We start from the raw sequence: 112,105 nt of genomic DNA, 5'->3' as shown, positions 1-112,105 counted from the left end.
TACCTGTCGATGGCCTATTCCGACAACATGCTCTATTACCTGGTGCCGACCTGGTACATGTGGTTCGTCCTCGGCGGCGCCTGCGCGGTGCTGGGACGGCAGAGGGTCGTCCGCCGGCAGCCGTTGGCCGTGCCGGCCTGAAGACCGCCTTCAGCGCAGGTGGAAGGCGATCCACAGAACCGCGATCGCGACGAGACCGGCGACGATCCGGCGGGCCAGGCGCGAGGCGGCGGGCGTCACCGGCCCCTCACTCGGACGAGCGCCGGACCGCCGCGCCCGCGATGATGGTGGCGAGCGCCGCGGCACCGAGGCCGTCCTGGAGGGCGCGCACCGGCTCGTCCGGCATCGCCAGCCACCACAGGGCGGCCGTGGCCGCGAGGCACACGGCGACGGCGCCGAGGATGCCCTTCTCGATCGCGCTCAAGACCCGCCTCCGCTCGTCGGGCGCGACGCGCCCGGTTCCAAGGGGTTCCGCTTAAGCCAGAGGTCCCGGCTTGCGAAGGTTTTCTTCCATCCGACCGGTCGGAAGCCGCGGGGCGTGACGCATCGTTGCAACGGTCGCCTCCCGGATCGCGATGTTCGATCTTCCCGGCCGCCCCTCCGCGCTCGGCACGGATTGTCTTCCCCGGTCGCTTGGGGGATTTCAACCGGAGATGATCCGGCCCGGCCGGAGCGTCGTGCCCGGAAGCCGGCCCGGAGGGGGTTACGGCGGGCCGCGGAGACGGTGATGGCGAAGCCCCTGGTCGTCGAGATCCCCCACCAGCTCGGCCGGGCCGAGGCGCGCCGGCGCATCGACACCCGCATCGGCCAGGGTCGGGAGCTCGTGCAGAAGGCCGGCCTCACGATGCAGGACCCGGTCTGGGACGGCGACACCCTCGCCTTCGTCGTCGGCGCCATGGGCCAGACGGTGAGCGGCACCATCGCGGTCGAGGACGCGGTCGCCCGCGTCGAGGTCCGGCTGCCGCTGCTGCTCGGGATGTTCTCGGCCAAGGTGCGCCAGGCCATCGCCGAGAAGGGCGGCGAGCTCTTGGCGGCCTGAATGCCCCGGCCTTGATGGAATCCTGATAAGGCGGCCCGCCCGGCCGCATGGTTTTCCGCCTCCCCCCGGTCGCAAGAACCCCTGGTGAGTACACCGGGAGTGTTACGATGGGGGATGAGGTTCACGGTGCGCTCGCACCCGCTGCGATTGCCGGAGGGGACCGCCGCGTCCGCGGGCCGGCCCTGGCGCAGGTGCGCGCCGCCTGCCGGTTCTGCGGCTTCTCCGTCCGGGGCTTCCTCAACGGTACCACCTGCGTGCTCCAGGTCGACGGCCGGGCGCTGCACGCCGTCTGTCGCGAGGGCCCCGGCGGCGAGGAGCATGCCTGTGCCGGCTTGCAGGAAGCGGTCCGCACCGCGCGGCAACCCCGATGGCGTCCGTCTTGATGCCGCCTTGATATCGCGGCCCCCGCCGCCCTCTCGAATCCTGACGCGATCGGGAGGATCTCCGGGATCGGGACCGTGGCTCACGGTCCGGTTCATGCGGCGGCGCCGGTCATCCCCGCGCCGCCCGACGGGGACACCCCATGTTCGATCTTCTGATGCTGGCGGCCGGCCTGGGCTTCTTCGCCCTGTCGCTCGGCTACGTCTCCTTGTGCGAACGCCTGTGAGGAGGCCCGCGATGACCCTCGATTACGGGCTCGGCGGCCTCATGACCCTCGGGCTGCTCGCCTATCTCGCCTACGCCCTCGTGCGGCCCGAGCGGTTCTGAGGAGCAACGCCATGACGCTCTCAGGCTGGCTCCAGATCGCGCTGTTCTGCGCGGTCGTCCTCGCCCTGGTGAAGCCGCTCGGTCTCTACATGACCCGGGTCTTCACCGGCGCTTCCACCCCCCTCTCCCCCGTGCTGCGCCCGATCGAGCGCGGCCTCTACCGCCTCGCCGGCATCGACGAGCGCCACGAGCAGCACTGGCTGACTTACGCCGGCGCCATGCTGGTCTTCCACGCCGCCGGCTTCGTGCTGCTCTACGGCATCCTGCGGCTGCAGAACCTCCTGCCCTTCAACCCCGCCGACCAGTCCGCGGTGGCGCCGGACCTCGCCTTCAACACCGCCGCGAGCTTCGTCACCAACACCAACTGGCAGAATTACGGCGGCGAGAGCACCCTCTCCTACCTCTCCCAGATGCTGGGGCTGACGCACCAGAACTTCCTCTCGGCGGCGACCGGCATCGCGCTCGCCGTGGCGCTGATCCGGGGTTTCGCCCGGGCCTCGGCCCGCACGGTCGGCTCGTTCTGGGTCGATCTGACCCGCTGCACCCTCTACGTGCTGCTGCCGCTCTGCATCGTCTACACCCTGTTCCTGGTCTGGCAGGGCGTGCCGCAGACGCTGGCGCCCTACGCCGAGGCGACGACCCTGGAAGGGGCCAAGCAGACCATCGCCCTCGGCCCGGTGGCGAGCCAGGTGGCGATCAAGATGCTCGGCACCAATGGCGGCGGCTTCTTCAACGCCAATGCCGCCCACCCGTTCGAGAACCCGACCGCGTGGTCGAACCTCATCCAGATGGTGTCGATCTTCGCACTCGGCGCCGCGCTCACCAACGTGTTCGGCCGCATGGTCGGGGACGAGCGCCAGGGCTGGGCGATCCTCGCCGCGATGGGCGTGCTGTTCCTCGCCGGCACCGCCGTCACCTACTGGGCGGAGGGCGCCGGCAACCCGCTCCTGAACGCGCTCGGGCTCCAGGGCGGCAACCTCGAGGGCAAGGAGCTGCGCTTCGGCATCCCCGGCTCGGCGCTCTTCGCCGTGGTGACCACCGCCGCCTCCTGCGGCGCGGTGAACGCCATGCACGACGCCTTCACGGCGCTCGGCGGCCTGATCCCGCTCGTCAACATGCAGCTCGGCGAGATCATCGTCGGCGGCGTCGGCGCCGGCCTCTACGGCATGCTGGTCTTCGTGGTGGTGGCGATCTTCGTCGCCGGGCTGATGGTCGGGCGAACCCCGGAATATCTCGGCAAGAAGATCGAGGCCCGGGAGGTCAAGATGGCGATGCTCGCCATCCTCTGCCTGCCCTTGATGATGCTCGGCTTCACCGCGCTCGCCACGGTGCTGTCGGCCGGGCTGGCGGGTCCCGCGAATGCGGGTCCGCACGGCTTCACCGAGATCCTCTATGCCTTCACCTCGGCGGCGGCCAATAACGGCTCGGCCTTCGCGGGCCTGTCCGGCAACACCCCGTTCTACAACCTGACGCTGGGCGCCGGGATGCTGGTCGGGCGGTTCTTCGTCATCATCCCGGCGCTCGCCATCGCCGGCTCGCTCGCGGCGAAGAAGACGGTGCCGGCCTCCGCCGGGACCTTCCCGACCGATAGCGGCCTGTTCGTCGGCCTGCTCGTCGGGGTGATCCTGATCGTCGGCGGCCTGACCTTCCTGCCCTCGCTGGCGCTCGGACCGATCGTCGAGCACCTGGCCGGCACGGCGGGCCAGACCTTCGCGGCGGCGGGGAACTGAGCCATGGCCACCCATGCCGACCGCCTGCGCCGGGGCCTGTCCCGGCACCGGCCCCGCTCCGCCCCGCTTTCCGACCGCTCGACCTTGCGGCCCTGCGACATCGTCCTGGCGCTCACCGGCCTCGCCCTGCTCGGCTCCGGCGCGATCTGGGCGGCGATCATGCTCGGCGGTGCGGCTTTGGCGCCGTGAATTCGGCAAAGAAGATCCGCCCGCCGACCTGACACCCTCCGCGTCATCCCGGGGCTCGCCGAAAGGCGAGAGCCCGGGATCCAGACACTCAGGTGGTGCAGGATGAAGCTGAGCGCGCTTCGCTCTCTTCGGAAACACCTGCGGTTCTGGATTCCAGGCTCCGCTTCGCGGCCCCGGAATGACGAAGAGGGTGTCGGGATCGTGCGAGCCAACCTTGAAACAATCCTCGATTTTTCTGCCTTCATCCGGATCCCAGGATCATGGCCCAGACCCAAAAACCCTCTCTCCTCGATGCCGGCCTGATCGGCCCGGCCTGCCTCGGCGCGGTCACGAAGCTCGATCCGCGCCAGATGGTGAAGAACCCCGTGATGTTCGTGGTCGAGGTCGTGGCGGCCTTCACCACCCTGCTGTTCGTCCGCGACCTCGTCACCGGCGGGCAGGATCTCGCCTTCACCGGCCAGATCATCCTCTGGCTGTGGTTCACCGTGCTGTTCGCCAACTTCGCCGAGGCGGTGGCGGAAGGGCGCGGCAAGGCGCAGGCCGATTCCCTGCGCCGCACCCGCACCGAGACGACCGCGAAGCTCCTGGCCGGCCCCGCCGCCGCCGCCGGCGGCCCGCGGGCTCCCTATGAGACCGTGCCCGGCGCCGGCCTGAAGGTCGGCGACGTGGTGCTGGTCGAGGCCGGCGACGTGATCCCGTCGGACGGCGAGGTGATCGAGGGCATCGCCTCGGTCAACGAGGCGGCGATCACCGGCGAATCCGCCCCCGTCATCCGCGAATCCGGCGGCGACCGCTCGGCAGTGACCGGCGGCACGCAGGTGCTCTCCGACTGGATCCGGGTGCGGATCACGGCGGCCGCCGGCTCGACCTTCATCGACCGGATGATCGCGCTCGTCGAGGGCGCCTCGCGGCAGAAGACCCCCAACGAGATCGCGCTCAACATCCTGCTCGCCGGCCTCACCATCGTGTTCGTGTTCGCAGTCGGCTCGATCCCGAGCTTTGCCGCGTATGCCGGCGGCGCGATTCCCCTCGCCGTGCTGGTGGCCCTCTTCGTCACCCTGATCCCGACCACGATCGGGGCTTTGCTCTCGGCGATCGGCATCGCCGGCATGGACCGGCTGGTGCGGTTCAACGTGCTCGCCATGTCGGGCCGGGCCGTCGAGGCGGCGGGCGACGTCGACACGCTGCTCCTCGACAAGACCGGCACGATCACGCTGGGCAACCGCCAGGCGACCGAGTTCCGGCCGGTGCGCGGCGTCACCCCCGGCACGCTGGCCGATGCGGCCCAGCTCGCCTCGCTCGCCGACGAGACCCCGGAGGGCCGCTCGATCGTGGTGCTCGCCAAGGAGGCGCACGGCCTGCGCGCCCGCGACATGGCAAGCCTCAATGCCACCTTCGTGCCGTTCACCGCGCAGTCGCGGATGTCGGGCATCGACCTCGACGGGTCGTCGATCCGCAAAGGGGCGGTCGAGGCGGTGATCGCGAGCCTCGAATCCGCCCCGGCGCTGGTCGGTGCGGGCGCCGCCGCCCGGGTGCTGCAACCCCGCCTCGACCCGATGGCGGCCCAGGAGATCCGCGCCATCGCCGAGGAGATCGCCAAGGCCGGCGGCACGCCGCTGGCGGTGGCCCGCGACGGCAAGCTCCTCGGCGTCATCCACCTCAAGGACATCGTCAAGGGCGGCATCCGGGAGCGCTTCGCCGAGCTTCGCCGGATGGGCATCCGCACGGTGATGATCACCGGCGACAACCCGATGACCGCGGCGGCGATCGCCGCCGAGGCCGGCGTCGACGATTTCCTGGCCCAGGCCACGCCGGAGGACAAGCTGGCGCTCATCCGCAAGGAGCAGGCGCAGGGCAAGCTGGTGGCGATGTGCGGCGACGGCACCAACGACGCGCCCGCGCTCGCCCAGGCCGATGTCGGCGTGGCGATGAATACCGGCACGGTGGCGGCCCGCGAGGCCGGCAACATGGTCGACCTCGATTCCGACCCGACCAAGCTCATCGAGATCGTCGAGATCGGCAAGCAGCTGCTGATGACGCGGGGCGCGCTCACCACCTTCTCGATCGCCAACGACGTGGCGAAGTACTTCGCCATCATCCCGGCGATGTTCGTCGGGCTCTACCCGCAGCTCCAGGCCCTCAACGTGATGGGGCTGGCCTCGCCCCAGAGCGCGATCCTGTCGGCGATCATCTTCAACGCTCTGATCATCGTGGCGCTGATCCCGCTGGCTCTGCGCGGGGTGAGCTACCGCGCCGTCGGCGCCGCCGCGTTGCTGCGGCGCAACCTCCTGATCTATGGTCTCGGCGGGATCCTGGTGCCGTTCGCCGGCATCAAGGTGATCGATCTCGCCGTGAGCGCCCTCCATCTGGCTTAGAAGAGACAACAGCCATGCTCCGGCACATTCGCCCCGCCCTCGTGCTCCTCACCGGCCTGACCCTCGTCACCGGCCTCGCCTATCCGCTGGCCATGACGGGCCTCGCCGAGCGGCTCTTCCCGGTCCAGGCGCAAGGCAGCCTCGTCCGCAACGCGGACGGCACGCTCGTCGGCTCCGCCCTCGTCGGGCAGAGCTTCACCAGCGCGCGCTACTTCCACGGCCGCCCCTCGGCGACCGTGGCGCCCGATCCCGCCGACGCCTCGAAGACCGTGGCGGCGCCCTACAACGCCGCCAATTCCGGCGGCGCCAATCTCGGGCCCACCAACCCGGCGCTGATCGACCGGGTGAAGACCGACCTCGCGGCGCTGAAGGCCGAGAACCCGACCGACCCGGTGCCGCAGGACCTCGTCACCACCTCGGGCTCGGGGCTCGACCCGGACGTCTCGCCCGAGGCCGCCCTGTTCCAGGTGCCCCGCGTCGCGAAGGCCCGCGGCGTTCCCGAGGATGCTCTGCGCGCCCTCGTCGCGGAGAGAGTCCAGGAGCCGAGCCTCGGCTTCCTCGGCGAGCGGCGGGTCAACGTGCTCGCCCTCAACCGCGCGCTCGACGCGCAACAGGCCCGATGAGGGAGGGCATGAGGGACGACTTGCGCCCCTCGCCCGACGCTCTCCTGGCGCAGGCGCGCCGGGAGGCGCCCGGGCGCGGGCGTTTGAAGATCTTCCTCGGGGCGGCGCCGGGGGTCGGCAAGACCTACGAGATGCTGACCACGGCGCATGCCCGCCGCCGCGAGGGCATCGACGTGGTGGTGGGCGTGGTCGAGACCCACGGACGACCCGAGACCGAGGCCCTGGTCGCCGGGCTCGAGGTGCTGCCCCGCCGCGTCGTCGCCTATGGCGGCGGCACCCTCGACGAGATGGACCTCGACGGGCTCCTCGCGCGAAAACCCCGCCTGGCGCTGGTCGACGAGCTCGCCCACACCAACGCCCCGGGCTCGCGCCACCCGAAGCGCTACCTCGACGTCGAGGAACTGCTCCAGGCCGGCATCGACGTCCACACGACGCTCAACATCCAGCACGTCGAGAGCCTGAACGACGTGGTGGCGCAGATCACCCGGATCCGGGTGCGCGAGACCGTGCCGGATTCGATCCTCGACCGGGCCGACGACATCGAGGTCATCGACCTCTCCCCCGGCGACCTGATCCAGCGCCTGCACGAGGGCAAGGTCTACCTGCCGCGCCAGGCCGAGCGGGCGCTCAAGCACTACTTCTCCCCCGGCAACCTGACGGCGCTCCGCGAACTGGCCCTGCGCCGCACCGCCCAGCAGGTCGACGACCAGCTCGTCACCCACATGCGGGCCCACGCGATCCCCGGCCCCTGGGCGGCGGGCGAGCGGGTGCTGGTCTGCGTCAGCGAGGATCCGCGCTCGGCAGGCCTCGTGCGCACCGCCAAGCGCCTCGCCGACCGGCTGCGGGCGCCGTTCACGGCGCTGACCATCGAGAGCCGGCGCAGCGCTCATCTCGGCGAGGCCGAGCGCGACCGCATCGCCGACACGCTCCGGCTCGCCGAGCGGCTGGGGGGCGAGACCGCCACCCTGCCGAGCCAGGGCCGCATCGCCGACGACGTGGTGGCCTTCGCCCGCGAGCACAACGTCACCCACGTGGTGATCGGCAAGTCGACCCGCTCGCGCTGGTTCGAGCTCGTCAACGGCTCGGTGGTGCACGACCTCCTGCGCCGCTCCGGCCCGATCAGCGTCCTCGTCGTGGCCGGCGAGGAGGCGGCCGGCGCGCCGGCCGCCCACAAGGGCGTGCGCACCGCTCCCCCGCCGCGGCCCGGCCCCCTGCCCTATCTCGCGGCGCTCGCCACGGTGGCGGGCGCCCTGGGGCTCGGCCTCGTGCTGCAATCGTCGCTCGGCCACGAGAGCACCGACCTCGTCTTCCTCACCGCCGTGGTGGCGGTGGCGGTGCGGTTCGGGCTGTATCCGTCGCTCGCCGCGGTCCTGGCCTCGTCGCTCGCCTACAACTTCTTCTTCCTGCCGCCGCTCTACACCTTCACCATCGCCGACCCGACCAACGTCGTCGCGCTGTTCTTCTTCACCCTGGTGGCGGTGGTGGTCTCGAACCTCGCCGGCCGCGTGCGGGCCGAGGCGACGATCTCGGGGGCGCGCTCGCGGGCGACGGAGGCGCTCTACGGCTTCTCGCGCAAGCTCGCGAGCTGCGGCACCCTCGACGACGTGCTCTGGGCCACCGCCTACCAGATCGCCCTGATGCTGCGGCTGCGGGTGGTGCTGCTGCTGCCGGAGACGGGTGGCGTGAATGCGGGCACCGTCACCGTGATGGCCGGCTATCCGCCGGAGGATTTCCTCGACGAGGCCGACCTCGCGGCGGCGAAATGGACCTTCGACCACGGCCGCCCGGCAGGCCGCGGCGCCGACACCCTGCCGGGCGCCAAGCGCCTGTTCCTGCCCCTGCGCACCGGCCGCGGCATGGTCGGGGTGGTCGGGCTCGACGGCGACAAGCCGGGGCCGCTCCTCACCCCCGACCAGCGCCGGCTCCTCGATGCGCTGGCCGACCAGGGCGCGCTCGCCATCGAGCGGGTCCACCTCGTCGAGGACCTCGACCGCGCCCGGCGCTCGGCCGAGACCGACCGCCTGCGCCAGGCGCTGCTGTCGTCGCTCTCGCACGACCTCAAGACCCCGCTCGCCGCGGTGCTCGGCTCGGCCACGACCCTGCGCGACCTCGGGGACGCCCTCGACCGGGAGGCGCAAGGGGAATTGCTCGCCACCATCATCGACGAGGCCGAGCGCCTGAACCGCTTCATCGCCAACCTCCTCGACATGACGAAGCTCGAATCCGGCGCGCTGGCGCCGAACCTCGCTCCCCACGACCTCGCCGAGATCGTCGGGACGGCGCTCGCGCGCGTGGCCAAGATCCTCTCCCCCCACCGCGTCGACCTGGCGCTGCGGCCCGGCCTGCCGCCCTTGAGCCTCGACGCGGTGCTGATGGAGCAGGTGCTGTTCAACCTCCTCGACAACGCCGCCAAATACGCGCCCGAGGGCAGCCGGGTGCGGATCGAGGGATGGCACGAGACGCGGCACGAGGGTGAGGCGGTGGTCCTGGCGATCCTCGACGAGGGCGAGGGCATCCCGGAGGGCGACGAGGAGCGGATCTTCGACACCTTCTACCGGGTGAGGAAGCGCGACCGGGTCCGGGCCGGGACGGGTCTGGGCCTTGCCATCTCCCGCGGCTTCGTCGAGGCGATGGGCGGGCGGATCACCGCCCGCAACCGCCCGGACCGGACCGGTGCAGTCTTCACCCTGACCCTGCCGGTGCCCCGCGCCGCCCTGGAGGACGCCGCGTGACGAACGACCCCCGCATCCTGGTGATCGACGACGAGCCGCCGATCCGCAAGCTGCTGCGGGTCGGCCTCGGCAGCCAGGGCTACGCGGTGGCGGAGGCGCATAACGGCCGCACCGCCCTCGACCTCCTGGAGCAGGAGCCGTTTGCCCTCGTCATCCTCGATCTCGGCCTGCCCGACATCGCCGGCCACGCGCTCTTGGCGCAGATCCGCGCCCGCAAGCCCGACCTGCCGGTGATCGTGCTGTCGAGCCGCGACGACGAGGCCGGCAAGGTCGAGGCGCTCGATCTCGGGGCGGACGACTACGTCACCAAGCCCTTCGGCATGAACGAGTTGCTGGCCCGGATGCGCAACGCGCTCCGCCACCAGCTCGCGGTCGGCGGCGAGCGCCCTCTCTTCCGGGCCGGCGAGCTCACGGTCGATCTCGTGCGCCGCATCGTCCGGGTGGGCGAGCGCGAGGTGAAGCTGTCGCCGAAGGAATACGACGTGCTGCGCCTGCTGGTGCATCATGCCGGCAAGGTGCTCACCCATGCCCACCTGCTGCGCGAGGTCTGGGGCAGCGCCGCCGACCCGCACTATCTCCGGGTCTACGTGCGCCAGCTGCGCCAGAAGCTCGAGCCCGAGCCCGAGCGCCCGCGCTACATCCTGACCGAGACCGGCGTCGGCTACCGGATGCGGGCGCCGGATTGAGCCGGGGCTCCGGCGGGACTCCCCGGCTCGGCCTGCTTGGCCTCGGCCGGCTTGGGCTCGGCTTGCTTGGCGTCCTCGGGCGCGCGGCGCACCCAGGCGTCGAGGGCCCAGCCGATGCCGCGGCCGGCGGCGGCCACGAAGACCAGCGAGCCGGCGACGTGGAGGAAGAGCGGCGCATCCGACAGGGCGGGCAACGGGGTGGGCCAAGGGGTGGGCAAAGGGCTGACTCCCTGATCTCGCTGGCCGAGAAGACCGCCGGGCCCGGGCTTCCCGCCAGTGCTCCGGCGCCACAGCGCCCGGTGAGGTGGCGCCCGCCCGAGGGGAGCGGGACCGCTCGGGGCGGCCGATGGCGGACGGCTGTGGCGGTCTTGCCTCACCGGTCGGGGTGAAACGCGGGGCGCATCCGGCGAATCAGCGCGGGGCGATCGCCGCGTGCGACCAGGTCGCCTCCGGCGAGAGCCGGACCGTCGCCGCCAGGGTCGCGCAGCAGCGGATCGGCAATGGGCAATCCTCCCCGACGCCGCGGTGGCACCGGCGCCGGGCCGGCACCGGGCCACGGTCGTGCTCGGCCTGGCGGGACAAGGTCGCCAGGAGCAGATCCTGCTGGCGATACTCGAAGCCCAAGGAGACGCGCATGCCGCGCAGGATGTTCCGCTCGTGATCGGTCGACAAGCCGCTCCGCTCCCGCGCCTCGATCAAGGATACCTGCCGTGTCGCGCGGTCGCATGTCGCCCCGATATCGGACTGAACTTGGCTGAGTCGCGACCTGACATCCATCCCGCTCCCCGTCTTGTTCCCCGCAATGTCCCTTGCACTGCAGCATTCGCGGATTCGAAGGCCGTCCGCAGCGGATGAAACTGTAACCGACTCGAAACGTCTGGCGAGAGACATGACGGTTAGATGAGAGGACGCCCCGGCCCGATGCGGCCGGAGTGCATCCGGCCGCGGTGCCGTAATGCCCGAGGGGTTTCCGTCGTCGGCCTCTTCCTGGATTCCTTCGTGGATTCCTCAGGGTCAGGGCTCGCCGTGATCGCGCGGACGCGCCGTGCGAAGGGCGGTCGCCTGCCCCGTGGCGCCCTACAAAAAGCCATGCTCGCCTGTCTGTATGGCTCCACGTCAGATCCGATGCCCGAGAGCAGAGCCCCGATGATGCAGATCGCCGCCTTCCTGGTATTCCTGGCCATGGGCGTGACCAACCTCCTGGCGGTGCAGGCCGGGCTGACCGCCGTCCTGGGCGTGCCGGTCCTGATCGCCCTCGTGGTCGCGGTGCCGGTGTTCTATTTCCGCTTCGTCGGCTCGGCGGCGGGCATCGTCGGGGCGATCGTCGGCTGGCAGATGTCGGTGCCGATGGCGGTCCTGCTGTTCTGCTGGCCGGTGCTGGTCTACGGCTTCCTGCGCGGCGGCACCGAGGCCCGCAGCTTCCTCGCCCGGCGCGCGGCGTGATACGAGTTCCGGACGATCACTTCCGGAAATCGTATCACCAGCCCGCGCGGTGAAGCCGTAGGCTTCACACGCTTGAGCGAAGCCGATTTCCGCATCGCGAAGCGATGAACCGGAAATCGTATGACCGTGCACGCACGCTCTCAGCGCTGCCGCACCACGGCGACGAGGTAGCGGCAGGGACGGTCGCTGCGGTTGGCGAAGGTGCAATCGACCGGGGCGCCGAGCGCCAGGCAATCGCCGGGTGCGAGCAGGTGGGTGGCCGCGCCCTCCCGGAAGGTCAGGGTGCCGTCGAGCATCCAGATCATCTGGCGCAGGAAGGCGTAGGAGGCGGCCGGATACGAGACCTCGGCGCCGGGCGGCAAATCCACCTCCGTCAGGTCCAGGGGATGCTCCGCGATCAGCGGCGAGATCTGCCGGCGGCGGTAGCCGGTCGCCGGATCGACCCAGACCGGCTGCGCCGCTTCGCGTCGGATCTGGCCGGTTTCCCCCTCCGCCCGGGCCAGCAGGGTCGAGAGGGTGAGCCCGAAGGCCCCGAGAGCCGGCCGAGCAGAACGGCGGTCGGGCTCGCCTCCGCCCGCTCGACCTTGCTGATCATCGCCTTCGAGACGCCGGAACGGGCCGCCAGGTCGCCGAGCGACCAGCCCCGCGCCTCGCGCTCCAGCCGCAGCCGTCGGGCGAGGCCGTCCGTAGGGTCGGGCGCGGGCATCGTCATGGGGGGCAGCATAGGGCATCCGGGCCGGCCGGGCACCCGTCCCGGCGGTTCGGACGGGCTCTAGAGATCACGTTGGGGCAAGGGACAAGCGGAGAACTGCGCCATCCCCAGAATTCTTTGTCTAAGTCTTTGTCGCGGACGCACTTTCCTCGAAATCGGATACATACTGGCGTGATCGCGCCACGGGTTGCGCGCAAGCGGGGCGGTGGAGCGTGCGGAAGGCAAGCGGGCATTGGCGGCTCGGTGCGGCGGCGCTCGGGGCCGTCGCCATCCCGTTCGCGGTGATCGCGGCCCTCGATCCGCGCATCGGCCTGCTGCGCCCGCGCCCGGCCGTCGAGGCGGTGCCGTCATCCGGCTCCCGGGATGCGGCGCAGACACCCGCCCGCCTGCCGGACCGCCCGCTTTCCCCGGATTCCGCCGAGACCCGGCCTGCCCCCGCCTGCCCGGTCTGCACCGCGGCCGGCCCCGAGGCAGGAGTGCCGTTCCGGGGCACGCTCCCGGACACGGACATCCAGGTCCCCGACGTGGCAGCCGAGCGGTCTGCCCAGCGCGAGCGGCTGATCGGCTGGACCGCCCATCCCGACCGGGTCTCGGGTTCCGCCGCCGCCCTCGACCTGATCGGCGTCGTGTTCACCGCGCCGCGCGTGCCGGGGGCCGGCTACCGGCCGCTGGCGCTCGACCTCGCCGGCGCGCCCGACCGCGCCGTGGTGCTGGTGGCCGAGCAGCCGCTCGCCGTCGCGACGACCGTCCCGCCCGACCGCGCCGGGGTGCTCGGCGTCGAATCGACCGCCGCCTTCACCCTCGCGCAGGGCCGCCCGGACCTGCTGGCGGGCTTTCGCGCCCTGCCCTACGGCGCCGCCGGGGTCGCGCCGGTCCTCGATCCCCTGCGGTTCGGGCCCGGCACCCTGCGGGGCTTCTGCACCGCGTTGCGGCTCTGGGCGGTACAGTTCGGCCTGCCGGCCTGGCGGACCCGCTACACCCTGTTCGAGAACCCGACCCGGATCGCGCTGGCGGGCGATGCGGTGCAGAGCGACGGCACGCCCCGCGGCCAGGTCTCCGGCCGGCGCCTCGCCCGGCTGTGCCGGGTGTGAGGGTCGTCTACGCCCGCCCCTCGGTCTCCCGCGCCAGCGCGTCCACCACCGCGGCGATGCCGGCCGCGTCGTCGCCGTCCTCGCCCCGGGCGGACGCGTAGGCCGCGCGCTGGCGGTCGGCGCTGGTGCCGTCGCGGGCGATGCGGCGGGCGGCCTCCAGGGCCGGCTCGCAGCCCAATTCCGCGGCATCCTCGGCGACCAGCGCCAGCACCGTCTCCAGGGCCTCGCCGTAGGGCACCGCCCGCCCGGCCTCGGGATCGATCAGGGCGGCGCGCACGCCGTCGCGCTGGGCCCGCCACAGGTTCTCGCGGATCACCGCCCGGGCGACGGGATCGAGGCCGGCATTCAGGTCGGAGCGGCGCTCGGCGGCGCGCACGAGGCAGCGATAGAGCCCGGCGATCGCCACGGCGTCCTCGACCCGGGTGCAGCTGTCGGCGATGCGTAGTTCCAGGGTCGGGTAGCGGATCGAGGGCCGCAGGTGCCACCACAGGAAGCTCGCATCCTGGATCGCCCCGGCCTGCACCATCACGGCGACGTAGCGCTCGAACTCGGCGGCCGAGGCGAACAGCTCCGGCAGGCCGGTGCGCGGCATCTCGCCGAACACGCTGAGGCGGTAGCCGGCAAGCCCCGTGTCCCGCCCCTGCCAGAACGGCGAGGACACCGAGAGGGCAAGCAGCACCGGCAGGAACGGCAGCAGCCGGTTCATCAGGTCGACCCGGTCGTCGGGCCGGGCCACCTCGACATGGACGTGCATGCCGCTCACCAGCGTGCGCTGGCCGATCATCCGCACCTCGTTGAGGATGCCGTGGTAGCGCGCCCCGTCGGTCGGGCGTTGCGCATCCCAGGCCGCGCCCGGATGGGTGCCGGCGGCCAAGACCAGGATGCCGTGCGCCCGCCCGATCTCGGCAAGCCCCCTGCGCAAGGACGCGAGGCCGGACCTCGCCTCCTCCATCTCCGTCGCCGGCGGCGTCGCGATCTCGATCTGGCTCTGGAGCAATTCGCGCTCGGCCGCCGGCAGCAGCGCCTTGGCGGCGGCGTGGAAACCGCGCACGCCGGAGCGGGGCGTCCCGCGGGACGCGGCATCCGCCAGGAAGAACTCCTCCTCGATGCCGAAGCGGTAGGCGGGGCCGGTCATGGATGGGGGTTCTCCGAGAGCGGACGGATATAGGGGCCGGCCGGTCGGCGGCCACGGTTCGGGCATGGCGTGCACGGTGCCGGACGACAGGAGCATGGGACGCCGAGGGGGGCGGGCCTCCCGTCCGCGACCTCATCCTGAGGTGCCCACGCAGTGGGCCTCGAAGGAGGGCTCCAGATGGCACCGAGATATCTGGAGCCCTCCTTCGAGGTCAGTCCATCTCCGATGGACTAACACCTCAGGATGAGGTCGCGGGTGGGACGGTTGAGGGGACGGCCGCTCACCCCCGCCCCGCCCACAGCGCCAGCACGACGAGCACGAGGACGAGCGCCGCCACGCCCGCCCACACCACCGCCCGGTGCGCGCCGCCCTGGGGCTCCGGGGGCGGCGCGGCGCGGATCTCCGGCGGGCTTGCAACCGGCGAGGCCGTCGTCGGTGCGGCGGCGGGCGGAGCCGCCTCGGGCGCCCCCGGCTCCGGCAGCCGGACCGCGCCGGCAGGTGGGAGCGGCCGGCCGGATGTCATCACGATCTCGTCCGGATCGACCGAAATCCCGGCCTCCTCCAGCTCGATCAGCACCAGGGCGATGTCCTCGGCGCTCATCCGGTCCACCGGCAGGGCGCGGCGCAGGTCGTCGGGGGTGAGGCCGCCCCGGCTCTTCCCTAAGGCGATCAGGCGGTCGAGGGTCGTGCGGTCGAAGGCGGCCTGCATCGGAGGCTCCGGACTTGTCGGTGCCAACGCGCACCGGGCCACGCGTGTTTCCCCGTCACGGTCGCGCCCAGATGGGGTAGGAGAAGGAGCGGGCTCCCGGTGTCCGTCGGGACCCCCGAACCCAGGCGAGCCATGACCGCGCATCCGTCCCATGTCCGTCCGGCGCCCGAGGGGCCGCGGCCGGTCCTCGCCCGGATCACGCCGCCGGCCCGGCCGCTCGGGCCGTGGCGCTTCCTGCGCACGGTGGTGCGCAACCCGCTCGAGGCCTGGCCCGAGACGATCTACCGCGAGCCGCACTACACCTCGAGCTTCCTCGGCAATTCCAGCCTGTTCGTGATGGCCCCGAACCTGATCCGCCGGGTGATGGTGGACGAGGCCGACGCGTTCGAGAAATCGGAGGTCCTGCGCCGCGCCCTCTCGCCGGCGTTGGGCGACGCGATCCTGACCGCCGACGGGGCGCGCTGGCGCTGGCAGCGCCGGGCGGCGGCGCCGATCTTCCGGGCCGAGCGCATCCGCAGCTTCGTGCCGGCGATGATCGCCGCCGCCGAGCGCACCCGCGACGCGCTGGCGGCCGATGCCGCCAACGGCGCCGAGATCGACATCGCCCACACGATGATGCGCACGACCTTCGAGATCATCGCCGAGACGATGCTCTCGGGGCCCGGCGGCATCGACGCCGCCCGGGTCGAGCGCGGCATCACCGACTACCTCGAATCGACGAGCTGGATCTTCGCGCTCACGCTTCTGCGGGCGCCGGCCTGGATGCCGTTCCCGGGCCGGTCCAAGGCCGAGCGGGCCAAGATGTACCTGCGCGACGAGCTCGTGCGGCTTGCCGCCGAAGGGCGCCGCACCGGCACCGAGGGGCGCAACGACCTGATGAGCCTGCTGCTCGCCGCCCGCGACCCGGAGACCGGCCAGGCGATGGACGACCGCGACGTCGCCGACAACCTGCTCACCTTCGTGACCGCCGGGCACGAGACCACCGCGCTCGCCCTCACCTGGGCGTTCTACCTGCTCTCCCACCACCCGGAGAGCGAGGCGCTGATCGCCGCCGAGGTCGAGGCGGCGACCGGGGGCGGGAAGCTGCGCCCCGAGCATCTCGATGCCCTGCCCTACACCCGCCAGGTGATCCTCGAGGCGATGCGGCTCTATCCGCCGGTGCCGGTGGTGGTGCGGGCGGCGATCCGCGACGTCGACCTCGACGGGATCGCGGTGAGGTCCGGAACGCCGATCACCATCCCGATCTACGCCGTCCACCGCCACGCCACCCTGTGGGACGAGCCGGAGCGCTTCGACCCCGCCCGCTTTTCCCCGGACGCCATGAAGGTCCGCGACCGCTACGCCTACCTGCCCTTCGCGGCCGGTCCCCGGATCTGCATCGGCATGGGCTTTGCCCTCTCGGAGGCGGTGGCGATCCTGGCGGTGCTGGTCCGCTCGCTCCGGTTCTCGCTGCGGCCCGGCTATCTGCCGGAGCTCAAGCAGCGCATCACCCTGCGCCCGGCGGACGGGATGCCGATGCGGGTGACGTTGCGCTGAGGGATCGTTCGATCGGTCCCTCCAGACTTCGAACCCTCCTCGTCATTCCGGGGCCGCGCAAGCGGAGCCCGGAATCCAGAACCGCGGAGAGTTTTCCAGAAATCTCCGAGCGTTCCGCCCGGTTCTTACCTGCCTGAGGTTCTGGATTCCGGGCGCCGCTGCGCGGCCCCGGAATGACGCGGTGAGTGGCAGTTCTGTCGAGAGGGACGGACAAGGCTCCGAGGGAGCGTCCGGACGCGCCGCTGCGCCCTCACGGCGCCAGCCACGTCGCCGACGGTTCCTCCCCGTCCCAGGTGAACAGCGCCCGCCGGTGGCCCCGGCGGGCGAGGTACAGGAAGTCGAGCCGGGCGGCGGTGAGGACGACGACGCGGAACTCCGGGAATCCCGCCTCCACGGCCGCCTCGTCCTCCGGCAGGGCGTAGGCGTCGCCGGCCGGCAGCGGCGTGCCGGGGCCCGGGGCGGTGCCGTAGCAGACCCGGCTCATCGGCCGCGACGCCGCCCAGGCGGCGCGGGCCACGGCGTCCTGCCCGTGCAGGCGGGCCCGGCCCTCGATCCGCACCTGGATCTTGGCCGCGGCGTCGTAGGCGTGGAGCGCCACCCGGGGATCGGCGGCGATCTCGGCGGCCTTGTCGGAACGGGCGTCGCAATGCATGCGCAGGGAGCGGCCGTCCCGGTCGATCCCGCGCAACACCACCGTGCGCAGGCGCGGGGCGCCGTCGCTGCCGATCGTGGCGAGCGCCGGCGCGTGGAAGCCGCTCCGATGCGCCGCCCCCTCCTCCAGCCGGCGCCAGGCCTCGGCGAGGCAGGCCGCGAGGTCGTCGTAGAACGCAGGCTCGGTCATCGGTGCCATCCGCTCCGGTTCGTTCACCAATCTAGGGCACGATCCGGGGAACCGGGATGCCCCGGTGAAGCTTGTTACGGCGAAGCTTGTTCCGGTGAAGCTTGCCCCCACGATCGTCCTTCCCGAGGTTCCCCACCATGACGCTCCGCACGACGCTGGCCTGGCTGCCCCTGGCGGCCGCTCTCACGGCCCTGCCGGCGATGGCGGCCGACATGCCCGCCGGCTACGGCGCCCGCGGCGGGGCGGAGTTCTCCGCCGGCTGGCAGGCCCCGCCGCCGCCGCTTCCTCCTCCGCCGCCCGCCGTCGCGATCGAGGCCGACGTGGTCGTGGTCGCGCCGCCGCCGCGCCGGCTCCTCGGCTTCGGCTACGCGCCGGTCCTGCCCTATTACGGCGTCTCGACCGGCCCCTACGGCTTCCCGCCGCGGCCTCAGCCCGGCATCGGCGTCGGGCTGTTCTGAGCCTGAGGGTCGCAGGCGGCGAGCCGTTCCGCGACCAGCGCCTGCATCGCGAACAGGTGGCGGTCGCGGATGCCCATCGCCTCGCAGGCCGCCACGGTGTTGAGCAGGTATTCGGCGCTCGGTCCGATCGGGCCGCAGGCGGCGGCAATGCTGTCGGCGATCTCCGCGTCGGTCAGCCGCCCGGCATAGCGAGGCCCCGTCCGGTCGGCGACGAAGGCCAGCGCCGGCACCGGCCCTTCCGCGGTCTCGGCCGCGAGCCAGCGGGCCGCGTAGCCCCGGCCGCGCATCTCCCGCCGCCAGACCGGCCGCACGGCCGCCCGCAGGTCGTCGCCGATCAGCCGGTAGGCGAGGCCGCGGCACTCTCCGCCCCGGTCGAGGGCGAGCATCACGCCGGGGCGCTCCGGCGTCCCGCGAAACCCCCGCTGCCAGAGGCAGAACCGGCGGTGCCAGCCCCGCACCCGCGCCGCGCGGTGCTCCGCGAACGGGAATTCCGGCCGCCACATCAGGGCGCCGTAGGCGAAGAGCCACAGGGTGCCGGGATCGCCCGGCTTCCCGGCCAATGCCGCCTCCAGGCGCGCATCGGCCTCGGTCTCGTCCATCAGCGCCATGCCGTAGCCGGGCCCGCGCGCGTCGGCGGTCACCTTGTGCGGATGGGCCCGGGCGATCGATGCGGCGTCGAGCGTGAGGGAGCGTTTGGGCATCGCAACCGTTAAGTGAGGGTGGTGCGGCAGCGCGGCAGGGGATTCCTCGGGGTGTTCCGCGAAGCGTGGCCGCCCCATGTTAGTGCCGTGCTAAGCTGCACGGGTCCAGATGATCTGGAACGGTTGTCCGGGAATGGAGGACGCGTCATGGCCATCACGGGTCGCTTCAATTTCCGAAAAACCTTCACCGGCAAGCTCGTCCTGCAGGTCGAGACCGAACGCCGCTCCTGGTGGCCCTTCGCCCGTGCCGCCTCGCCCGGCCATGTCTGGCGCGACGCCACGCCGAAGGACCTGACCGCGGTGGAGCTGCAGCCCTTGCTCAACCTGCGCCGCAATCCCGGCTACATGCCGCGCAACCCGGTGATCTTCATGATGGGGCAAGGTCCGAGGGAGGCTCCCTCCGCCGAGGTCGTGACGCTGGCCGCCCACCGCGCCGGCCAGCAGCAGGCGGGGTGAATCGCGGCACCGGTCACGCCCTGTCGCGTTGTCCCGGTCCGAAGGGGCGCATCCAACGGGGCGGATGGCCCGACGACCAGGAGAGCGCAGCATGGGCATGACCTCCGTGAACCAGGCCGTGATCGAGGCGCTGTCGGAGCAGATCGTCACGACCTATTGCGATGCCGCCGAGCCTGCGCCGGAGCCGGCCCGCGCCCGGCTGATGGGCGAGGTCATGCACGCCATCGAGGAGCCGGTGGGCACCCGGACCCTCGCCGAGGACGGCCCCGAGCGGGTCAACGCCGTGCTCGCCGACTGGGAGGCGCAGGAGGGCCGCAGCTTCGGCCTGCGGCTGATCGAGATCGATCCCGGGCGGACGGTCGTCACGATGGGATAGGCGCGGTCCCGAAACGCGCGATCGGCTCCCTCGATATAATTCACACCCTCCGTGTCATTCCGGGCTCCGCTTCGCGGCCCCGGAATGACGCGGTGGGTGGATATTTTGTTGTGAGAAGCGAGTCGCCTGTCTGGGCTCGCCGGCTCAACCGCCGCCGAGCCCCACCAGCAGCCGAGCGAGCGGCCCGGGCGCGCTCACCATCGCGTCGTGGCCGGTGGCCATCTCGCGCCAGCCCCAGCCGGGCTGGCGCCGCACCCAGTCCTTGACCCCGTCCAGGGTGGCGTAGGACGGCGTGGTGCAGTCGACGTAGGTGCGCGGCAGGCCGTTGCCGACCGGGCCGCGGATCGGCAGCTTGCTCTCGTAGGTGCCGAGCGGGTGCGGGGTGAGACGGCGCTCCACCCAGGCCGCATCGGCCGGATCGAGCACCCCGAAGGCCGCGGCCGGGGGCGGCGGCAGGCTCAAGGACCCGCTCGATTCCGCGGCGGCGCGGCGGCGGGCCTCGACCACCTCGGGCGGCAAGCCGTCGAAGGGCGCGCGGCCCGGCTGCACGATCAGCGCATCGAGGTAGACGAGGTGGCGCAGCCGCTCCGGCATGGCCTCCGCCACGCCGCTGATCGCCAGGCCGCCGAAGGAATGCCCGACCAGCACCACCTCCGTCAGTTCCTCGGCCGCGATCGTCCCGGCGACGTCGCGCACGAAGGTGTCGAGGGTGATGTCCTTCGAGAGCAGGTGCGCCCGCTCGCCCAGCCCGGTGCAGGTCGGGGTGAAGACCCGGTGGCCCTGGCTCCGCAGGATGTCGGCGACGCGCACCCAGCACCAGCCGCCGTGCCAGGCACCGTGCACCAGCACGAAGGTCAGACCATCCGCCATTCCGCCCCTCCCGTCATCGCGAGAGCAGCGCCCGACCGTGGTGCGATCGGGCGCTGCTCTGCGCGTTTGATCTTGCCGCATTGTCTCCGACGAACCGGTATCCGCTTCGTCGGAACATGCTCTGGGGCAGCCAAGCGCGAACGGGCCCGGCGCGCAAGGCCGTCAGAGGCCCGCCTCGTCCCGGTCCTCGCGGTTCGCCTCGAACCCGGCGATCATCCGCTCCAGGGCCTGGAAGCTCTTGACCGCCTCCTGGGTCCGGCCCGAGGCGCATTTGCCCTCGGCCGAGCGGTACCACAGCAGCATGCTGTTGAAGGCGTGCTGGTGGGGCGCCTCGGCGACGCGGGCGCGCCGGGCGGTCTCGGCGTCGAACCAGATCCGCACGGCGTGACCGGCATTGGTGCAGACATCCGCCGAGGGCGGCAGGGCGGCGCGGGACACGGTGGGGTCGCACAGCATGGCGAACCAGATCGCCCCGGCGGCGAGGCTAGACGCGCCGATCATGCCGGCGGCCCCGCGCAGGCGACGGCGCCAGTCGGGCCGGGCCTGCCCGGTGGCCGGCAGGGCCTCCACCGTCTCGGGCCGGCAATGGGTGTAATGCACCGAACCGTCGGTGTGGTGATGGGGCCATGGATGGGTCATCGGGCACCCCCTTCGGGCAGGGTGGGACTCCGGAGCCTCGCAGGAGCCGCCGAGGGCGCCACGTCGCGAAAAGGTCGGGTCGGTACTGGAGGGTCGCGGCAGGACGAAACGCCGCGGCCGATCGCCGAACGATCGTGCGGCGGCATCAGGACCTCGCGAGGTGGGCGGAGGTTAGGCCCGGGACTTCGCGTCCGGCGTGTTCCAGCGCACATTCCGGCGGCAGGGATGGATGATTTTTCGACCATCCTGCTTGGCGGGCCGGCAGGGGCGCAACGCGCCTACCCCGCCTGCAACAGCTTCACCGCCGCATCGCGCTCGAACAGGTAGAGCAACGCCCGCAGCGCCTCCCCGCGCTCCGATTGCAGCCCCGGATCGCGTTCGACGATCAGCCGCGCGTCGTCCCGCGCCGCCACGATCAGGTCGCCGTCGGCTTCCGGCCGGGCGAGGCGGAAATTGGCCAGCCCCGACTGGCGGGTGCCCAGCACCTCGCCCTCGCCGCGCAGGCGAAGATCCTCCTCGGCGATGCGAAAGCCGTCCTCGGTCTCGCGCATCATTTCGAGCCGGGCCCGGGAGACCTGGCCGAGCGGCCCCTTGAACAGGAGGAGGCAGGTCGAGGCGCCCGAGCCCCGCCCGACCCGGCCGCGCAGCTGGTGCAATTGCGCCAGGCCGAAGCGCTCGGCATGCTCGATCACCATCACGGTGGCCTGCGGCACGTCCACGCCGACCTCCACCACGGTGGTCGAGACCAGGATCCTGGTGTCGCCGGCGGCGAAGCGCTCCATCGCCTCGTCCTTGTCCTTGCCCGGCATCTTGCCGTGGACGAGGCCGACATCCGCGCCGAAGCGCTCGCGCAACGCGGAAAACCGCTCCTCGGCGGCGGCGAGGTCGACATATTCGGATTCGGCGACGAGCGGGCAGATCCAGTAGACCCGGTCGCCCTTGGCGAGCGCCCGCTCGAGGCCGAGCGTCACCTCCTCGATCCGATCGGTCGAGACCAGCACCGTCTTGATCGGCTGGCGGCCGGCCGGCTTCTCGTCGAGGACCGAGACCTCCATGTCGCCGAAATAGGTCAGCGCCAGGGTGCGGGGGATCGGCGTCGCTGTCATCACCAGGATGTCGACCGCCTCGCCCTTGCCCCCCAGCGCCAGGCGCTGATGCACGCCGAAGCGGTGCTGCTCGTCCACCACCGCGAGACCGAGATCGTGGAACGCCACGTCGTCCTGGAACAGGGCGTGGGTACCGACGACGATGTGGATCGAGCCGTCGGCAAGTCCCGCGAGCGTCGTCCGGCGCTCCGCCACCCGGTCGCGGCCGGTGAGCAGCGCGAGCCTCAACCCCACCGCCTCCACCATCGGCCGCAGGCGCTCGGCATGCTGACGGGCCAGGATCTCGGTCGGCGCCATCATCGCCGCCTGCCGGCCGGCCTCGATCGCGGAGGCCATGGCGAGGAGCGCCACCGCGGTCTTGCCCGAGCCGACATCGCCCTGGAGCAGCCGCAGCATCCGCCGGTCGGAGCCCATGTCGCCGCGGATCTCGGCGAGCGCCCGGGTCTGCGCGCCGGTCAGCCCGAACGGCAGGCCCGCCTCGATCCGCCCCGACAATGCCCCGTCGCCGACATTGGTGCGGCCGGGGGGCCGGTGCATCCGGCTGCGCACGAGCGCGAGCGCCAATTGCGAGGCAAGCAACTCGTCGTAAGCGAGGCGGCGCCGCGCCGGGGTCTTCAGATCCTCCTCGGTCTCGGCGGCCTCCGCCGGGCGGTGCTCGGTGCGCAAGGCGTCGGCGAAGGCCGGCCAGCCCTGGCGGTCGAGGAAGGATCGATCCTGCCATTCGGGCAGGACGGGGAGCCGGTCGAGGGCCGAGACCGCGAGCTTGCCGATCGCCCGCGAGGTCAGCCCTTCCGTGGCGCCGTAGATCGGCTCCACCGCCGGCAGGTCGGCCAGGCCCTTCTCGTCGAGGATGCGCGAGGGATGCACCATCTGGCGGAAGCCGTCCCACAGCTCGATCCGGCCCGACACGTAGCGGTGGCTGCCGAGCGGCAGCATCTTCTCGATGCGGGCACGCGGCAGGTTGAAGAACACCAGGGTGATGTCGCCGGTCTGGTCCTCGACCAGCACCCGGAAGGGCTTGCGGCCGGCCGTCTGCGGCGGGCGATGGGCCACCACGGTCACCCCGAGGGTCACCGGCTCGCCGGGCGGCGCCTCGGCGATCGAGCCGCGCAGCTGCCGGGCGATGCCGCGCTGCGGCAGGTGGAACAGGAGGTCGACCACCCGGGCCGGGCGCTCCGGCGTGCCGACGAGCTTGTCGATCAGCACGGCGACCTTGGGACCGGCCCCCGGCAGCACGGTCGCGGGGGCGAACAGGGGATCGAGCAGGGAGGGACGCAGGGACATCGGGGCGGAGGCGGAGGAAAGTCGGGGGCTCTATACACCACACGGTCGCGGTTGCGGCCTTGCGGGTGTCGCAGGCTGCGACGAATCCCATATCAGGTGGCGGGGTTTCGCACCCGCGCCCCGGGCGGTAAAGCCGCTCCGGACCAGCCCGAGGATTTGATCTCGCGATGACCGGCACCACCCGCACCAGCGCCGACCTCGATCCGCGCCGCCGCCGCACGCTCTACCGCTCCTGGCACCGGGGCACCCGGGAGATGGACCTGATCATGGGCCGCTTCGCGGATGCCGAGATCGGGACCCTCACGGAGGAGGAGCTCGACGATTTCGAGCTGCTGATCGAGGTGCCGGACCGGGATCTGTTCCGCTGGATCACCGACGAGGCCGAGGTTCCGTCGAACTACGACACCGCAGTCTATCGCCGAATGAAGGCGTTCCATCAGCACGGGGCGCCGGTGGATCTGTGAGATCGGCTTCCCAATGAGGCGCGGGTCTGAACCCTCCCCCCCTCTGCGGGGGAGGGTGGCGAGCGGATGCGAGCGCAGCGGGACGAAGTCCCGCCGAGAGGGGCAGCGCGACGTTGATCCAGTGGGCCCCCTTCAGAACGGTTCCGCTATATCCGGAAGCGGGTTCCCCTCTCCCGCCCGGCTCCGCCGGGCACCCTCCCCCGCAGAGGGGGGAGGGTTCAAGTCCCGCGCCCCGTCCTGATGCGTTGATCGATCCGACGACCCGCTGTTGACGCCCCCTGCCCGCTCCGCTCGCGTAAAGACCCGCTGAAGACCCGATGGCCAAGCCCGCCCCCAAGCCCCCCGCCCCGCCCGCAGCCCCGAAGAAGCCCGCAGCCGCCCGCTTCGCCCTGCCGAAATCCGCCGCCTTGACCAAGGCCGTGGAGGCGCTGAAGGCCGGCGACAGCGCGACGCTGGCGCGCGTGCCGGACGGGTTCGACGCCCTGGTGGTGGCCGATCTCGCCCGCGCCCTGTCGCAGGTCTCGGAGGGGCCGGCGGTCCTGGTCCACGTCGCCCGGGACGGCACCCGCTCGGCGGCCTTCGCCAGCGCATTGTCCTTCGTGGCGCCCGAGATCGAGGTGATGAGCGTTCCGGCCTGGGACTGCCAGCCCTACGACCGGATCTCGCCGAATCCCGCCATCGCGGCCCAGCGCATGACGGCGCTCTCGCGGCTCGCCCGCACCCGCTCCTCGGCCGAGAAGCCGCGCATCCTCACCACCACGGTCAACGCCCTGGTGCAAAGGGTGCCGCCGAAATCCCGCATCGCCGTCGAGACCTTCTCGGCCGCGCCCGGCAACGCGCTCGATACCGACCAGATCGTCGCCTGGCTCGAGGCCAACGGCTTCCTGCGCACCGGCACCGTGCGCGATACCGGCGAATACGCGGTGCGCGGCGGCATCATCGACCTGTCGCCGCCGGGGCTCCCGAACCCGGTCCGCCTCGATTTCTTCGGCGACACCCTCGAATCGATCCGCGCCTTCGATCCCGAGACCCAGCGCACCATCGGGCAATTGCGCTCCCTCGACCTCGTGCCGATGAGCGAGGTGCAGCTCACCACCGAGACGATCCGGCGCTTCCGCCAGGGCTACGTCACGACCTTCGGCGCCGCGACCCGCGACGACCGGCTCTACGAGACGATCAGTGAGGGCCGGCGCTATGCCGGCCTCGAGCACTGGATGCCGCTGTTCTATGACAAGCTCGACACGCTGTTCGACTACGTCGCCGGCGTGCCCCTCATCCTCGACCACCAGGTCGACGACGCGGTGGCCGAGCGCCTGGCCCAGGTGCAAGAGTATTACGACGCCCGCTGCGAGGCCTTGAAGGAGCGCCAGAGCGGCACCGCCCCCTACAAGCCGCTCAAGCCCGACGCGCTCTACCTGTCGCCGAACGAGTGGGCGAAGCGGATCGACGGCGCCACGGTCGCGCGGCTTGCCCCCTTCGACGTACCGGAGGTTTCGGGCCGCAAGCTGATCGATTGCGAGGGCGTGCCCGGCCGCAGCTTCGCGCCGGAGCGGGCGCAGGAGGGCGTCAACGTCTTCGACGCCGCGGTGGGCCACGTGCGCGATCTCCAGGCGTCGGGCCATCACGTCGTCCTGGCGGCGTGGTCGGAGGGCTCGCGCGACCGGCTCTGCGGCGTCTTGACCGAGCACGGCCTGCCGAAGCCGAAGACCATCACCCGGCTCTCCGACATCCTGGCGATGAAGCGCGGCCAGGATCTCGGCGTCGCGGTCTGGGGCCTGGAGGGCGGCTTCTCCGCCGGCCAGCTCGCCGTGGTGGCCGAGGGCGACATCCTCGGCGACCGGCTGGTCCGGCCCAAGCGCAAGGCCAAGCGCCCGCAGGACGTGATCCTGGAGGTGCAGGCGCTCGCGCCGGGCGACCTCGTGGTCCATGCCGATCACGGCATCGGGCGGTTCATCGGGCTGAAGACCGTGACGGCGGCGGGCGCCCCCCACGACTGCCTGGAGATCCAGTATAGCGGCGGCCTGCTGCTGCTCCCGGTCGAGAATATCGAGCTTCTGACCCGCTACGGCTCGGAGGATGCGGACGTCGCCCTCGACAAGCTCGGCGGCGGGGCCTGGCAGGCGCGCAAGGCCAAGCTCAAGCGCCGGATCATGGAGATGGCCGGCGCCCTCATCAAGGTCGCGGCCGAGCGCTTCCTGAAATCCGCCCCGAAGATGGCCCCGCCGGAAGGCACCTACGGCGAGTTCGCCGCCCGATTCCCCTACGAAGAGACCGAGGACCAGGAGGCGGCGATCGCCGCGACGCTCGGCGACCTCACCTCCGGCCGGCCGATGGACCGGCTGGTCTGCGGCGATGTCGGCTTCGGCAAGACGGAGGTGGCGCTCCGCGCCGCCTTCGTCACCGCGCTCTCGGGCAAGCAGGTGGCGGTGGTGGTACCCACCACCCTGCTGGCGCGCCAGCACGCCCGCACCTTCGAGGCCCGGTTCAAGGGCCTGCCGGTCAACGTGGCGCAGGCCTCCCGCTTCGTCGGCAATGCCGATCTGAAGAAGGTCCGGGAGGGGCTGGCCGACGGCTCGGTCGACATCGTGGTCGGCACCCACGCGCTCTTGGCCAAGAACATCGTGTTCAAGGATCTCGGCCTCATCATCATCGACGAGGAGCAGCATTTCGGCGTCGCCCACAAGGAGCGGCTGAAGGCGCTGAAGTCGGAGGTCCACGTCCTGACGCTCTCCGCCACGCCGATCCCGCGCACGCTCCAGCTCGCCATGACCGGGGTGCGCGAACTCTCGATCATCGCGACGCCGCCGGTCGATCGGCTCGCGGTGCGCACCTTCGTGATGCCGTTCGATCCGCTCTCGATCCGCGAGGCGCTGCTGCGCGAGCGCTACCGCGGCGGCCAGGCCTTCTACGTCGTGCCGCGCATCGAGCACCTGGAGGAGGTCAAGCGCTTCCTCGACCGGGAGGTGCCCGAGGCCAAGGTGGCGGTGGCCCACGGCCAGATGGCGGCGGGCCAGCTCGAGGACGTGATGACGGCCTTCTACGAGGGCCAGTACGACATCCTGCTCGCCACCACGATCGTCGAATCCGGCCTCGACATCCCGACCGCCAACACGCTGATCGTCCACCGCGCCGACATGTTCGGCCTTGCCCAGCTCTACCAGCTGCGCGGCCGCGTCGGCCGCTCCAAGGCCCGGGCCTACGCGCTGTTCACCACGCCCGAGGGCAAGCCCCTGACGGTGCAGGCGGAACGGCGCTTGAGCGTGCTGCAATCCCTCGACACGCTGGGCGCCGGCTTCCAGCTCGCCAGCCACGACCTCGACATCCGCGGGGCCGGCAACCTGCTCGGCGACGAGCAGTCCGGCCACGTCAAGGAAGTGGGCTACGAGCTCTACCAGCAGATGCTGGAGAGCGCGGTCGCGGCGCTCAAGTCCGGCAACGCGCTGCCGACCGACGAGCAATGGTCGCCGACCATCGCGCTCGGCGCCCCCGTCACCATGCCGGAGGAATACGTCTCGGATCTCTCGGTGCGGCTCGGCCTCTATCGCCGCCTCGCGACGCTGGAGAACGACCGGGAGCTCGAGAGCTTCGGCGCCGAGATGATCGACCGCTTCGGCCCGATGCCGCCGGAGGTGGAAGAGCTTCTCAAGATCGTGACGATCAAGATCCTGTGCCGCGAGACCAATGTCGAGAAGGTCGAGGCCGGCCCGAAGGGCATCGTCATGCACTTCCGCGACCGCGCCTTCGCCAACCCGGCCAAGCTCGCCGGCTACATCGCCGACCAGCGCTCCTTCGCCAAGGTGCGGCCGGACATGAGCGTGGTGTTCATCCGCGACCTCGCCACGGTGGCGGAGCGGTTGAAGGAGACGACGGCGATTTTGCGGGATCTGGTGAAGCTGATCACGCGGAAGAAGGCGGCGTGAGGCAAAAAGAGAGAGGCGGCGGAGAGCCGCCTCTCCTACCTTAGATAGAAGCGGCGAGTAAGCTCAACCTATAGAGCTGCGCGCAGTGTGTTATAAAATTAACACCCTGCGACAACTGCCGCCGATTTTATTTCTGGGCGACAGTTGCTATCTTAATTGTTTTCTTTCTATTTCGTTCAGGCTGAGTAGATCGAATTTTGCGAGAAATCCCAGGAGTCCTATATTCCATGTGTAAATGACAGTTCTTTCTAGTTGTTTTGTTTGTAAATAATCACTGTTTTGCGTATAATTAAGCATGTTTCCTTCAAATTTACCATCTTTATACATATCATACGAGACACCGATATAGTCAAGTCCGACTTCGTCTTCTGGGCGGCTAAATGCAATGTTTCCTGTATCTAGAGCATGCCGTAGAGACATTTGAATTTGATACGCATGCCTTGTTGTTTCGAGGGCGTCTCGCCCAACGAGCGTGTGATTGTCGACGTTCGATAAAACAAATTTAGTATTTACATCCTCAAATGCGTCCTTATAGTATAGGTAATTTTCTACAACGCCGTTATTTGGCAGCATCAAATCCAGGCTCTTCCGCGCTGCCGCTTCAAAAGCCTCTGGCGATAGTTTCGGGGCGTAGTGTGCCACCCAGCCATTCGCACCCAATCCGCGCATGAACGCCTCGTCCTTAGCCGAGATGGATTCCTTCAGCATGCTGCTCGGGAGCTCAAGGTATGGGGCGGATGCCACAAACTGCATGGCAAATCGATCGGTTGGCGTCATCGCTGCTAAGTCTTCGGATGTAATATTCCTGTCGAGGCGTTTGAGGTTTGTAATTGCATCCAACGTTCTAGTCGATGCGATCTTAGCCACCTTCGATGTCGTATCGAGAGCTGCGGCAGCCTGTTTGAAGGAAGTTTGTTTAGACGTGACTATCGTTTCGTTGAGCATTTTCAGCGCAATGGCGCTCGATGTCATTCTCACGTCGGAAGCCGCACTCGCCGGAATCATCTGCCGCCTCTCAAATCTGCATTGAGATCATGCTATAGCCTGATAATTGTATCGAATTATCTCTAATTTTTTCTTAAGTCGAAATATTATCGAAGTTATTACGGCAATATCGATTTGTTTATTGAGATAATATTGTAAGACGATTTCTGATTTCTGCATAGGAGCGCATCATGCTCGAAAAATCCCCTGACTATGCTGAAATGCCAGAAAATTTTGAGATTTTATTTTCTTCGCTCACAGAGCGTAGGCCAATATTTATGTTCGGTCATAGCGCCACGTATAATCGGTCGATTAAGACGGCACCAACAGCAGAGTTGAGCGGCTCGCTTATAAAGCGCCCAGCGCGATCTGTAAATATATACTAAGTCTTGATTGGAATGATTTTGTATAATATTAAATATTTTGTTTCATCGTAGCAAATTCCATGTAAATAAAATGCCGTACAAGAAAAATTAAAAACGGGCTTTCAACTGCCGAATCAAGGAGGCCAATAAGGACCTTTAGCGTTGTCAGTCTGAGAAATTACCCAATACTATCTGTTGCCCGCGGCGGACTCGCCGCGGAGTGAGATATGTCCGCCGTCTCGCTCTAATCAATCCCGATCGACCTCTAACGCGGCCCCGCTGACGGCATCTTCACGATCTTCCCATCCGGCAAAATGATGTCGCCCGGGCTCTGCCCCGCCTCGCACGGACCGAGATAGGTGGCGTCGATCACCATCTTGCGCCGGACCGGCTCCTTCATGTTGGGGATGCCGGTCAGCGTCGTGTCCACGTCCATGTGGACCTTGCTGGCGAAGTCGCCGGTGATCACGCTGGTGCCGCTGGCCGAGATCGGGCCGATCTTGCACTCGGTCTCGCCCTTGTAGCCGGTGCTCGTCTTGACGAAATCGCGCTTCGAGCACTGCCCGGCGCCGAGCGCCCCTTGCGCCATCTGGTCCGTCTTGTCGTCGATGCACTGGCGGGCGGTGGTGTTGCCCTCCGCCGAGACGGTCTTGCTCTCCCACAGGCCGGCCTTGCGCGCCGGCAAGGTGTCGGCGGCGGCGAGCGTGCTCGCCGCGACGAGGGTGATCCCGACGAATCCGCCACCGATCAGACGCACGGGCATGGAGCCTCCCTGGTAAGCGCGGCTCCCCGGCCGCCTCGGTGTGAAGGACTAGCCCAAGAGGATTAAGCACTCAAGATCCGGGCAGAGTGCGCCCCGCCCGGATCTGTCCCGGTCACGCCGTCTGGGCCGCGACCCGGAGCCCCGAGAACCCGATCAGCTTGCGGGCCTCCTCGTCCCACAAGGCGAGCCCGAGGCAGCGCAGGCTGTCGCGCAGGGTCAGGCGGCCGACCTCGCCGAGCGTCGCGTGGCCGTCGAGGCATTCCTGGAGGCGGTAGTTCGGGATGCGGCTGTTGAGGTGATGGACGTGGTGCAGGCCGACATTGCCGGTGAACCATTGCAGCACCCGCGGCAGGACGTAGTACGAGCTGCCGCCGAGCGCCGCGCGGTGGAAATCCCAGGCCTCGGGGCCTTCCCAGACGGTCTCCTCGTACTGGTGCTGGACGTAGAACAGCCAGCCGCCGATCCAGGCGGCGACGCTGACCACCGGCAGGAGCACCCAGAGCACCGGCCCGATCCCGCCGGTCGCGAGCGCGAGGAGCGCGACCATCGCGGCGAGCGCCAGGTCGAGGGCGAGCACGTCCCGCCACGCGGTGCGCCAGGGCAGGCCGACGCCGGTGGGAAACCGCTGCAGCACCAGGAAGTTGAGCGGCGAGCCGAGCACGATGAGGATGAACGGGTTGCGGTAGAGGCGATAGCGCAGCCGGTGCCAGCGCGACAGGGCGAGGTATTCGCGCACGGTCAGCGTGTGGATGTCCCCCGTGCCGCGGCGGCTGAGGTCGCCGGTGGAGGCGTGGTGCAGGGCGTGCGCCCGCTTCCAGCTGTCGTAGGGCGTCACCGTCAGGAGGCTCAGGAGGCGGCCGAGCCCGTCATTGGCGGCGCGGGAGGGCAGGAACGAGCCGTGCCCGCAATCGTGCTGGATGATGAACAGCCGCACCAGCAGGCCGCCGGCCGGCACGGCGAGCGGCAGCACCCAGGGTTCGTAACCGTTCGCCGCCGCCCAGAGCATGATCGCGCACAGCGCGAGGTAGGGCAGCAGGGTATTGGCGACCTGCCGGAGCGCGAGCTTCGGGACGGGATCGCGGTAGGCCGCGCAATGGCGCGCCACCTCGCGGGCGAGGGCGGCGATGTCGGGCCGTACGGTCTCATCCCCGGCCCGGCTGAGCGCGGCGGGGTGCGTTGTATCGTCGGTCACGGGGGAAGGGCGATCCTGTCTGTCGGGCGGCCGCGGAGGGCCTCGGGTGGTGCGGCCGCGGGCGGAGATCCTCCGGCACCGGCCGGCGCGATTCCCGGGTCGCACGCGTCCCCAGTAGCATTCCTGGCGCCGGCAGGAAGGAGGCGCCTCCGCGGCACGGTCGCAGGGCGGGAGCCCGGGGCCATCACATCCGGGTGATCGGGAGGGTGCCGACGGCATCCGCCGGCCCGGCGGCCCTCACGCGTCGAGGCGGGTCCGCGCCGGCACGTCGATCGGCCCGACCTGCGCCGCGCGCAGGCCCGCCGCCATCGCCTGGAGGCGGCCCTGCGGGTCCTCGGGCTGGATCACGCCGGCCGACATCACCAGCTTGGCGGCGTCGTCGACGCTGATCGACAACTCGATCACCTCGGCGCGGGGCAGGTAGAAGAAGAAGCCGGTGGTCGGGTTCGGCGCGCAGGGCAGGAACACGCCGACATGGTCGTGCTCGGGTCCGAGCGCCGTCTGCACGTCGGGCCCGGCCGGGGCCGACACGAACACGATCGACCAGGTGCCCTTCACCGGGAACTCGACGAGCCCGACGGTGCGGAACGAGGTGCCGCTGGTCGAGAACAGCGTCTCGAAGACCTGGCGCAGGCCGCGATAGAGGCCCGAGATCACCGGCGTGCGGGCGAGGAGCACCTCGCCGAACTCCACCACCGAACGGCCGACGAGGTTGGCGGTGAGGGCGCCCAGGGTGGTGAGGGCCACGAAGGCGATGACGAGCCCTAGGCCCGGCACGCTGAACGGCAGGTAATGGTCCGGCAGGTAGGCCGAGGGCACCAGCGGCTTGACCCAGCCGTCGATCAAGCTGATGCACCACCAGGTGATGTAGATCGTGATCGCCAGCGGGCCGGCGACGATCACGCCGGTGAAGAAGTAGTTCCGCAGCCGGCCGCGGACGCTGACGCGCTTGCGGGTGGCCGGCGCGTCCGGATCGGGGATCAGCGGCGAGGGTTCCGACACGATTGACGATTCTCGATCCCGGCAGGCACCCCCTGCCCCCGAAGAGGTAGCGGTTTGCTGCGCTGCGCTCAAGGCGGGCAAGAGCCTTTGAGAGAGCCCAAGCTCCTTTGAACGACCCATTGTCAGTCCGACCGAGGCCGGATCCTGCTGCCCTGGGAGCGGTCCTGCATCGCGCCCTCGCCGATCAGGCGATGACCTGGAGCCTCGGCGGCTACGGGGCGGGCGCGACCTTCCGGCGCGATCCCGGGGAGCCGGTGGCGAGGCCGGATAGCGGACGCCCCGGCCTCGTCACGCCCCGCGGCGCCCTGGTGCTGGGAGAGGCCGGCACCCTGGTGCCGTTCGCCTACGAGACAGCGCTCGGTCACGAGGCCTGGAGCCAGGCCCTCGCCCTGTGCCGGCCCCTCGACGCCCTGCCGCTCGGCTCGGCCACGCTCGTGAGCGAACGCGGTCCCGACGACGAGGCTGCCCGGTCCGAGGACCGGGACGGGGTGCTGTTCTGCCTCGGCCTACCCCTGCCCCAGGCCCGGCTCCTCGCCCGGGTGCGGGGCGACGCCGTCCGGGCCTTGCGCGCCGCCTGCGGGCGCCCGGCCGACGCCGCCCTCTGGGCCGGCCTGCCGGGCCTCGGGGCGGTGCTGGTGGCGGCGCAGGGCCGCAATCGCATCGAGGTCGTCCTGCCCGACGCCCATCCGGGACCGCGCGTCCACTGGTTCGACAAGCTCCTGCGCCAGGGCCGCCTGCACGCCGCCACGGCCCCGATCCCGCCGGGCCTCGCCCCCGTCATCCACCTGCATCCGCCGCACCCGCTGACGGAGGGCGGCTACGATCTCAGGCGCCATGCCGTCTTCCAGGACTGGCTGGCACGCTGGGGCGATCCGGCGCTCGTGGCGCTCAAGGACCGCATCCTCGCCGGGGAGGAGGTGGTGCCGGACTCCCGGGCGGCGCGGGGCGCGGCGCGGGTGGCACGGATGCAGCGGCGATACGGGGCGCCGGCGTGATGCGCCGCACACGCGGATGACCCCGTGAGCAAGAAAAAAGGCCGCCCTTGCGAGCGGCCCGAAGTCTAGGGAGGAAACGCCCAAAGAGGGCAGCAGGGCCGCGACGCCATCGCGACCGTGCATTGCAGAAGATAGACCCCTGCGCCGTGTTCGCAAGTGCGAAAGCGCACCTCAAGAAGATTTTCTCCCAGACGATCGCGCCCGCCTCGAAAACGGCGACGCCCCCGCCGGGGGCCGGCGGGGGCGTCGTCCCGGTCGTTGCGGGAGCGTGGCGTCAGCGACGCAGGATCTTGGTGACGAGGCGGCCGACGAGGTTGCCGGAATCGTTGTAGGCGACCCGGTCGTCGTAGGGACGGCTGTCGGGACGAAGGCGGGGGTCGTCGTTCCCCAGGATCTTGGTGACGATCCGGCCGATGAGGCTCATCGTATCCTCCAGGTGTGCGGGCATGAGGTCGTTCGGGGATAGAACGGCCGAACAGCCTGGGCCGTTCCGAATTCCTCCGTCACGCCCGCTCCGCCATCGCCTCGAAGACCAGGGCGTGGCGGGCCGCCAGCGCCGCGATGTCGGTCGCGTAGCCGCCGCCGATCACCGCGACGAGCGGGATGCCGCGCCTTTGCGCCTCGCCGATCACGTAGGCCTCGCGCCGGCGCAGGCCCTCGTCGGAGAGCGCCAGGCGGCCGAGGCGGTCGTCGCGGTGGGGATCGACGCCGGCATTGTAGAAGACGAGATCCGGGCGCTGCCCGTCGAGGAGGCGCGGCACGTGCTGGCTCAGCGCCGCCAGGTAATCGTCGTCGGTCAGCCCGTCGGGCAGGCCGACATCGAGGTCCCCCGGCACCTTGTCGGCGGGATAGTTCTTCTCGGCATGCATCGAGAAGGTGAACAGGTCGGGCTCGTGCGAGAGGCAATCGGCGGTGCCGTCGCCCTGATGCACGTCGAGGTCGATGACCAGCGCCCGGCGGATCGTGCCCTCGCGCTTCAGGGCCAGCGCCGCCACCGCGACGTCGTTGAAGACGCAGAACCCCCTGCCCCCGTCGCGCCGGCCGTGGTGGCTGCCGCCCGCGGTGCTGCCGGCAAGGCCTCCGGCCAGCGCCAGCCGCGCGGCGAGCAGCGTGCCGCCGGCCGAGGCGAGCGAGCGCCGCGCCACCCCGGCATCGACCGGCAGGCCGATCGCCCGCTCGACCGCCCGCGGCACCGTCCCGGTGACGACCTGCTCGACGTAGAGACCGTCATGGGCGAGGCGGATCAGGTCCGGGCTCGCCGGCTCGGGGGTCACGAAGCCGTCCGGCACCAGGCCGCGCGCCGCGATGGCCGCGGCGAGCTGCCCGTATTTGCCCATCGGGAAGCGGTGGCCGTCGGGCAGCGCGGCCTCGTAGGCCGGGTGGAACACGACCGGGACCATGGGCGAGACCCTGTGGACAGCGGGGACGACACGGATACGCTCAACGCGCCGGTCCGGTTCTCGGCAGGCGCGACCGCGCGCCGCGGGCATCGGACGATCTTCCCGCAGGATCAACAGGGTCGGCGCAAGCGCCCGGACCCGTCCGGCCTGTCGTTCGGCCGTCTCCGGCTCCCCTTTCGCCGGCTTATGCTCTAGCTTGGTCGGGGATCGGGCGGGACAACGGTCACGGTTTGAACACGAATTCCCCCGACCCTTGGGTAAGAGATTTTTGGGGCAGACATCTCTCGATCGCCATCGTATCGCGCGCGATACGGTGGTGGACGGGAAGGCTCGCCATCGATCACGGTCCGCGAGTTAGGCGGGCATCGGGCACGCCGTCGGCGTGAGGTAAGTTTCTTTCAAGGCTCGCCTCGGGGGGCGGAGCCGGCAAGCACGGCCGGGGGGCATGCGGGAGCGGGTCGACCATCGCGGCGCGAACACGACGCGTCCGTCAGGCGCGGGAATGGCAACGGCGCTCGGGCTCGGGCTCGCCTTAGGGCTCGGGGCGGCGGAGCCGGCGCGCGCCTTCGACCTGTTCGGCCTGTTCGCCTCCGAGGAGGCGCCGCCGGCCCCGAGCCCGGCCGCCCTGCCCTACGCGATCCGCTTCCAGGGCGTCGAGGACGAGGACCTGCTGCGTGCCCTCCAGGACACGTCGAGCCTCTACCGCCTGCGCAACGACGCGCCGCCGGACGGCGAGGGCCTGCTGCGCCGGGCCGAGGCGGACGCGCCGCGCCTCGTCGATGCGCTGTCGGGCTTCGGCTATTATGCCGGCACGGTGAGCTTCCGCATCGAGGACGTGGTGCTCGGCGGCAACGCCGCGGCTCTGGCCGCCGTGCGCGCCGCCGAGGCCGCCCGCAACCGCAGCCTCGTGGCGGTGCGGATCTCCGTCGACCAGGGCCCGCTCTACCATCTGCGCACCATCACGGTGCTCGATCCTGAAGGCCGACCGTTCCCGCCCGAGGTCGTGCCCCCCCGCCTCACCCGCCTCGACGGCGAGGTGCCGGCCCGGTCCTCCACCGTGCTCGCCCGCGAGGCGGCGCTGATCGACGGGTTCCGCCGCGACGGCTACCCCTTCGCCAAGGTGCTGCGGCGCCAGCCGGTGGTGGACGACACCGCCCACGTCATGGACGTGACCTTCGTGGTCGATCCGGGGCCGAAGGCGCGGCTCGGCACCGTCACGGTGCGGGGCACGAAAGACCTCGACCCGGCGGTGGTGCGCTCGTTCATCTATGCCGAGCCGGGCGATCCCTACTCGCCGCAGGCGCTCTCCGACATCCGCCGCTCGGTCTCGCGGATCGAGGCGCTCGGCGGCGTGCGGGTGCGCGAGGGCACGGCGCTCGATCCCGACGGCACCCTGCCGGTCTTCGTCGACGTAACCGAGCGCTCGCCGCACATCGTCGGCGTGTCGGCCCGCTACTCCACCGTCGACGGGCCGGGGGTGCGGGCCTACTGGGCCGACCGCAACCTGTTCGGCGGCGGCGAGACCCTGCGGATCGACGCCGACCTGTCCTATCTCGGGCTGGGCACCGACTATTACGCCCGGCGCCGCAAGCTCGCCGGCATCGAGACCAACGGGCTCGGCGGCCGGCTCGCCGCGACCTTCGTGAAGCCCGCCCTGTTCGGCACCCGCAACGACCTCCTGGCCAGCGCCTTCATCGGCCGCGAGGTGCAGCAATCCTATCTCAGCGACGCCACCGGCTTCACGGTGGCGGTCCGCCGCCGCTTCGCCGATGCCTTCTCGGCGCAGGTCGGCCTCGACGGCCGGTTCGGCTCCGACCGCGACGCGCTCGGCCGCGTCGATTACGGGCTGCTGGGGCTGAATGCCGGCGTCACCTACGATTCGACCGACAGCCTGCTCGACCCGACCCGCGGCTTTCGCGTCACCGCCTCGCTCACCCCCTATGCGGGTCTGGGCAAGAGCCCCGACCTCCTGATCGCCAAGGCGCAGGGCTCGACCTACTACTCGTTCGACGACGAGGGCCGCTACATCCTCGCCGCCCGCCTCGGCTTCGGCTCGGTGAGCGGCGCCAATCTCGCCGACGTGCCGGCATCCCTGCGCTTCTTTGCCGGTGGCGGCGGCTCGATCCGCGGCTATTCCTACCGCACCGTCGGGCCGATCGGCCCCTACCAGCTGCCGATCGGCGGGCGCTCGCTGCTCGAGGGCTCGATCGAGGGCCGGATCAAGATCACCGACACGATCGGCATCGTGCCCTTCGTCGATGCCGGCACGGCGTTTGCCGGCACCCTGCCCGATTTCGACGAGCGCATCCGCATCGCCGCGGGTCTGGGGCTTCGCTACTATACCGGCATCGGCCCGATCCGGGTCGATCTCGCGGTGCCGCTGAACCCCGACAAGCAGCTCAAGCAGCCGCCGGTCGCCCTCTACATCAGCCTCGGTCAGGCCTTCTGATGATGCAGATGCGGGCCTCGCGCCTTCTCACCGCCGCCATCGCCGTCTCCCTGGTGGCCCTCGCCTGGCTCGGCCACGCCGCCACCGGCGAGGCGGCGGAGGGCGAGACCACGATCCTCGGCGACCTCCTGTCCCGCGCCCTCTCGACCCCGGCCTCCCGGGTCTCGATCGGCGCCGTCGACGGGGCGCTGTCCTCCGACGCCACGATCCGCGACGTCGCCATTGCCGACCGCAACGGCGTGTGGCTGCGCCTCGACAAGGCCCGGCTGATCTGGCGCCGCACCGCGCTGCTGTCGCGCCGCCTGGAGATCGACCGGCTGGAGATCGGGCGGCTCGAGGTCTTGCGCCGCCCCCTGCCCTCGGCGAGCCCGCCGTCCCAGGACAAGGAGGCGCTGCTGCCCGACCTGCCGGTGAAGGTGGTGGTCAAGGCCTTCGCCCTCTCCGACCTCGTGCTGGGCGAGCCGGTGCTCGGCGAGGCCGCCCGCATCGGCGGGGCGGGACAGGCCACCCTCGGCGACCCGCGCGAGGGCCTCGATCTCGGCTTCGGCCTACGCCGGCTCGACAAGCCCGGCACCGTCACCCTCAAGCTCGTCTACGTGCCGGACACGAACCGTCTGGAGGTGAAGCTCGCCCAGGACGAGCCGGAAGGCGGCCTCGCGGCGCGGCTGATGAACCTGCCCGGCTTACCCCCGGTGAGCCTCGACCTCGACGGCAACGGCACGTTGGACGCCTGGAACGCGGCTCTCGCGTTCAAGGCCGGCGAGGGCATCGGCGCCGACGGCAAGGCCCGCATCGACCGGGTCGGGGCGGAGCGCCGGATGGTGCTCGACCTCGCCTCGCGGGTCGAAGGCCTGATGCCCGGGCCGCTTGCCGCCGTGTTCTCCGGCACCACCCGCCTCGACGGGGCGTTGCGCTTCGCGGATGCCGGCGCGGTGCAGGTCGACCGGTTCGAGCTGACCTCCCGCACCGCGCGGCTGGCGCTGAACGGCGGGGTCGACGCGGCCCGCAACGCCGACCTGACCCTCCAGGCTCGCGCCCTTCCGACCGAGGGCGGCGTGACCAAGGCCGGCGACTCGACCCTCGAGGCCCTGGTTCTGGACGCGAGCCTCAAAGGCCCCCTCGACGCCCCGGCTGTCCGCGGGACCCTGCGCGCCGCCGGCCTCTCGGCCGCGGGCAGCCGGCTCGGCCGGGCGAGCGCCGACCTCGTCGCCGAGCCGCTGCCGCGCAAGCCTGAGGGCCAGTCCTTCCGCCTCGCCGCCAACGCCGAGGTGGACGGCCTCCACCTCGCCGATCCGGCCTTGCGCCGGGCTGTCGGACCGAAGGCGTCGTTTCACCTCACCGGCCGCATCGACCCGAACGGCGTCGCCGATCTCGACGCCGTGACCATCGAGGCGCCGACCGCGAATGCCCGCTATGCCGGCCGGATCGGCCGCGACGTGGTGGCGGGCACGCTCCAGGCCGAGCTCCCCGACCTCGCCGCCTTCTCCCTCGCCGCCGGCCGGCCGCTCGGCGGCCGCGTCGCCGTGACGGCGCTTCTCTCCGGCGATCCCGGCCGGGCCGGCGTGACCGCCGACGTCGAGGCGAACACCGAGAAGCTGTTTCTCGGCACCCCCGCCCTCGACCGGACTCTCGGCCGCGAGCCGCGATTCGCCGGCCGCCTCACCCGCCTGCCCGACGGCTACGCGGTCCAGGCCGCGCGCCTGACCGGGGCGGCCGTGGCCGCCACGGTCGACGGCCGCGCCACCGAGGCCAAGGCCGACATGACCGGCCGGGTCGAGCTGACCGACCTCGCCACCCTCGATCCCGAACTCGCCGGCAAGGCCGGGTTGGAGGCGCGTCTCACCGGTTCGCTCGAGCGCCCGGACCTGGCCCTGACCGTCTCGGCCCCCGAGGCCCGGGCGATGGGCCGGCCGGTGCGCGAGCTGACCGCCAAGGCGACCGTGACCGACGCCACCGGCGCCCTCGACGGCACCGTGGCCCTGTCCGGCCGGGTCGACGGCAAGCCGCTGTCCGGCGACCTCCACCTCGCTAAGGACGGCGCCGATTGGGTGCTCGACCGGCTCGGCCTGACCCTCGGCTCGGTGTCGCTCACCGGCCGCGCCACCGTCGATCCGGCCTCCCGCCTCGCCGAGGGCGCGGTGTCGCTGAAGGCCGGCAACCTCGACGACCTCTCGGCCCTGGCGCTCACCCGTCTCCAGGGGCGCCTCGACGCCGCGATCACCCTGAGCCGCGCCGGCGGCAAGCAGGACGCGACGGTGCGGGCCTCCGGCGAAGGCGTGCGGGCGGCCGGCGTGGCGCTGTCGCGCCTCGACGCCGATCTCGCCGGCACCGATCTCTGGACCAGCCCCCGGGTCTCCGGCCGGCTCGTCGCCGACCGGCTCGTCGCCGGCTCCGAGACGATCGAGGCGATCCGCCTCGACGCCAAGCCCGCGCCCGACGGCAGCGACCTCGTGCTCCAGGCCCGGGCCCGGGGCTTTGCCCTCGACGGCGCCGCCCGGCTGGTGCCGGCCGCCCATCCCCGCCTCGACCTGTCTCGCCTCAGCGCCGTGCGCGGGGCCGACCGGCTGGCGCTCGCAGGCCCCGCGACCGTGACCGTCAAGGACGAGGGCGTGACGGTGGCGGGCCTCGCCATCGCCGCCGGCTCCGGCCGGGCGAGCCTCGACGGCACGATCGGCCAGAGGCTCGACCTGCGGCTCGGCCTGAAGAACCTGCCGCTGGCGATGGCCCGCATCGCCTCGCCCAGCTTGAATCTCTCGGGCACCCTCGACGGCGAGGCGGCGCTGACCGGCCCGGCCGCGAGCCCGGAGGGAAGCTATCGTGTGAGCCTGTCGCGCCTCGTGACGCCCGAGACCCGCTCCGCCGGCCTGCCGCCGATCGACGCCAAGGCCTCCGGCCGGATCGACGACGGCCGCGCCGGCCTCGACGGCACGGTGACGGCCGGACGCGGGGTGCAGATCGCCCTGTCCGGCTCGATCCCGGTCGAGGCCGGCGGCACCCTGGCGCTGCGCACCCGCGGCACCGTCGACGCGGCGCTCGCCAACACCCTGCTGGCGGCGGGCGGCCAGCGCCTGACCGGCCGGGTCGCCCTTGATGCCGGGATCGGCGGCACGCTCCAGGCCCCGAAGATCGACGGTTCGGCGGTTCTCACCGGCGGCAGCTTCACCGATCCGCTCAACGGCGTGAGCCTCACCGACATCCAGGGCCGGGTTACCGGGCGCGGCGACACGCTCGTGATCGAGCGGCTGACCGCCGCCACCCGCAACGGCGGCACGCTCCAGGTCCAGGGCCGCGTCGCCGTCGAGCCGGCTTCGGGGTTCCCCGGCAACCTGACCATCCGGGCTGACCGGGCCGAACTGGTCTCGAGCCAGCTGATGACGCTGATCACCGGCCTCAACCTGTCGCTCACGGGTCCCCTCGCCCGCACCCCGCGGGTCACCGGCCAGGTCGACGTCGTCTCCCTCGACGTCTCGGTGCCCGACCGCCTGCCCGCCACGGTGCAGCCGCTGCCCGGCATCCGCCACGTCAACACCCCGCCGCAGATGCGCGCCCGCCTCGCGGCGCGGGCCAGGCGCGACGCGGCGGCCCGGCGCGGCCGCAAGGCCCCGCCCTTCCTCGCCACCCTCGACCTGACGGTGAACGCGCCCGGCCGCATCACCGTGCGCGGGCGGGGCATCGACGCCGAGCTCGGCGGGTCGCTTCGCCTCACCGGCACCTCGGCGGCACCGGTGGCGAACGGCGCCTTCGCGATGCGCCGCGGCCGGATCCAGATCGTCGGCCAGCGCCTCGACTTCACCCGCGGCCGCCTGACCTTCGCGGGCGACCTGACGGCGCCGGATCTCGACTTCCAGGCCCAGTCCCAGGCCGGCGACGTTACCGCCAAGATCGCCGTCACCGGCCCGGCCAACCAGCCCGACTTCGCGCTGACCTCCGAGCCGCCGCTGCCGCAGGACGAGGTCCTGTCGCGCCTGCTGTTCAAGAAGGCCTCGGGCGGCCTGTCGCCGTTCCAGGCGCTGCAACTGGCGCAAGCGGTCGCCCAGCTCTCCGGCGGCGCCGGCGGGCCGGACGTGTTCGAGAGCGCCCGCAAGGGGCTGGGCCTCGACAGCCTCGACATCCAGGCCGGCGCGAAGGGCGGCGCGGCGGTCGGCCTGTCGCGGGCGATCGGCGAGCGGGTCAATGTCGGCGTGCGGGCCGGGGCGCGGCCGGAGGACAGCGCGGCCACCATCACCTACGACGTGACCGGGCGGATCAAGGTGCAGGGCGAGGCCGGCGCCGATGGACGGACGGCTGTCGGCGTGGGCGCGGAGTGGGAGTATTGAACCATTCGGCTAACCCACCCGGTTCACAGGTGCTTATCGAGGCGAGGATCGCATGACCCTTCGAACCGGCGTGTTCGTGTTGCAGGGGACTGACACTCTGGTGCCCATGCAACCGGAGCAATTCGCGGCCGAGGTCGATTTCCAGGCGTTGCTCTCGAAATTTCCTGCCCTGCTGGTCGGCGATCAGATCGACACCGACAATCCGCGGCGTTTCCTGCTCGTGAAGCAGGAATTGCCGATCGGGCACGAGGATGCGGCGAGCCGATGGTCGCTCGACCATCTGTTCCTCGACCAGGATGGCGTGCCGACCCTGGTCGAGGTGAAGCGACAATCCGACGGTCGGCTGCGTCGCGAGGTGGTCGGGCAGATGCTCGATTACGCCTCCAACTTCCAGTCGTCCTGGAATGCCGACAGGATTCTGTCCGCGTTCGAGGCGACCTGCGCGGCGGCCAAGGCCGAGAGCGGTGCCGTGCTGGCCGAGTTCCTCGGGCCGGACATCGCTGCCGACCGATTTTGGGCCGACGTCGACAAGAATATCGCTGCGGGCAAGCTGCGGTTGCTGTTCGTCGCCGATGACATTCCCTCGGAACTGCGCCGCATCGTCGAGTTTATGAACAAGCAGATGCAGCCCGCCGAAGTCCTGGCGATCGAGCTGCGCCAGTTCACCGGACAGGGTTTACGGACCATCGTGCCCATGGTCTTCGGCCAGACCCAGGAGGCGGCGGGCCGGAAGGAGCCGACCAGGGGGGAGCGCTGGACCGAGGAGCGCCTTCTCGCGGAGTGCAACAGTAGGTTCTCCGCGGTGGAGGCCGCGGCCGCGCGAGCGATCCTGGATGGGATGAAGGGGCTCGGCCTGCCGCTCGTCTTCGGGACCGGCCGTACCAGCGGATCGGTCTACCCGCTGCTGCGGGCGAAGGGAGCGACGATCAACCCGGCCTATCTCTCGACCGAGGGCAAGGGGAGCGTCTGGCTGCAGCTCAAGCACCTCGAAACCAGGCCATTTCTCAACACGGTGGAAGAGCGGCGTGAGATCGTGAGGCTCTTCGCGCAGGTCGAGAATTCTGGCCTGACCGATGCCGTCGCAGAGGGCTGGGGCACCATCGCCCTTGCACGGATCGCCGCCGATCCGCGGGGGACCGAGAAAGTCATCGATGCCCTGCAATGGATCGCGGATCGGGTGAAAGCTGCTGGGTGACGGCAGATATTCCGCGAGCCTGTTTGATCCGCGGAATCGAACCCGAACCCTCCACCGTCATCCTGGGGCCCGGCGCAGCCGGGAACCCGGGATCCATAACCGCTGACGGTGGGAAATAAGGCGAGCAGCGCTCCGCCTCGTCCTGTCACGTCAGCGATTATGGATCCCCGGTTCCGCTGTGCGGCCCCAGGATGACACAGTAAAGCGGCGATGTCGGCGCCAGACCGACAGGATAGGTCGATCAAAGAGACTCTTGCCGTCGTCCTCGACTTAGCGACGCGGTCCCGGGATGTCGCTGGAGCCGGTCGGTGCTGGCGAGGATGGTGAACTCTCCACGGCGACAACGCCCGAACGATCGGGTCACCCCACCTCCGGCGGCGCCCCCCGATGATGGTCCGTCTCCCGCTGGAACGCCGCCCCCACGCCTAAGCACACGGCGTCGTCATACGGCTTCCCCACCACCTGCGCGGCGACCGGCAGCCCCGTCCGCCCGAGACCGGTCGGCAGCATCAGGGCCGGAAGCCCCGTATAGTCGAACAGCATCGTGTTGCGCGGCAGCACCGCCTGGAGCGGGTGGGCCTCGCCGTTCACCTCCACTGTGAGGCTGTCGAGCGCCGCCGCCTCGCCCCCGAGGCCCGGGGTCACCAGCACGTCGACGTCCGCGAGCGCATCGAGGACCTGCGCCAGCACCAGGGGCCGGCGGCGCAGGGCGCGCAGGTAGTCGGTGGCGGAGAACAGCCGGCCCTGGTCCATCCGGGCGCGGGTGCCGGGATCGAGCGAAGCGGCGCGGTCGAGGTCGGGCTCCTGGAGCGCGGCGAGTTCCGCCATCACGATCGTGTAGCCGTCCTGATGCGCGGTCGCGACCGGGCCGAGATCGACCGGCACGAGGCGCGCGCCCTGCCGCTCCAGCACGCGCAGCATCGCCTGCCAGGCGGCCAGCACAGCGTCGTCCTGCATCTGCGTGAACCAGCCGTCCGGTACGCCGATCCTCAGGCCCGGCACCCCTCGCGCCCGGGAGGCGTCGTAATGGCCTGCGGCGTGCGGGTCGGCGCCGTCGGGGCCGGCGATCCAGGGCATCACCCGGGCCAGATACTCGGCCGAGCGCGCCATCGGGCCGACATGGTCGAGGGTCCAGGACAGGGGCGCGACGCCGGTGCGCGGCACCAGCCCGCGGGTGGGTTTGAGGCCGGTGACGCCGCACCAGGCCGCGGGCACCCGGATCGAGCCGCCGGTATCGGTGCCGAGCGCCAGCGGCATCAGCCGGGCGGCGAGCGCAGCCCCCGACCCGGTCGAGGAGCCGCCGGTCCAGCGCGCCCGGTTCCACGGATTGGACACAGTACCGTAGCGCGGGTTGTGGGCCGAGCCGCAGGCGAATTCGGTGGTGGCGAGCATGGCGAGAGGGATTGCGCCGGCGGCCTTGAGCCGCGCTACCACCGTCGCGTCGGTATCCGCCACCCGCTCGCCGGTGAAGCGCGAGCCGCAGGTCACGGGCGCGCCGGCGCAATCGATGATGTCCTTGATGCCGAAGGATGGAAATCGAGGCTAAGTGCCTGAGTTATTGAGATCGTTGACGAAATCGGCCGGAACCGTGATACAAAACCGTGAGACACGGCAGATGGCCCGATACATGTCGAAACCCGTCATCCGCGGCGACGCGCCGCACCGGTACGAGAAACGAGTTCCGACCGATCTTGTGGCGAAGCTGAGGGGCCGCGAGGTCTTCATCGAACTCCCTGCGGCTGCAAGCGGCGATTCGCGGCTGGTCAGTTTCACGCTCGGCCAGTTCGCTCGCGTCTCCCTCCACACGCGCGACCACGCGCTTAGTCACGCCCGCTGCGCTGCTGTGCAAGCCCACCTTGAGCGTGTGTACGAGGCTGCCCGTAGCGGGTCGGCCCGGTTGACGCCGATGCGCATCGAAGCTCTGGCCCGCCAAGTTTACGAACACATCAGCCGTCGGTTCCTAGAATCTCCTGGCACCCCCGACGCATGGGCGGCAGTCAAAGCCTTTACTCGCGCAGCGCTGGAAGGCCGCATAGCTAGCGCGCCAAGACTGCCATGCGATTTTGATCCGGTTGATGAGGTGCAGCTTGCTCGCGAGTTGTTCGGCGAGACGATGACTGATGTCATCGATTCTCTCCCGCCCGGCGTTCATACCTCAGCTCTCGAGCAGAGGTTTGGTGCTTACGTTGATTGGGTTCTGGGCATTAACGGACTTGAGATAGATGAGGGTTCTCGTTCGACAATTCTGGAGCGTGTCGGCGTAGCTATCCTCAATGCATCATGGCGCATGAAGCGCGCGGCAAATTTTGACTGGTCAGACGATCCGGCCGAAGGCCGGTTTCCAAAGATCGATCCTGGCGAAAAATTGCGTGAGCCATCGTCTGCTGTGGCTGGAATATCTTTTAAGGAATTGTTAGAAAGGTGGGCGCGCGAGGTGAATCCTGCTGCATCTACTCGCGATACTTGGCAGAATGTAGCAAAGCAGCTTACTAAATATGTTGGACATGATGATATTACGAAAATCAGCAAACAAGATATAATAAATTGGAAAGATAATCGTATTTTAAACGGTGTCAAAGCTAAGACGCTCAACCAATCGTATCTTTCTTGTCTTAGAGCGCTTTATAATTTTGCAATCACAAACTCACTCCATGACGACAACCCTGCTAAAGGTGTAAGGGCTGGCGGTGGAAATCGAGCCAGCGACGCGAAGTTGGCATATGAGGACCAAGAGATTGCGAAACTTCTTGATCTATCTAGCAAGGAGACATTGCCAATTCGCAGATGGGTGCCTTGGCTGCTCATATTGACGGGTGCTCGTGCGGGAGAGATTTGCCAGCTTTGGGAAACTCATGTCCGCATGATCGATGGCATTCATGTAATTTCCATCCAAGAAACAGATGACGGTGGGACGATCAAGCACTCTGCTGAGCGCTACGTTCCCATCCATCCGGCATTGATCGAAGCCGGATTATTAGATTTTGTGGCGAGTAGAAAGGGGCGACCTCTGTTTTACGACCGACTGTCGCGAGGCGGTGATGATAAGCGCCACAAGTCCAAGCACATTACCGCGCGGCTAGGGAGATGGATTCGCGACAACGGCTTTACAGATGTACGTAAGTCTCCTTTGCATGCAACTCGCCATTGGTTCAAATCAGTAGCGTCGCGCATTGGAATTCAAGATTCGATAGTTGACGCTATCCAAGGCCATAGAGATGGAAGAGCGGCGTCTGTCTATCGACACATTGATATCAAGACGATGGCGGAGGCAGTAGCAAAAATTCCCGTTCCGCCCCTTGATGATCGCCGAGAGATGACTCCACCCTTAGAGAATGCGTAAGGGGCAAGCGCCCCTCGACAGCAAGAGCGGCAGGACCTAATTTCCCTGCGCCAGGACGATAGCGCTACCTCTCGGCCTCGGTTCGAAAGTGCTGTTACCAGATCAGCTAAGCGGGAAGGCGAGCTGAGCATCAAGCTCTCTTGCCTCCCCGACCCTGACCACAGCGGTTTCAGCTACTGCTCACCAGCCCTCGCAAGCTACCATTGGCGTTAAGCGAATCGAGACCGATCGGTGGTAAATGGGTCGTTGAACCGGACCTTCGGGCGCCCGTTCCAAACAGGGACCGAATCCGACTCGTGGCCGCGAGCCGCGGGCGTGCCCACGAGCGCGAGAACAACAATCTGTTGTGATTGCAAGAGGCCGTTCTGTGGACAACCGAAGGCCCTTGCGCGATTTTTCCTAACGTCCTGTGGATTTCTGGTTATCGCTAGAGACAGTCAGCCGCCCAAGCGCTAAATATGCCCCTTAGGCGACACCTTCCCGGTCGCGAAGGTCCCGTGGCGAGCGGGGCTTACGGTGGAGTAGCCGACCACCGTCTCTGAGTAGGCAGCACTGGGAAGGAGAAGGTCATGAACGGAATCCCGTTCGTGAGCGTCACCGTTACAAGAAACCCGACCGGATGGTCTGTGACCATCACGATCGGGCTCATGTAGCGGCACGGGTAGTTGCCTACGAGGGTCGCGGCTGCCACCGCGGCCCTCACTCATGAGTGTAGGGCCATTGGCCCTATTTATCAATCGCCGCTTGACTTGGTGGGCGGCATGTGCGTAGCGCGCCATCGTGTTGTACGTATCGTACGTACGATATGCCCCTAGCGGCCACTCAGAGGCCCGCCTGTGTCAATTTTCGATACGGTGGGCGCTTACGTGCTCCAAGGCGAAATGGCCGCCTGAGGCCATCCTGATCGCTTTTCGAGGGTGCGAGCGGCTTCAAAAAAAATCACTGCTGCGTGGATTTTGAGGCATCTGGAAGCCGACGTGGCCCAGTTCCCGCCGCGTCGCGCTTGGCTTCCCCGGGAGGCCGGCCAGACGGGCGCTGGGGTCAAGGTCACGGGCCACCTACGTGCGGCACGGTCCTGCATCAGGAGAGCGAGGTGTCATCCTTCCTACATGAAACAGGACCCGTCACCCCGTGGCGTCCATCATGAAGGAGAATACATGACACCTCTCATAGAGAGCCTGACCATTGCCATTGCCTGTGGAATTGCCTCCGGCTTGGGCCAGTGGATTGGCTCGAGCATTTTTCCTTTGCTCGCAGCCTTGATCCAGTCGCATCTAACTTTCTGGTAGCGGTTCGCATGAGAGCAGCCCGGCCATGGAGACAATCGGACCTCCTAGAGCGAGGGCAGACCCAGCGGCACGAAGGGCACCAGCCAGGGAGGAGGGTTTCGCAGAGATTTGGAGAAAACCCCTGGGACCGCCCCATCCTCCCATCCTCGTGCGCGGCGTCGTTGAGGTGGCCTACCAAGAGGTGATTGGGGCCGGGATCGCGCCACCTTCCCCTGAGGGGCTGGCGTGACCGGGGAGGTGTGATCCCTGACCGCGCTCCCTGGCTTCCCGTGGCCGGGCTCTTGGCCTTCCTGCTGCACCTCCTGACCCGGTTCTGTCGCGTCCGCGGTGTGGTCCGCGCAGGCCTGCCAGGATGGAGCCGGGACCGGGATCGTGCCCCCTGCCCCTCAATGGCGTTGCGCGACCGGGGGAGTGTCGCCGATCCTACCCCTGTCTCCCCCTGGCCGGGATCTCGACGGTCCCGCCACACCGCCGGATGCAGGATCAAGCCGCCATCAGGTATTCAACCTCCTCGGCCGTCCGGATGGCGAGCAAGGCCTCGTCGAGGTCGGCAAACTCGGCCGCCGCCTCCGCCGCGTTGGTGCGCAACCTGATCCAGGTCCCGTCCCTGTCGTCGGATCGCAGGCCGGCCAGGCGGAGCACGGTCTTGAGGTCGTGGCCGGTTCCCTTCTTGAGCGCCGGCACTATCGAGGGGAGGATGTAGGCGATCTCGGTCCCATCACCTTCCTGGGCGGGAAAACGTGGGTGCGCACAAGACCTTCCTTATGCGGTCCCCACCGTCACCATGTCCTTCAGCGCCGTATCCAAGCTTGTGCGCTTCACCTCGATTGGCGAGGGCTCCATAACCGGGGGACGCGCCACCTTCGGAGCCCGGCGATTTTCTCCAAAATCTTCATCATCGTTATAAAGAGATATAAGGTGATGAACTTTTTGGAAGTCGCCCTTCCAGCCGCGTTTCTCCAGCCAGTTCAGGAGCTTACCACTCTTGAGCTTGTCCCGGACAGTCCGGCCGCTGCACCCGACATCAAGGGCGAAATCGTCCGTTTCCCGCGTCTTGGTCCTCTCGCTCTGGGGCACGGCTCCAGTCTTTGCGCGGCGCTTCTCGTAATCCTTCTGGTTCCGTTCCTGCCGCGACTCCGGGTCGATAGAGGTGAGGTGCCTCTTGGTCGCGCCGGCCTCACGGAGTTCCGCCAGCGTGATCTGGTGCGCATGCGCGATGTCGTAAGAGCGGATCAGCTTCGGAAGCTCCGGATCGCCGTCACGATGAAGCTTGCTGGCGAGGCGATCGTAGTGGGCGCGGTGCTCACCGATCCGCTCGCGAATAGTACCCTGCCCGACCTGCCGGCAGAGCGCCGGGAGTGCCTTGCTCAGGCGCCACCAGGACTTCTCCGGGGTCTCTTTCGAGGTGAGGGACTCAAGCTGTGCTTGGATGATGATCAGTGTTTCGAGCCACCCCTGAGCGCGGCTGTCGGTGTCATAGCAGTCGCCGCCGTACCGCAGGCCTATGATGTCGTGGAGCCCCTTCCGCATTGAGCGGAAATCGAGAACCATCGCATCGACCGTCCTGGCATGCTGGCAGGCAACAGCCTCATGCATGGGCTTAAGAAGCTCACGCCGCTGCTTCTCGGAGGTCTTCCCGGTGCTCATGCCGCCTTCGACAAGCATGGTCCACGACTGAGCGTGGGTGCCAGCGCTAGCCTTGTCCTGCTGTTTCTGAGCCTTTGTCTGACGCTTCGAGGTTTTTTTCGGTTGCGCATTTTGCGCAGGTGTGCTAATCATTTCCCTGTGCTTTTGTTGAGACCGGGATCAGCCCTGCAAGGCCCCCGATCTGTTAGATCGACTAGACCGCCCCCAGAACCTCTGAGGGGCGGTTTTTCTTTGTCTGAAGACATAGCACAGAACGCCCAAATCCCAAAATCGAGCTAATGACTCGACTTCGGTCAAACAAAATTTTGCTTGGGCGTTGAGCTGATACGATTGATCAATACAAAAAACCTATCGATCAATCGTCGTCAATACGCAGATCTTATCCCCAGTGGTGTTCGACCTCGTGGGTCCGGCGGCCTATCCGATCGGACAAGCGCCGGTGAACGGCGTTTGCAACGCTCTCAGGGTCCTGGCCGGCGCCGTTGACGTTGATGGTGATCGGGGCTCCGCCACCATCTGTGCCACCGCCACCGCCGGGGCTCGCGTCGGCGCGTCGGCCGATGTCACCCGTGTTGATCGCGTTGAGTGGCACGTTACGGGTCGCGTCCTCCGGGTTCATCCGGGCGGGAGGCAGCGGCGCCTTGCTGGCACCCTCGATGGCCTTGGCGTTGCCACCGGCACCGGGCTTCCAGCCGCCCGAGAGCGAGTCTCCGGGAGCCGCAATGGCCTTGAACCGGTCAGGATCGACGGCGGCCTTGGCGGTCGTCGCCGATCGCTTCAACCCCTCCACGTATCGCTGGTACTTCGCCGCTGCCTCGGCCGAGTTGAACTGCGTGTGGATGTGCCCGCCCGTCGCCCTCGCCGAAGGGTTCAGGTACTCGTCGATCACCTTGAAGTCTTTGGCCTGGAGGCCGGCCGCCATCAGCTTTTCGCGGATGGAGCCCGCCGCCGCCGCGCTCTGGCGGGGATCGATCAACGAGGTATCGAAGGCGAGCCCGGAGGCGTGCTTCGACCTGGTGCCGGCGTGGTAGCGATCGTTGAAGGCCGCGAAGTGCTTCACGCCGCCAGGCAAGTCGCCTTGGATGGCGCGGGCGAGGTCGGTCGTGCCGACATGCGCCCCACCACCGCCAGTCGCCTGAGCTCCCTTGACTCGCAGGCCCGCATACTGGCCGACGCCGCCACCGCTTCCACCGCCGTCGCCACCGCCGCCGAGGTTCGGCACCATCCCGGTCGGTGCGACCTCGCCACGGGCGATAGCCGCCTTGAGGCGCGGGTTGAAGTTGGCCCAGTTGCCGACACCGCCGTTGCGCAGGAGGTGGAGGGCGACATTGGTCTGATCCTCCAGGCTCGAAGCCATGGCGTTCGGCGTGTTGATCCCGAGCTTGGGGGCGATGCGCCGCCAGTTCGAGTTCAGCATCTGGTAGTAGCCCTGGGCGGTGTAACCCTTCGGCGTCGCCGGATCGAGCCCTTGGCTCTTTCCGACGTAGTTCATCTGGTTCTTGTAGCCGCCCTCGTACTTGAGGATCAGCCCGAGCGTGTTGCGCTCCGCTGGCGTCATCGGGACGCTGTCTGGAACCGAGAACGGGGCGCCGTTGCCGCCACCACCGCCACCAATGATTCCGCGCCGGCCGATGCCGACGTTGCCGAGGGCCGTGCCGGGCGTCTGGTTCCCGAGAAGCGGACCAGAGCCGCCGCCGCCAAATGAGCCGCCGCCGCCACCGGTTCCGCTGCCACCGGCGTTGTTCGAGAACGAGCCGAGCGCCGAGCCCAGGTTGCCCCCCAAGGAGGCGTACTGGACGAGGCTGCCGAGCCGATCGCTCATGTTCGAGAGCGAGGCTTGCTGGATCATCGAGCGCAGGGACGGTTCCTCGCGAACTGATCGCTCGTTCCTACCGTAGGATGCGTTCTGGATCAGGGACCGGGGAGCATCACCAAGGAAGGACTGGCGCTGAACCGTCGCCCCTGAGGGGCTGCGGCCGAGCATCCAATTCCACGTCCTACCCATCCACCCACGAGACTGGTCCTCGCGGATGCCTTCGGCCGGGGGCTTCTTGAAGTCGGGGAAGCTGTCGGTGAGGTGTTTCGTGATCAGGTAGGCGAGGGTGCCGACGCCACCGGCTGCCACAGCGCCCGCCGCACCGCCTGCCGCGACCGCGCCACCGGCTCCCGTACCAATGCCGAGAAGGGCCAAGAGGCCCCGGGCTGCCGTGAGGGCGGTCACGATCAAGTTGATCCCACCAGCCAGGAGACTGAGGACCGAGACCACAGGCGCAAGAACGATCAGCGAGGCCGATAGCAGGGTGATTTGAGCAACGAGCTTACCCATGTCTTCGGCCGACTGCTTACCGTCGAAGCCGATGCTGCTACCAATGGCCTTGATCGCGTCAACGAACGAGGTGACGCCTCGGGCGATGCCACGGCCGAAGTCTTTGAGCTTCCGGACCATGTCGCCGGTCCCCAGGGAGCCGGTGATGTTGGCGATCAGCTCGCGCCAGGTCTTGACGCCGAAGCCTTCCTTGAGGCCGTCCATGAATGCCTGCACGTGCAGGGTGACCCGGTTCCAGTCGAACTTCTGGCCGAGGTCGGCGAAGTAGGTCGTGACATCCCTCAGGATACCATCGAACCCAAGCCCAAACTTCTCCCAAAATAGCTGGAACGTGGCCTTGGTGGTATTCCACATGCCGGCCCATGATCCAAGGCGCTCGCCTTTGAGGGTCGCGAGGAAGTCCTTGTTATTCGGATCGTTGGCGGCTTGGCGTGTCGAACGGATTTTTCCCGATGATTGGGCCATCATCAGCATCTTGCCGCCCCACTCGTCCTTGCCGATGAGCGAGGCGATCAGGTTGGCCTTGACCGGGTCCTTCTCGGCGATCTCGCCGAGCTTGGTGTAGAGTTTCTCGAGCGTGCCGGCCGGGTCCTTGGCGGTCGCCGCCGAGACCGCGCCGCGCGAGCCCATGCCGAGCATGCCGAAGGCCTTGTTCAGGTCCTTGGCTTCCTGGCCGCGGGCGTACTTCGCGTTCAGCAGGTCACGCTGCTGATGCTCGATGAAGGTACCGGCCATGCCCTCCTGGATACCGGCCGAGATGCCGACACCCGTGAAGGCGGTGAGGTCCGAGACCTTGAAGTTCTTGTTCGAGAGCGCACCGGCGCCGCGGCGAAGCGAGGACACGAGCTCGTTGGAATCGGCCGCGGTCTCTGCCGCGACGATACCCATCGAGTTCAGCATCTCGCCGATGCCCTCGGGCCCCTGCTTGGTCAGCTGGGCGAGGCGGCCGACGAGCTTCGTCGTCTCCGGCACGTTGAGATCCATGCCGGCGGTCGCCTCGAGGATCTTCTTCGTGACGTCGCCGGCCTGTTCCTTCTGGATACCGGCCTTGAGCACCTCGGTGTAGGCGTTCATCGCCGAGGGCACGCTCATGCCGTTCTTGAGCGCTTCCTTGTCGAGCCAGCCTTCCCGGATCTCCTTGACCTTGGCCTGGCTCATCATGGTGGTGCCTTCGCCACCGAACATGCGCAGGTTTGTCTCGGCGGTGTCGGTCGTCATTCGAGCGCCGATGCCGGTGCGGACTGCGCCAGCGGCCACGAGACCCCCGGCGGCAGCCGCCCTAGCGGGTGCTGATGCCGCCTGCCTGAGCTGTGATGCGCTCGAACGCATCCCCCCGAAGCCATCGAAGACGTTCCGGACCGCCCTCTGTCGTTCGGCTGCCACCTCTCGCTCATGGCGCATCCGGAGGCTGAACAAAAATCGATGATGCTTGATCTGATCGCGGACTCGTCGGGTTTCAGCTCGTGCCGTAGCGTCTTCTTCTGCTTCGCGCTGGCGGGTCATTCTGGCGGCGAAGCTCATCTTCTGCCGCAAGTTGCGCATGGCGATTGCGCCGACTTGGCGCGTCACCTGGGCTTCGACCCGGGCTGCGCGCATGGTCTCGGCCGCTGCTGCCTGCTTGACCCGGGCCGCTACCCGATCTTCTCTGAGGCGCTGTGCGGTCATCCTGCCCTGGAATGCCATCCGCTGGCGCAAGCCCTTTACGGCAGCTCTGTCCACGGCGAGCTGATCGGTGATGCGGGCGCTCGCGTCGTCCTGTCCGCGAGGCTTGGCGCCCCGCCCGGTTGCGGCAGCGCCTGTGCCCTTCATCCGTCGCAGGTCGTTCTCAAAGCCCCTCAGGGATTTTCGGAGTGCATCGAGTACGTCTTGAGCGTTCCCCTCGATGTCGACGCCAATTTTGATTTTTTCTTCGTTATTCATCTTGATGTACGCATGCGTTTTCGTCCGGACAGGCGTCCCCGCCGGATGTTATTTCGGGAATTTTGTGGGTTGAATCACCCAAGGCGTTCTGCAAAATCGAAAAAGATAATTTCGACCGCGACCGCCCTGGGTGAGGATTGGTTATTCGGGAGTGCCGGAGCTTTCGTAACTCGCGACGTCTGTCGCCAACCCGCCCGACTTTACCACAAAAAAGCCATCCCCGCCTATTTATCGGTATTTATCAGCACCGAAATTAGGCTCTGGAACGATTTTCGGCAGGATTAATCTCTGGCTCTGAAACTCTCGTCCCGCAGAGGGAGAGGGGTGCTTTGGGGTACTTTCATGGTACCTCGGAGGCCGGAAACTAATTCAATTTCTTTTGTTGATCGTGTCGGTCGGATCGGCGGGCCGGAGTATATCCCTGTCAGTCTTCTAGCAGGGCACCATCCGGTGTGATCTCGTATCGCTGATCGGCGATGAACTTCGGCGGACGACCGCGACCACGCTTCACCGGCTCGGGATCAGGCGTCTCGATGACAGGCGTGGGTTTAGGATCGTCCTGGTGCTCTATGAGCTGTTCCCCACCATGGGGATCGGCCGCCATCTCACCAAGTCTCTTGCGTGCCTCATCACGAGCCCTCAGCTCGTCCTGGCCCATGTCGGCGCACCGCATCGACAGCAAGCTTTCCAGCCTTGCCCTACTGGTTGCCGTCTCCAGCGCCTGCGCTCGGTATCGAGACTCCGCTTCCCGCCGGTCGGCTGCCTCCTGCTGAAGGTCAATCAGCGGTGCTGGCGCTTGATCGGGATGATCTGCTTCGTAATCCCGAAGAGCCCGTTCGAGATACGGCAGGAAGCTTGCCTTTGTATTAAAGTTGCGATCCACATGAACATGAAAGCCATAAGGGCAAGAAACGCGCGCGTGCTTGGCGTCTTCAGCTTCTTGGGCAGCTTTTTCTGCGTTTTGCGCGGCAATAAATTCTGCCCGCCTGCGCAGCATTTCTTGATGTTCAGGATCGGATTTAAGCTCACGCTCACGCTGATCACGCCGAGCTTTTATCCCTACCTGACGATGAGCGATATATGCAGCGTAATTTGCATGTGCCTTTTGAGGCGTTTTCATCGGTTAGCCTCAATCCGAAGCTGCTGCGCCTTGGCCGGATCATTCTTCATAAGCATCATCTGTTTTGTAATACTGAAGAACGGGCCTTCTTTGAACGGGTTGCCGGCCATCGGGATATCAATGGCTGGCGCGGTCGCGTTAATAGCAGAAGCCAAGCTAGTTCCTGGGCTACGGAATAGCATCGGGCGCGAAGCCTTGATCTCATCAATGTACTCTTCGATAGTCATCGAGGGATAACCGGGCCGCGTCGAAATGCGATGCCCACCGTTCTCATCGAGAATTTTGATGTTGCCTTCGTCATCAGCCTTGACATTACGGCTGACGAGAAGTTCAACCATGTCGCGCGCCTCGTCATGAGGATTGGCGTTCGCCACCGCTCCTGCGACGATACGTGACGTGAGCGCCGCAATTGCCTTATTTTCTTGGTTCATTGTAGATGTCCTATATCTAAGCCACTGATGCGTGCTTACGCTCATTGTTTATTTGTTCTGACGCTATAAATTTGAGATAGCTTGCGAGTGTCATCCCGCGCGCTGCCGCAGCTTTCACTAGTGCGGTATGCATAGACGTTGGAACAGCATAGTTTAGTTGACGGGTATCAGTCAGGCGCTTGCCGGCTGTCATGGTCTTTTTTCTCCGTGGTGAACGCGAAAAGCGGCCATGCGCCGGATTGGCGGGCCGCTTTTTGGGATACAGATTTTTGACTGTAGCAATCTACTACCATAATCCAATCGGAATGTCAAGCTTTATGCTTGTATCAAATTTTCCGTTTAGATTAGGTCGGCGTAAGATACTAGGGAGAGGTAGCTTTCGCGCGCAACTGTTTGCGTATGAACGCGAACGGTTGCGCGCTGACTGCCACGAATTCACCCACGAAATTTCGGACCAGCGCAGTCATCGATGTCGCGCAAGGCCTTTTTCGCGAGAAGACCGGCGATCACCATCCCTGCGATTAAGCTAATCTGCGCCGCAGACTGATTGTACGGAAACCAATCACCGGCGACATGAGCACCCGCCCATGCGCCGATGTAGAGCGAAAAGCTGTACGTAAGGACGGTGCGCATGATCCCTGCCGATCTGTTAACACATTCTTCATCATACCATGAATTGAACTAAAACAAGAAAAAAGTGGCGCTCCATGCCCCTGAGGCCGGATCAGGTGGCGGTGATCGAACCACGCCCCCACTTTGTGCAGTGCAATATGTTCGTATAGGTATACCTATGCGGACTCGTTGGAGCGTGGCGAAAGGCCTGTCCGCTAGGGTTGCTTCCAGCATACGGACATGCATTTATGCGGACAGCATCCCAACGGACGGAGTCGCCGCATGTCTCAGGTCGTCATGTACTGCCGCGTTTCGACGGCCGATCAGACCGCCGCCCACCAAGTGACGCAGGCCGAGGCCGCGGGCTTCACGATTGATGCGGTTGTGGCGGATGAAGGCGTGTCTGGCGTCAGCACCCGCCTCGTGGATCGGCCGCAGGGCAGGCGCTTGTTCGATCTGTTGCGCCGGGGTGACGTGTTGATTGTGAGGTGGGTGGATCGGCTCGGCCGCGACTACGGCGACGTTTGCGAGGTGATCCGCGAGCTGATGCGCCGCGGCGTGGTCGTCAAGACGATCATCCACGGCATGACCTTCGACGGCGCCACTCAGGACCCGATGAGCCAAGCCGTGCGGGATGCTCTGATCGGCTTCATGGCTGCGACGGCGCAAGCGCAGGCAGAGGCAACCCGCGAGGCGCAGCGGGCGGGGATCGCCCATGCCAAGACCCGGGAAGCCGCCTACCGTGGCCGGAAGCCGTCCTACAGCCGCGGGCAGCTCGACATGGTGACTGCGATGCTCGCCCAGGGTGCCAGCATCTCGGCCATCTCCCGCGATACCGGCCTATCGAGGCAGAGCGTTTACCGTATCCAAGAGGACCCGGCCGAAGCCGAAGCGATCTTGGCGCGGTGGGCGGCGTAACGGTCTAGCTGGTCAAAGGCGGATCGTGGTCAGCCGTCCAGGTTCAACGGATGCTCACCCGGACGGCGTGACAGACTACAGGATCGCTGAGCTATCTAACTGTGTCTTTGTATTGTCGGATTTTTCGACAGTCGTTGTCGGCGGTATTACCGGGATGCTGAATTTTATTCGACTAACAGTACTGTGCTCGGCTGATTTGGATCCGTCACCTCCAAAGTCTATCCCGAAAACCTTTAATCCCGCCTTGGCTGATCCTGAGGTCTTGTCCTGAACAGTAACAGCGACATCAAATTCAACATCTTTGGCGTCTGATTGCTTGGACGCTTCGAACGCAGGATTGATGACGCCGGACGCTTCTGGGGTTTCGAGCCGCCGTTTGATTGCTTGCTCTACCCCTTCCTGTATTTGAACCAGTGTCTCAGCAATGAAATCTTTCAAGTCCATAAATTTCCCCTATCTAGATTCTACACCATGTGATTCTTTTATATTGAAGGAACAAGCATCATCACTGTATCGGCGCGATGTCCGTGAACTTCATTATAAACTCCGGTTCCTGCAAGGATCCGGAAAGTGTCATGCTTGACTCGCGAAAACAATCAGTTTTATCTCGAAAAAGACTGCCAGAAAATACCACTGGTTGCCCTTTTGAGAGAGAGCTTGCAGAGGCGAATAATTGCGAACTTGGTTCGATAAGCGTGTTTGATCCCGTGTCAGACAAGGAGTTATTCCAAGTTTTTACGTAAATATCGTCTCCAAGGTGAATCGTGAGAACGCCTTTGCCATCGTTGTTCGATGAAAGGCCGTAGACTGTTCCCACCCACCGATCGGCCCGGCCACTCTGAAACGCCGAGCAAATGTCACGCGCACGTGCCGGTCGTGCGGCACCCTTGGCCATCTCATTGGCGCCAGCTTGGTAGGCAGCTTGGCCTTGCCGCACTGCTTGGACAAAAGAAGTTTGCGATGGCGGCATCAGAGAAGTGAACGAAACAGCTGTCGCTTGTGCTCTGACTGCGCTCACGCTTCCGCCCGGTCCGCTCTTAGTCTTGCTATTGTCGCCCAACATCCAGCCTAAGGCAGCAACGCCACACACAATCCAAAATAACTTCTTCATCTCCCCCTCCTCGCCTGTCAGCTGATCAAAATTATCTGAAGTCCGGTTCGACTTTTGCGACCAAAGGTAAAGTTAGCAGCCCATTGATCCCCGGCGATCTTCTTAAGCGAGAATCGGCCCGCCCGACAGGACATAGGTGCCAAAGATGCCAAATTTTTTATCTTACGATTCCCGTGCTGGCCAGGAGGGCGGCACTGACGTTTCCGCATCTGCCTCACAGATTGCCGCAGTCATCCACACCAAAAATAAGATACCATCATTGCATCATATGCCTGATGCGTGATTGTCTTCGCATAGCCGTGGCCGCTCGTACCGGTGCGGGTCAGACGAGCTGCGCGAATGTCATCAGCTGTACAATTCAGTATTTCGTATACGGGTCACAACGCTGATCATAACGAGATTGAGTTTTACGATGTTGCAGATGCTCTGACTGGATTTCAGAGGTATCTTGCTCTTACAACACATTTTATCTTGAACGACGAAATTATCGTCAAGGCGCCTGCATTGAAAGGTGCTAGGATTTATGCACTTCCCGCGCAGCCAGGGAGCTGGAAGTTTACGGCAAATATAGCTGTTTTTGGTACCGCGCTGACTGCTCTTGCGGGCGCCGTTTATCAAGTCGGAACCGCTGATAAAGATACTCCGGTCGGCAATTTTGGCCGATCGATATATGATTACATTATATCTGAGACTGTCGGGGTTCATGTTGACTACGACAAGACAATTGGAGAAGTCTATCGTGAGCGAAAAAAGAGAGATCCGTATTTTCCTGATTTGAGTCAATCTAGACTAGACTCATTACTAGAGAAATGTGAAAGTTCTGTTGCAAAGATGCACAGGCCAATCATCGCATCAAAGACTGCAAGCAAGGCGACAATATCGGTTGGCAAGCCTGGAGGCGATGTAAATCTTACAGGGAGCCTAGATCGAGATACCTATGACTACATGTCTTACACTACAACTGACCAGAAAGAGGTAATTGTTGCCGGCAGAATAACCAGTTATAATATCAATACTTTTACTGGGCGTATATATCTTCCGGCCGAAAAACGCCCTATCGCATTTACTTTGGCGGAATTTGCTCGAAATCCAGAAAACATCGGCGCAATCGTTGCTAGCCTTTCTGCAACAGCAAAAGACAAGATTGACGGCGATAATGATATTAAATGTTTTGTTTTCCGACGCAAGAGTCGAACTGAGAGAATAAAAAGTATAGTTATATCCAAAATTATATCGCCACGATAGCAATTATTTATAAAGATATTACTAATTGAAGTCCATGTTGCGTGATATTCAGTCCTCGCAAGTGTATGATGAGCCCTGAAATATTATTGTGATGGAAATCAAGCAGCCTAACAGTTTTGAGCTCCTGTCGATCTCGGCTCCCGCATCCTCACCCCGGCGCCACCGCCGTTCTCGGGGATGAAGTCGACTCCCGCCTTCTCGAACGCCAGCTGGAGCAGCGTGCGATTGCTCTCTCGCATCTCGCCGCCCTTCTCGAACGCCCGAACCGTGACGACGCTCAGCCCGGTAGCGGCGCTTAGATCGGCCTGCGTCCAATCGAGAAGCCCACGGGCGGCGCGGCACTGAGCGGGCTCGATGGCAGCCATCTAAGTTTCCTTTTTAGAAAGTTTCTCTTGCTGGGTGCTGCATCGTCCGGTACTTTCCTTTTTAGAAGGTTAAGACTGGAAAGGGAAAGCCGATGGCAGCCCGCCGCTCACTCTCCTGGACTCAGGCAATGCACGAGATGGCCGCCGATCGCCAACCGGCGGTGGCCCGTCGCGCCCATCTGGCGAGCCTCCAAGCTGCCAGGGAAGAGAAGCTGAGGGCAGCGAGCGGCACCAAGGCTGGGCTCTGGACCGTAGCGGGCGGCTTCGATCGTCGCCGCATCATGGTTCACGCGATCCAGTCTGCCCGCGCCGTCCTGAACGGCTGCCTCGCCCGTGGATGCTGGCGCACCGCCATGTCGCACGGCCTGAAGACCGCTTGGGCCGCCGCACATGCCGCCCGGCGAGCCGCCACCCACTGACCCCTCACCCACCAGGAAGGAGACCGTCATGTCCAAGTCCGCCCATCGTGCCGCCCGTAAGGCCGTTCTGCACTTTCAAGACCAAATCGAGGTGCTGGCGAAGTCCGATCCGGCCCGGGTCATCGTATTTGCGAACGCTGCGATTTCCGCTGCGAGAATCGTCATCGAGAGATACGATGTTGAGAGCGACGCTCTGGAGGCGTTCGAAGAGTTCTTCGCTCCCGTGATCGTTGATGAGGCCGCCGCCTGACGGGCGAGGCCGCCGGGGAGCGCAAGAGGCGACGCGCTCAACCCGGCGGGGACGTAGCCAAGGGGGCATCGGCGTCGCGCCTTGGTGAATTGCGTTATAAATCAATCGCTTAAGTAGCGCAACATTGTAGCGCGTACATCACGGCGTGCTCGCTCCATCACATCAGTACGCATCCACTCATCCACGCCGTGACGTAGCTACGTAACTACGTCACGGCGTAAATGCGTGTTCCCTGCCCTGCTGCGGTATGGAAGCGGGTAAGCGAGCCAAGGGCTCACTCACCGAGCACCCACGACAATGATCAATGTCGCGCCTCATGCATCCGTGATGCTTTAAGATATTGCATTATTTTGATCACTGTTTATTTCTATATGATCCTAAAATTGATTCTACATGATATAGATTATCTGATATTTTTATTTCAAAAATTTCTTTTGCGTCGCGTAAGACATTGATTGCGTGGTTTGTCATAACTTCTGCAATAACAATCAAATCTTTTCGCTGGCTTTCTGTCCATGAACGGCAAGCTCGTGCAATCATATTGTCAAGCTGTTCGTTCGTGCAATTGTTCTCCATTATGTAATCTGACAGACCGGCAGCAAGATTTGCGATTTGCCTTATATCTTTAGGAGACTCAATTTCTATTTCTGATTCATTTTCCTCCTGCGAGGTGTCTGATTTATTTAGGAAGGCTGAAAAATCAATTATATTGGCTGACATCTGTTATTCTCCTACATCTAGCCCGTCCCTGTCATTGCATCAGCGACGAGTGGCAGCCTCACCCAAGGGCTTCTTCGATGACAGACACATCGCCCGGGGGCCCAATCATGCAAGCTCGCGCCGCGATACGAAACCATGATACAAATGCGCCTGCGGTGGCCGATCGGCGCCAATGAAATCAATGACTTACGTGATTAGCTGTCCTTGATGCCGAAGGGCACGCCTTCGAGGGGGCGCGCCCGCCCGTCCCGGATCCGCCGGGCACTCTCCTTCGCCGCGGCTCGCGCGTCCGGCACCGGGGCGAGCACCGCGTCGCGGCCGGAGGGGTGGCGGGCGATGCGCTCGGTCAAGGCGGCGAGGAGCGCCACCGGGTCGGTGGTGCCTGCGGCATAGGCGGCCTGGAGGGCACCGATCCCGAGCCCGTGCGGCGGCCCGTCCTCGACCGGGGGCAGGGGTGGGGCGGCGGGTGCCGCCTCCCCGGTCGTGTCGGCCGCCTGCCGCAGGCGCCGCTCGGCCCAGGCCGGCTCGGGCGCAGTCCGGTCCCAGGAAGGGGGCAGGTCCCGGGCCGGGGCGCCTTGCGCGACCGTGCCGGCCAGGATGGTGCGGGCGACGAGCGCGTCGGACACGCTCACGCGGCGATCTCCACACGATCCTGCCGGCAGGCCATCAGCGGCTGGATCCGGGTGCCGAAGGTGTCGAGGCCTCCGAGGAAGTCGTCGAAGGTCAGCATGATGCCCTTCACCCCCGGCACGGTGGCCGCCTCGTCGAGCATCCGCGCCACCTTGGCGTAAGAGCCCACCAGCGTGCCCATGTTGAAGTTCACCGCCCCCTCCGGCAGGTTCATCCAGGTCGCGGTCGAATCGGCGGAGGCGGCCTTGTCCTGATTGCTCTGGTCGAGCATCCAGGCGAGCGCCGCCACGTCGGCGCCCTGGCGGTAGGCCATCCAGCGCGCCTCCGCCGCCGCGTCGGTCTCGTCGGCGATCACCATCATCAGCACGGTGGAGCCGACGTCGCGCCCGGTCTTGGCGGTCGCCTCGATCAGCCGGGCGCAGGTCGGCGCGCAGGCGGTCGGGGTGTTGAGGCCGGTGCCGAGCACGAAGTTGTAATCGGCATATTGGGCCGCGAATTCCATGCCCCGCCCGCTCTGGCCAGCGGCGACGATCGGGATCGGGCTCGACGGCACAGGCTTCATCATGCAGCCCTCCATCCGGAAGTGCTCGCCCTTGAAGTCGGAATGTCCGGTCTCCCACAGCTCCTTCATCACCCGGACGTATTCGGTGGAGTAGTCGTAGCGGTAGCCGAAATAATCGTCGCCGGGCCACAGGCCCATCTGCGCATATTCCGCCTTCTGCCAGCCCGACACGATGTTCACCCCGAACCGGCCGGGGGCGATCGACTCGATCGTGGTCGCCATGCGGGCGACCAGGGCTGGCGGCAGGGTCAGCACCGCGGTCGAGGCGAAGAGCCTGATCCGCTCGGTCACCGCCGCGAGGCCCGCCATCAGGGTGAAGGATTCGAGGTTGTAGTCCCAGAACTCGGTCTTGCCGCCGAACCCGTGCAGCTTGATCATCGAGAGGGCGAAATCGAGCCCGTAGCCTTCCGCCTTCTGCACGATCGCCTTGTTGAGGGCAAAGCTCGGCTTGTATTGCGGGGCCGCCTCCGAGATCAGCCAGCCGTTGTTGCCGATCGGGATGAACACGCCGATATCCATGGCGAAGCTCCGGGTTCCGGTGGGCGGCGGAAGGGCCGTCCGGAGGGGCTTTGCAGGATCGGGGCCGTTTTCAGGTCACGTGCAGCGCGCTCGCGATGTCGGTGCGGGAAAAATCGTCGCCGACGAAGAGCAAGGGGCATCCGTGTGCCCTGGCCAGCGCGTAGGCGAAGCAATCGCCCAAGTTCAGGCCGGCCGGATGCACACCCTTTCCCCATTGGGCGTAGGCCGTCGCGCAATCGTGGGCCACGGCTGCCGTGACGGGGATCACGTCGAAGGCGAGATCATCGACCAAGGCTCTCACGGTGTCGCCGACATTTCGCCGCTCCGAGACGATCAGGGCTTCGGCCAAGGTTCCCGCCGAGATCAGAACGTCGAACTCGTCGGCAAGAACGGTCATGCAGGCTGCAGCCTGCAACTCGCCCTGAACGATCGCCATGAGAGCCGACGTGTCGACGACGATCATCCGGGCAGGCCGTCATCGTCGTACAGGAAATCCTGGCTTCGAGCAGCGCAAGGACCGGGCGTCACCTTGGCACGACCGGCCTCTCGGGCGGCCATGAGGATCCGCTCCCGCTCCGCCACGGATTGCGGCGCCCTCACCGGCACCAGCCGCACGGCGGCCCGGCCCTGGCGGGTGAGAATCACCTCGTCGCCGGTCTCTGCCCGCCGCACGAGGTCGGCCAACTGCCCTTCTGCTTCCGAGAGGGAAACCTTCATGACGTTATTCCGACTCGTTGCCGACAAGAAAGTGGACCGGTGGAAGAGTGGACTGTGCGGTGGCCTCGTTCAATAGGCCTGCTGCTCGGACCCGGTGCGGATCGGGGGCCGCCGGTGGGCCGTTGCGGACCGTGTCGCCATCCATGACGATGGTCCCCGACAGTCCAGGATCGCTCCATGTCCGCGCCGACCATCCGGATCGCCCGCGACCCCGCAGCGGACGTCTGGTCCGTCGAAGAAAGCGACGGGCCGGGCCTCGGGGCCGAGGCGGCGACCGCGGACGCCCTGATCGCCCGCCTGCCTGTCATCGTGGCGGATCTGCGCGACGAGGGCGGTCCCGTCCCGGTCGGGATCGTGATCGGCTAACGCCCCCGCCGCGCCGTCAGCACCGAGGCCCCCAGCACCGCCAGGCTCACCGCCCCGATCAGCAGCGTCGAGATCGCGTTGATCTCCGGGGTCACGCCGAGGCGGACCTGGCTGTAGAGGCGCATCGGCAGGGTGGTGGCGCCGGGCCCCGAGACGAAGCTCGCGATCACGAGGTCGTCCATCGACAGGGTGAAGGCCAGGAGGAAACCCGCGACGACCGCGGGCGCGATCAGCGGCAGGGTCACGGTGCGGAACACCGTGACGGGCGCGGCGCCGAGATCGGAGGCGGCCTCGAGCAGCGAGCGGTCGAGGTGGCGCAGCCGGGCCTGGACCACGACGGCGACGAAGCAGAGCGTGAAGGTCGCGTGCGCGATCACGATGGTCCAGACGCCGCGCGGAACGCCCAAGCCCACGAAGAGCAGCAGCAGCGACAGGCCGGTGATCACCTCCGGCATCACCATCGGGGCGTAGACGAGCCCGGTGAGGAGCGGCCGGCCGGGGAAGCGCCGGCGCCCGTCCAGGGCCAGGGCCGCGAGCGTGCCGAGCACGGTCGCGAGGCTCGCCGAGGCGAGAGCCACCTTGAGGGTGACGAGGGCGGACTCGACCAACGGGCCGTTGTCGAGGAGGCCGGCATACCATTGCGTCGAGAACCCGGCCCAGACCGTGACCAAGCGCGACGCGTTGAACGAGTAGACGACGAGGACCAGGATCGGCCCGTACAGGAAGGCCAGCCCCAGACCCAAGGCGGCCCAGGCGAGCGGATGGGGGCGGTGCATGTTACGGCCGCTCCAGCCGGCGGGCCTCGGCCTCGCGAAACAGCACCACCGGGCCGGCGACGATGACGAGGAGTACTACCGCCACCGCGGAGGCGAGCGGCCAGTCGCGGTTGGAGAAGAACTCGCTCCACAGGACCCGCCCGAGCATCAAGGTGTCCGGCCCGCCGAGGAGATCCGGGATGATGAACTCGCCGGTGATCGGGATGAAGCACAGCAGCGCCCCGGCGACGAGGCCGGGCCACGACAGCGGCAGGGTCACGGTGCGGAAGGCGGCAAGCCGGCTCGCCCCGAGGTCGCGGGCGGCCTCGATCAGCCCGCGGTCGAGCCGTTCGAGCACCGCGTAGAGCGGCAGCACCATGAACGGCAGGTAGGCATAGACCACCCCGATCATCACCGCCGCCGGGGTGTTGAGGATCTCGATCGGTCTCGCAATCAGCCCGAGCGCCATCAGCGCCTGGTTGAGCAGCCCGTCGGCCTTCAGGATCGCGATCCAGGCATAGACCCGGATCAGGAAGCTGGTCCAGAACGGGATCACCATCAGGGCGACGAGGAGCGGCTGCCAGGCCTTCGGCGCCCGCGCCATCGCGTAGGCGATCGGGTAGCCGACGAGGATCAGGAGCAGGGTGGCGCCGAAAGCCACGGTCAGCGAGGTCAGGCCCGCATCGAGATAAAGCGGGTCGGCGATCAGCGTGCGGTAATTCTCGAAGTCGAGGGCGGCGAGCACGTCGGCCCACCCGGCGAGGCCGGCATCCCAGTCGAGCACCGGGGTATAGGGCGGCAGGGCGGTAGCCGGGTCCGACAGGCTGATCTTGACGACGACCAGGAACGGCAGGCCGAAGAATGCGACGAGCCAGAGCAGCGGCAAGGCCGGCAGGCGCGAGGACCGCAGGGCGTCGCGAAACCGTGCCCTCATGCGGAATCCGCCGGCAGCAGCGAGGCATCGTCCGGCGCGAAGGCGAGATGCACCGGGGCGCCGACGGCCGGACCCGCCCCGGGCGGCCCCGAGGCGCGCAACACCCGCCCGTCGGCGAGGCCGACCCGGTAGAGGATTTTTTCTCCGAGATAGGTCGCGTCGAGAAGGGTGCCGGCCAAACCCTCTTCGGCGAGCCGAAGCCGTTCGGGCCTGAGCGTCAGGAGGCCGGGCGCCCCGGCCGGACCGGCGCCGTGATGGTCGACGGCCCGCAGGCGGCCGTAGGGCGTGTCGAGGTCGCGCACCGCGCCGGCCCCGCCCTCCCCGAGCCGGCCCTCGATCAGGTTCACGTCGCCGAGCAATCCGGCGACGTAGCGCGTCGCCGGGCGCTCGTAGAGCTCGGCCGCCGGTCCGACCTGAACCAGCCGGCCCGCCGCCATCACGCCGATGCGGTCGGCGAGCACCATCGCCTCGGCGGGGTCGTGGGTGACGACCACGAAGGTGGTGCCGAGCCGGCGCTGCAACGCCCGCAGCTCGGCTTGCGTCTCCTCCCGCAGGGCGCGGTCGAGGGCGCCGAGCGGCTCGTCGAGGAGCAGCACCCGGGGTCGCTTGGCGAGAGCCCGGGCGAGCGCCACCCGCTGGCGCTGGCCGCCGGAGAGCTGGTCGGGCCGGCGGTGGCCGAGGGCGTCGAGCTGGACCAGGCGCAGCATCTCGGCGACCCGGGCGGCGACCTCCGCCTTGCCCAAAGCTTCCCGCTCCAGCCCGTAGGCGACGTTCCCCGCCACGTCCTTGTGCGGAAACAGGGCGTAGGACTGGAACATCATGTTGACCGGCCGCCGGTGCGGCGGCACCCCGGCAAGATCCTGCCCGTCGAGGAGGATTGTTCCGGCGCTCGGTTCCTCGAAGCCGGCCACCAGGCGCAGCAGCGTGGACTTGCCGCAGCCGGACGGCCCGAGCAGGCAGAACACCTGGCCGGGCGCGAGGTCGAGATCGACGCTGTCGACGGCGGGATGGGAGCCGAAGCGCTTCGACACCGCCGCGAAGCGGAGGTGGCCGGGCGCGGGCGAGGGCGTGGAGGAAGCAGGCGTCGTCACGTCGTCCGGGCGGCGCGGGCGGGCGGGAGCCCGACATCTAGCCCGGGAAACCCCTGCCCGGGAAGAGCCCCGCCGGGTCGGGGCCCGGCAGGGGCCGGGCCGGCGGTCAGGACCCTTGTCTCGACCGGGGCGGCCTGTTCATCCGCGAGATGTCATTGGACCAATGGCGATGACGCTGGGTCTTGTCCGATGTCGAACACCGCGTGTATTGTCATCGACGACACGCGTGAGACCGTCCGTTGCGTCCCTCGACCCGGCGGTCCTCCGCATCTCCTCCCGAGACGTGTCGCAGACTTGGCGCCTCTCTCCGGTCCCGGCGGGAGGCGTTTTTCTGCGTGGACGGGACGGCTCTCAATGCGCGTCCGCCCCCGCCCCGCCGGGCCGCGGCCGGCGGATCATCGGCGTGGCGCAGGCCATCAGCACGAACATCACGGTCAGGATCAGGAACACGTCGGAGAAGCTCATCAGGAGCCCCTGCATCCGCACCGTGTTCATCATCGCCTTGAGCGCCATGGCGTCCGGGTTGCCGGCGAGCCCCGCAAAGCCCTTGGCCATGCTGTCGAGTCGCTCCAGCACCATCGGATTGGTCCAGGTGAAGCGCTCGTGCAGGCGGGCGAGGTGCAGGTCCCAGCGGTCGTTGAGCGTCGTGTTGATGAGCGCCAGCCCCACCGCGCCGCCGAGGTTGCGGGTGAGGTTGTAGAGGCCCGACGCGTTCTTCATCCGGGCCGGCGGCAGGGTGCCGAGCGCGATGTTGTTGATCGGGATCATGCACAGCATCAAGGAGCAGCCGCGCAAAACCTGCGGCCACAGCAACTCGTAGAAGTCCCAGTCCTTGGTGATGCCGGTGACGATCCAGGTGCCGGCCGCGAAGCCCGTGAATCCGATCGCCATCATGATCCGCGGATCGACCTTGGCCGAGAGGCGCCCGGCGATGGGAGCGGTGGCGAACATGCACAGGCCGGAGACGAACATCGTCTCGCCGATCTGGAGCGCCGAGTAGCCGCGGACCCGGCCGAGATAGACCGGATACAGGTAGGTCAGGCCGTAGAGGCCGATGCCCATGACGAAGCTGAACAGGCAGCCGGCGGCGAAGTTGCGGTCGGAGAAGGCCTTGAGGTCGACGATCGGCTGCTCGGCGGTGAGCGCCCGCCAGAAGAAGCCGATGCAGGCGACGGCGCAGACAATCGCCGCGGCGAAGATCGCCTCCTCCTGGAACCAGTCGTGGGTCGGGCCCTCCTCCAGCACGTATTCGAGGCAGCCGAGGAACGCCGCCATCAGGCCGAGGCCGGCCCAGTCGAAGCGCTTGAGCAGGTCGAGGTTCGGCTTGTCGAAATCGACCAGCAGGTAGGTCGAGACCGTGACGAAGATGCCCGGCACGATGTTGATGAGGAAGAGCCAGTGCCAGTTGAACAGGTCGGTGAGGTAGCCGCCGACGGTCGGGCCGATGGTGGGGGCGAGGGTCGCGACGAGCCCGATCATCGGCGAGACGATGCTGCGCTTCGAGGCCGGGAAGATCGTGAAGGCCGAGGCGAACACCGTCGGGATCATGCCGCCGCCGATGAAGCCCTGCAGGGCGCGCCAGACGATCATCTCGCCGATCGTCGACGAGGTGGCGCACATCAGGCTCATCAGGGTGAAGCCGCCGGCCGAGATCACGAACATCCAGCGGGTCGAGAGCACCCGCGACAGGGTGCCCGAGAGCGGGATCGAAATCACCTCGGCGATGAGGTAGCTCGTCTGCACCCACGGGATCTCGTCGGCCGAGGCCGAGAGGCCGGCCTGGATCTCGGCGAGGGACGCCGAGACGATCTGGATGTCCAGGATCGCCATGAACATCCCGAACACCATGCAGATGAACGCCACCATGCGGCGGCGGTCGATCGGCGCGTCGGCGGGCGCGGGGGTCGCGGCCATGTCGGATAAGCCTGCTGGATTTTAGATTGAGGGAGAGTCTGTTTGACTCGACCTGACGATGCTAAGGCGCGTCTCCCCTCTCCCGAGTGGGAGAGGGGTCGGGGTGAGGGTGGCTCGGTTTCCGCAATGATCCTGAACCGTCGAGCTGCGCAGCTCGACGCTCGGCGACCTATTCTGAAGCCGAGCCACCCTCACCCCTACCCCTCTCCCACACGGGAGAGGGGATCCCGCGCTCTACGATTGTCTTCTTTGGCTCACCGCCCCGCCGTACGAACGGCCGGCGAAGTCTTCCCCTCCGACACCGCCTGATGCGGCTCGATCGGGGCCGGGGGCTTCGTCTCGTCGAGGCCGCGCGTATCGACCCGCACCACCACCGAGAGGCCCGGCCGCAGCAGGCCCTCGCGGGCGATTGCCTCGGGCACCCGCACCCGGACGGGCAGGCGCTGGACGATCTTGGTGAAGTTGCCGGTCGCGTTGTCCGGCGGCAGCAGGCTGAACACCGAGCCGGAGGCCGGCGACAGGCTCTCGACGGTGCCGACGATGTCGCGGTCGGGCCAGGCATCGACCCGGATGTGGACCGGCTGGCCGACCCGGACCCGGCCGAGCTGGGTCTCCTTGAAGTTGGCGTCGACCCGGGCGCTCTGGAGCGGCACCAGCGCGGCGATGCGCGAGCCCGGCCCGACATAGGCGCCGGCCTCCGTCGCCTTGTTGCCGATCACCCCGTCGAAGGGCGCGCGGAGCACCGTGAAGGTCAGGTCGCGCTTGGCGCGGTCGACGGCGGTGCGCAACTCGGCGGCGAGGTTCTCGGCTTCCTTCGTCTGCGCCTCCAGCACCGCGACGTTGGCCTGGAGCGCGATCAGGTTGGCCTCGGCGCCCTTCACGGTGGCGTCCGACCGGTCGCGATCGGCCCGGGACTGCTCCAGGCGCGACTTGGCGGCGAATTCGGATTGCGCGAGCTGCTGCTGGCGCTGGTAATCGGCGGCGGCCCTCACCTGGTCGGCCTTGGCGGCGTCGATCTGGGCCTGGCCCTGGAGCACCTGGGCCCGGGCGGCCTCGGCCTGGCGGGCGATGCGGGCGATGACGCTGCCTTGCGTCGCCAGCTTGTCCTCGGCGGCCTTCAGCGCCAGGCGGTAATCGCCGTCCTCGATCCGCGCGATGACGTCGCCGGCCTTGACCGCCTGGCCGTTCACCACCGGCACCGCCTCGAGGTAGCCCGAGACCTTGGCGGCCAGCGTCGAGATGTCGGCCTGGACGTAGGCGTCGTCGGTGGTGACGAAGAAGCGGCCGGTCGTCCACCATTCGTGGCCGGCATAGGCGCCGTAGGCGCCGCCGCCGGCGACGAGCGCGAGCAGGATCAGGCGGCGCAAGGGGCGCTTGCGCTTCACGGGCGGAGCCGCGGCGGCCGGTGCCGCCGCCTGGGGGGCGGCCCTCTCCATCGCCGGCGCGGCCTTGCCGGCCGCCTCGCCGGCGGGCCGGCCCTGCGCGTAATCGTCTCGGAACGCCATCGTCTGTCACCCGTCCTCGGGGATCGCCCCGCCACCATCCCCCGAAGCGGTTGACGGCTCTCGAACGACCGCGATACTACGTTGACCGAACCGTTCGGTCAATCGATCCTGTGTGCGCCGCACACGCTCGATCGCAGGCCCGATTGATCGCCGCGGCGGCACCCCCCACATTGGGCTTCAGGCCCCCATGGCACCCCGATGAGCGACGCCCCGTTAAGCCCTCCCCCGCCGATACCGAGAAGCGCCGCCAGATCCTGGACGGGGCCCGCGAGGTCTTTCTCGCCAGCGGCTTCGACGGCGCCAGCATGGGGGCGATCGCCAAGGCGGCGGGCGTCTCGAAGGGCACGCTCTACGTCTATTTCGAGAGCAAGGAGGCCTTGTTCGAGGCGCTGACGGTCGAGGAGAAGCGGAGCCTCGCCGAGAACATCTGCCGCCTCGACCACGACGACCCCGACATCGCCGCCGTCCTGCGCCGCCTCGGCACCAGCCTGATGGAGGCGATGGTGCGGCCCGACCACATCGCCTCGGTGCGGATGGTGATCGGCGCGGCGGAGAAATTCCCGCGCTTCGGCCGGGCCTTCTACGAGGCGGGACCGCTGCTCGGCCGCACGCGCCTGCGCGCCTATCTCGACGCCCAGGTGGCCGCCGGCCGCCTGCGCGCGATGGACACCGACCTCGCCGCCCGCCACTTCTTCGATCTCTGCGCCGCCACCACGATGCGCCGCCTGCTCTTTTCCGTCGGCGACCCGCCGACCGAGGCGGAAACGACCTACTGGGTGGCGGAGGCGGTGCGGGTTTTTCTGGCGGGGTATGGGCCGGAGGGGCAGTAGGGGCGAGCGCCTGTCCTTCGATCAAGGGACTGCTTAGGGTGGGAAGCGGATGAGGAGCATGGTGGGCCTTCAACTGCGTGAGGTCACGAAGGACACAGTGCGCGCGGTATGTGCGTTGGAGGTCCGCGACGAACAGAAGGACTATGTTGCGTCGAACGCGCTCTCCATCGCTCAAGCGCATTTCGAGCCGAGCGCGGTGTTCCGCGCAGTCTACCTCAGCGAGCAGCCCATCGGGTTTGTTCAGTGGCGAGAGGCTGAGACGCCGGGGACGGTCATCCTCTGGCGCTTGATGATCGACCGACGACACCAAGCCGGAGGCCACGGCCGGGATGCACTGGCGCTTGCCTTGGCGCAAATGAAGTCGAGCGGGTTCGCGACGGTCGAAACGAGCGTGATTTTGGGACCAGAAAGCCCTCTCAATTTCTACTTGAGCCAGAATTTTGAGGAAGTCGGTCGAACGACGCCAAATGGGGAGTGGTTGTTAAGGCGGACTCTATAGCCGTCCACCATACGTGTTGGTTCGAAAGCCGACATGCGACGGTCGAACAGGCTGGCTTCCGACCCCAAGCAGATTTCGTAAAAGTGGCTGCCTGTTTTGCGACAAAAATCTGCGACAAAACAACAAAATAGAGCATTTTACGACGAAGTGGATACCGGTTCTTCGTAGAAAATGCGGCAAAAATCAATGATTTAGAGAGCTTCGCGATTGCAACGCGATCGTGAAGTGCTCTAAGCGGACGAAGCGTTGGCCTGCCAACGCAAGTCTGCTTAACCCCGCTCGGCCCGCCATGCGGCGAGGAGCGCCGCTTCTTCTGCCTCCGTCAGGCCCGTGATCGGACCGCTCCCTGCCTTCAGCCAGTGCAGGGTGTCGCGGGCGGTCTCCTCCAGGGGCCGAACCGTCAGGCCCGCCGCGATGGTCGCCGAGACGTCGCGGGAGGCGTCGCCTATCGTGTCCGGCAGCGGGAGCGGTAGGGAGAACGGGCCCGACTCGCGCCCGACACCGTGGCGGTCGAGGAAAGCCTGATCCACCCACGCATAGGTGCAGGCCGAGCCGAGGGCGTCGGCGCAGCGTTCGAGGAAGGTGCGGCGGGTGCAGGCCGGCGCGACGGCATCGAACCGCCCGGCGAGGCCGCGCTCTGCCGCGCCGACGATCCAGGCCGCGAGGTCGCGCCCATCGATCAGCTGCACCGGGTCCTCGGGGGCTGCCGGCGCCAGCACCTCGCCGCCGCGGGCGAGCCGGGCTATCCAGTAGCCGAACCGCCCGGTCGGGTCGCCTGGGCCGACGATCAGGCCCGCCCGGCAGATCAGGGCCGTCCCGAAGACCCGCTCGCAGGCCACCTTGGCGGCGCCGTAAGGCCCGTCCTCCGCCGGTGCGAGGAGCGGCGCCGTCTCCGCCCGCTGCCCCGGCGTCTCCGTATCGGCATAGACGCTCGTCGACGACACGAAGGTCCAGTGCCCGACCCGGCCCTCGAGCGCCGCCAGCGCCCGCCGGACCTGGTGAGGCGCGCGCGCCACGTCCACCGCCGCGTCGAACGTCTCCCGCCCGAGGGCCGCCAGCCCGTCCGGCCGGTCGCGGTCCACCGCGACGAAGCGAGTCCCCGGTGGTCTCTCGCCCGACAGCCCCCGCGCGGCGCAGGTCACCGCGTGGCCGCGGGCGACGGCCTGCGCAGCGATCGCCCGCCCCACGAATTGCGTGCCGCCGAGCACCAGCACCCGCATGGGACGCTCCCGTCGAGACCGTCAGATTCCGATCACCTGCCGCATCGCCACCAGCGTGCGGAACGCACGCACGTTCGGATCGTCGTGGAACACCGCGCGGGTGAAGGCCTCGTACTCCGCCATGCCGGGCAGGCGCAGCTCGAGCACGAAATCGGCCTCGCCGGTCACGTACCACGCCGCCCGCACCTCGGGCCGCGCGCGCAAGGCCCGCACGAAGGCGTCGAGCCGGTCGGAGGTCTCGCGCTCCAGCGAGACCAGGACGTGCAGGCAGAGCGGCGTGCCGAGGACCGCCGGATCGACTATCGCCACGTCGGCGACGATGACGCCCTCCCGGCGCAAGCGCCGCAGCCGGCGCAAAACCGCGCTTTCGGACAGGCCGACCCGTTCGGCCAGGACCCGCGCCGGTGTCAGGTTGTCGGCCTGGACCGCGGCGAGGAGGGCGCGGTCGAAGTGGTCGAGGGTGACGGTTTCCGGCATGGCGGGGCCCGGTGACGGCGAAAACCGCCACAGATTAGCACCGTTTCGGCGCCAACCGGCGCTGGTCTCCGGCATGATCGAGGCATGACCGACGCCGCCTCCCCCTGCCCTTCCCCCGCGGCCTCGCCCGAGGCGATCGCCGCCTTCCTGCGCGGGCTCGATCCGGCCTATGCGCCGACGCCGCTCTGCACCCTGCCGGCCCTGGCCCGACGGCTCGGCGTGGCGCAGGTCCTCGCCAAGGACGAGAGCGGCCGCAGGCTCGGCAGCTTCAAGTCGCTCGGCGGCACCTATGCCGGGCTGATGGCGCTCGCCCGCACCGCCGGGACGAGCCCGGCCGATCTCCTCGCCGCGCGGCCCGCCGGGCAGCCGGCGCTGATCTGCGCCAGCGACGGCAATCACGGCCTCGCGGTCGCCGCTGCGGCGCGGTTCGCCGGGGCTCCGGCCCGGGTCTTCCTCCATGCAGGCGTGCCGCCGTGGCGGGAGCGGCGCATTCTCGATGAGGGCGCCGGGATCGTCCGGATCGCCGGCACCTACGACGATGCCGTCGAGGCGGCGGCCGCATCGTCCCGCGATTCTGCCGGCCTGCTGATCGCCGACACCACCGACGATCCCAACGATCCGGTCGTCCGGGACGTGATGGCCGGCTACGGCGTGATGGCGGCGGAGATCCGCGACCAGGCCGAGGACCGTCCGACCCACCTGTTCGTCCAGGCCGGCGTCGGGGGGCTGGCCGCCGCGATGGCCGAGGGCCTGGCCGGCTGGCTCAGCCCCCCGGGCCTCGTCGTGGCGGTGGAGCCCGAGCAGGCGGCCTGCCTCGCCCCGGCACTGGCCGCCGGCCGCCCGGTCCGGGTGCCGGGCGATCTCCACACCGCCGCCGAGATGCTGTCCTGCGGCGAGGCCAGCGCCCCGGCCCTCGCGGCCCTGGCGCGCCACGGCGCCAGGGTCGCGACCGTGACCGAGGCGGAACTGATGCGGGCCCCTACCCTTCTCGCCGAGGCGGGCGGCCCCGCGACGACGCCGTCGGGTGCCGCGGGCCTCGCCGGCCTGCTGGCCGTGCTCGCCGACCCGGCCCGGGCGGCGGAATTCCGCATCGACCGGGACAGCCGTATCCTCGTCCTCGTCACCGAGGCGGCCCCGCAGGAATCTCCGGAGGCGGCATGACGGCGATCGACCCCGCTCTCATCCAGGACGTGATCGCCTGGCGGCGCGACCTGCACGCCCATCCGGAATTCGGGTTCGAGGAGCGGCGCACTGCCGCCTTCGTGGCGGGACGCCTGCGGGAATTCGGCCTCGACGTCGCCGAGGGGATCGGCGGCACCGGCGTGGTCGGCACGCTCCGGCGCGGCCGCGGCACGAAGGTCGTAGCGCTGCGCGCCGACATGGACGCCCTGCGCATCACTGAACAGGGCACGCATCCCCACCGCTCGCGGGTCGCGGGCACCATGCATGCCTGCGGCCATGACGGCCATACGGCGATGCTGCTGGGGGCCGCCCGGCTTCTCGCCACCGAGGGCGGCTTCGACGGGACGGTGCGGTTCCTGTTCCAGCCCGCCGAGGAATGGGGCCGCGGCGCCCTGGCGATGCTCGACGACGGCCTGATGGAGCGCTTCCCCTTCGACGAGATCCACGGCCTGCACATCATGCCCGGTCTGGGCATCGGCCGCCTCGAGACCCGGCCCGGGCCGATCATGGCGGCGGAGGACAATTTCGAGATCGTGCTCCGGGGCGTCGGCGGCCACGCCGCCCGGCCGCAGAGCGGCCGCGAGGTCCTGGTCGCGGCCTGCGCCACCGTCATGTCGTTGCAGACGATCGTGTCGCGCCGCCTCGATCCGACGGAGGTCGGGGTCGTCTCGGTGACGGAGCTCGTCACCGACGGCACCCGCAACGCCCTGCCCGGGCAGGCCCGCATCCTCGGCGATGCCCGCAGCTTCCGGCCCGAGGTCAGCGCGGAAATCGAGCGGCAGATGCGGGTGATCGCCGAGGGAACGGCCCTGGCCTACGGTGTCGACGCCGAGGTCGGCTATACCCGCGAATTCATCCCCCTCCTCAACGATCCCGCCCTGACCGAGGAGGCGCTGACTGCCGCCGCCGGCGCGCTCGGGCCGCAGAACGTCGCCGTCGCGTCGGCGCCGCTCGCCGCATCGGAGGATTTCGCCCGCTTCCTCGCGCATGTGCCGGGCTGCTTCGTCTTCCTCGGCAACGGCGATTCGGCGCCGCTCCACAACCCGACCTTCGATGTCGACGACGCCGCCCTGCCCTTCGGCGTGGCCTATCACGCCGCCCTGGTCCGGCGCCGCCTGCCCGTCTCAGGTTGAGGTCCCGGATGCCCGCGATCGATGCCGCCCCGCTTCCTCGGCCGCCTCGCCGCCCTCGCCGAGATCGGCCGCGATGCTGTCGCCGGCTGGATGCGCGAGGCCGGATTGGCGGTCGACATGGCCAGGGCGGGGCGCGGCGGTGTCACGCCACCTTCTTCGTCTGCTCGAGCATGCCGTCTCCCATCGTGTGCTCGGAGTAGCGCTCGATCGGCTCCGGCCGGCCCATCAGGTATCCCTGCGCGGCCTGGCAGTCTTCCGAGATCAGGAATTCGAGCTCGCCGGTCGTTTCGACGCCTTCCGCGAGAACCGGCAGGCCGAGGCCGCGGCCCAGGCCGAGGACCGAACGGACGATGGCCTTGGTCTGCTCGCTCTCGTCCACCGATCGGATGAAGGAGCGATCGATCTTGATCTTGTCGAACGGGTAGGTCCGCAGGTTCGACAGGGACGAGTAGCCGGTCCCGAAATCGTCCATCGCGATGCGCAGGCCCAGGGCCTTGAGCTGCCGCAGGATCGATTGGGCGCGCGACGGATCGCGGATCAGTGCCGTCTCGGTGATCTCGATCTCCAGCCGTTCCGGTTTCAGGCCGGTCTGGAACAGGACTTCGTGGATGAGCTGCACGAAGTGGGGCGAATGGATCTGGACGGCGGAGACGTTGACGGCGATCGACAGCGGGGTCGCCCATCTCGCCGCTTCCCGGCAGGCTTCGCGCAGGACCCATTCGCCGATCTGCAGAATGGCGCCGCTCTCCTCGGCGATCGGGATGAACAGCGACGGCGACACCGCTCCGCGATCGGGATGGTGCCAGCGCAGGAGAACCTCGAAGCCGAGCATCTCGCCGCTCTGCACGTCGGTTTGCGGCTGATACACGAGCTGCATCTCGCCGCGGGCCACGGCGTGGCGCAAGTCGTGCTCGAGCAGGCGGCGCTCGCGCACCTGCGCGCCCATGTTGGCCTCGAAGAACCGGTAGGTGCCGCGGCCCTCGGACTTCGCCTTGTAGAGCGCGGTGTCGGCGTAGTTGATGAGCAGGTTGCGGTCGTCGGTGTCGTCCGGGTAGAGCGCGATGCCGACGCTGGTCGCCGCCATCGGAACGTTGGCATCGTCGCTGCCCGACCGGAGCACCTCGAGGATCTGCTCGGCGAGCCTCCCGGCCTCGACGGCGTGTTCGCATGGCAGCAGGATGGCGAATTCGTCGCCGCCGAGCCGCGCCATCAGCTGGTTTTCCTTCAGCAGCGTCGTGACGGACCGCGCGACGTTCACCAGCAGGGTGTCGCCGGTCGCGTGGCCGAAGAGGTCGTTGACCTCCTTGAAGCGATCGAGATCCAGGCAGAGGACGGCGAGCTTCCGCTTCGTCGCCTGGGCGACCTTCAGCTCCTGGTCGAGGCGTTCCCGGAAGCTCGCGCGGTTGGCGAGGCCCGTCAGCGGATCGTGGTAGGCCAGGAACTGGATCTGTCCCTCGGCCCGGCGCCGGGCACGCAGATCGCGAACCGCCACGGCGTAATGCGGCCGGTCGCCGTAGGTGATGGGACGCAGGATCACCTCGACGGGGATCGTCCCGCCTTCGGCGCAGACGAGCTCGACCTCGACCGCCTGGTCGGGATCACCGGCGAGCCCGAGCTGGGTCATCGCCTTCGGGAGGAAGCGGGACAGCTCCGCACCGATCAGGTCGGCCGCCGGCGAGCCGGCGAGCCGGCAGAAGCTGTCGTTGGCGTTGACGATCCGGTTCCCCTGGCAGACGACCAGTCCTTCGACGGCGGCATTGGCGAGGCTCTGCAGCCGCTCGCGCTGCAGCGACAGATTGCGGCGGTCGCGGATGTCGAGGGCGAGGGCGGCGCAGGCGAGGGACAGGATGGCGAGGCTCGCGCCTGCGACCCCGACGGCCAGCCAGCGGGACGGGATCGCCGCATCGGAGATGACGATGGTCGGGTCCGGCATGATCGTGACCGCGCCCATCGCCGTGAAATGGTGGCTGCAGATCGCGAGCAGCAGGAAACCCGCGCCGAGAACGCCGCTGCGCAGGCCGCCGGCTCCCATGGCCACGGCGAGACCGGCCGCGCCCAGCAGGCTGCCGAGAACCAGCGAGGCCGCGACGAGGAGCGGGTCCCACTCGACGCGCCCGGCGATCTCGTAGGCGGCCATGCCGGTATAGTGCATGGCGGCGATCCCGCCGCCGAGGATCACCCCGCCGAGAACGGGCGCGGCCGGCAGCCACCGCAGCTGCGCGATCGTCAGGCCGGCGCCCGTGAGCAGGACGGCGTAGACGAGCGACAGCGCCGTCAGACCGAGATCATACCCGCTCGGCAGCGCGGGTTCGAAGGCGAGCATGGCGATGAAGTGCGTCGCCCAGATTCCGGAGCCGCCGGCCACGGCCGCGATGCCGAGCCAGAGCCGGTGCAGCCATCCCTTCAATCGGCCGGCATGTCGCAGCAATCCGATGCAGGTGCCGGCAGCGACCGTGCAGACGAGGGCGGCCAGCCCTACCAACCAGAGGTCGTGCTGCTCGATGATACAACCATAAACTTTCAGCACGCCGGCCCCACGGAGTATCTCTCTTGAGCTGCGATCGATTAAATATGCTACTCACGCTAGGTCAATGATCGGCGGTCATGAGCCTGAGAGATTGACTAATTCGCAGTAAATACGAGATTGGACAGCCGGCTCGCGCGCCTGGACTGGGATACCCTTGGACTGGGATTCCCGGGCGGCGTGGGTCGCGGGCCCGGCCGGTTCCCGTTGCCGGCGGCGCCTGCCTCACCCCCTCGGAGCGCGGTCTCGGGCCCGATGAACAGATTTTCCAGAATGTCGAGGAGGTTTCGAGATCTGCAAGGACCCATCAGACGGGGTCCGAGAGCCTGTTTGAGAATAACCTCTACCCAAGACTTGAGGCGGGCGGGATCATCCTACCCTCTGCCTCATCCTGAAGGCCTGTTTGAGTCGTCAGGCCAGAGGATCTGACGCAGATGCTGCCAACTCTCCTCGTCATCCTGGGGCTCGCCGAAGGCGAGAACCCGGGATCCATAACCGCTGACCGTCCAGGATGATGCGGAACGCGGCCCGCTTTGTCCTGCAGCGTCAGCGGTTATGGATCCCGGGTTCCGCTGCGCGGCCCCAGGATGACGAGGAGGGTTTCAGTTCAATCAGCTCACTCAAACAGGCTCTGAGGTGTCAGCCGATTGAAAATCGGCTGACCTCGAAGGAGGGCTCCAGGGATCGCAGAGGCTTCTGGAAGCCTCCTTCGAGGTCAGTCGATCTTTGATCGCCAACACCTCAGAGCCTGTTTGAGCAGGATTTTTACCCAATATTTGAGGCGGACGGGATCATCCTACCCGCTAACCTCATCCTGAGGTGCGAACGAAGTGAGCCTCGAAGGAGGGCTCCAGGGATCGCAGAGGCTTCTGGAGCCCTCCTTCGAGGTCAGTCGATCTGCGATCGCGTGCGATCTCTGATCGCCAACACCTCAGGATGAGGTGGAATGGTAGGATATCTCCTGATTTTTCTCAGTTTTTGTCAAATCACGCTGCTCAAACAGGCTCTCAGGATGAGGTGGAAGGAGAGGATATCCCATGATCCCTTTCAGCCTTGGTCAGACCGATCCGCTCGGACGGGCTCCGACAGGGGCGCGGCCGGTCCTGCGCAAGGCAATGCCGGTCCGGCCGTGACGGGACGTCCGGACGATCGCCGCCGGACGTCCCGTCCTCGACCCGCGCCCCGGCTCACGAATCCTCCCGCAACGCCTCCGCCACCCGCGCCTCCAGGATGTCCGGCCGGCGCAGGATCAGCGCGCCGCGGGTGCGGTCGACGAGGCCTTCCTGGGCCATCACGGTGAATTCCCGCGTCACCTGCTCGCGGCGGCAGCCGATGCGGGCGGCGAGCACGTGGTGGTAGGGCGGCGGGCTCACCGCGCGCTCGCCGTCGCTGCCGGGCCGGGGCGTCGAGAGGCGCAGCAATTCGGCGTAGAGCCGGTGGCGCAGGTCGAGGACCGCGTGCTCCATCAGCCGGGCGTTGAGCATCCGCACCCGCTTGGCGAGCAGCCGCAGCAGCCGGTCGGCGATCGGGGGGGCGGCGAACACGATCTCGCGGAACACCGCGGCCGGCACCACGCACAATTCACCGCGGGTGAGCGCCGTGACGTTGGCCGAGCGGCTGACCCCGTCGATGGCGGCGAGCTCGCCGAAGAACTCGCCGGCCCGCATCTCGCCCAGGATCACCTCCTTGCCGGATTGCGTCCGGTTGAGGATCCGCACCTCGCCGGAGGCGAGGAGGTAGACGTCGGTCGAGGCGTCGTCGAAATCGACCAGGATCTCGTTGGCGTCGAACCGGCGCCAGATGCAGCGCGATTCGTAGGAGGTCAGGTCGACGCCCGCATCCTTGAAGAAGGGAAACCCTGCGAGCCGACCCATCTGTTGCCCTCGACCCCGCGGATGCGGGTGTTGCCCGTTTGTCTTAGCCCGGCGCGGCCCCGCTCGCCAGGGTGCGACGGCGGCGGCAGCCGGGTCGGGGGCCGATCGGCGGAGGATTGTCCAACGGTTTACGCCTTCACGATCGTCGCACCCGTTAGTTCATGCCGGGCCATCACGTTGCGGGTATCGACGACGAGCCGGGCGTGCTCGGCCACCAGCCGGTAATCGACGCCGTCATGGTCGGTGGCGATCAGCACCGCGTCGACGGCCCGCACGGTGTCGGCGGTCAGGGGCTGCGAGCGCCGCCCGGCGAATTCCGGATGCTCGCGCGTCGCCGGCACGACCGGCACCAGGGGGTCGTGGTAGAGCGCCCTCGCCCCCCGCGCCTCGATCAGCCGGATCAGCTTCAGGGCCGGGCTCTCGCGGGTATCCTCGACGTTGCGCTTGTAGGCGAGCCCGAGCACCAGCACCGTCGCGCCCGAGAAGGCCCGGCCCGTGCGGTCGACGGCGGCGGCCAGGCGCTCGACCACGTGGTAGGGCATCCGGGTGTTGACCTCGCCGGCCAGTTCCACGAACCGGGCCGGCACGTCGAATTCCCGCGCCTTCCAGGCGAGGTAGAACGGGTCGATCGGGATGCAGTGGCCCCCTAAGCCCGGCCCGGGCTGGAACGGCATGAAGCCGAAGGGCTTCGTGGCCGCGGCCTGGATCACCTCCCAGACGTCGATCCCCATCGCGTCGTAGACGAGCTTCAACTCGTTCACGAGGGCGATATTGACCGAGCGGAAGATGTTCTCCGTCAGCTTCACGGCCTCCGCCGTCGCGGCCGAGGAGACCGGCACCGTGCGCACCACGAGCGCGCCGTAGAGCGCCTCCGCCAGGGTGCGCCCCGCGTCGTCGTCCGCCCCCACCACCTTGGGGATGCGGGCGGTGTCGAACTCCCCATTGCCCGGATCCTCGCGCTCCGGCGAGTAGGCGAGGAAGAAGTCGTGGCCGGAGCGCAGGCCCCCCGCCTCCAGGATCGGCCGCATCACCTCGTCGGTGGTGCCCGGATAGGTGGTGGATTCGAGCACCACGATCTGGCCCGGCCGCAAGACGGCGGCGACGGCCCGGGCCGTCGCCTCGACGTAGGACAGGTCGGGCTCGCGGTGGCGGGTGAGCGGCGTCGGCACGCAGATCAGCACCGCGTCGGGCTCGTTCAGCCGCGCCATGTCGCCGGTGGCCGCGAAGGTGCCCGCCGCCAGCGCCGGCCTCAAGCCGTCGCCCGGGATGTGGTGGAACGTCCCCTCGCCCCGGTTCAGCGCCGCGACCCGGCCCGGATCGATGTCGAAGCCGAGCACCGAAAAACCCGCCCGGAGCGCGGCCAGCGCCAGCGGCAGCCCGACATAGCCGAGGCCGACGATGCCGATCAGCGCCCGGCGCTCGGCGAGGAGCCGGCCGAGGCTCCCGGAAGGGGACGGCGTCTCGCAGGGGGGCGTCATCGCGGGTCCGTGCTCGGCGGTCATGCTCCCGCTTAAGGGCGCGGGAGGTTCCCCTGTCAACTCGGGGCGCCGCCGGCCGGGTCACGCGGCGAACGCCCTCGCGGCGACCGTCTCCTGGCTGGTCAGCGCCTCGGCCATGGCCCGGGCCTGCCGGGCCGGGCCGGGCCGGCCGCCGGCCTCGCGCATCTCGGCGGCGAGCCGCCACAGGGCCGGATCGTCGTCGATGACGGCGACGGCGCGCTCGAGCACGAGCGCGGCGTCCTCCCGGCGCCCGAGCCCGATCAGGATCGAGGCCAGGAGCTCGGTCCAGGCGCCGTGATGCGGCTCGGCCCCGGCGGCCCAGGTCGCCAGGGTCAGGGCGTCCTGCGGCTTGCCGGCGTAGAGGGCCGCGTAGGCGGCCATCCACAGGTTCGAGGGCGAGTCGCGGTCGAGCGAGAGCGCCGTCATCGCCATCGCCAGGGCGTCCTCGAAACGGTGCGCCCCGACGAGCGCCTGGGCGGCGACGCGGGCGTGATAGGCCCCGAAGCCGCGCTCGGCCGCGATCCCGGCGGCGGCGTCCGCCGCGGCCGCGACCTTCTGCTGCCGGTACAGGACCATCACGTCGGCGGTGCGCCGGCCGGCGGGCGAGCGGCAATCGCTCTCGAAATCGTCCGCGAAGGTCCAGTGGTCGTGGTCGTTCGGCCATTCGAACAGGCGGTGCTCGGCCATGATCGAGATCACCACGTCCGGCCGCTCCCGCTCTACCGCGTCGAGGTAGACCCGGTGGGTGACGCCCGCGAAGGTCGTGCGGCCGAAGCTGCGGGCCCAGAACTTGGCCTGCGCGGTGGCGTAGGAATCGTGGAAGATCAGGGCCGCGGTCGCCGGCGCCGTGTCGGAGCGCGTGCGGATCACCCGGTTCCGGAGGACGGTGGTGTTCCTGGACACCGTGTGGGCCCGGTGCCGGCCCCGGATCACCGCCAGGGGGATCGTCTCCGGCTGCCCTTCCGGCTGCCGCAGGATCGACAGGTCGCCGAAGGCCTGCTTCGTCGCGAAGGTCACGTCCGCCGGCTCGACCACCCGGACGTCGAGGTCGCGGGCGATGGCGCGGCAGACCGTCAGGTAGTTCCGGTAGGCGCCGTACTCGGTCCAGTGCGTGTCGTTGCGGCGGTAGGTGCGGTGGAGGATCGGGTCGCCCGGGTCCGCATCCCCCGGGACGAGGTCCGGCAGGGCATAGTGCAGCCGAACCCCGTCGGTGCCCGCCAGGGCGGCCCGGAGCACGGGGAACGGCGCCTTGATGCGGCCCCGCAGGTCGTCCGGCAGGTCCTCCGGGCAGGCCACGTGGGCGCCCGGGACCACCACGACGTGGTAGCGGACGCCGCGCCGGGCGAGTTCGCGGGCGCGCCGGGCGAGCGTCGCCGTCCACGACGCGAGGGCACCGTGCCGGATGCCGGCCAGGTAGTACTCGTAGAGGCCGACCCGGCTTTCGTCGCCCCGGTAGTAGAACTGTCCGTTCCGCCCCTCGATGGGCGTTCCGAGATGCGGCTGGAGATCGATCATGGTCGTGCCGGTGGCGTGGCGGGCGATGCCGGGATCCGGCGCGCGGCGGGACCGGCCGCTCGCCCGCCCCTGAGGCGGGATGGTCCGACGCGTTGCAATCATTAATTGTGCTTGAGAATTGATGCAACCATTCTCGCCGCGGCGGCGGTGGGAGGGCTCGCGCTCCGGGATTCGCCGAGAGACTTGGTGAGCGGCTTGATGAGCGGCTTGGCGAGAGGCTTGGCGAGCGGCACAGGGGTGATCGCCCCGAGACGCCCGCTGGCGCAGCCGCGCCGGGACGACCGGCCGATGCGATCCCGCGGGGATTCCGGCCCAGGCATTCGAGGGACCGCCGCCCCGGGCCCGACGAGCGGGGGCGGCCGGGCGGCTCCTTCCGCCCCGCTCCTTCTTCTCTCCCCCCGCTCCTCTCCCCTTGCCTCGCCGGCTCGCCGCCCCCACAACGCCGCCATGCTCCGCGTGAACGACCTCACCTACCGGATCGGCGACCGCCTGATCCTCGACCAAGCCGGCTTCGCCCTGCCCGAGCGGGCGCGGGTCGGGATCGTCGGGCGCAACGGCGCCGGCAAGACCACCCTGTTCCGGATCATCCAGGGCGAGATCCCCACGGAGGGCGGCGCGATCGGGCTGCCGAAGGGCACCCGGATCGGCGGCGTCGCGCAGGAGGCGCCGGCCGGCCCCGAGACCCTGCACGAGGTCGTGCTCGCCGCCGATACCGAGCGGACGCGCCTCATGCAGGAGGCCGAGACCGCCGACGGGTTGCGCCGGGCCGAGATCGAGACGCGGCTCGTCGACATCGACGCCCATTCGGCGCCGGCCCGGGCCGCCGCGATCCTGCACGGCCTCGGCTTCGATGCGGAGGCGCAAGGGAGGCCCTGCTCCGACTTCTCCGGCGGCTGGCGGATGCGGGTGGCGCTCGCCGCCGTGCTGTTCTCCGAGCCGGACCTGCTGCTCCTCGACGAGCCGACCAACTACCTCGACATCGAGGGCACGCTCTGGCTCTACGACTATCTCGAGCGCTATCCGCGCACCGCGCTGATCATCAGCCACGACCGCGACCTGCTCGATACCTCCGTCGACCACATCCTCCACCTCGATCGCGGCAAGACCACGCTCTATCGCGGCGGCTACACCTCGTTCGCCCGCCAGCTCGCCGAGAAGCGCATGCTCCAGGCCAAGGCCCGGGTGAAGCAGGAGGCCGAGCGCGCCCATCTCCAGAGCTTCGTCGACCGCTTCAAGGCCAAGGCCACCAAGGCGCGCCAGGCCCAGTCGCGGATGAAACGGCTCGCCAAGATGGAGCCGATCGCCGCCCTCATCGAGGACGACGTGCCGGTGATCCACCTGCCGAGCCCGGAACGCGCCCTCTCGCCGCCCCTCGTCGCGATGGAGCGGGTCCAGGCCGGCTATCCCGACCGCACGGTGCTCACGGGCCTCAACCTGACGCTTGCCCCCGACGACCGGGTGGCGCTGCTGGGGGCCAACGGCAACGGCAAGTCGACCTTCTGCAAGCTCATCGGCGGCCGGCTCGATCCGCTCTCGGGCGAGGTGCGGCGCTGGGGCAAGATGAACGTCGCGTATTTCGCCCAGCACCAGCTCGACGAGTTGCGCCCGGCCGAGAGCGCCTACGCCCATGTCCGCGACCTGATGCCGGACGTGCCGGAGGCGAAGGCGAGAGCGGCCGCCGCCCGCCTCGGATTTCCCGGCCACAAGGCCGACACCCCGGTCTCGCAGCTGTCGGGCGGCGAGAAGGCGCGGCTGCTGATGGGCTTGGCCGCCTTCAACGGCCCCCACCTCCTGATCCTCGACGAGCCGACCAACCACCTCGACATCGAGAGCCGCCAGGCCCTCGTCGAGGCGATCAACGACTACGAGGGCGCGGTGATCCTGGTGAGCCACGACCGCTTCCTGGTCGAGGCCTGCGCCGACCGGCTGTGGCTGGTGCGCAACGGCACCGTGAAGCCCTTCGACGGCGACATGGACGATTACCGCCGCCTGGTGCTCGCCGGCCCGGAGACGGAGACCGCGAAGACCCCGGAATCGACCGGCGGCGCCAAGGCGGTGGAGCGCCGCTCCAATGCCGAGCGCCGGGCGGCTCTGGCGCCGTTGCGCCGCAAGCTCGAGGCGGTGGAGGCGCGGATGGCGAAGCTCTCCGCCGCCATCGCCAAGATCGACGCGGCGCTCGCCGACGGCACCGCCTTCCGCACCGACGCCGCCAAGGCCGGCGAGCTCGCCCGCATGCGCGCCGAGGCCGCCTCGGCGCTCGGGAGCGCCGAGGAGGAGTGGCTGATGGTGAGCGGCGAACTGGAGGCGGACGCGTGACGGACGGCAGCGCGCCCCGGGGCATTGCCGGCTACGCCGCCGAGGCCGAGCGGCTGGTCTCGCAATACGAGAGCATCGCCTTCGCGGAGATCCACGCGGCGATCCTGCCGCTGCTCCCCGCGCCGCCGGCGCACGTCCTCGATGTCGGCGCCGGGACCGGGCGCGATGCGGCGGGCTTCGCCGCCCTCGGCTATCGCGTCACCGCCGTCGAGCCGACGCTCGAGCTGCGCCGGCAGGCGGTGGTGCTGCACCCCTCCCCGCTGATCGACTGGCGGGACGACGGCCTGCCGGACCTCGCCGGTCTCGCCGGACGGAGCGGGACCTTCGACGTCGTGATGCTCACCGCGGTCTGGATGCATCTCGACGCGACCGAGCGCCACCGCGCCATGCCGCGCCTCGCCGCCCTGCTGCGGGCGGGCGGCGTGATGGCGTTGTCGCTGCGCCACGGCCCGGTACCGCCGGGGCGCCGGATGTTCGACGTGTCGGCGGCCGAGACGATCGACCTCGCCGGGGCGCACGGCCTGCGCTGCATCCTGTGCCGGACGGACGAGGATGCCCAGCTCGGCCGTCCCGGCGTGACCTGGGACCGGGTCGCCTTCGTCCGGGAGGGGCTTCACGCGCCCGGGACGATCGCCTAGGGCGGGGACCGATCGTCGTTTCCGGCCCGAGTGTCATGACCACCTCCTCCTACGTCCTCTCCCTCTCCTGCACCAACGTCCCGGGCATCGTCGCCGGCGTGTCGGCCTACCTGTTCGAGGCCGGCTGCAACATCCTCGACGCGCAGCAATTCGACGACGTCGAGACCGGCCGCTTCTTCATGCGCATCGTGTTCAACCCGGTGCAGGGCGCGCCGGGGCGGGACGCGCTGGCGCAGGGCTTCGAGGCGGTGGCCCGGCGCTTCGGCATGGACTGGACCCTGCGCGACCGGGCCGAGCGCCGCCGCGTGATGCTGCTCGTCTCCCGCTTCGACCATTGCCTCAACGACCTCCTCTACCGCTGGCGCATCGGCGAACTGCCGATGGAGGTCTGCGCGGTGGTCTCGAACTACCCGCGGGAGATCTACGGCGCGGCGGATCTCGCCGGCGTGCCGTTCCACCACCTGCCGATCACGCCGGACACCAAGCCCCAGCAGGAGGCCGCCCTGTGGCGCCTCGTCGAGGAGACCGGGGCCGAGCTCGTCGTGCTCGCCCGCTACATGCAGATCCTGTCGGACGACCTCTCGCACAAGCTCTCGGGCCGCTGCATCAACATCCACCACTCGTTCCTGCCCGGCTTCAAGGGCGCGAAGCCCTACCACCAGGCCCACGAGCGCGGCGTGAAGCTGATCGGCGCCACCTCGCACCTCGTCACCGGCGACCTCGACGAGGGGCCGATCATCGAGCAGGACGTCGAGCGCATCTCGCACCGCGACACCCCCGAGGACCTGGTGCGCAAGGGCCGCGACATCGAGCGCCGGGTGCTCGCCCGTGCCGTCCGCTACGTGCTCGAGGACCGGGTGATCGCCAATGGCCGCAAGACGGTGGTCTTTACCGACTAATACCAACGGTCGTTGGAAACGACCTTTGGTTCCGTTCTCGAATTTTCGTCAAGCCTCTGGCATGGCATAGAAAATTCGAGATGACTCAATGGCCCGATGCGTCAGCATCTTGGGCCATTGGTATAAGCAGACTTGCGTTGGCAGGCCAACGCTTCGCCCGCTTAGGTTCTTGTTCTGGCGCAGATTTTTCGCGCCGAACCGGTCACCACGTCGGCGAAATCTGCTTAGGGATCTCGAGCCCCGGATGCTCGGCGGCGAGCCGGGCGACCTTCTCGTCCTCGTAGCGCCCGGCGTCGAAGGCCTCGTCGTCGGGCAGCCGGGCCATGTAGCGCTCGGCCGATTCGGTGAGCAGGATCGCCGGGCGCAGGCGTTCGACGAGGGCCCAGTCGACCTCCGCCGACCAGACGAAATCGACGCGCCGGAAGGTCTCGGCGAGCATGCTGGTGAGCCCCAGAGCCCCGTAGCCCGAATAGGACGAGCCGAAGAGGAGCACCGAGCGCGGATCCGCCGCCGGGTCGGCGTTGCGGAACCGGACCCGGACGCCGGTATGGAGGGCAAGCTCCGGGTGGGCTTCCGCCAGGGCGTAGAGGCGGCCCTCCTCGGCGACCCGGGCGTTCCGGCGGATCGCCCGGATCGTCGAGGTCTCGGCGACCGGCCATTGCAGCTTCTCGCCGAGATCCATCACGCGGGTGACGGCGTGGGCCGGCCGCGTCGCCAGGAGGTCGTCGATCGGCGCCGCGCCGCAGGCCGCGCAGACGGCCCGGTAGGCGACGAAGGTGCCCTCCGCGGTCCAGTGCGTGTCGGTGCGGTAGTACAGCTCCGCCGCGTCGCGCTGCGCCCTGAGCGGCGTCAGGGCATCGACCCAGAGCCGGCGCCCCGTCCCCGAGAGGCGCAGGATCCGCCCCAGCCGGCGCGCCGGCGAGCGCGCCGCCCGGACCGGGCCGGGCTCGGAGAAGCGGTGGTCGTAGACGCTGAGCTTCTCGGGCGAGGACAGGTGCAGGTAGCGGGTGCCGAGCCGCCCGGCCTTCGCGGCCCGCGTCAGCAGCAGCCGGCGCCAGCCCCGCAGCATGCGCCACACCTCCGGCGTGTTGGCGTAGAGATCCGCCGCCCGGTTGGTGCCGACGGTGAGGAACAGCCAGCCGTCCCGACCGATATGGAACATTGCCTCAAGCTTTCTGCCCGGACCGTCGGACTTGTCTCAGAGCGCCGCGTGGTTCGCCTGCGTCCGGCGGCCGACCACCGCGTAGAGCGTGCGCATCCGGCCGGCGAGCGGGCGGCGGTGATAGGCGATCCGCGTCTCGCAAAAGCCGATGACGTGGAGCCAGCGCACGATCGTCCGCGGCGGGATCTGCCACCAGGCCGCGAACGGGTTGCCCTGGCCGCTCCGGGGCAGGAAGGCCAGGGGGGCGTCCGAGCGCCGGTCCGCCAGGCGCTCGCGCCAGAACGGCCCGTGCCGTCCTCCCCCGGGCCAGTGTTCCTCGACGAGCCGCCCGGGATCGAACCACCGCCGGCGCGGCAGCGTGCCGGTGACCAGGGCGGTCTCCTGGACGAGGCGCAGCGTGCCGTGCAGCGCCCGGAACGGGTCGCGGACATGCGCCAGCGCCCCGACCAGAGCGAGGTCGACCGGGCCGATCGCCTCGGGGATGGCGCAGAGGTCGCCCTCGACCCGCTCGGCCCGGGAGCCGAGCGCCGCGTGGCAGAGGCGGTAGGCGCGGGCGATCCGGGCCTGATGCGCGTCGAGCAGCGGCACGAGGTGGGAGGGGGGCGCCCCGTCGCAGAACGGCACCAGGTCCCAGTGCCGGCCCTCGGCCCGGTCGTAGGACACCACCTCGGCGCCCAGGGCCTCCATGGCGAAGCTGGTGAAGCCGCTGAGCGCGCAGGCATCGAGCACCCGCTTGCCGCGGAGCGGCACGTGGCCGAGGAAGGCGGAGAAATCGTCCCGCAGGTCGATCTCGCCGGCCAGGGTCCCGTGCCCCGGGACATCGATCGTGTGCGTGAGGTACAGGTCCTCGGGGAGGCCTGCGGCAGCGGGGTCGTGGTCCGACATGTCCTCGTCAGGCGCCGATGGTGCGCGGGCCGGTATCACGGCGGTCCCGGTGCGGCAACGCGGGGCGCCGGCGCCCGCCCGCCTCGCTGGTATCCTCCGGCCCGGCGCGCTAAGCCGCGGGGATCCCCGACGGCGGTCCTCTCGCCGGCACGACGAACCGGAGTTCCCAAAGGCCATGTCCGACCTCACCCTCGACGCCGCCTCGACCATCGTCACCGCCGCCCTGAAGGCCGGCCGCGAGCTCGGGCTGAAGCCCCTGGCGGTGGTGGTGCTCGATGCCCGCGGCGCCCTCAAGGCGGCGGGCGTGGAGGACGGGACCAGCCTCAAGCGGTCCGAGATCGCCACCGGCAAGGCCAACGGCGCGCTGGCGCTCGGCATCGGCTCGCGGGCCATCGCCAAGCGGGCCGAGGAGCAGGCCTATTTCGTCGCCGCGGTGACCCATGTGGCGGGGCCCGCCGGCCTGATCCCGGTCCCGGGCGGCGTGCTGATCAAGCGCGACGGCCTTCTCGTCGGCGCCGTCGGCATCTCGGGCGACACCTCCGACAACGACGAGAAGGCGGCGCTCGCCGGGATCGCCGCCGCCGGGCTCCAGGCCGAGACCGGCGCCTGAGCCGCCCCGTGCGGCGCCGGCACTTCCTCGCGGGCTTGGGCGCCGCATCCCTGGCGGCGGCCCCCGCCCGGGCCGCCGGCCCGCACGGTCGCCCCCCGGTCTACCGGCGCGGCAACGGCGCCGACCCCGAGACCCTCGACCCGCACAAGACCTCGACGCTGTCCGAGGCGACGATCCTCCTCGACCTCTACGAGGGCCTGAGCACCTACGGCCCCGACGGCAGCCTGATGCCCGGGGCGGCCGCCGGCTGGACCACCTCCGCCGACGGCCTGACCTGGACCTTCAGCTTGCGCCCCGACGGGCGCTGGTCGAACGGCGATCCCGTCGTGGCCGACGACTTCGTGCACGGCTTCCGGCGCATGCTCGATCCGGCGACGGGGGCGAAATACGCCAGCGTGCTGGCGCCGATCCGCAACGCCGAGGCGGTCAATCGCGGGGCGATGCCGGTCGAGGCGGTCGGGGTCTCGGCCCCCGACCCGCTGACGGTGGTGATCCGGCTCGCGCAGCCGACCCCCTACGTCGTCGAGCTGATGACCCACCAGGCGAGCACGCCGGTCCACCGGCCGTCGCTGGCCCGTCACCGCGACGCCTTCACCCGCCCCGGCAACCTGGTGTCGAACGGCGCCTACGTCCTCAAGGATTTCTCCCCCAACGACCGCATCACGGCGGTCCGCAACCCGCATTTCCGGGACGCCGCCGGGATCGCGATCCCCCAGGTCGAGTACATCCCAACGCCGGACCTCGCCGCCGCGGTGCGCCGATTCGCCGCCGGCGAGATCGATTCCCTCGACGACCTGCCCGCCGACCAGGTCAAGGCGCTGAAATCCCGCTTCGGCGACAAGGTGGTGCTCACTCCCGCCCTCGGCGTGCTCGCGCTGATGGTCAACCTGCGCAAGCGCCCCCTCGACGACGTGCGGGTGCGCCGCGCCCTGTCGCTCGCCCTCGACCGCGAGTTCCTGGCCGAGGCGGTGTGGGGCGAAACGATGCTGCCGGCCTATTCCCTCACCCCCGCCGGCCTCGACAACGCGCTGCCGCCGCCCACGATGCCGGGCCGGGACCTCTCGCCGCTCGAGCGCGAGGACGCGGCGGTCGCGCTCCTGCGCGAGGCCGGCTACGGCCCGGGGGGGAAGCCGCTCGCGGTCGAGCTGCGCACCAACATCACCGACAACAACCGGAACACCATGGTGGCGATCGCCGACATGTGGCGGCCGCTCGACGTCGCGACCTCGTTCGCCGCCACCGACGCCAAGACCCATTTCGCCTACCTGCGCGACGGCGGCCCGTTCGACCTCGCCCGGATGAGCTGGATCGCCGATTACGCCGACCCGCAGAACTTCCTGTTCCTGGTCGAGAGCGGCAACGACGGCTTCAATTCGGGCCGCTACGCCAGCCCGGCCTACGATGCCCTGATGCGCGACGCCGCCCGCGAGACCGACCTTCAGGCCCGGGCCCGGATCCTCCACCGGGCGGAAGAGCTCTTCCTCGCCGACCTGCCCTGGATCCCGCTGCTGCATTACCGGCACAAGCACCTGATCGGCCCGCGCCTGCGCGGATTCATGCCCAATCTGCGCGGCGTCTCGCCGACGCGATGGCTGTCGCTCGCATGATCGCTCCCATCCTGCGCCGCCTCGCCCAGGCCGTCCCGACGCTCTTCATCGTCGTCACCCTGTCGTTCTTCCTGGTGCGGCTCGCCCCCGGCGGGCCGTTCGACCTGGAGCGGCCGCTGCCGGCCGCCGCGATGGAGAACCTGCGCCGGGTCTACGGCCTCGACCAGCCGCTCCTGGTCCAGTACGGCCGCTACCTCGCGGCGCTCGCCCGGGGCGATCTCGGGCCGTCCTTCTCGGTGCGCGACCTCTCGGTGGCGGAGCTGTTCGCCCGCGGCCTGCCGGTCTCGATGACGCTGGGGGGCCTCGCGCTCGCCGTCTCGCTCCTCCTCGGCACGGGGCTCGGCGCCGTGGCGGCCCTGCGGCGCGGATCCGCCCTCGATCACGCGGTGACGGTCCTCGGCACCTTCGCGCTCACCGTGCCGGGCTTCGTGGTCGCGCCGCTGCTCCAGATCGCCTTCGGGCTGTCCCTGCGCTGGCTCCCCGTCGGCGGCTGGGACGGGGGCGATCCGAGCCACCTCGTCCTGCCGGTCGTCACACTGGCGCTGCCGCAGGTGGCGGTGATCGCGCGGCTGACCCGGGCCGGCCTCGGCGAGGTGTTCGACCGGCCGCATTGGCGCACCCTGCGGGCCTTGGGGCTCCCGCCCCGGATCCTGGCGCTCCATGCGCTGCGCGGCGCGGCGCTTCCGGTCGTGTCCTATCTCGGGCCGGCGGCGGCGGGGCTGCTCACCGGCTCGGTGGTGGTCGAGACGGTGTTCGGCCTGCCCGGCGTCGGGCGCTACTTCGTCGACGGGGCGATCAACCGCGACTACACGCTGGTGCTCGGCACGGTGGTGCTGATCGCGGTCTTCGTCCTCGTGCTCAACCTCGTCTCCGACCTCCTCTGCGCCCTCGTCGATCCGCGGCTCAGGGACTTCCGGTGAGCCGGTCCGCGGCAAGCCACGCCTTCGCCGAGGCCTCGCTCCTCGCCCGGGCCCGGCGGCGCCTCCTCGGTGACCGTCTCGCGCGGGCGAGCGCGGGCCTGCTCCTCCTCGTGACGCTCGCCTGCCTCGTCGGCCCGTTCCTCACCGGCCACGCCTATGACCGGCTCTATTACGACTATCCCGGCACCCCGCCCTCGCTCGCGCTTTATCCGACGCCGCAGGCCGTGCGCCCGGCCCTCGACCGGATCGCCTTCCGCATGCGGGTGCGGGCCGAGGACGTGAGCGTGACCGGCGACGCGGTCCGCCTGACGCTCGCCGCCGACACACCGGTGGACCCGCGGGTCCTGACCTTCTTCTCCCGCTCCGACATCTTCGGCGAGGCCCGCGAGGTCGCGCGCTCCGAGGGCGGGCGCCGGCTCACCGTCGAGGCGCCGTTGCGCTCCCTGCGCTTCCTCGCCGGCACCGATTCGCTCGGGCGCGACCTCCTCACCCGCACCCTCGTGGCCGGGCGCCTGTCGCTGGCCCTGGGCCTGATGGCGACGGCGGTGGCGCTCGGCATCGGCGTCGCCTACGGGGCGCTCGCCGGGACGCTCGGCGGGCGGATCGACGCGGCGATGATGCGCTTCGTCGACATCCTGTATTCCCTGCCCTTCGTGTTCTTCGTCATCATGCTGGTGGTGTTCTTCGGCCGCTCGGTGGCGCTGATCTTCGTCGCGGTCGGCGCCGTCGAATGGCTCGACATGGCCCGCATCGTCCGGGCGGAGGCGCTGGCCATCCGCCGGCGCGACTACGTCCGGGCGGCGGAGGCTTTGGGTCTCACCACCGCGGCGATCCTGCGCCGGCACGTGGTGCCGAACCTGCTCGGGACCGTCGTCGCCTTCGCGGCCCTGATGGTGCCGCGGGTGATCCTGCTCGAGAGCTTCCTGTCGTTCCTCGGCCTCGGCGTGCAGGAGCCGGCGACGAGCTGGGGCGTGCTGATCGCCGACGGCGCCCGCTCCCTCGAGAGCGCGCCCTGGATGCTGGTCGTGCCGGCCTCGTTCCTGGTCGCCACCCTGCTCGCCCTGACGCTGCTCGGCGAACGCCTGCGCGATGCCCTCGACCCGCGGGAGGGGGCATGAGCCTCCTGTCCCTGCGCGGCCTCACGGTGCGCTATCCGGCCGCCGGGGTGACCGCCCTCGACCGTCTCGACCTCGATCTCGCCCGCGGCGAGACCCTGGCCCTGGTCGGCGAATCGGGCTCGGGCAAGAGCCAGGTGGCGCTCGCCACCTTGGGCCTGCTGCCGCCCGGGGCGCAGGTCTCCGGGTCCGTGCGCTTCGACGCCACCGAGATGACCGGACTGGCGCGCCCCGCCCTCGACCGGATCCGCGGCGCCCGGATCGGCCTGGTGTTCCAGGAGCCGATGACGGCCCTCGACCCGCTCTTCTCCATCGGCCACCAGATCGCCCTGCCGCTCTGCGCCCATCGCGGCATGACCCGGCGCCAGGCGATGGCGCGGGCGCGCGACCTCCTCGGCCTCGTCGGGATCCGCGACGGCGCCGCCCGCCTCTCGGCCTTTCCCCACGAGCTCTCCGGCGGCGAGCGCCAGCGGGTGATGATCGCCATGGCACTGGCCTGCGAGCCGGACCTGCTCATCGCCGACGAGCCGACCACGGCGCTCGACGTCACCGTGCAGGCGCAGATCCTGGCGCTGCTCGCCGACCTCAAGCGGCGTCTGGGGCTCGCGCTCCTGTTCATCACCCACGACCTGCGGCTGGTGCGGCGCATCGCCGACCGGACGGCGGTGCTGAGCGCCGGCCGCCTCGTCGAGACCGGCCCGACCGGGCGGCTGTTTCGCGATCCGGAGGCGCCCGAGACCCGCGACCTGCTGGCCGCCGAGCCCGCCGGGCGAAAGGAGCCGGTGCCGGAGAGCGCCCCCGTGGTGCTGGAGGCCCGGGCTGTGTCCGTCGCCTATCCGGGCCGGCGCCACTGGCTGCGGGCCGGTCCGCCGCGCCTTGCCGTCGCGGGCATCGACCTGGACGTGAAGGCCGGCCAGACGATCGGGATCGTCGGCGAATCGGGCTCGGGCAAGTCGAGCCTCGGCCGGGCCGTGCTGCGCCTCGAACCCGCCGCCCACGGCCTGGTGCGGTTCGAGGACCGCGACCTCACCCGCCTCGACCGCGCCGCGTTGCGGCCCCTGCGCCGGGGCTTCCAGCCGGTGTTCCAGGACCCGATGGGCTCGCTCTCGCCCCGCCTCACCGCCGGCGAGATCGTGGCGGAGGGCCTGCGGGTCCACGCCCCCCACCTGTCCGCGGCGGAGCGCGACGCCCGGGCGGCGGAGGCCTTCGCCGAGGTGCGCCTCGATCCCGCCTGGCGCCACCGCTTCCCCCATGCCTTCTCGGGCGGGCAGCGCCAGCGCATCGCCATCGCCCGCGCGATGATCCTGCGGCCCCGCCTCGTCGTCCTCGACGAGCCGACCTCCGCCCTCGACCGCACGGTGCAGCGCGACATCGTCGCCCTGCTGCGCGATCTGCAAGGCGCGCACGGCCTCGCCTACCTCTTCATCTCCCACGACCTCGCGGTGGTCCGCGCGCTCGCCGATACCGTGCTGGTCCTGCGCGCGGGCCGCGAGGTCGAGCGCGGCCCGACCGATGCGGTGCTGGCGCGCCCGCGCGAGGCCTATACCCGGGCCCTGGTGGCGGCGGCCGATCTGGACGGTGGCCTCCCGGGCAGCCTCGCGCAGGCGTGAGCCCGGGGCTCTTGAAGCCCGGGTGCCGCGGCGCCACTTCGCGCCTTCCGATGGGGCATTTCTGGAGACAAGAGACTGATGCGCCCTGCGCTCGCCCTCACGATGCTCGCGCTCACGGCCTCTCTTCCGGCCGCCGCGCAGCCGGCCCCGAAGGGCCCGAAGGCACCGCCGCCCCCGCCGCCGAAGGAGACGCCGGCGCCCGACCCGACCGCCGCGATGCTGTTTCCCTGCCGCACGCCGGAGGAGACCTGCTACGTCGGCGTGGTCAAGGACGGCAAGGTCACGGTGCTGTTCACCAATGACCGCAAGGCCGACGAGATCGCCGGCAAGCCGATGGCCGTCTCCGGCGAGGGCCTCGACCTCGCCAAGACCGAGAACCGGACCGTGATGCTGGTCGGCAGCTACGATCCGAAGGACGGCCTGACCAAGGCCGAGGTGGTCGACGTGGCGAGCCCGCTGGTCGCCTTCGCGCTCAAATCCACCATCGGCGGCGGCGAGCCCGACGAGAGCGCTGAGGAGCCCCCGCCGCCGCCTCCGGCCCCCCGCAATAAGTAACTGGTGCGCCGCCTTGAACCCTCCCCCTCTGCGGGGGAGGGTGCCCGGCGGAGCCGGGCGGGAGAGGGGGCGGCGCTTCCGGATATGGCGGAGCCGGTCTGACGGGCGCTCCCTGGATCAGCGTTGCGCTGCCCCTCTCGGCGGGACTTCGTCCCGCTGCGCTCACTGCGTTCGCCACCCTCCCCCGCAAAGGGGGAGGGTTCAGGGCGGCGTGCCGAACCACGACATCCCGGTTGATGTACTAAAACATCAGTGCTTCAATGCGGCGTCACAGGCTGCCCGACCGGCGGCCGCGGAGCGGCGAAGCCGCCCGGTGCGGCGGGGAGGATTCGAGGCGGGCGGCACGGTCCCTTCGCGTCGCTCCCCTCGCTCCGGCTTCGCCCCCGACCGGAGAGCCCCGATGTCCTTGAGCCCCGAGACCCGCGCGACGCTGAAGACCGTCAGCATCGCCACCCTGGCCACCGCCCTGTTCAAGCGCGGCCTGCGCAACCAGGTCATCCAGGACGTGCGCCCCCTCAACCCGCAGGCCGGGACGATGGTCGGCGAGGCCTATACCCTGCGCTACATCCCGGCGCGCGAAGACCTGAACACGCTGGCGGCGTTCCGCGATCCGACCCACCCGCAGCGCGTCGCCGTCGACCAGTGCCCGGAGGGTGCGGTGCTGGTGATGGACAGCCGCAAGAACCCGCGCGCGGCCTCCGCCGGCGGGATCCTGGTGACGCGGCTGATGAAGCGGGGCGCGGCGGGCGTCGTCACCGATGGCGGCTTTCGCGATTCGCCCGAGATCGGCGCCCTGCCCTTCCCGGCCTACCACAACCGCCCGTCGGCCCCGACCAACCTGACCCTGCACCAGGCGCTGGACATCAACGTGCCGATCGGCTGCGGCGACGTGGCGGTCTTTCCCGGCGACGTGGTGGTGGGCGATGCCGAGGGGGTGATCGTCATCCCGGCGGAGATCGCCGACGAGGTCGCCGCGGAGGCGGCCGAGATGACGGTGTTCGAGGATTTCGTGCTGGAGCAGGTCCAGAACGGCCGCGGCGTGATCGGCCTCTATCCGCTGATCGACGAGCAGGCCAAGGCCGACTTCGCCGCCTGGCGCGAGAAGACCGGACGCTAGACCGGACGCTGAGGCACCGTCCTCACACCATCATCCCGACGAGCAGCACAGCCATCACCGTGGCGGTGGCCCCCAGGGCCGCGGCCCAGAGGCCGGCCTCGGCGACGCTGCCCGGACGGACGTTGTCGTTCGCCGCCGGCGGCAGCATCCGCGGGTAGCGGCGCCACTTGCGCAGGTGCGACGGCGCCGTCGCGATCATGTGCGGCAGGGGAGCGACGGCGTTGTGGCGGCACGACATGGATTTGCGCTCCAAGGGGGAGGCTCGCGCTGTGGGTGTTTCCTCGACCCCGGGCCGCAACCTTTGCGGAAGGGGTCGATGAGAGAACGCCGCTCCCGGCCCGTCGATCCGTACCCCCCGCAAATTCCGTCGCGTCTTCCTTAAAGGAAGGCTTAGGCCGTTCGGATGATGTCGCCCCGTCCGGGGCCTTAAGCCGCCCGTCAGGTCCGGTCCTCCCGCTCCCGGTCGAGCAGCGCCCGCTTGCGCGCGACGCCCCAGCGATACCCCGAGAGGCTCCCGTCCTGCCGCACCACCCGGTGGCACGGGACCGCCACCGCGATCGGGTTGGCGCCGCAGGCCAGGGCCACCGCCCGGGCGGCTTTCGGCGCGCCGATCGCCTGGGCGATTTCCGCATAGGTCGCGGTCCGCCCCGGCGGGATCGCCCGCAGGGCCTGCCACACCCGCTGCTGGAAGGCGGTGCCGCCGATGTCGAGGGGCAGGGCCGCGCCTTGCCCGGGGGCTTCGACGAGGCCGACGACCTGCGCCACCACCGCCTCGAAGTCGCGGTCGCCCCCGGTCAGCGCCGCCTTGGGAAAGCGGTCCTGGAGGTCGCGCACCAGGGCGTCGGGATCGTCGCCGAGCAGGATCGCGCACACGCCGGTCCCCGTCGCCGCCACCAGGACGTGGCCGAGCGAGCAGGCGCCGACCGCGAAGCGGATCGCCGCGCCCTCCCCGCCGCGCCGGTAGGCCGTCGGCGTCATGCCGAGGCGGGCCGGCGCCGCGGCGTAGAACCGGCTCGCCGCGCCGTAGCCGGCCTCGTAGATCGCCGCCGTGACCGTGCCGGCCTGCCGCAACCCCTCGGCCGCCCGCGCCGCGCGGCGCGCCGCCGCATAGGCCCGCGGCGTCACCCCGGTGACCTGCTTGAACACCCGGTGGAAGTGGCAGGGGCTCATGGACGCCGCCGCCGCGAGGTCGGCGAGCGCCGGCACGGTCTCCGCCGCCTCGATCGCCCGGCAGGCCCGGGCCACCGCCTCGGCCTGACGCTCGACGAGGCTCGCCGCGTTCGGCCGGCAGCGGAGACAGGCCCGGAAGCCCGCCGCCTCCGCATCCGCGCAGGTCGGGTGGAAGCTGACATTCTCCGGCCGGGCCGGCCGGGCGGCGCAGCTCGGGCGGCAGTATACCCCGGTCGTGCGCACCGCGTAGACGAAGCGGCCATCCGCCGCCCGGTCGCGGCGGGCGATGGCTGAAAAGCGCGCGGCGTCGTCGAGGGGCGGGACGGTGCCGATCATCGCGAGGTCGGGATCCGGGTTGCGCATGATCGTGTCTGCCTCCCTGTTGCGGCGATGGCGCCATCCTCGCCCGGCCCGCCGCTCCACGCATCCCGGCGCTTGCGATCGAATTCCAAGGCTCGTCTTGCCGCAGGTTTATCCCAGGCGCGTTTATCGGTGCTGCACCGGAAACCGACCCAGCGGCGGGATGTTGGGCCTGCAGTCGGACGGCCTCGGGACCGGTCCGGTGCGCTCCCCGGCCCATTCCTCCCCTGCCGGCGCGGCGCTCGTCTCTCGGATCTCCTCGACTCCCCCGCTGCCGCGAGGCGGCGGGGCTTTTCGTCGTGGGGGCCAACCTCCGGGGCGGCGACGGTTCGTTTGCCGGATGCGAATACGGTGGAGCGTGGCGCCCCGGCCCTTGGCCCGGCCGCCGGGACGGGTTTAATCCGTCTCCAAGCAACGACACGGCGCCGCCGCCGATGGCCTCGAGGTGACACGCCCTTGACCGACGCGCTCGACGACATCGCCGCCATTCTGGAGCGCACCGGCGAGTACCGGGTGCTGCGCCGTCTCGGCCCCTTCGTGCCCCCGGCCGAGGAGCCCGCGGAGCCGACCTTCGTCGGGCTGATCCTCGACACCGAGACCACCGGCATCGACGTCTCCGCCGACGAGGTGATCGAGCTCGGCATCATCAAGTTCGAGTACGGCGCCAGCGGCCGGATCTACCGGGTGCTCGAGCGGTTCAACCAGCTCCACCAGCCCTCCGGTCCGATCCCCGAGGCGGTGGTGCGCCTGACCGGCATCACCGACGCCGACGTGGCCGGCCAGCGCATCGACGACGCGGCGGTCGAGGCGCTCGCCGCCGAGGCCCGGGTGATCATCGCCCACAATGCCCGCTTCGACCGGCAGATGTGCGAGCGCCGCTGGCCGATCTTCGTCTCGCGCAACTGGGCCTGCTCGTGCCACCAGATCCCCTGGCGGGCCGAGGGCCACGAGGGGATGCGCCTCGGCCACCTGCTCGCCGATCACGGCCATTTCCACAACGGCCACCGGGCGATCGACGATTGCGAGGCGCTGCTCGCCATCCTCGCCCGCCCCTTGCGCGCCTCGGGACGCCTGGCGCTGTCCGCCCTGCTGGAAGCGGCGCGGCGGCCGACCGTGCGGCTCTGGGCCTCCGACGCCCCGATCGCGTTGAAGGACCGGCTCAAGGACCGCAACTACCGCTGGTCGCCCCGGCGCCGCTGCTGGTACGTCGACCTCGACGAGGAGCAGATCGAGATCGAGCGCTCGTTCCTCTCGAAGGAGATCTACCGCGGCACCCTGCCCTCCGGCCTGCCGGCCGACCGCTTCACCGCCCGCGACCGCTTCTCGACCCGGGCCGATCCGGAGGCGTGAGGGGTGTCATGCGCCGGGTGGGCTGGCCGGTAAAAAAGTTTGGCGCGCCTCCCCTCTCCCGTTTGGGAGAGGGGTCGGGGGTGAGGGTGGCTCGGCTTCCGCAATGACCCAGAACCGTCGAGCTGCGCAGCTTGACGCTCTCAGCTTTAGTTGGAAGCCGAGCCACCCTCACCCCTACCCCTCTCCCAATCGGGAGAGGGGATCCCGCGCTTGATTTTAAAGGGTATTTTCCCCGGCCTACGCCCCCAGATAGGCCGCGATGTTGCGGCGGATGCGCTCCAGCGGCGGCTCGCTCGTGTCCGGCAGGGCGAAGCGCTCGCCGGTGATCGTCTCGAAGGCGCTGACATAGGTGGCGGCGGTGCGCAGGACCACGTCCGGCGGGATCTCCGGCACCGGATCGCGGTAGGGGTCGCAGCGGGACGCGACCCAGTTGCGCACCACGTCCTTGTCGAAGCTCTCCGGCAGGGTGCCGGCCTCGAAGCGCTCGGCATAGCTCTTCGCAAACCAGTAGCGGCTGCTGTCGGGCGTGTGGATCTCGTCGGCGAGCACGATCCGGCCTTCGGCATCGGTGCCGAACTCGTACTTGGTGTCGGCGAGGATCAGGCCGCGCTCGGCTGCCAGCGCCTGGCCACGGGCGAACAGGGCGAGCGCCGCCTCCGACAGGATGTGCCACTGGTCTTTGGTGAGCAGGCCCCGCTCCAGGATCTCGGCGGCCGAGAGCGGCGCGTCGTGGTCGCCGTGGCCGGCCTTGGTGGTGGGCGTGATGATCGGCTGCGGCAGTTGCTCGTGCGGGCGCATCCCGTCGGGGAGCCGGTGGCCGTACATCTCGCGCTGGCCGGCCTTGTAGAGGGTCAGGACCGAGGTGCCGGTGCTGCCGGCGAGGTAGCCGCGCACCACGATCTCGACCGGCAGGATGGTGAGCCGCCGGCCCACCACCACGTTCGGATCGGGATAGGCGAGCACGTGGTTGTCGCAGATGTCCCGCGTCTTCTCGAACCAGTAGCGCGCGGTCTGGGTCAGGACCTGACCTTTCAGCGGGATCGCCGCCAGTTCCCGGTCGAAGGCGCTCAACCGGTCGGAGGTGATCAGGATCCGCCGCCCGTCGGGCAGGTCGTAATTGTCCCGCACCTTGCCGCGGTAATGGCCCGGCAGTTCCGGCAGGGTCGCCTCGGGCAGGACGTAGTCGGTAAAGGGCGCGAGCGCGGCCGTGTCCATCGGGTTCACCATCACACGTCGAGATTGGCCACGTTGAGGGCGTTCTCCTGGATGAACTCCCGGCGCGGCTCGACCACGTCGCCCATCAGCTTGACGAACAGGTCGTCGGCGTCGGTCGTGTCCTTGACCTTCACCTGGAGCAGCGAGCGCACGTCGCGGTCGAGCGTCGTCTCCCAGAGCTGCTGGGCGGTCATCTCGCCGAGCCCCTTGTAGCGCTGGAGCTGCAAGCCCTTGCGGCCGAGCGCCATCATACCCTCGAACAGGGCGACCGGGCCGTACAGCATGGTCTGGTCGCCGCGCCGCACCAGGGTGACGGGGGCGCCGTAGATCTCGTTCAGGGTCTCGGCCCGCTCGTCGAGGCGGCGCGCCTCCTGCGAGTGGATCAGGGCCTCGTCGAGCACCGCGACCTGGCGCACGCCTCTGAGCGTCCGCGACAGCACGTAGCCGCCGTCCTTGGCCTCGCCCTCCCAGCCCTGCTCGATCTCGTCGGCGATGGCGTTGAGGCGCCGGGCGATCTGGTCGGCCACCACCTCGGCCTCGGCCGGGTTGCCGGCGACCGACGGACGCAAGGCGCCGGCGATCGCCGCCTGCTCGACCACGACGCGGTCGTAGCGCGAATGCATCCCGTGCAGGACCTGGCGCACGCCGCGCGCCTCGTCGACCAGCGCCTTGAGCTGGGCCCCGCCGAACTCGGTGCCGGTGGCGAGCTTGAGCACCGCCCCGTCGACGCCGCCGTCGATCAGGTAATCCTCCAGCGCCCGGTCGTCCTTCAGGTAGATCGCGGTCTTGCCCTTCTGGGCTTTGTAGAGCGGCGGCTGGGCGATGTAGAGATGGCCGCGCTCGATCAGCTCCGGCATCTGGCGGAAGAAGAACGTCAGCAGAAGGGTGCGGATGTGCGAGCCGTCGACATCCGCATCGGTCATGATGATGATGCGGTGGTAGCGCAGCTTGTCGGGGTTGAAGGCGTGGGCGCCGTCCCGGCCGATCCCGGTGCCGAGCGCGGTGATCAGCGTGCCGATCTCCTGGCTCGACAGCATCTTGTCGAGCCGCGCCCGCTCGACGTTGAGGATCTTGCCGCGCAACGGCAGCACCGCCTGGAAGGTGCGGTCGCGGCCCTGCTTGGCCGAGCCGCCGGCCGAATCGCCCTCGACCAGCAGGATCTCGCATTTCGACGGGTCGCGCTCCTGGCAATCGGCGAGCTTGCCGGGCAGCGAGGCGATGTCGAGGGCGCCTTTGCGGGTGGTGAGGTCGCGCGCCTTGCGCGCCGCCTCGCGCGCGGCCGCCGCGAGCGCGACCTTGGCGGCGATGATGCGCGCCTCGTTCGGGTGCTCCTCGAGCCAGGTCCCGAGGGTCGCGTTCATCACGCCCTCGACCGCCGGCCGCACCTCCGAGGAGACGAGCTTGTCCTTGGTCTGCGACGAGAATTTCGGGTCGGGCACCTTGACCGAGACCACCGCGGTCAGCCCCTCGCGGCAATCCTCGCCGGTGAGCGCGACCTTCTCCTTCTTGGTCACCCCGCTCGACTCGGCATAGCCGGTGATCTGGCGGGTCAGCGCCGCCCGGAAGCCGGCGAGATGGGTGCCGCCGTCGCGCTGCGGGATGTTGTTGGTGAAGCACAGCACGTTCTCGTGGAACGTGTCGTTCCACCACAGCGCCACCTCGACGCCGATGCCGTCGCGCTCCTGGCGCAGCACAATCGGCGCCTCGATCTGGGCCTGCTTCGCCCGGTCGAGGTAGCGCACGAAGGCCTCGACGCCGCCCTCGTAGACGAGTTCGTCGCGCTTGTGCTCGGCGTGGCGGGCATCGGTGAGCACGATGCGCACGCCGGAATTGAGGAAGGCGAGCTCGCGCAGGCGCTTCTCCAGCGTCGCGTAGTCGAACTCGATCATCGTGAAGGTGTCGGGCGAGGGCAGGAACGTCACCTCGGTGCCGCGCCGGTCGCCGGCCGGGCCCACCACCGCGAGGGGCGCCACCGCGTCGCCGTGGCGGAACTCCATCGTGTGTTCCTGGCCGGCGCGCCAGATGCGCAGGCGCAGCCAGGTCGAGAGCGCGTTCACCACCGAGACGCCGACGCCGTGCAGGCCGCCCGAGACCTTGTAGGAGTTCTGGTCGAACTTACCGCCCGCATGCAGCTGGGTCATGATGACCTCGGCCGCAGAGACGCCCTCTTCCGAGTGGATGTCGGTCGGGATGCCGCGGCCGTTGTCGGAGACCGTGCAGGAGCCGTCGGCGTTGAGGGTGACGGTGACGTGAGTCGCGTGGCCGGCCAGAGCCTCGTCGATGGCGTTGTCGACGACCTCGTACACCATGTGGTGCAGGCCCGAGCCGTCGTCGGTGTCGCCGATATACATGCCCGGACGCTTGCGCACCGCGTCGAGGCCCTTGAGGACCTTGATCGAGTCGGCGCCGTAGGTGTCGGGGGTCAGATCGCGGGCGGGTTCGGCCATGTCGGTTCCTGGTGCGGGCGGGCGCCTCCCCTTGGAGGCGGCCCGCGCCGGCGCCGGTTTCTCGATCCGGCGCCGTCTGGTCTCTCGTGTCTCAAGAATTCCGGGCCGCGGCGGGCGCGATCCGGCCTGTTCCTGATGTAAGCATTCCGCCTTGAAATTGCATCGGTTTTCGGCGCCGCACGGGCGCTTTTCGGGCGCCCGCCGGGGATGGGCCGGATGCCCGTCCACCCCCCGCGGGAGGATAACCGAGGTTACGTTTCGCCGCACCCCGTTAAGGATCCGCCAACGCGCGGTCGTCAGGCCTTGAGCGTGCCCCGGCTCGCTTCCTCCAGCCGGGCGGATGCCGCCGGGTCGAGGACGAGGCGCACGCCGCCGAGCAGCTCGTCGAGCTGCGCCACCGAGGTGGCGCTGGCGATCGGCGCGGTCAGCCCCGGCCGCGCGACGAGCCAGGCGATGGCGACCTGGGCCGGCGTCGCGCCATGCTCCCGGGCGACCGCGTCGAGGAGGTCGAGGAAGGCGAAGCCCTTCGGGTTGAGGTAGCGCGAGACCCGGGCCTCCCGGGCGCGGCCGGCGGCCGAGCCGGCCTCGCGGTACTTGCCGGTGAGGAAGCCCGCCGCCAGGGAGAAGTACGAGATCACCCCGATCCCCTCCTCGCGGCACAGGGGCTCCAGCTCGGCCTCGTATTCCTCCCGGTCGGCCAGGCTGTAGCCGGGCTGCAGGCACTCGTAGCGCGGCAGGTTCTCACGCGCCGCGACGGCAAAAGCCTCGCGCAGGCGGGCGGCGGAATAGTTCGAGGCACCGATCGCCCGCACCTTGCCGGCGCGGATCAGCCGGTCGTAGGCCGAGAGCGTCTCCTCCAGCGGCGTCTCGGAATCGTCGGCATGGGACTGGTAGAGGTCGATCCGGTCGGTCTGGAGGCGACGCAGGGAATCCTCCACCGCCCGCTCGATATACGGCGCCTTCAGGCCTTTCCGGCCCTCGCCCATATCCATGCCGACCTTGGTGGCGATCGTCATCCGGTCGCGGGCGCCCCGGGCCTTGAGCCAGCGCCCGATCACGGCCTCCGACTCGCCGCCCTGATGGCCCGAGGCCCAGCGCGAATAGACGTCGGCGGTGTCGATGAAGGTGAAGCCCGCTTCCAGCAGCCGGTCGAGCAGCGCGAAGGAGATCGCCTCGTCGGCGGTCCAGCCGAAGACGTTGCCGCCGAAGCAGAAGGGCGGGACGGTGAGGCCGGAACGGCCGAGGGGGCGCAGGTCCATGGCGAAGCTCCTACCGGAAGCGAGGATTCTACTGGAGAAACGGGTTCGACAACCGCTCCTGGCCGATCGTGCTCGTCGGGCCGTGGCCGGGGATGAAGGCGACGTCGTCGCCGAGCGGCAGGAGCTTCTCCTTGATCGAGGCGATCAGGGCGGCGTGGTCGCCCCCCGGCAGGTCGGTGCGGCCGACCGAGCCGCGAAACAGCACGTCGCCGACTTGCGCGAAGCGGGCCTCCCGGCTCACCAGCACCACGCTTCCGGGGGAATGGCCGGGGCAGTGCAGCACGTCGAAGGTCAGTTCGCCCACCGTCACCGTGTCGCCCTCGTCGAGCCAGCGATCGGGCGTGATCACCTTGGCGCCGTCGATGCCGTAGGCCGCCCCGGTCTCGGGCAGGCTGTCGAGGAGCGGCGTGTCGGCGCGGTGCGGCCCCTCGACCGGCACCCCGAGCGCATCGCGCAGGTCGGCCGCCCCGCCGGCATGGTCGATATGGCCGTGGGTGAGCAGGATCTTCTCGACCGTGACGCCGGCCTGCGCGATCGCCGCCCGGATCCGGTCGAGGTCGCCGCCCGGATCGATCACGGCGGCCCGCTTCGTCGCCTCGCACCACAGCAGGGTGCAGTTCTGCTGGAACGGCGTGACCGGGATGATCGCGGCGCGGGGCGTGCTCGGCATGATCGGCCTTGGGTGAGACGATGGTGGGGTCTTGTAGCGTGGAAGCGGGCGGTGCGGCACCCCGGGCGCTCGACGCGGGCCTGGCCTCGCTCACCGTCGCGTGATCGTGCGCGGCACCCTCTTGGCGGGCGGGTCGCCTCGGCGTTACCCTCGCGGGGTGCGGCGGGGCATCTCCCGCCCGGTGCGAGTGATCCAGTCTTGATGCGACCGATCTGTCCGGCGCCCGTGCGGGCCGGACCGGGCGCCTGAAGGACCGCCGACAGACGGCCCGAACGCGGCCCGGCCTTTCCCGTCGCGGGTGCCTCCCCCTGGAGGAAACGCGATGACGAGTTCGCCCATCTTCGCCCACGGCCTGTCCGCCGCCCGCCCCGCATTGCGGCGGATCGGTATCCAGGATCTCAAGGCCGTCCTGTCGCGGGGCGTCGACGACTTCCTGGCGATGCCGACCCACGTGGTGTTCGTGGTGCTGATCTATCCGCTCGCCGGCGTGCTGATCGCGGCGGCGACCTTCGAGCAGAACCTGATCCCGATCCTGTTCCCGCTCGCCGCCGGCTTCGCGCTGATCGGCCCGTTCGCGGCGCTCGGCCTCTACGAGATGAGCCGGCGGCGGGAATGGGGCCTGCCCGCGACCCTGGCCGATGCCTATGCCCCCTTGCGCGGCCGCTCGGCCAAGGCGGTGATGGCGGTGGGTCTCGTGCTGGCGCTGATCTTCCTCGCCTGGCTCTGCGCCGCGATGGGGCTGTACTGGACCCTCTATGGCGGGGTCACCGAGCCCTCGCTGCCGGCCTTCCTCGACGACGTGCTGACCACGCCGCGGGGCTGGGGCCTGATCCTCGCCGGCAACCTCGTCGGCGCCGCCTTCTCGCTCCTGGCGCTGGCGGTCGGCGCGGTCTCGATCCCGCTCATCATCGACAAGGATGTGGATGCCGGCACCGCCATCGAGACCTCGCTGGCGCTGATGCGCGAGAATCCCGGCACGATGCTCGCCTGGGGCGCCATCGTGGCCGGGATGCTCGCCCTCGGCATGGTGTCGCTGTTCGTCGGCCTCGCGGTGGTGCTGCCGGTGCTCGGCCACGCCACCTGGCACCTCTACCGCCGGGCGGTGGGGTGACGATCAGTCCGTGATCGCGGCGATCACTCGGTGATTGCCGCGTAGGTGAGCACCCGCAGCTCGCGCCGGATCGGCCAGGTCGAGGACGGCATGAGCTGCGTCAGCATGATGACGAACAGGTCCTCGGCGGGGTCGATCCAGAACGCCGTCGAGGCCGCCCCGCCCCAGGCGACCTCGCCCGGGGTGCCGAGGATCTGGGCCTTGGCCGGATCGAGCATCACCGAGAACCCGAGCCCGAAGCCGATGCCGCTGTAGCTCGACTCCGAGAAGCGCGGCTGCCCCATATCGGCGAGATCGCCGCGCAGGTGGTTGGCCATCATCAGGGCGACGGTCTTGCGGCCGAGCAGCCGCACGCCGTCGAGCGCCCCGCCGCCGAGGATGAAGCGGCAGAACCGGGCATAGTCGGACGCCGTCGAGACGAGGCCGCCGCCGCCCGACGGCACGGTGCGGGGACGGGCGTAGCGGCCCTCCCGGGCATCGTCGATGAGCGTCAGCCGGCCGCCTTCGCCGAGCGCGTAGTTCGAGGCGAAGCGGGCGATCTTGTCGGCCGGGACGTGGAAATCGGTGTCGACCATGCCGAGCGGCCGGATGATCCGATCCCGCAGGAAATCGTCGAAGGGAATTCCCGAGATCACCGCCACGAGGTGGCCGAGCACGTCGGTGGCGATGCTGTAGTTCCACTCGGCGCCGGGCTGGGCCAGCAGCGGCTGGCGCGCGGCCTTGGCGACGACCTCGGCCAGCGAGGTCTCGGCGGTCTGGAAGTCGACGCCCTCCTCCCGGTACATCCGGTCGACCAGCGTCGCGTCCATGAAGCCGTAGGACAGGCCCGACGTGTGGGTGAGGAGATCGCGGAACGTGATGTCGCGCTCCGCCGGCACGGTCTCGGGCTTGGCGCGGCTGCCGCCGACCAGCACCCGCATGTCCCGGAACTCGGGCAGGAAGCGGGTGATGGGATCGTCGAGCTGGAAGCGGCCCTCCTCGTACAGCATCAGGATCGCCACCGAGGTCAGCGGCTTCGTCATCGAGTAGATGCGCACGATGGTGTCGGCGTCCATCGGCAATCCGCGGGCGAGGTCGCGCAGGCCCTCCTGGTGGGAAAACACCACCTGGCCGCGCCGGGCCACGGTCACCGACAGGCCCGGCAGCTTGCCAGCCTCGACATAGCCCCGCATCCACGGGACGATTCGGCCCAGCCGCTCCGAGGAGAGGCCGACCGCTTCCGGGGTTCCGATCTCAAGCTTCACGCGGCGTCTCCGGGGCGTGGGGGTTCGCGGGTTCTAACGCGGGATCGTTCGCGAGGGCGAGTTCCATCAGCACCTCGTCGTGGTAGCGCTCCCCGATCTTCAGCGCCCGGCGCTCGCGGCCATAGGCGCGGAATCCGAGCGATTCGTAGAGCCGCGACGCCGCGCCGTTCTCGGCCTCGACCGTCAGCCGCAGGGCCTCGACGAGCGGGCGCGCCTCCGCGATGAGCCGGCCCAGGAGAGCCGTGCCCAGGCCGAGGCCCCTTGCCGCGGGACGGAGATAGACCGCGGTCACGTCGCCCTTGTGGCGCAGCTTCGCGCCCTCGTTCAGCACCAGGGTGACGGCACCGGCGAGCGCGCCGTCCCGGAACGCGCCGAGCGTGATCCCCTGTTCCAGCCGTGCCCCGAACCAGTCCGGCCCGTGCCCTGCCACGTCCTCGAACGACGTGCCGAAGGAGGCAGGGTGCCGTTCCAGCGCTTCCAGGCGCAAAGAGCGGTAGGCCGAGCCGTCGGCGGCCCCCAGGCGGCGGATCTCGAAGGCGTCCATGGCGGTATCGGAGCCCCGGGCGCAGTCTCCGTCAAGGTCTGTGGCAAGCCCCGTTGACCGCATCCGGGGCCGGTGCGATGCCGGAGCCCAACGATACCGCTCGAACGCGAGCCCCGGGAGCCACGCCGCCGATGTCCCTGCCCGACAGCCTCCGCCATGCCCTCGCCCTGCCGGTGATCGCCTCGCCGATGTTCATCGTCTCGGGGCCGGAACTGGTCATCGCCCAGTGCGTGAACGGCATCGTCGGCTCGTTCCCGGCCCTCAACGCCCGGCCGAAGGAAGCCCTCGACGAGTGGCTGACCCGGATCGAGGCGGCACTCGCCGAGGCCAAGGCCGCCGATCCCACCCGCATCGTCGCGCCCTACGCCGTCAACCAGATCGTCCACGCCTCGAACGACCGGCTCGAGCACGACCTGATGGTCTGCGGCCAGCACCGGGTGCCGATCATCATCACGTCGCTGCGCGCCCCCGACGCGGTGGTCTCGGCGGTGCATGGCTGGGGCGGCCTCGTCTTCCACGACGTGACCACGGTGCGCCACGCCGAGAAGGCGCTGGAGGCCGGCGTCGACGGCTTGATCCTGGTCTGCGCCGGGGCAGGCGGTCATGCCGGCACGCTCTCGCCCTTCGCGCTGGTGGGCGAGGTGCGGCGCTTCTACGACGGGCCGCTGATCCTGTCGGGCGCGATCACCACCGGCGACGCGATCCTCGCCGCCCAGGCGATGGGCGCGGACCTCGCCTATATGGGCACCCGCTTCATCGCCACGCAGGAGGCCAACGCCGCGCCGGCCTACAAGGAGATGATCGTCGGCACCACGGCCGCCGACGTGCTCTACACCCCCTATTTCACCGGCGTGCCGGGCAACTACCTCAAGCCGAGCGTCACCGCCGCCGGCCTCGACCCCAACGCCCTGCCGGAGGTCGACAAGACCAAGATGAATTTCGGGTCCGGCACCACCAAGGCCTGGCGCGACATCTGGGGCGCCGGCCAGGGCGTCGGCACCATCGACGACGCGCCGGCGACCGCCCTGGTGATCGACCGGCTGAAGGCGGAATACGCGGCGGCCCGCGCGCGCCTCGGGTAGCGCGCACCCCACCCTTGCGCCCGGCGCTTGTCCGCCGGGCACGGGCCTCGCATGCTGGCGCTCGCCAACCTTGAGCACAGTGCGAGGCCTTCGATGACCACCAACCTCTCCGTGAACGGCTCCCGGCTCTGGGACACCCTGATGGTGTCGGCCGGCATCGGCACCGGGCCCCGCGGCGGCCTGCGGCGCCTGACCCTGACCGAGCCGGACCGGGTGATGCGCGACCAGCTGAAAGCTTGGGCGCAGGAGGGCGGCTATCCGCTGACCGTCGACGGGCTCGGCAACATGGTGCTGCGGCGCGAAGGCAGCGAGCCGGACCTGCCGCCGGTGGTGATCGGCAGCCACCTCGACACCCAGTGGGCCGGCGGGCGCTTCGACGGCATCCTGGGCGTGCTGGCGGGGCTGGAGGTGCTGCGCACCCTCGACGATCTCGGGATCGCCACGAAGCGCGCGATCGAGGTGGTGAACTGGACCAACGAGGAGGGCGCGCGGTTCTCCCCGCCGATGCTCTGCTCGCTGGCCTGGTCCGGCCAGGCGACGCCGGACTGGGTCGAGAACCGGCGCGACCGCGACGGGATCCGCTTCGGCGACGCGCTCGACGGCATCGGCTATCGCGGGCCGGAGGCGGTCGGCGGGCGCAGCATCGACGCCTATTTCGAGCTCCATATCGAGCAGGGCCCGGCCCTCGACAGGGCCGGCGTGCCGGTCGGCATCGTCACCGGCGGCTATCCGAGCTGCGGCATGCGCATCGCCGTCGAGGGCGCCACCGCCCATACCGGCCCGACCCCGATGGGCGAGCGCCACAACGCGCTGGTCGGCGCCGCCATGGTGGCGGTAGCGGTCAACGACATCGGCTGGGCCCACGCCGACACCGACGCCAAGGCCACCGCCGCCCGGCTCGACCTGGTGCCGAACCTCCCCGGCACCCTGTCGGAATACGCCGAACTCTTCATCGACATGCGGGCCCCGAAGCTCGAGACGCTCGAGACCATGAAGGCGAGCCTGCGTGCCGCCCTGCCCGATTGCGCCGCCCGCTCGCTGACGCAGATCTCCGTCGCCGAGGAATGGGGGTTCGGGGTGTTCTCCTTCGACGACGGGCTGATCGGCCTGCTGCGCGAGACCGCGAAACACCTCGGCGTCCCGACCATGGACCTGCGCTCCCAGGCCGGCCACGACGCCTACCACGTCGCCCGGGTCGCTCCCGCCTGCATGATCTTCACCCCCTGCCGGGACGGCATCACCCACAACGAGGCCGAGGACATCGCCCTGGAGCCGACCCTGCCGGGCGTGAACGTCCTGCTCCACGCCGCCCTGGCGCGGGCCAACCGCTAGAGCATTTTCCGGCGAAGTGGATGCCGGTTCGTCGCAGAAAATGCAGCAAAATCAATGATATAGACCGCTTCACGATGGCAGCGCGATCGTGAGGCGCTCTAGGGACCATCGGGCGGCCAGGTCGGCCGCCCGAATCCGCTTGCGCGACTTTGCCTGACGGCGTACTTTGCATCGGAAAGTTGATGCGGGTTCCCCGATGCGCGACCTCGACCGGACGGATCTCGGCAAGGCCGACCTCGACAAGGTGCTGGCCGATATCGTGGCGATCAGGAGCCAGGTCGCCGCCGGCACCGCCTTCCAGGGCTACGGCCCCTCGGCGCTCGTCCTCACCGGCGGCCTGGCGCTCGCCACCGCGTGCCTCCAGGCCGTCCTCCTCGACGATCCGACCGCGCGGCCCTCACCTTCCTCGCCGGCTGGGTCGCCACCGCGTTCCTCTCGGTCGGGGTGATCGGGGCCGAGATGCGGGCGCGCAGCCGCCGGCACCATTCGGGCCTCGCCGACGCGATGATCGTCAACGCCGTCGAGGCGTTCCTGCCGGCCGGTGCCGCCGGGGCGCTGCTGCTCTTCGTCCTGGCGCGCCTCTCGCCCGGATCGCTATGGCTGCTGCCGGGCCTGTGGCAGATGCTGGTCGGGCTCGGGCTGTTTTCGTCCTTGCGCGCCCTGCCCCGGCCGGTGGCCTGGGCGGCGGGCTGGTACCTCGTCGCGGGTCTCGGCGCCATCGCGGCCGCTTCCGAGGGGCATGCGCTCTCGCCCTGGACCATGGGCCTGCCCTTCGCCCTCGGCCAGGGGCTGCTGGCCCTCATCCTCCACCGCGCCCCGGGAGGCGACCATGCCTGACTCCGCGCCGTTCGCGTATGACGGGCTCGACCGGGTGATGCACGAGCGGGCGCGGCTCAGCCTGCTCACCTCGCTCGCCTCGCACCCCAAGCCCCTGGCCTTCGCCGACCTCAAGCAGCTCTGCGGCCTCACCGACGGCAATCTCAGCCGCCATCTCGGGGTGCTGGAGGAGGCCGGCCTCGTCGAGATCCACAAGGGCTACGAGGGACGGCGCCCGCTCACCACCTGCCGCCTCACCCCGGCCGGGCGCGAGCGCTTCGTCGCCTATCTCGCGGTGCTGGAGCGCGTGGTCCGCGACGCCGCCGAGGCCGCCCGCCAGGGTGAGGGCGAGCCGGCGCCCCGCCCCGCCTGACCCTTTCCCCCCTTTTTTACCCGGAGACTTTGCGATGCAAAGCACTTCCGCACAGGAAGACAGGATTCACGTCGGCCTGATCATGGACGGCAACGGCCGCTGGGCGGAACGCCGCGGCCTGCCCCGTGGCGTCGGGCACGAGGCCGGGGTCGCGACGGTGCGGCGTGTGGCGCGGGCGGCGCCCGCGGAGGGCATCGGCACGCTGACGCTCTACGCCTTCTCCTCCGACAACTGGCGCCGGCCTGCGGCCGAGGTGTCCGGGCTGATGGGTCTCTTGCGCCTCTACCTGACCCGCGAGGTCGACATCCTGCGCCGCGACGGCATCCGCCTCACCGTGATCGGCCGGCGCGACCGCCTGCCCGAGGGCCTCGCCGAGGCCATCACGGCGGCCGAGGCGGCGACCCGGGCCGGCACCCGCCTGCACCTGCGCATCGCCCTCGACTACTCGGCCCGCGACGCGATCCTCTCCGCCGCCCGGCTCGCCGCCCCCGACGCCACCCGCGAGGAGTTCGCCCGCCTCGTCACCGGCGACGGCGCCCCGGAGGTCGACCTCGTGATCCGCACCAGCGGCGAGCAGCGCCTCTCCGATTTCCTGCTGTGGGAGAGCGCCTATGCCGAACTGCACTTCACGCCCTGCGCCTGGCCGGATTTCGGCGAGGCGGAACTGGCCGCGGCGATGACGGCGTTCCGCGCCCGGCAGCGCCGGTTCGGCGGGGTGCCGGTGGCGGCGTGAGGGGCGGAACGGGTGGCTCCGCGCCCGCCCTGGCCGGTGGTGGGAAGCCGTGCGGGGACGAGCGTCGATCGTTGCGCCGTATCGGGGCAGCCACGAGGCAGTCGTTCGGACATGACGAGCGTGCCGGCATCGGGCTAAACCGTGCGGATGTCGCAGGCACTCGTCCCGGGCCGCCACTGCGGCTCTTGCACCGCATGTTGCCACCTTCTCGAGGTGCAGGCCCTCGCCAAGCCGGCGGGGGTCCTGTGCGGGCACAGCACGGGTGATTCCTGTGGAATGTACCATGATCGCCCGCCGGCCTGCGCGCGATGGTACTGCCTCTGGCGCAAGATCGAGGCGCTCCCGGACGAGATGAGGCCCGACCGGTCGGGCGTCATGCTCTCCCTGGAGACGGACCCGACCGCCGGTGATCCATTCTTGCGCGCCCGCATCGTCTGTCGAGCGGTCTCCGGCGCCGACGATCCCGATCGGTGGGAGGCGATCGAGGCGATCGCCATGTTCGTGCGCGAAGGCTCGCTGCCGGTCTGGAGCGCCGTCGGGCAAACGGCGTCTCTGGTTTATCCGCAAGAGGCGCATGCGGATCGGTTACGGAGTGCCATCCTGGGCGTGGGGGCGCAGACGGGCCGATCGCACGAGGCCGCGGCCTGGAGGCCCAGGCTCGGCTACGCGCGCGATGGCGCGAATTATGGGGGGGGCGGCGAGCCACCGGATCGGGTAGAGCCCATGACCATCGAGGGAGGTACGCTCATGGCAACCGGTACGGTGAAGTGGTTCAACGGAACCAAGGGCTTCGGTTTCATCCAGCCCGACGACGGCGGCCAGGACGTGTTCGTCCACATCTCCGCGGTCGAGCGGGCGGGCCTCCGCGACCTCGCGGACGGCCAGAAGATCTCCTACGAGGTGGTGGTCGACCAGCGTCGCGGTAAAGCCTCTGCCGAGAACCTGAAGGTCGCTTGAACCATCTTTGCGACGAGGCGGAGGTCGGTTCGTCGCGGTAAGATCGAAAACCTGGAACAGCGCCC

General features: G+C 69.2%; 102 protein-coding genes and 2 pseudogenes (1 of these 104 only partly in view). 51 read left to right on the top strand and 53 right to left on the bottom strand.

What is annotated here, in order from left to right; genetic code table 11:
• A protein-coding gene (locus F1D61_RS12205; RefSeq protein ID WP_203158178.1) for an O-antigen ligase family protein crosses the window boundary here: on the top strand, positions 1-141 show its end. Its footprint begins 1,128 nt before the window's first position; only the last 141 of its 1,269 coding nucleotides appear in the window; its start codon lies beyond the left edge, outside the window; it ends in the stop codon at positions 139-141.
• 106 nt (positions 142-247) lie between these two features.
• Here the strand turns inward: F1D61_RS12205 and F1D61_RS12200 are convergent, their stop codons facing one another.
• Complete coding sequence (locus F1D61_RS12200) at positions 248-424, bottom strand: hypothetical protein (protein WP_203159407.1); 177 nt, start codon at positions 422-424, stop codon at positions 248-250.
• A 303-nt stretch (positions 425-727) separates the two neighbouring features.
• Here F1D61_RS12200 and F1D61_RS12195 point away from each other — a divergent pair, with 303 nt between their 5' ends.
• The 9 genes from F1D61_RS12195 (at position 728) to F1D61_RS12155 (ending at position 10,082) form a co-directional block, all read left to right on the top strand.
• Positions 728-1,039, top strand: coding sequence for a polyhydroxyalkanoic acid system family protein (locus tag F1D61_RS12195; RefSeq protein ID WP_203158177.1), 312 nt, complete (start codon positions 728-730; stop codon positions 1,037-1,039).
• Between the two features lie 107 nt (positions 1,040-1,146).
• Complete coding sequence (locus F1D61_RS12190; RefSeq protein ID WP_203158175.1) at positions 1,147-1,422, top strand: hypothetical protein; 276 nt, start codon at positions 1,147-1,149, stop codon at positions 1,420-1,422.
• 235 nt (positions 1,423-1,657) lie between these two features.
• On the top strand, positions 1,658-1,747 hold the full coding sequence (locus F1D61_RS12185; RefSeq protein WP_099905332.1) for a K(+)-transporting ATPase subunit F: 90 nt from the start codon (positions 1,658-1,660) through the stop codon (positions 1,745-1,747).
• An 11-nt stretch (positions 1,748-1,758) separates the two neighbouring features.
• Positions 1,759-3,477: a potassium-transporting ATPase subunit KdpA gene (gene kdpA / locus F1D61_RS12180; RefSeq protein WP_203158173.1), complete on the top strand. Its 1,719-nt coding sequence runs from the start codon at positions 1,759-1,761 to the stop codon at positions 3,475-3,477.
• A 3-nt stretch (positions 3,478-3,480) separates the two neighbouring features.
• Positions 3,481-3,666 carry a hypothetical protein gene (locus F1D61_RS12175; RefSeq protein WP_203158171.1) on the top strand — a complete coding sequence of 62 codons (186 nt, stop codon included), beginning with the start codon at positions 3,481-3,483 and terminating at the stop codon, positions 3,664-3,666.
• Positions 3,667-3,926: 260 nt separating this feature from the next.
• On the top strand, positions 3,927-6,041 hold the full coding sequence (kdpB, locus tag F1D61_RS12170) for a potassium-transporting ATPase subunit KdpB (protein WP_203158169.1): 2,115 nt from the start codon (positions 3,927-3,929) through the stop codon (positions 6,039-6,041).
• A 14-nt stretch (positions 6,042-6,055) separates the two neighbouring features.
• The gene (locus F1D61_RS12165) at positions 6,056-6,664 is read left to right on the top strand and encodes a K(+)-transporting ATPase subunit C (protein ID WP_203158167.1); all 609 of its coding nucleotides are present in this window, start codon (positions 6,056-6,058) and stop codon (positions 6,662-6,664) included.
• The gene (locus tag F1D61_RS12160) at positions 6,661-9,396 is read left to right on the top strand and encodes a sensor histidine kinase (protein WP_203158164.1); all 2,736 of its coding nucleotides are present in this window, start codon (positions 6,661-6,663) and stop codon (positions 9,394-9,396) included. Before F1D61_RS12165 ends, F1D61_RS12160 begins: the two co-directional genes overlap by 4 nt.
• Entirely contained in the window at positions 9,393-10,082 is a 690-nt protein-coding gene (locus tag F1D61_RS12155; RefSeq protein WP_203158162.1) for a response regulator transcription factor, read from the top strand. The genes F1D61_RS12160 and F1D61_RS12155 overlap by 4 nt, the downstream gene beginning before the upstream one ends.
• On the opposite strand, the gene F1D61_RS12150 is transcribed toward F1D61_RS12155, so the two are convergent.
• Both F1D61_RS12150 and F1D61_RS12145 read right to left on the bottom strand, forming a co-directional pair.
• A complete protein-coding gene (locus F1D61_RS12150; protein WP_203159406.1) occupies positions 10,058-10,300 on the bottom strand; it encodes a hypothetical protein in 243 nt (80 codons plus the stop codon). The two genes, F1D61_RS12155 and F1D61_RS12150, sit on opposite strands and share 25 nt — an antisense overlap.
• A gap of 193 nt (positions 10,301-10,493) precedes the next feature.
• Positions 10,494-10,754 (bottom strand): hypothetical protein, encoded by a 261-nt coding sequence (locus F1D61_RS12145; protein WP_203158160.1) that lies wholly within the window; start codon positions 10,752-10,754, stop codon positions 10,494-10,496.
• A gap of 474 nt (positions 10,755-11,228) precedes the next feature.
• On the opposite strand from F1D61_RS12145, the gene F1D61_RS12140 reads away from it, so the two are divergent.
• The gene (locus tag F1D61_RS12140; protein WP_203158157.1) at positions 11,229-11,525 is read left to right on the top strand and encodes a hypothetical protein; all 297 of its coding nucleotides are present in this window, start codon (positions 11,229-11,231) and stop codon (positions 11,523-11,525) included.
• A 140-nt stretch (positions 11,526-11,665) separates the two neighbouring features.
• On the opposite strand, the pseudogene F1D61_RS12135 reads toward F1D61_RS12140, so the two are convergent.
• Positions 11,666-12,237: pseudogene (locus tag F1D61_RS12135) on the bottom strand (helix-turn-helix domain-containing protein).
• A gap of 212 nt (positions 12,238-12,449) precedes the next feature.
• Between F1D61_RS12135 and F1D61_RS12130 the strand changes: the two are divergent.
• Positions 12,450-13,328, top strand: coding sequence for a hypothetical protein (locus F1D61_RS12130; protein WP_203158154.1), 879 nt, complete (start codon positions 12,450-12,452; stop codon positions 13,326-13,328).
• A gap of 7 nt (positions 13,329-13,335) precedes the next feature.
• On the opposite strand, the gene F1D61_RS12125 is transcribed toward F1D61_RS12130, so the two are convergent.
• On the bottom strand, positions 13,336-14,463 hold the full coding sequence (locus tag F1D61_RS12125) for a carboxylate-amine ligase (RefSeq protein WP_203158153.1): 1,128 nt from the start codon (positions 14,461-14,463) through the stop codon (positions 13,336-13,338).
• A 280-nt stretch (positions 14,464-14,743) separates the two neighbouring features.
• Positions 14,744-15,172: an RNA polymerase sigma factor region1.1 domain-containing protein gene (locus F1D61_RS12120; protein ID WP_203158152.1), complete on the bottom strand. Its 429-nt coding sequence runs from the start codon at positions 15,170-15,172 to the stop codon at positions 14,744-14,746.
• Positions 15,173-15,304: 132 nt separating this feature from the next.
• Between F1D61_RS12120 and F1D61_RS12115 the strand changes: the two genes are divergently transcribed.
• Positions 15,305-16,708 (top strand): cytochrome P450, encoded by a 1,404-nt coding sequence (locus F1D61_RS12115; protein ID WP_203158150.1) that lies wholly within the window; start codon positions 15,305-15,307, stop codon positions 16,706-16,708.
• A gap of 250 nt (positions 16,709-16,958) precedes the next feature.
• Here F1D61_RS12115 and F1D61_RS12110 read toward each other — a convergent pair whose 3' ends face one another.
• Positions 16,959-17,549, bottom strand: a complete 591-nt coding sequence (locus tag F1D61_RS12110) for a pyridoxamine 5'-phosphate oxidase family protein (protein ID WP_203158144.1) — start codon at positions 17,547-17,549, stop codon at positions 16,959-16,961.
• A 137-nt stretch (positions 17,550-17,686) separates the two neighbouring features.
• Here F1D61_RS12110 and F1D61_RS12105 point away from each other — a divergent pair, with 137 nt between their 5' ends.
• Positions 17,687-18,007, top strand: a complete 321-nt coding sequence (locus F1D61_RS12105; protein ID WP_203158142.1) for a hypothetical protein — start codon at positions 17,687-17,689, stop codon at positions 18,005-18,007.
• On the opposite strand, the gene F1D61_RS12100 is transcribed toward F1D61_RS12105, so the two are convergent.
• Positions 17,977-18,708, bottom strand: coding sequence for a gamma-glutamylcyclotransferase (locus F1D61_RS12100; protein ID WP_203158140.1), 732 nt, complete (start codon positions 18,706-18,708; stop codon positions 17,977-17,979). The genes F1D61_RS12105 and F1D61_RS12100 overlap by 31 nt on opposite strands.
• Positions 18,709-18,855: 147 nt before the next feature.
• On the opposite strand from F1D61_RS12100, the gene F1D61_RS12095 reads away from it, so the two are divergent.
• Together F1D61_RS12095 and F1D61_RS12090 are read left to right on the top strand one after the other, a co-directional pair.
• Entirely contained in the window at positions 18,856-19,164 is a 309-nt protein-coding gene (locus F1D61_RS12095; RefSeq protein ID WP_203158133.1) for a hypothetical protein, read from the top strand.
• Between the two features lie 91 nt (positions 19,165-19,255).
• Positions 19,256-19,540 carry a hypothetical protein gene (locus F1D61_RS12090; protein ID WP_203158131.1) on the top strand — a complete coding sequence of 95 codons (285 nt, stop codon included), beginning with the start codon at positions 19,256-19,258 and terminating at the stop codon, positions 19,538-19,540.
• 144 nt (positions 19,541-19,684) lie between these two features.
• On the opposite strand, the gene F1D61_RS12085 is transcribed toward F1D61_RS12090, so the two are convergent.
• The 3 genes from F1D61_RS12085 to recG all read right to left on the bottom strand — a co-directional run bounded on the left by F1D61_RS12085 (position 19,685) and on the right by recG (position 23,439).
• The gene (locus tag F1D61_RS12085; protein WP_203158130.1) at positions 19,685-20,410 is read right to left on the bottom strand and encodes an alpha/beta fold hydrolase; all 726 of its coding nucleotides are present in this window, start codon (positions 20,408-20,410) and stop codon (positions 19,685-19,687) included.
• A 162-nt stretch (positions 20,411-20,572) separates the two neighbouring features.
• Entirely contained in the window at positions 20,573-21,049 is a 477-nt protein-coding gene (locus tag F1D61_RS12080) for a hypothetical protein (protein WP_203158128.1), read from the bottom strand.
• 278 nt (positions 21,050-21,327) lie between these two features.
• On the bottom strand, positions 21,328-23,439 hold the full coding sequence (gene recG, locus F1D61_RS12075) for an ATP-dependent DNA helicase RecG (protein ID WP_203158127.1): 2,112 nt from the start codon (positions 23,437-23,439) through the stop codon (positions 21,328-21,330).
• 167 nt (positions 23,440-23,606) lie between these two features.
• Between recG and F1D61_RS12070 the strand changes: the two genes are divergently transcribed.
• Both F1D61_RS12070 and mfd read left to right on the top strand, forming a co-directional pair.
• Positions 23,607-23,903, top strand: a complete 297-nt coding sequence (locus F1D61_RS12070) for a succinate dehydrogenase assembly factor 2 (RefSeq protein WP_048435331.1) — start codon at positions 23,607-23,609, stop codon at positions 23,901-23,903.
• 317 nt (positions 23,904-24,220) lie between these two features.
• Positions 24,221-27,823 carry a transcription-repair coupling factor gene (gene mfd / locus F1D61_RS12065; protein WP_203158125.1) on the top strand — a complete coding sequence of 1,201 codons (3,603 nt, stop codon included), beginning with the start codon at positions 24,221-24,223 and terminating at the stop codon, positions 27,821-27,823.
• Positions 27,824-27,970: 147 nt separating this feature from the next.
• Here the strand turns inward: mfd and F1D61_RS12060 are convergent, their stop codons facing one another.
• The 4 genes from F1D61_RS12060 to F1D61_RS12045 all read right to left on the bottom strand — a co-directional run bounded on the left by F1D61_RS12060 (position 27,971) and on the right by F1D61_RS12045 (position 32,129).
• Positions 27,971-28,828: a hypothetical protein gene (locus F1D61_RS12060; protein ID WP_203158123.1), complete on the bottom strand. Its 858-nt coding sequence runs from the start codon at positions 28,826-28,828 to the stop codon at positions 27,971-27,973.
• 609 nt (positions 28,829-29,437) lie between these two features.
• Positions 29,438-29,935, bottom strand: a complete 498-nt coding sequence (locus F1D61_RS12055) for a DUF3617 domain-containing protein (RefSeq protein ID WP_203158121.1) — start codon at positions 29,933-29,935, stop codon at positions 29,438-29,440.
• A 112-nt stretch (positions 29,936-30,047) separates the two neighbouring features.
• Entirely contained in the window at positions 30,048-31,061 is a 1,014-nt protein-coding gene (locus F1D61_RS12050) for a fatty acid desaturase (RefSeq protein WP_348649461.1), read from the bottom strand.
• Between the two features lie 303 nt (positions 31,062-31,364).
• Positions 31,365-32,129, bottom strand: coding sequence for a DUF502 domain-containing protein (locus tag F1D61_RS12045; protein WP_246775837.1), 765 nt, complete (start codon positions 32,127-32,129; stop codon positions 31,365-31,367).
• 191 nt (positions 32,130-32,320) lie between these two features.
• Here F1D61_RS12045 and F1D61_RS12040 point away from each other — a divergent pair, with 191 nt between their 5' ends.
• Positions 32,321-33,124 carry a DUF6925 family protein gene (locus F1D61_RS12040; protein WP_246775836.1) on the top strand — a complete coding sequence of 268 codons (804 nt, stop codon included), beginning with the start codon at positions 32,321-32,323 and terminating at the stop codon, positions 33,122-33,124.
• A gap of 274 nt (positions 33,125-33,398) precedes the next feature.
• On the opposite strand, the gene F1D61_RS12035 is transcribed toward F1D61_RS12040, so the two are convergent.
• Entirely contained in the window at positions 33,399-33,548 is a 150-nt protein-coding gene (locus tag F1D61_RS12035) for a TFIIS helical bundle-like domain containing protein (protein ID WP_093566759.1), read from the bottom strand.
• 79 nt (positions 33,549-33,627) lie between these two features.
• Positions 33,628-34,524 carry a histone deacetylase family protein gene (locus tag F1D61_RS12030; RefSeq protein WP_203158114.1) on the bottom strand — a complete coding sequence of 299 codons (897 nt, stop codon included), beginning with the start codon at positions 34,522-34,524 and terminating at the stop codon, positions 33,628-33,630.
• A 502-nt stretch (positions 34,525-35,026) separates the two neighbouring features.
• Here F1D61_RS12030 and F1D61_RS12025 point away from each other — a divergent pair.
• From F1D61_RS12025 to F1D61_RS12015, 3 genes are read left to right on the top strand one after another with little or no spacing between them, the layout of a single operon-like run.
• On the top strand, positions 35,027-36,973 hold the full coding sequence (locus tag F1D61_RS12025; protein ID WP_203158113.1) for an autotransporter assembly complex protein TamA: 1,947 nt from the start codon (positions 35,027-35,029) through the stop codon (positions 36,971-36,973).
• An 8-nt stretch (positions 36,974-36,981) separates the two neighbouring features.
• The gene (locus tag F1D61_RS12020) at positions 36,982-41,289 is read left to right on the top strand and encodes a translocation/assembly module TamB domain-containing protein (protein ID WP_348649443.1); all 4,308 of its coding nucleotides are present in this window, start codon (positions 36,982-36,984) and stop codon (positions 41,287-41,289) included.
• A gap of 52 nt (positions 41,290-41,341) precedes the next feature.
• On the top strand, positions 41,342-42,484 hold the full coding sequence (locus tag F1D61_RS12015; protein ID WP_203158106.1) for a hypothetical protein: 1,143 nt from the start codon (positions 41,342-41,344) through the stop codon (positions 42,482-42,484).
• 360 nt (positions 42,485-42,844) lie between these two features.
• Here the strand turns inward: F1D61_RS12015 and F1D61_RS12010 are convergent, their stop codons facing one another.
• A complete protein-coding gene (locus F1D61_RS12010) occupies positions 42,845-43,996 on the bottom strand; it encodes an amidase (RefSeq protein WP_432443300.1) in 1,152 nt (383 codons plus the stop codon).
• A gap of 115 nt (positions 43,997-44,111) precedes the next feature.
• Here F1D61_RS12010 and F1D61_RS12005 point away from each other — a divergent pair, with 115 nt between their 5' ends.
• On the top strand, positions 44,112-45,824 hold the full coding sequence (locus F1D61_RS12005) for a tyrosine-type recombinase/integrase (RefSeq protein WP_203158103.1): 1,713 nt from the start codon (positions 44,112-44,114) through the stop codon (positions 45,822-45,824).
• 1,772 nt (positions 45,825-47,596) lie between these two features.
• Here F1D61_RS12005 and F1D61_RS12000 read toward each other — a convergent pair.
• The 3 genes from F1D61_RS12000 to F1D61_RS11990 all read right to left on the bottom strand — a co-directional run bounded on the left by F1D61_RS12000 (position 47,597) and on the right by F1D61_RS11990 (position 52,304).
• Positions 47,597-47,797, bottom strand: coding sequence for a hypothetical protein (locus F1D61_RS12000; protein WP_203158101.1), 201 nt, complete (start codon positions 47,795-47,797; stop codon positions 47,597-47,599).
• A 78-nt stretch (positions 47,798-47,875) separates the two neighbouring features.
• Complete coding sequence (locus F1D61_RS11995; protein ID WP_203158100.1) at positions 47,876-48,760, bottom strand: hypothetical protein; 885 nt, start codon at positions 48,758-48,760, stop codon at positions 47,876-47,878.
• A 379-nt stretch (positions 48,761-49,139) separates the two neighbouring features.
• Complete coding sequence (locus tag F1D61_RS11990; RefSeq protein WP_203158098.1) at positions 49,140-52,304, bottom strand: phage tail tape measure protein; 3,165 nt, start codon at positions 52,302-52,304, stop codon at positions 49,140-49,142.
• A gap of 204 nt (positions 52,305-52,508) precedes the next feature.
• On the opposite strand from F1D61_RS11990, the gene F1D61_RS11985 reads away from it, so the two are divergent.
• Positions 52,509-53,291, top strand: a complete 783-nt coding sequence (locus F1D61_RS11985) for a hypothetical protein (RefSeq protein WP_203158096.1) — start codon at positions 52,509-52,511, stop codon at positions 53,289-53,291.
• 139 nt (positions 53,292-53,430) lie between these two features.
• Here the strand turns inward: F1D61_RS11985 and F1D61_RS11980 are convergent, their stop codons facing one another.
• The 3 genes from F1D61_RS11980 to F1D61_RS11970 form a co-directional block, all read right to left on the bottom strand.
• Positions 53,431-54,126, bottom strand: coding sequence for a hypothetical protein (locus tag F1D61_RS11980; RefSeq protein ID WP_203158095.1), 696 nt, complete (start codon positions 54,124-54,126; stop codon positions 53,431-53,433).
• Positions 54,123-54,557: a hypothetical protein gene (locus F1D61_RS11975; RefSeq protein WP_203158093.1), complete on the bottom strand. Its 435-nt coding sequence runs from the start codon at positions 54,555-54,557 to the stop codon at positions 54,123-54,125. The genes F1D61_RS11980 and F1D61_RS11975 overlap by 4 nt, the downstream gene beginning before the upstream one ends.
• A gap of 435 nt (positions 54,558-54,992) precedes the next feature.
• Positions 54,993-55,190, bottom strand: coding sequence for a hypothetical protein (locus F1D61_RS11970; protein ID WP_203158091.1), 198 nt, complete (start codon positions 55,188-55,190; stop codon positions 54,993-54,995).
• 261 nt (positions 55,191-55,451) lie between these two features.
• Here F1D61_RS11970 and F1D61_RS11965 point away from each other — a divergent pair, with 261 nt between their 5' ends.
• Complete coding sequence (locus F1D61_RS11965) at positions 55,452-56,087, top strand: recombinase family protein (RefSeq protein WP_203158090.1); 636 nt, start codon at positions 55,452-55,454, stop codon at positions 56,085-56,087.
• A gap of 75 nt (positions 56,088-56,162) precedes the next feature.
• Here F1D61_RS11965 and F1D61_RS11960 read toward each other — a convergent pair whose 3' ends face one another.
• Together F1D61_RS11960 and F1D61_RS11955 are read right to left on the bottom strand one after the other, a co-directional pair.
• Positions 56,163-56,525, bottom strand: coding sequence for a hypothetical protein (locus F1D61_RS11960; RefSeq protein ID WP_203158088.1), 363 nt, complete (start codon positions 56,523-56,525; stop codon positions 56,163-56,165).
• Positions 56,526-56,592: 67 nt separating this feature from the next.
• Positions 56,593-57,198 (bottom strand): hypothetical protein, encoded by a 606-nt coding sequence (locus F1D61_RS11955; RefSeq protein ID WP_203158086.1) that lies wholly within the window; start codon positions 57,196-57,198, stop codon positions 56,593-56,595.
• A gap of 339 nt (positions 57,199-57,537) precedes the next feature.
• On the opposite strand from F1D61_RS11955, the gene F1D61_RS11950 reads away from it, so the two are divergent.
• Positions 57,538-58,443 (top strand): hypothetical protein, encoded by a 906-nt coding sequence (locus F1D61_RS11950; RefSeq protein WP_203158085.1) that lies wholly within the window; start codon positions 57,538-57,540, stop codon positions 58,441-58,443.
• Positions 58,444-58,550: 107 nt separating this feature from the next.
• Here F1D61_RS11950 and F1D61_RS11945 read toward each other — a convergent pair whose 3' ends face one another.
• Positions 58,551-58,808: a helix-turn-helix domain-containing protein gene (locus tag F1D61_RS11945; protein WP_203158083.1), complete on the bottom strand. Its 258-nt coding sequence runs from the start codon at positions 58,806-58,808 to the stop codon at positions 58,551-58,553.
• Between the two features lie 92 nt (positions 58,809-58,900).
• Here F1D61_RS11945 and F1D61_RS11940 point away from each other — a divergent pair, with 92 nt between their 5' ends.
• Complete coding sequence (locus F1D61_RS11940; RefSeq protein ID WP_203158081.1) at positions 58,901-59,227, top strand: hypothetical protein; 327 nt, start codon at positions 58,901-58,903, stop codon at positions 59,225-59,227.
• A gap of 28 nt (positions 59,228-59,255) precedes the next feature.
• Complete coding sequence (locus F1D61_RS11935) at positions 59,256-59,477, top strand: hypothetical protein (RefSeq protein WP_203158079.1); 222 nt, start codon at positions 59,256-59,258, stop codon at positions 59,475-59,477.
• Positions 59,478-59,831: 354 nt separating this feature from the next.
• On the opposite strand, the gene F1D61_RS11930 is transcribed toward F1D61_RS11935, so the two are convergent.
• From F1D61_RS11930 to F1D61_RS11910, 5 genes are all read right to left on the bottom strand, one after another.
• Positions 59,832-60,197: a hypothetical protein gene (locus F1D61_RS11930; protein ID WP_203158078.1), complete on the bottom strand. Its 366-nt coding sequence runs from the start codon at positions 60,195-60,197 to the stop codon at positions 59,832-59,834.
• A gap of 194 nt (positions 60,198-60,391) precedes the next feature.
• Positions 60,392-60,829, bottom strand: a complete 438-nt coding sequence (locus F1D61_RS11925) for a hypothetical protein (protein WP_203158076.1) — start codon at positions 60,827-60,829, stop codon at positions 60,392-60,394.
• Complete coding sequence (gene rutA, locus F1D61_RS11920; protein WP_203158074.1) at positions 60,826-61,908, bottom strand: pyrimidine utilization protein A; 1,083 nt, start codon at positions 61,906-61,908, stop codon at positions 60,826-60,828. The genes F1D61_RS11925 and rutA overlap by 4 nt, the downstream gene beginning before the upstream one ends.
• A gap of 70 nt (positions 61,909-61,978) precedes the next feature.
• Positions 61,979-62,371, bottom strand: coding sequence for a type II toxin-antitoxin system VapC family toxin (locus F1D61_RS11915; RefSeq protein WP_203158072.1), 393 nt, complete (start codon positions 62,369-62,371; stop codon positions 61,979-61,981).
• Entirely contained in the window at positions 62,368-62,625 is a 258-nt protein-coding gene (locus F1D61_RS11910; protein ID WP_203158070.1) for a type II toxin-antitoxin system Phd/YefM family antitoxin, read from the bottom strand. The genes F1D61_RS11915 and F1D61_RS11910 overlap by 4 nt, the downstream gene beginning before the upstream one ends.
• Positions 62,626-62,802: 177 nt before the next feature.
• Here F1D61_RS11910 and F1D61_RS11905 point away from each other — a divergent pair, with 177 nt between their 5' ends.
• A complete protein-coding gene (locus F1D61_RS11905) occupies positions 62,803-62,991 on the top strand; it encodes a DUF1902 domain-containing protein (RefSeq protein ID WP_203158069.1) in 189 nt (62 codons plus the stop codon).
• Here the strand turns inward: F1D61_RS11905 and F1D61_RS11900 are convergent.
• The 5 genes from F1D61_RS11900 to F1D61_RS11880 all read right to left on the bottom strand — a co-directional run bounded on the left by F1D61_RS11900 (position 62,988) and on the right by F1D61_RS11880 (position 69,190).
• Complete coding sequence (locus tag F1D61_RS11900; RefSeq protein ID WP_203158067.1) at positions 62,988-63,767, bottom strand: ABC transporter permease; 780 nt, start codon at positions 63,765-63,767, stop codon at positions 62,988-62,990. The genes F1D61_RS11905 and F1D61_RS11900 overlap by 4 nt on opposite strands.
• A gap of 1 nt (position 63,768) precedes the next feature.
• Positions 63,769-64,680: an ABC transporter permease gene (locus F1D61_RS11895; protein ID WP_203158066.1), complete on the bottom strand. Its 912-nt coding sequence runs from the start codon at positions 64,678-64,680 to the stop codon at positions 63,769-63,771.
• Positions 64,677-65,771, bottom strand: a complete 1,095-nt coding sequence (locus tag F1D61_RS11890; RefSeq protein ID WP_203158064.1) for an ABC transporter ATP-binding protein — start codon at positions 65,769-65,771, stop codon at positions 64,677-64,679. Before F1D61_RS11890 ends, F1D61_RS11895 begins: the two co-directional genes overlap by 4 nt.
• Positions 65,772-66,122: 351 nt before the next feature.
• Positions 66,123-67,685 carry a DHA2 family efflux MFS transporter permease subunit gene (locus F1D61_RS11885; protein ID WP_203158063.1) on the bottom strand — a complete coding sequence of 521 codons (1,563 nt, stop codon included), beginning with the start codon at positions 67,683-67,685 and terminating at the stop codon, positions 66,123-66,125.
• A 254-nt stretch (positions 67,686-67,939) separates the two neighbouring features.
• Positions 67,940-69,190, bottom strand: a complete 1,251-nt coding sequence (locus F1D61_RS11880) for an HlyD family secretion protein (RefSeq protein ID WP_203158061.1) — start codon at positions 69,188-69,190, stop codon at positions 67,940-67,942.
• 170 nt (positions 69,191-69,360) lie between these two features.
• On the opposite strand from F1D61_RS11880, the gene F1D61_RS11875 reads away from it, so the two are divergent.
• Together F1D61_RS11875 and F1D61_RS11870 are read left to right on the top strand one after the other, a co-directional pair.
• Positions 69,361-70,020, top strand: a complete 660-nt coding sequence (locus F1D61_RS11875; protein WP_246775835.1) for a TetR/AcrR family transcriptional regulator — start codon at positions 69,361-69,363, stop codon at positions 70,018-70,020.
• Positions 70,021-70,078: 58 nt separating this feature from the next.
• Positions 70,079-70,519, top strand: a complete 441-nt coding sequence (locus F1D61_RS11870; protein ID WP_203158059.1) for a GNAT family N-acetyltransferase — start codon at positions 70,079-70,081, stop codon at positions 70,517-70,519.
• A 269-nt stretch (positions 70,520-70,788) separates the two neighbouring features.
• Here the strand turns inward: F1D61_RS11870 and F1D61_RS11865 are convergent, their stop codons facing one another.
• Together F1D61_RS11865 and F1D61_RS11860 are read right to left on the bottom strand one after the other, a co-directional pair.
• Positions 70,789-71,739 (bottom strand): NAD-dependent epimerase/dehydratase family protein, encoded by a 951-nt coding sequence (locus F1D61_RS11865; RefSeq protein WP_203158057.1) that lies wholly within the window; start codon positions 71,737-71,739, stop codon positions 70,789-70,791.
• A 21-nt stretch (positions 71,740-71,760) separates the two neighbouring features.
• Positions 71,761-72,216, bottom strand: coding sequence for an Lrp/AsnC family transcriptional regulator (locus tag F1D61_RS11860; RefSeq protein WP_203158055.1), 456 nt, complete (start codon positions 72,214-72,216; stop codon positions 71,761-71,763).
• 84 nt (positions 72,217-72,300) lie between these two features.
• Here F1D61_RS11860 and F1D61_RS11855 point away from each other — a divergent pair, with 84 nt between their 5' ends.
• Together F1D61_RS11855 and F1D61_RS11850 are read left to right on the top strand one after the other, a co-directional pair.
• Positions 72,301-73,377, top strand: coding sequence for a pyridoxal-phosphate dependent enzyme (locus F1D61_RS11855; protein ID WP_203158053.1), 1,077 nt, complete (start codon positions 72,301-72,303; stop codon positions 73,375-73,377).
• Positions 73,374-74,531, top strand: a complete 1,158-nt coding sequence (locus tag F1D61_RS11850) for an amidohydrolase (protein WP_203158052.1) — start codon at positions 73,374-73,376, stop codon at positions 74,529-74,531. Before F1D61_RS11855 ends, F1D61_RS11850 begins: the two co-directional genes overlap by 4 nt.
• 142 nt (positions 74,532-74,673) lie before the next feature.
• Here F1D61_RS11850 and F1D61_RS11845 read toward each other — a convergent pair whose 3' ends face one another.
• The 4 genes from F1D61_RS11845 to F1D61_RS11830 form a co-directional block, all read right to left on the bottom strand.
• A complete protein-coding gene (locus F1D61_RS11845) occupies positions 74,674-77,058 on the bottom strand; it encodes an EAL domain-containing protein (RefSeq protein WP_203158050.1) in 2,385 nt (794 codons plus the stop codon).
• A gap of 1,184 nt (positions 77,059-78,242) precedes the next feature.
• Positions 78,243-78,929: a Crp/Fnr family transcriptional regulator gene (locus tag F1D61_RS11840; protein ID WP_203158047.1), complete on the bottom strand. Its 687-nt coding sequence runs from the start codon at positions 78,927-78,929 to the stop codon at positions 78,243-78,245.
• Between the two features lie 128 nt (positions 78,930-79,057).
• On the bottom strand, positions 79,058-80,407 hold the full coding sequence (locus F1D61_RS11835) for a nucleotide sugar dehydrogenase (protein WP_203158045.1): 1,350 nt from the start codon (positions 80,405-80,407) through the stop codon (positions 79,058-79,060).
• A gap of 81 nt (positions 80,408-80,488) precedes the next feature.
• Positions 80,489-82,045 (bottom strand): alginate O-acetyltransferase AlgX-related protein, encoded by a 1,557-nt coding sequence (locus F1D61_RS11830; protein WP_203158044.1) that lies wholly within the window; start codon positions 82,043-82,045, stop codon positions 80,489-80,491.
• Between the two features lie 345 nt (positions 82,046-82,390).
• On the opposite strand from F1D61_RS11830, the gene F1D61_RS11825 reads away from it, so the two are divergent.
• From F1D61_RS11825 to purU, 3 genes are read left to right on the top strand one after another with little or no spacing between them, the layout of a single operon-like run.
• On the top strand, positions 82,391-84,259 hold the full coding sequence (locus F1D61_RS11825; RefSeq protein WP_203158043.1) for an ABC-F family ATP-binding cassette domain-containing protein: 1,869 nt from the start codon (positions 82,391-82,393) through the stop codon (positions 84,257-84,259).
• Positions 84,256-84,897 carry a class I SAM-dependent methyltransferase gene (locus F1D61_RS11820; protein WP_203158042.1) on the top strand — a complete coding sequence of 214 codons (642 nt, stop codon included), beginning with the start codon at positions 84,256-84,258 and terminating at the stop codon, positions 84,895-84,897. The genes F1D61_RS11825 and F1D61_RS11820 overlap by 4 nt, the downstream gene beginning before the upstream one ends.
• A 35-nt stretch (positions 84,898-84,932) precedes the next feature.
• Positions 84,933-85,796 carry a formyltetrahydrofolate deformylase gene (purU, locus tag F1D61_RS11815; RefSeq protein WP_203158041.1) on the top strand — a complete coding sequence of 288 codons (864 nt, stop codon included), beginning with the start codon at positions 84,933-84,935 and terminating at the stop codon, positions 85,794-85,796.
• 202 nt (positions 85,797-85,998) lie between these two features.
• On the opposite strand, the gene F1D61_RS11810 is transcribed toward purU, so the two are convergent.
• Positions 85,999-86,958 carry an alginate O-acetyltransferase AlgX-related protein gene (locus tag F1D61_RS11810; RefSeq protein WP_203158040.1) on the bottom strand — a complete coding sequence of 320 codons (960 nt, stop codon included), beginning with the start codon at positions 86,956-86,958 and terminating at the stop codon, positions 85,999-86,001.
• Positions 86,959-86,994: 36 nt separating this feature from the next.
• Positions 86,995-87,843 (bottom strand): hypothetical protein, encoded by an 849-nt coding sequence (locus F1D61_RS11805; RefSeq protein ID WP_203158039.1) that lies wholly within the window; start codon positions 87,841-87,843, stop codon positions 86,995-86,997.
• Positions 87,844-88,018: 175 nt separating this feature from the next.
• Between F1D61_RS11805 and F1D61_RS11800 the strand changes: the two genes are divergently transcribed.
• From F1D61_RS11800 to F1D61_RS11770, 7 genes are all read left to right on the top strand, one after another.
• Positions 88,019-88,453, top strand: a complete 435-nt coding sequence (locus F1D61_RS11800) for a GlcG/HbpS family heme-binding protein (RefSeq protein WP_203158038.1) — start codon at positions 88,019-88,021, stop codon at positions 88,451-88,453.
• An 8-nt stretch (positions 88,454-88,461) separates the two neighbouring features.
• Positions 88,462-90,060, top strand: coding sequence for a peptide ABC transporter substrate-binding protein (locus F1D61_RS11795; RefSeq protein WP_203158037.1), 1,599 nt, complete (start codon positions 88,462-88,464; stop codon positions 90,058-90,060).
• Positions 90,057-90,980 (top strand): ABC transporter permease, encoded by a 924-nt coding sequence (locus F1D61_RS11790; RefSeq protein WP_203158036.1) that lies wholly within the window; start codon positions 90,057-90,059, stop codon positions 90,978-90,980. Before F1D61_RS11795 ends, F1D61_RS11790 begins: the two co-directional genes overlap by 4 nt.
• On the top strand, positions 90,977-92,098 hold the full coding sequence (locus tag F1D61_RS11785; RefSeq protein ID WP_203158035.1) for an ABC transporter permease: 1,122 nt from the start codon (positions 90,977-90,979) through the stop codon (positions 92,096-92,098). The genes F1D61_RS11790 and F1D61_RS11785 overlap by 4 nt, the downstream gene beginning before the upstream one ends.
• On the top strand, positions 92,095-93,705 hold the full coding sequence (locus F1D61_RS11780) for an ABC transporter ATP-binding protein (RefSeq protein ID WP_203158034.1): 1,611 nt from the start codon (positions 92,095-92,097) through the stop codon (positions 93,703-93,705). Before F1D61_RS11785 ends, F1D61_RS11780 begins: the two co-directional genes overlap by 4 nt.
• Positions 93,706-93,783: 78 nt before the next feature.
• A complete protein-coding gene (locus tag F1D61_RS11775; RefSeq protein WP_203158033.1) occupies positions 93,784-94,260 on the top strand; it encodes a hypothetical protein in 477 nt (158 codons plus the stop codon).
• Between the two features lie 400 nt (positions 94,261-94,660).
• The gene (locus F1D61_RS11770) at positions 94,661-95,377 is read left to right on the top strand and encodes a ribonuclease activity regulator RraA (RefSeq protein WP_203158032.1); all 717 of its coding nucleotides are present in this window, start codon (positions 94,661-94,663) and stop codon (positions 95,375-95,377) included.
• A gap of 22 nt (positions 95,378-95,399) precedes the next feature.
• Here F1D61_RS11770 and F1D61_RS11765 read toward each other — a convergent pair whose 3' ends face one another.
• On the bottom strand, positions 95,400-95,615 hold the full coding sequence (locus F1D61_RS11765) for a hypothetical protein (RefSeq protein WP_203158031.1): 216 nt from the start codon (positions 95,613-95,615) through the stop codon (positions 95,400-95,402).
• Positions 95,616-95,815: 200 nt separating this feature from the next.
• Positions 95,816-96,883: a bifunctional DNA-binding transcriptional regulator/O6-methylguanine-DNA methyltransferase Ada gene (gene ada, locus F1D61_RS11760; protein ID WP_432443299.1), complete on the bottom strand. Its 1,068-nt coding sequence runs from the start codon at positions 96,881-96,883 to the stop codon at positions 95,816-95,818.
• 480 nt (positions 96,884-97,363) lie between these two features.
• Here ada and F1D61_RS11755 point away from each other — a divergent pair, with 480 nt between their 5' ends.
• Positions 97,364-98,257 carry a 3'-5' exonuclease gene (locus tag F1D61_RS11755; RefSeq protein ID WP_203158029.1) on the top strand — a complete coding sequence of 298 codons (894 nt, stop codon included), beginning with the start codon at positions 97,364-97,366 and terminating at the stop codon, positions 98,255-98,257.
• A gap of 237 nt (positions 98,258-98,494) precedes the next feature.
• Here F1D61_RS11755 and F1D61_RS11750 read toward each other — a convergent pair whose 3' ends face one another.
• From F1D61_RS11750 to F1D61_RS11735, 4 genes are all read right to left on the bottom strand, one after another.
• On the bottom strand, positions 98,495-99,472 hold the full coding sequence (locus F1D61_RS11750) for a phosphoribosylaminoimidazolesuccinocarboxamide synthase (protein ID WP_203158028.1): 978 nt from the start codon (positions 99,470-99,472) through the stop codon (positions 98,495-98,497).
• A gap of 11 nt (positions 99,473-99,483) precedes the next feature.
• A complete protein-coding gene (gyrB, locus tag F1D61_RS11745; RefSeq protein ID WP_203158027.1) occupies positions 99,484-101,919 on the bottom strand; it encodes a DNA topoisomerase (ATP-hydrolyzing) subunit B in 2,436 nt (811 codons plus the stop codon).
• A gap of 296 nt (positions 101,920-102,215) precedes the next feature.
• A complete protein-coding gene (locus F1D61_RS11740; protein ID WP_203158026.1) occupies positions 102,216-103,178 on the bottom strand; it encodes an aldo/keto reductase in 963 nt (320 codons plus the stop codon).
• A gap of 28 nt (positions 103,179-103,206) precedes the next feature.
• Positions 103,207-103,848, bottom strand: coding sequence for an MBL fold metallo-hydrolase (locus tag F1D61_RS11735; protein ID WP_203158025.1), 642 nt, complete (start codon positions 103,846-103,848; stop codon positions 103,207-103,209).
• Between the two features lie 322 nt (positions 103,849-104,170).
• Here F1D61_RS11735 and F1D61_RS11730 point away from each other — a divergent pair, with 322 nt between their 5' ends.
• Entirely contained in the window at positions 104,171-104,959 is a 789-nt protein-coding gene (locus tag F1D61_RS11730) for a DUF2189 domain-containing protein (RefSeq protein WP_203158024.1), read from the top strand.
• Between the two features lie 23 nt (positions 104,960-104,982).
• Here F1D61_RS11730 and F1D61_RS11725 read toward each other — a convergent pair whose 3' ends face one another.
• Together F1D61_RS11725 and F1D61_RS11720 are read right to left on the bottom strand one after the other, a co-directional pair.
• A complete protein-coding gene (locus F1D61_RS11725; protein ID WP_203158023.1) occupies positions 104,983-106,203 on the bottom strand; it encodes a serine hydrolase domain-containing protein in 1,221 nt (406 codons plus the stop codon).
• The gene (locus F1D61_RS11720; RefSeq protein WP_203158022.1) at positions 106,193-106,747 is read right to left on the bottom strand and encodes a GNAT family N-acetyltransferase; all 555 of its coding nucleotides are present in this window, start codon (positions 106,745-106,747) and stop codon (positions 106,193-106,195) included. The genes F1D61_RS11725 and F1D61_RS11720 overlap by 11 nt, the downstream gene beginning before the upstream one ends.
• A 131-nt stretch (positions 106,748-106,878) precedes the next feature.
• On the opposite strand from F1D61_RS11720, the gene F1D61_RS11715 reads away from it, so the two are divergent.
• The 6 genes and pseudogenes from F1D61_RS11715 to F1D61_RS11690 all read left to right on the top strand — a co-directional run bounded on the left by F1D61_RS11715 (position 106,879) and on the right by F1D61_RS11690 (position 112,040).
• A complete protein-coding gene (locus F1D61_RS11715) occupies positions 106,879-107,829 on the top strand; it encodes an NAD(P)H-dependent flavin oxidoreductase (protein ID WP_203158021.1) in 951 nt (316 codons plus the stop codon).
• 93 nt (positions 107,830-107,922) lie between these two features.
• Positions 107,923-109,161 carry a Zn-dependent hydrolase gene (locus F1D61_RS11710; RefSeq protein ID WP_203158020.1) on the top strand — a complete coding sequence of 413 codons (1,239 nt, stop codon included), beginning with the start codon at positions 107,923-107,925 and terminating at the stop codon, positions 109,159-109,161.
• A gap of 196 nt (positions 109,162-109,357) precedes the next feature.
• Positions 109,358-109,998, top strand: a pseudogene (locus F1D61_RS11705) (hypothetical protein).
• Positions 109,991-110,350 carry a winged helix-turn-helix domain-containing protein gene (locus F1D61_RS11700; RefSeq protein ID WP_203158019.1) on the top strand — a complete coding sequence of 120 codons (360 nt, stop codon included), beginning with the start codon at positions 109,991-109,993 and terminating at the stop codon, positions 110,348-110,350. Before F1D61_RS11705 ends, F1D61_RS11700 begins: the two are co-directional and overlap by 8 nt.
• A gap of 34 nt (positions 110,351-110,384) precedes the next feature.
• A complete protein-coding gene (locus tag F1D61_RS11695) occupies positions 110,385-111,083 on the top strand; it encodes a di-trans,poly-cis-decaprenylcistransferase (RefSeq protein ID WP_203158018.1) in 699 nt (232 codons plus the stop codon).
• Positions 111,084-111,830: 747 nt separating this feature from the next.
• Positions 111,831-112,040: a cold-shock protein gene (locus F1D61_RS11690; RefSeq protein WP_203159026.1), complete on the top strand. Its 210-nt coding sequence runs from the start codon at positions 111,831-111,833 to the stop codon at positions 112,038-112,040.
• The last annotated feature ends 65 nt before the right edge of the window (positions 112,041-112,105 follow it).

This window comes from Methylobacterium aquaticum, from assembly GCF_016804325.1.
Lineage (GTDB): Bacteria > Pseudomonadota > Alphaproteobacteria > Rhizobiales > Beijerinckiaceae > Methylobacterium > Methylobacterium aquaticum_C.
This window is presented reverse-complemented; position numbering and strand designations above follow the sequence as displayed.

Bases quoted from the DNA above. Each gene is read 5' to 3' on its own strand.
- F1D61_RS11855 (WP_203158053.1), top strand. From the start codon at position 72,301: ATGACCGACGCCGCCTCCCCCTGCCCTTCCCCCGCGGCCTCGCCCGAG.
- F1D61_RS11840 (WP_203158047.1), bottom strand. From the start codon at position 78,929: ATGGGTCGGCTCGCAGGGTTTCCCTTCTTCAAGGATGCGGGCGTCGAC.
- F1D61_RS11730 (WP_203158024.1), top strand. From the start codon at position 104,171: ATGACGAGTTCGCCCATCTTCGCCCACGGCCTGTCCGCCGCCCGCCCC.
- recG (WP_203158127.1), bottom strand. From the start codon at position 23,439: ATGTCCCTGCGTCCCTCCCTGCTCGATCCCCTGTTCGCCCCCGCGACC.
- gyrB (WP_203158027.1), bottom strand. From the start codon at position 101,919: ATGGCCGAACCCGCCCGCGATCTGACCCCCGACACCTACGGCGCCGAC.
- F1D61_RS11700 (WP_203158019.1), top strand. From the start codon at position 109,991: ATGCCTGACTCCGCGCCGTTCGCGTATGACGGGCTCGACCGGGTGATG.
- F1D61_RS11780 (WP_203158034.1), top strand. From the start codon at position 92,095: ATGAGCCTCCTGTCCCTGCGCGGCCTCACGGTGCGCTATCCGGCCGCC.
- F1D61_RS11945 (WP_203158083.1), bottom strand. From the start codon at position 58,808: ATGGCTGCCATCGAGCCCGCTCAGTGCCGCGCCGCCCGTGGGCTTCTC.
- F1D61_RS12110 (WP_203158144.1), bottom strand. From the start codon at position 17,549: ATGACCGAGCCTGCGTTCTACGACGACCTCGCGGCCTGCCTCGCCGAG.
- F1D61_RS12070 (WP_048435331.1), top strand. From the start codon at position 23,607: ATGACCGGCACCACCCGCACCAGCGCCGACCTCGATCCGCGCCGCCGC.
- F1D61_RS12105 (WP_203158142.1), top strand. From the start codon at position 17,687: ATGACGCTCCGCACGACGCTGGCCTGGCTGCCCCTGGCGGCCGCTCTC.
- F1D61_RS11710 (WP_203158020.1), top strand. From the start codon at position 107,923: ATGACCACCAACCTCTCCGTGAACGGCTCCCGGCTCTGGGACACCCTG.
- mfd (WP_203158125.1), top strand. From the start codon at position 24,221: ATGGCCAAGCCCGCCCCCAAGCCCCCCGCCCCGCCCGCAGCCCCGAAG.
- F1D61_RS12095 (WP_203158133.1), top strand. From the start codon at position 18,856: ATGGCCATCACGGGTCGCTTCAATTTCCGAAAAACCTTCACCGGCAAG.
- ada (WP_432443299.1), bottom strand. From the start codon at position 96,883: ATGATCGGCACCGTCCCGCCCCTCGACGACGCCGCGCGCTTTTCAGCC.
- F1D61_RS11970 (WP_203158091.1), bottom strand. From the start codon at position 55,190: ATGCGCACCGTCCTTACGTACAGCTTTTCGCTCTACATCGGCGCATGG.
- F1D61_RS11990 (WP_203158098.1), bottom strand. From the start codon at position 52,304: ATGACGACCGACACCGCCGAGACAAACCTGCGCATGTTCGGTGGCGAA.
- F1D61_RS12030 (WP_203158114.1), bottom strand. From the start codon at position 34,524: ATGGTCCCGGTCGTGTTCCACCCGGCCTACGAGGCCGCGCTGCCCGAC.
- F1D61_RS12185 (WP_099905332.1), top strand. From the start codon at position 1,658: ATGACCCTCGATTACGGGCTCGGCGGCCTCATGACCCTCGGGCTGCTC.
- F1D61_RS11870 (WP_203158059.1), top strand. From the start codon at position 70,079: ATGGTGGGCCTTCAACTGCGTGAGGTCACGAAGGACACAGTGCGCGCG.
- F1D61_RS11850 (WP_203158052.1), top strand. From the start codon at position 73,374: ATGACGGCGATCGACCCCGCTCTCATCCAGGACGTGATCGCCTGGCGG.
- F1D61_RS12120 (WP_203158152.1), bottom strand. From the start codon at position 15,172: ATGCAGGCCGCCTTCGACCGCACGACCCTCGACCGCCTGATCGCCTTA.
- F1D61_RS11765 (WP_203158031.1), bottom strand. From the start codon at position 95,615: ATGTCGTGCCGCCACAACGCCGTCGCTCCCCTGCCGCACATGATCGCG.
- F1D61_RS12035 (WP_093566759.1), bottom strand. From the start codon at position 33,548: ATGAGCCTCATCGGCCGGATCGTCACCAAGATCCTGGGGAACGACGAC.
- F1D61_RS12100 (WP_203158140.1), bottom strand. From the start codon at position 18,708: ATGCCCAAACGCTCCCTCACGCTCGACGCCGCATCGATCGCCCGGGCC.
- F1D61_RS11995 (WP_203158100.1), bottom strand. From the start codon at position 48,760: ATGAGCACCGGGAAGACCTCCGAGAAGCAGCGGCGTGAGCTTCTTAAG.
- F1D61_RS12025 (WP_203158113.1), top strand. From the start codon at position 35,027: ATGGCAACGGCGCTCGGGCTCGGGCTCGCCTTAGGGCTCGGGGCGGCG.
- F1D61_RS12090 (WP_203158131.1), top strand. From the start codon at position 19,256: ATGGGCATGACCTCCGTGAACCAGGCCGTGATCGAGGCGCTGTCGGAG.
- F1D61_RS11955 (WP_203158086.1), bottom strand. From the start codon at position 57,198: ATGAAGAAGTTATTTTGGATTGTGTGTGGCGTTGCTGCCTTAGGCTGG.
- F1D61_RS11825 (WP_203158043.1), top strand. From the start codon at position 82,391: ATGCTCCGCGTGAACGACCTCACCTACCGGATCGGCGACCGCCTGATC.
- F1D61_RS12115 (WP_203158150.1), top strand. From the start codon at position 15,305: ATGACCGCGCATCCGTCCCATGTCCGTCCGGCGCCCGAGGGGCCGCGG.
- F1D61_RS12160 (WP_203158164.1), top strand. From the start codon at position 6,661: ATGAGGGAGGGCATGAGGGACGACTTGCGCCCCTCGCCCGACGCTCTC.
- F1D61_RS11950 (WP_203158085.1), top strand. From the start codon at position 57,538: ATGTCATCAGCTGTACAATTCAGTATTTCGTATACGGGTCACAACGCT.
- F1D61_RS11915 (WP_203158072.1), bottom strand. From the start codon at position 62,371: ATGATCGTCGTCGACACGTCGGCTCTCATGGCGATCGTTCAGGGCGAG.
- F1D61_RS11715 (WP_203158021.1), top strand. From the start codon at position 106,879: ATGTCCCTGCCCGACAGCCTCCGCCATGCCCTCGCCCTGCCGGTGATC.
- F1D61_RS12055 (WP_203158121.1), bottom strand. From the start codon at position 29,935: ATGCCCGTGCGTCTGATCGGTGGCGGATTCGTCGGGATCACCCTCGTC.
- F1D61_RS12020 (WP_348649443.1), top strand. From the start codon at position 36,982: ATGCGGGCCTCGCGCCTTCTCACCGCCGCCATCGCCGTCTCCCTGGTG.
- F1D61_RS12175 (WP_203158171.1), top strand. From the start codon at position 3,481: ATGGCCACCCATGCCGACCGCCTGCGCCGGGGCCTGTCCCGGCACCGG.
- F1D61_RS12165 (WP_203158167.1), top strand. From the start codon at position 6,056: ATGCTCCGGCACATTCGCCCCGCCCTCGTGCTCCTCACCGGCCTGACC.
- F1D61_RS12085 (WP_203158130.1), bottom strand. From the start codon at position 20,410: ATGGCGGATGGTCTGACCTTCGTGCTGGTGCACGGTGCCTGGCACGGC.
- F1D61_RS11690 (WP_203159026.1), top strand. From the start codon at position 111,831: ATGGCAACCGGTACGGTGAAGTGGTTCAACGGAACCAAGGGCTTCGGT.
- F1D61_RS12015 (WP_203158106.1), top strand. From the start codon at position 41,342: ATGACCCTTCGAACCGGCGTGTTCGTGTTGCAGGGGACTGACACTCTG.
- F1D61_RS12125 (WP_203158153.1), bottom strand. From the start codon at position 14,463: ATGACCGGCCCCGCCTACCGCTTCGGCATCGAGGAGGAGTTCTTCCTG.
- F1D61_RS11910 (WP_203158070.1), bottom strand. From the start codon at position 62,625: ATGAAGGTTTCCCTCTCGGAAGCAGAAGGGCAGTTGGCCGACCTCGTG.
- F1D61_RS12060 (WP_203158123.1), bottom strand. From the start codon at position 28,828: ATGATTCCGGCGAGTGCGGCTTCCGACGTGAGAATGACATCGAGCGCC.
- F1D61_RS11900 (WP_203158067.1), bottom strand. From the start codon at position 63,767: ATGCACCGCCCCCATCCGCTCGCCTGGGCCGCCTTGGGTCTGGGGCTG.
- F1D61_RS11835 (WP_203158045.1), bottom strand. From the start codon at position 80,407: ATGACGCCCCCCTGCGAGACGCCGTCCCCTTCCGGGAGCCTCGGCCGG.
- F1D61_RS11770 (WP_203158032.1), top strand. From the start codon at position 94,661: ATGTCCTTGAGCCCCGAGACCCGCGCGACGCTGAAGACCGTCAGCATC.
- F1D61_RS11800 (WP_203158038.1), top strand. From the start codon at position 88,019: ATGTCCGACCTCACCCTCGACGCCGCCTCGACCATCGTCACCGCCGCC.
- F1D61_RS11805 (WP_203158039.1), bottom strand. From the start codon at position 87,843: ATGTCGGACCACGACCCCGCTGCCGCAGGCCTCCCCGAGGACCTGTAC.
- F1D61_RS11740 (WP_203158026.1), bottom strand. From the start codon at position 103,178: ATGGACCTGCGCCCCCTCGGCCGTTCCGGCCTCACCGTCCCGCCCTTC.
- F1D61_RS11885 (WP_203158063.1), bottom strand. From the start codon at position 67,685: ATGGCCGCGACCCCCGCGCCCGCCGACGCGCCGATCGACCGCCGCCGC.
- F1D61_RS11965 (WP_203158090.1), top strand. From the start codon at position 55,452: ATGTCTCAGGTCGTCATGTACTGCCGCGTTTCGACGGCCGATCAGACC.
- F1D61_RS12005 (WP_203158103.1), top strand. From the start codon at position 44,112: ATGTCGAAACCCGTCATCCGCGGCGACGCGCCGCACCGGTACGAGAAA.
- F1D61_RS11735 (WP_203158025.1), bottom strand. From the start codon at position 103,848: ATGCCGAGCACGCCCCGCGCCGCGATCATCCCGGTCACGCCGTTCCAG.
- rutA (WP_203158074.1), bottom strand. From the start codon at position 61,908: ATGGATATCGGCGTGTTCATCCCGATCGGCAACAACGGCTGGCTGATC.
- F1D61_RS12040 (WP_246775836.1), top strand. From the start codon at position 32,321: ATGACCTGGAGCCTCGGCGGCTACGGGGCGGGCGCGACCTTCCGGCGC.
- F1D61_RS12080 (WP_203158128.1), bottom strand. From the start codon at position 21,049: ATGACCCATCCATGGCCCCATCACCACACCGACGGTTCGGTGCATTAC.
- F1D61_RS11860 (WP_203158055.1), bottom strand. From the start codon at position 72,216: ATGCCGGAAACCGTCACCCTCGACCACTTCGACCGCGCCCTCCTCGCC.
- F1D61_RS12190 (WP_203158175.1), top strand. From the start codon at position 1,147: ATGGGGGATGAGGTTCACGGTGCGCTCGCACCCGCTGCGATTGCCGGA.
- F1D61_RS11895 (WP_203158066.1), bottom strand. From the start codon at position 64,680: ATGAGGGCACGGTTTCGCGACGCCCTGCGGTCCTCGCGCCTGCCGGCC.
- purU (WP_203158041.1), top strand. From the start codon at position 84,933: ATGACCACCTCCTCCTACGTCCTCTCCCTCTCCTGCACCAACGTCCCG.
- F1D61_RS11880 (WP_203158061.1), bottom strand. From the start codon at position 69,190: ATGGCGTTCCGAGACGATTACGCGCAGGGCCGGCCCGCCGGCGAGGCG.
- F1D61_RS11775 (WP_203158033.1), top strand. From the start codon at position 93,784: ATGCGCCCTGCGCTCGCCCTCACGATGCTCGCGCTCACGGCCTCTCTT.
- F1D61_RS11935 (WP_203158079.1), top strand. From the start codon at position 59,256: ATGTCCAAGTCCGCCCATCGTGCCGCCCGTAAGGCCGTTCTGCACTTT.
- F1D61_RS11930 (WP_203158078.1), bottom strand. From the start codon at position 60,197: ATGTCAGCCAATATAATTGATTTTTCAGCCTTCCTAAATAAATCAGAC.
- kdpA (WP_203158173.1), top strand. From the start codon at position 1,759: ATGACGCTCTCAGGCTGGCTCCAGATCGCGCTGTTCTGCGCGGTCGTC.
- F1D61_RS11810 (WP_203158040.1), bottom strand. From the start codon at position 86,958: ATGTTCCATATCGGTCGGGACGGCTGGCTGTTCCTCACCGTCGGCACC.
- F1D61_RS11720 (WP_203158022.1), bottom strand. From the start codon at position 106,747: ATGGACGCCTTCGAGATCCGCCGCCTGGGGGCCGCCGACGGCTCGGCC.
- F1D61_RS11750 (WP_203158028.1), bottom strand. From the start codon at position 99,472: ATGGACACGGCCGCGCTCGCGCCCTTTACCGACTACGTCCTGCCCGAG.
- F1D61_RS11980 (WP_203158095.1), bottom strand. From the start codon at position 54,126: ATGAAAACGCCTCAAAAGGCACATGCAAATTACGCTGCATATATCGCT.
- F1D61_RS11985 (WP_203158096.1), top strand. From the start codon at position 52,509: ATGATGCTTGATCTGATCGCGGACTCGTCGGGTTTCAGCTCGTGCCGT.
- kdpB (WP_203158169.1), top strand. From the start codon at position 3,927: ATGGCCCAGACCCAAAAACCCTCTCTCCTCGATGCCGGCCTGATCGGC.
- F1D61_RS11905 (WP_203158069.1), top strand. From the start codon at position 62,803: ATGTCCGCGCCGACCATCCGGATCGCCCGCGACCCCGCAGCGGACGTC.
- F1D61_RS12140 (WP_203158157.1), top strand. From the start codon at position 11,229: ATGATGCAGATCGCCGCCTTCCTGGTATTCCTGGCCATGGGCGTGACC.
- F1D61_RS11830 (WP_203158044.1), bottom strand. From the start codon at position 82,045: ATGATTGCAACGCGTCGGACCATCCCGCCTCAGGGGCGGGCGAGCGGC.
- F1D61_RS12195 (WP_203158177.1), top strand. From the start codon at position 728: ATGGCGAAGCCCCTGGTCGTCGAGATCCCCCACCAGCTCGGCCGGGCC.
- F1D61_RS11695 (WP_203158018.1), top strand. From the start codon at position 110,385: ATGCAAAGCACTTCCGCACAGGAAGACAGGATTCACGTCGGCCTGATC.
- F1D61_RS11790 (WP_203158036.1), top strand. From the start codon at position 90,057: ATGATCGCTCCCATCCTGCGCCGCCTCGCCCAGGCCGTCCCGACGCTC.
- F1D61_RS11975 (WP_203158093.1), bottom strand. From the start codon at position 54,557: ATGAACCAAGAAAATAAGGCAATTGCGGCGCTCACGTCACGTATCGTC.
- F1D61_RS11865 (WP_203158057.1), bottom strand. From the start codon at position 71,739: ATGCGGGTGCTGGTGCTCGGCGGCACGCAATTCGTGGGGCGGGCGATC.
- F1D61_RS11940 (WP_203158081.1), top strand. From the start codon at position 58,901: ATGGCAGCCCGCCGCTCACTCTCCTGGACTCAGGCAATGCACGAGATG.